At 70.4% G+C, this 114,544-nt stretch carries 103 protein-coding genes, 1 tRNA gene and 3 pseudogenes (1 of these 107 running past the window's edge); 54 read left to right on the top strand and 53 right to left on the bottom strand.

Going from position 1 to position 114,544, the window contains the following annotated elements:
* Window positions 1-2,539 carry the 3' portion of a glycine--tRNA ligase gene (locus DFQ13_RS29955; protein ID WP_233438638.1) on the top strand. The gene continues 491 nt to the left of window position 1, outside the view, so the window shows 2,539 of its 3,030 coding nt (coding positions 492-3,030); its start codon lies beyond the left edge, outside the window; its stop codon occupies window positions 2,537-2,539.
* A 79-nt stretch (window positions 2,540-2,618) separates the two neighbouring features.
* Here the strand turns inward: DFQ13_RS29955 and DFQ13_RS29960 are convergent, their stop codons facing one another.
* Window positions 2,619-3,716 carry a winged helix DNA-binding domain-containing protein gene (locus DFQ13_RS29960; RefSeq protein WP_110082204.1) on the bottom strand — a complete coding sequence of 366 codons (1,098 nt, stop codon included), beginning with the start codon at window positions 3,714-3,716 and terminating at the stop codon, window positions 2,619-2,621.
* 4 nt (window positions 3,717-3,720) lie between these two features.
* On the bottom strand, window positions 3,721-4,308 hold the full coding sequence (locus DFQ13_RS29965; protein ID WP_110082205.1) for a DinB family protein: 588 nt from the start codon (window positions 4,306-4,308) through the stop codon (window positions 3,721-3,723).
* Window positions 4,309-4,369: 61 nt separating this feature from the next.
* On the opposite strand from DFQ13_RS29965, the gene DFQ13_RS29970 reads away from it, so the two are divergent.
* Genes DFQ13_RS29970 through DFQ13_RS29985 form a run of 4 tightly spaced genes read left to right on the top strand, consistent with a single transcriptional unit; the run spans window position 4,370 to window position 8,672 of the window.
* On the top strand, window positions 4,370-5,410 hold the full coding sequence (locus DFQ13_RS29970) for a helix-turn-helix transcriptional regulator (protein WP_110082206.1): 1,041 nt from the start codon (window positions 4,370-4,372) through the stop codon (window positions 5,408-5,410).
* The gene (locus DFQ13_RS29975) at window positions 5,391-5,840 is read left to right on the top strand and encodes a helix-turn-helix transcriptional regulator (protein ID WP_035277719.1); all 450 of its coding nucleotides are present in this window, start codon (window positions 5,391-5,393) and stop codon (window positions 5,838-5,840) included. The genes DFQ13_RS29970 and DFQ13_RS29975 overlap by 20 nt, the downstream gene beginning before the upstream one ends.
* 5 nt (window positions 5,841-5,845) lie before the next feature.
* Window positions 5,846-6,256 (top strand): VOC family protein, encoded by a 411-nt coding sequence (locus DFQ13_RS29980; RefSeq protein WP_110082294.1) that lies wholly within the window; start codon window positions 5,846-5,848, stop codon window positions 6,254-6,256.
* A 31-nt stretch (window positions 6,257-6,287) separates the two neighbouring features.
* Window positions 6,288-8,672: an ATP-binding cassette domain-containing protein gene (locus DFQ13_RS29985; RefSeq protein WP_110082207.1), complete on the top strand. Its 2,385-nt coding sequence runs from the start codon at window positions 6,288-6,290 to the stop codon at window positions 8,670-8,672.
* Window positions 8,673-9,192: 520 nt separating this feature from the next.
* Here DFQ13_RS29985 and DFQ13_RS29995 read toward each other — a convergent pair.
* On the bottom strand, window positions 9,193-11,103 hold the full coding sequence (locus DFQ13_RS29995) for a 1-deoxy-D-xylulose-5-phosphate synthase (protein ID WP_110082209.1): 1,911 nt from the start codon (window positions 11,101-11,103) through the stop codon (window positions 9,193-9,195).
* 472 nt (window positions 11,104-11,575) lie between these two features.
* Here DFQ13_RS29995 and DFQ13_RS30000 point away from each other — a divergent pair, with 472 nt between their 5' ends.
* The 9 genes from DFQ13_RS30000 to DFQ13_RS30035 all read left to right on the top strand — a co-directional run bounded on the left by DFQ13_RS30000 (window position 11,576) and on the right by DFQ13_RS30035 (window position 20,379).
* Window positions 11,576-12,679: a polyprenyl synthetase family protein gene (locus DFQ13_RS30000; RefSeq protein WP_219994704.1), complete on the top strand. Its 1,104-nt coding sequence runs from the start codon at window positions 11,576-11,578 to the stop codon at window positions 12,677-12,679.
* A gap of 67 nt (window positions 12,680-12,746) precedes the next feature.
* Window positions 12,747-13,034: a hypothetical protein gene (locus tag DFQ13_RS34235; protein ID WP_035277714.1), complete on the top strand. Its 288-nt coding sequence runs from the start codon at window positions 12,747-12,749 to the stop codon at window positions 13,032-13,034.
* A 91-nt stretch (window positions 13,035-13,125) separates the two neighbouring features.
* The gene (locus tag DFQ13_RS30010; RefSeq protein WP_110082211.1) at window positions 13,126-14,082 is read left to right on the top strand and encodes a thiopeptide-type bacteriocin biosynthesis protein; all 957 of its coding nucleotides are present in this window, start codon (window positions 13,126-13,128) and stop codon (window positions 14,080-14,082) included.
* A complete protein-coding gene (locus tag DFQ13_RS30015; protein WP_110082212.1) occupies window positions 14,072-16,543 on the top strand; it encodes a hypothetical protein in 2,472 nt (823 codons plus the stop codon). Before DFQ13_RS30010 ends, DFQ13_RS30015 begins: the two co-directional genes overlap by 11 nt.
* Window positions 16,544-16,610: 67 nt before the next feature.
* Complete coding sequence (locus tag DFQ13_RS34240; protein WP_181400212.1) at window positions 16,611-16,769, top strand: hypothetical protein; 159 nt, start codon at window positions 16,611-16,613, stop codon at window positions 16,767-16,769.
* A gap of 23 nt (window positions 16,770-16,792) precedes the next feature.
* A complete protein-coding gene (locus DFQ13_RS30020; RefSeq protein WP_110082213.1) occupies window positions 16,793-17,989 on the top strand; it encodes a lanthionine synthetase LanC family protein in 1,197 nt (398 codons plus the stop codon).
* 52 nt (window positions 17,990-18,041) lie between these two features.
* A complete protein-coding gene (locus DFQ13_RS30025) occupies window positions 18,042-18,890 on the top strand; it encodes an ABC transporter ATP-binding protein (RefSeq protein ID WP_110082214.1) in 849 nt (282 codons plus the stop codon).
* Entirely contained in the window at window positions 18,887-19,807 is a 921-nt protein-coding gene (locus DFQ13_RS30030; RefSeq protein WP_181400213.1) for an ABC transporter permease, read from the top strand. Before DFQ13_RS30025 ends, DFQ13_RS30030 begins: the two co-directional genes overlap by 4 nt.
* A 290-nt stretch (window positions 19,808-20,097) precedes the next feature.
* Window positions 20,098-20,379, top strand: coding sequence for a hypothetical protein (locus DFQ13_RS30035; protein WP_146241402.1), 282 nt, complete (start codon window positions 20,098-20,100; stop codon window positions 20,377-20,379).
* Window positions 20,380-20,399: 20 nt separating this feature from the next.
* On the opposite strand, the gene DFQ13_RS30040 is transcribed toward DFQ13_RS30035, so the two are convergent.
* Window positions 20,400-20,822, bottom strand: coding sequence for a hypothetical protein (locus DFQ13_RS30040; protein ID WP_146241403.1), 423 nt, complete (start codon window positions 20,820-20,822; stop codon window positions 20,400-20,402).
* 356 nt (window positions 20,823-21,178) lie between these two features.
* Here DFQ13_RS30040 and DFQ13_RS35705 point away from each other — a divergent pair, with 356 nt between their 5' ends.
* The 4 genes from DFQ13_RS35705 to DFQ13_RS30060 all read left to right on the top strand — a co-directional run bounded on the left by DFQ13_RS35705 (window position 21,179) and on the right by DFQ13_RS30060 (window position 24,373).
* Window positions 21,179-21,301, top strand: coding sequence for a hypothetical protein (locus tag DFQ13_RS35705; protein ID WP_267897670.1), 123 nt, complete (start codon window positions 21,179-21,181; stop codon window positions 21,299-21,301).
* A 208-nt stretch (window positions 21,302-21,509) separates the two neighbouring features.
* A tRNA-Pro gene (locus DFQ13_RS30045) sits at window positions 21,510-21,583 on the top strand.
* 1,320 nt (window positions 21,584-22,903) lie between these two features.
* Window positions 22,904-23,536: a hypothetical protein gene (locus tag DFQ13_RS30055; RefSeq protein ID WP_146241404.1), complete on the top strand. Its 633-nt coding sequence runs from the start codon at window positions 22,904-22,906 to the stop codon at window positions 23,534-23,536.
* Between the two features lie 225 nt (window positions 23,537-23,761).
* A complete protein-coding gene (locus DFQ13_RS30060) occupies window positions 23,762-24,373 on the top strand; it encodes a hypothetical protein (protein ID WP_110082219.1) in 612 nt (203 codons plus the stop codon).
* 189 nt (window positions 24,374-24,562) lie between these two features.
* On the opposite strand, the gene DFQ13_RS33365 is transcribed toward DFQ13_RS30060, so the two are convergent.
* Window positions 24,563-25,072 (bottom strand): hypothetical protein, encoded by a 510-nt coding sequence (locus DFQ13_RS33365; RefSeq protein ID WP_146241405.1) that lies wholly within the window; start codon window positions 25,070-25,072, stop codon window positions 24,563-24,565.
* Window positions 25,073-25,174: 102 nt separating this feature from the next.
* Here DFQ13_RS33365 and DFQ13_RS35370 point away from each other — a divergent pair.
* Window positions 25,175-26,139 (top strand): annotated as a pseudogene (locus DFQ13_RS35370) (IS30 family transposase).
* An 83-nt stretch (window positions 26,140-26,222) separates the two neighbouring features.
* Here DFQ13_RS35370 and DFQ13_RS30080 read toward each other — a convergent pair.
* The 9 genes from DFQ13_RS30080 to DFQ13_RS34250 all read right to left on the bottom strand — a co-directional run bounded on the left by DFQ13_RS30080 (window position 26,223) and on the right by DFQ13_RS34250 (window position 36,994).
* Window positions 26,223-27,758 (bottom strand): serine/threonine-protein kinase, encoded by a 1,536-nt coding sequence (locus DFQ13_RS30080; RefSeq protein WP_219994705.1) that lies wholly within the window; start codon window positions 27,756-27,758, stop codon window positions 26,223-26,225.
* Window positions 27,759-27,846: 88 nt separating this feature from the next.
* Complete coding sequence (locus DFQ13_RS30085; protein ID WP_110082224.1) at window positions 27,847-29,865, bottom strand: N-6 DNA methylase; 2,019 nt, start codon at window positions 29,863-29,865, stop codon at window positions 27,847-27,849.
* Window positions 29,862-32,414 (bottom strand): EcoAI/FtnUII family type I restriction enzme subunit R, encoded by a 2,553-nt coding sequence (gene hsdR, locus DFQ13_RS30090; protein ID WP_110082225.1) that lies wholly within the window; start codon window positions 32,412-32,414, stop codon window positions 29,862-29,864. The genes DFQ13_RS30085 and hsdR overlap by 4 nt, the downstream gene beginning before the upstream one ends.
* A gap of 333 nt (window positions 32,415-32,747) precedes the next feature.
* Window positions 32,748-33,002 (bottom strand): hypothetical protein, encoded by a 255-nt coding sequence (locus DFQ13_RS30095; protein ID WP_181400215.1) that lies wholly within the window; start codon window positions 33,000-33,002, stop codon window positions 32,748-32,750.
* Window positions 33,003-33,111: 109 nt separating this feature from the next.
* Window positions 33,112-33,366, bottom strand: coding sequence for a hypothetical protein (locus DFQ13_RS30100; protein ID WP_110082226.1), 255 nt, complete (start codon window positions 33,364-33,366; stop codon window positions 33,112-33,114).
* Between the two features lie 109 nt (window positions 33,367-33,475).
* On the bottom strand, window positions 33,476-35,212 hold the full coding sequence (locus DFQ13_RS30105; RefSeq protein ID WP_110082227.1) for a VWA domain-containing protein: 1,737 nt from the start codon (window positions 35,210-35,212) through the stop codon (window positions 33,476-33,478).
* A 51-nt stretch (window positions 35,213-35,263) separates the two neighbouring features.
* Entirely contained in the window at window positions 35,264-36,526 is a 1,263-nt protein-coding gene (locus DFQ13_RS30110) for an AAA family ATPase (RefSeq protein ID WP_110082228.1), read from the bottom strand.
* A gap of 63 nt (window positions 36,527-36,589) precedes the next feature.
* Window positions 36,590-36,829, bottom strand: a complete 240-nt coding sequence (locus tag DFQ13_RS30115) for a hypothetical protein (RefSeq protein WP_110082229.1) — start codon at window positions 36,827-36,829, stop codon at window positions 36,590-36,592.
* A 27-nt stretch (window positions 36,830-36,856) separates the two neighbouring features.
* Complete coding sequence (locus DFQ13_RS34250) at window positions 36,857-36,994, bottom strand: hypothetical protein (protein ID WP_181400216.1); 138 nt, start codon at window positions 36,992-36,994, stop codon at window positions 36,857-36,859.
* Between the two features lie 1,171 nt (window positions 36,995-38,165).
* On the opposite strand from DFQ13_RS34250, the gene DFQ13_RS30125 reads away from it, so the two are divergent.
* A complete protein-coding gene (locus DFQ13_RS30125; protein WP_110082231.1) occupies window positions 38,166-38,678 on the top strand; it encodes a winged helix-turn-helix transcriptional regulator in 513 nt (170 codons plus the stop codon).
* 79 nt (window positions 38,679-38,757) lie between these two features.
* On the opposite strand, the gene DFQ13_RS30130 is transcribed toward DFQ13_RS30125, so the two are convergent.
* The 17 genes from DFQ13_RS30130 to DFQ13_RS30210 all read right to left on the bottom strand — a co-directional run bounded on the left by DFQ13_RS30130 (window position 38,758) and on the right by DFQ13_RS30210 (window position 54,247).
* Window positions 38,758-41,820, bottom strand: coding sequence for a BTAD domain-containing putative transcriptional regulator (locus DFQ13_RS30130; protein ID WP_233438639.1), 3,063 nt, complete (start codon window positions 41,818-41,820; stop codon window positions 38,758-38,760).
* A 140-nt stretch (window positions 41,821-41,960) separates the two neighbouring features.
* On the bottom strand, window positions 41,961-42,389 hold the full coding sequence (locus tag DFQ13_RS30135) for a hypothetical protein (protein WP_110082233.1): 429 nt from the start codon (window positions 42,387-42,389) through the stop codon (window positions 41,961-41,963).
* A 58-nt stretch (window positions 42,390-42,447) separates the two neighbouring features.
* Entirely contained in the window at window positions 42,448-42,837 is a 390-nt protein-coding gene (locus DFQ13_RS30140) for a hypothetical protein (RefSeq protein ID WP_110082234.1), read from the bottom strand.
* An 83-nt stretch (window positions 42,838-42,920) separates the two neighbouring features.
* Window positions 42,921-43,328 (bottom strand): pilus assembly protein TadE, encoded by a 408-nt coding sequence (locus DFQ13_RS30145; protein WP_325050962.1) that lies wholly within the window; start codon window positions 43,326-43,328, stop codon window positions 42,921-42,923.
* A 110-nt stretch (window positions 43,329-43,438) separates the two neighbouring features.
* On the bottom strand, window positions 43,439-43,834 hold the full coding sequence (locus tag DFQ13_RS30150) for a TadE/TadG family type IV pilus assembly protein (RefSeq protein WP_181400217.1): 396 nt from the start codon (window positions 43,832-43,834) through the stop codon (window positions 43,439-43,441).
* 71 nt (window positions 43,835-43,905) lie between these two features.
* On the bottom strand, window positions 43,906-44,094 hold the full coding sequence (locus tag DFQ13_RS30155) for a hypothetical protein (protein WP_110082235.1): 189 nt from the start codon (window positions 44,092-44,094) through the stop codon (window positions 43,906-43,908).
* A gap of 47 nt (window positions 44,095-44,141) precedes the next feature.
* A complete protein-coding gene (locus DFQ13_RS30160) occupies window positions 44,142-45,035 on the bottom strand; it encodes a type II secretion system F family protein (RefSeq protein ID WP_110082297.1) in 894 nt (297 codons plus the stop codon).
* Between the two features lie 5 nt (window positions 45,036-45,040).
* A complete protein-coding gene (locus tag DFQ13_RS30165; RefSeq protein WP_110082299.1) occupies window positions 45,041-45,928 on the bottom strand; it encodes a type II secretion system F family protein in 888 nt (295 codons plus the stop codon).
* Between the two features lie 26 nt (window positions 45,929-45,954).
* On the bottom strand, window positions 45,955-47,412 hold the full coding sequence (locus tag DFQ13_RS30170) for a CpaF family protein (protein ID WP_233438640.1): 1,458 nt from the start codon (window positions 47,410-47,412) through the stop codon (window positions 45,955-45,957).
* Window positions 47,409-48,203, bottom strand: a complete 795-nt coding sequence (locus tag DFQ13_RS30175; RefSeq protein WP_233438641.1) for a MinD/ParA family ATP-binding protein — start codon at window positions 48,201-48,203, stop codon at window positions 47,409-47,411. Before DFQ13_RS30175 ends, DFQ13_RS30170 begins: the two co-directional genes overlap by 4 nt.
* Window positions 48,204-48,298: 95 nt before the next feature.
* Entirely contained in the window at window positions 48,299-49,012 is a 714-nt protein-coding gene (locus tag DFQ13_RS30180) for a hypothetical protein (protein WP_110082236.1), read from the bottom strand.
* Window positions 49,013-49,134: 122 nt separating this feature from the next.
* Window positions 49,135-50,154, bottom strand: coding sequence for a hypothetical protein (locus DFQ13_RS30185; protein ID WP_181400219.1), 1,020 nt, complete (start codon window positions 50,152-50,154; stop codon window positions 49,135-49,137).
* Window positions 50,155-50,156: 2 nt separating this feature from the next.
* On the bottom strand, window positions 50,157-50,798 hold the full coding sequence (locus tag DFQ13_RS35375; RefSeq protein WP_233438642.1) for a hypothetical protein: 642 nt from the start codon (window positions 50,796-50,798) through the stop codon (window positions 50,157-50,159).
* Between the two features lie 94 nt (window positions 50,799-50,892).
* Entirely contained in the window at window positions 50,893-51,597 is a 705-nt protein-coding gene (locus DFQ13_RS30195) for a DUF3558 domain-containing protein (protein WP_110082239.1), read from the bottom strand.
* 20 nt (window positions 51,598-51,617) lie between these two features.
* Window positions 51,618-52,736 carry a hypothetical protein gene (locus DFQ13_RS30200; protein WP_110082240.1) on the bottom strand — a complete coding sequence of 373 codons (1,119 nt, stop codon included), beginning with the start codon at window positions 52,734-52,736 and terminating at the stop codon, window positions 51,618-51,620.
* 60 nt (window positions 52,737-52,796) lie between these two features.
* On the bottom strand, window positions 52,797-53,225 hold the full coding sequence (locus DFQ13_RS30205; RefSeq protein WP_110082241.1) for a hypothetical protein: 429 nt from the start codon (window positions 53,223-53,225) through the stop codon (window positions 52,797-52,799).
* The gene (locus tag DFQ13_RS30210) at window positions 53,219-54,247 is read right to left on the bottom strand and encodes a hypothetical protein (RefSeq protein WP_110082242.1); all 1,029 of its coding nucleotides are present in this window, start codon (window positions 54,245-54,247) and stop codon (window positions 53,219-53,221) included. The genes DFQ13_RS30205 and DFQ13_RS30210 overlap by 7 nt, the downstream gene beginning before the upstream one ends.
* Window positions 54,248-54,734: 487 nt before the next feature.
* Between DFQ13_RS30210 and DFQ13_RS36055 the strand changes: the two are divergent.
* The 5 genes and pseudogenes from DFQ13_RS36055 to DFQ13_RS30230 form a co-directional block, all read left to right on the top strand.
* Window positions 54,735-54,935, top strand: a pseudogene (locus tag DFQ13_RS36055) (helix-turn-helix domain-containing protein); the annotation flags it as partial.
* A 129-nt stretch (window positions 54,936-55,064) separates the two neighbouring features.
* Complete coding sequence (locus DFQ13_RS30215; protein ID WP_233438643.1) at window positions 55,065-57,038, top strand: ATP-binding protein; 1,974 nt, start codon at window positions 55,065-55,067, stop codon at window positions 57,036-57,038.
* The gene (locus DFQ13_RS30220; protein ID WP_110082244.1) at window positions 57,039-58,238 is read left to right on the top strand and encodes an FAD-binding protein; all 1,200 of its coding nucleotides are present in this window, start codon (window positions 57,039-57,041) and stop codon (window positions 58,236-58,238) included.
* A 116-nt stretch (window positions 58,239-58,354) separates the two neighbouring features.
* Window positions 58,355-58,981, top strand: coding sequence for a prepilin peptidase (locus DFQ13_RS30225; RefSeq protein ID WP_110082245.1), 627 nt, complete (start codon window positions 58,355-58,357; stop codon window positions 58,979-58,981).
* 145 nt (window positions 58,982-59,126) lie between these two features.
* On the top strand, window positions 59,127-59,561 hold the full coding sequence (locus tag DFQ13_RS30230) for an NUDIX domain-containing protein (protein ID WP_267897671.1): 435 nt from the start codon (window positions 59,127-59,129) through the stop codon (window positions 59,559-59,561).
* A gap of 1 nt (window position 59,562) precedes the next feature.
* On the opposite strand, the gene DFQ13_RS30235 is transcribed toward DFQ13_RS30230, so the two are convergent.
* Together DFQ13_RS30235 and DFQ13_RS30240 are read right to left on the bottom strand one after the other, a co-directional pair.
* Complete coding sequence (locus DFQ13_RS30235; protein ID WP_110082246.1) at window positions 59,563-60,765, bottom strand: acyl-CoA dehydrogenase family protein; 1,203 nt, start codon at window positions 60,763-60,765, stop codon at window positions 59,563-59,565.
* The gene (locus DFQ13_RS30240) at window positions 60,762-61,529 is read right to left on the bottom strand and encodes a hypothetical protein (RefSeq protein WP_110082247.1); all 768 of its coding nucleotides are present in this window, start codon (window positions 61,527-61,529) and stop codon (window positions 60,762-60,764) included. The genes DFQ13_RS30235 and DFQ13_RS30240 overlap by 4 nt, the downstream gene beginning before the upstream one ends.
* A gap of 192 nt (window positions 61,530-61,721) precedes the next feature.
* Here DFQ13_RS30240 and DFQ13_RS30245 point away from each other — a divergent pair, with 192 nt between their 5' ends.
* The 8 genes from DFQ13_RS30245 (at window position 61,722) to DFQ13_RS30275 (ending at window position 70,860) form a co-directional block, all read left to right on the top strand.
* Window positions 61,722-63,065: a helix-turn-helix domain-containing protein gene (locus DFQ13_RS30245; RefSeq protein WP_110082248.1), complete on the top strand. Its 1,344-nt coding sequence runs from the start codon at window positions 61,722-61,724 to the stop codon at window positions 63,063-63,065.
* 228 nt (window positions 63,066-63,293) lie between these two features.
* On the top strand, window positions 63,294-63,929 hold the full coding sequence (locus DFQ13_RS30250; RefSeq protein ID WP_110082249.1) for an HAD family hydrolase: 636 nt from the start codon (window positions 63,294-63,296) through the stop codon (window positions 63,927-63,929).
* 2,301 nt (window positions 63,930-66,230) lie between these two features.
* The gene (locus DFQ13_RS33370) at window positions 66,231-66,566 is read left to right on the top strand and encodes a hypothetical protein (protein ID WP_146241407.1); all 336 of its coding nucleotides are present in this window, start codon (window positions 66,231-66,233) and stop codon (window positions 66,564-66,566) included.
* Window positions 66,503-67,429: a helix-turn-helix domain-containing protein gene (locus DFQ13_RS30255; protein ID WP_146241408.1), complete on the top strand. Its 927-nt coding sequence runs from the start codon at window positions 66,503-66,505 to the stop codon at window positions 67,427-67,429. Before DFQ13_RS33370 ends, DFQ13_RS30255 begins: the two co-directional genes overlap by 64 nt.
* Before the next feature lie 122 nt (window positions 67,430-67,551).
* Window positions 67,552-68,190 carry a hypothetical protein gene (locus DFQ13_RS30260; RefSeq protein WP_146241409.1) on the top strand — a complete coding sequence of 213 codons (639 nt, stop codon included), beginning with the start codon at window positions 67,552-67,554 and terminating at the stop codon, window positions 68,188-68,190.
* 366 nt (window positions 68,191-68,556) lie between these two features.
* Window positions 68,557-69,372, top strand: coding sequence for a Scr1 family TA system antitoxin-like transcriptional regulator (locus DFQ13_RS30265; protein ID WP_267897672.1), 816 nt, complete (start codon window positions 68,557-68,559; stop codon window positions 69,370-69,372).
* Entirely contained in the window at window positions 69,369-70,598 is a 1,230-nt protein-coding gene (locus tag DFQ13_RS30270) for a Scr1 family TA system antitoxin-like transcriptional regulator (protein ID WP_110082253.1), read from the top strand. Before DFQ13_RS30265 ends, DFQ13_RS30270 begins: the two co-directional genes overlap by 4 nt.
* Before the next feature lie 22 nt (window positions 70,599-70,620).
* On the top strand, window positions 70,621-70,860 hold the full coding sequence (locus tag DFQ13_RS30275) for a hypothetical protein (protein WP_110082254.1): 240 nt from the start codon (window positions 70,621-70,623) through the stop codon (window positions 70,858-70,860).
* A 355-nt stretch (window positions 70,861-71,215) separates the two neighbouring features.
* Here the strand turns inward: DFQ13_RS30275 and DFQ13_RS30280 are convergent, their stop codons facing one another.
* Window positions 71,216-71,833: a MarR family transcriptional regulator gene (locus DFQ13_RS30280; RefSeq protein ID WP_146241410.1), complete on the bottom strand. Its 618-nt coding sequence runs from the start codon at window positions 71,831-71,833 to the stop codon at window positions 71,216-71,218.
* 355 nt (window positions 71,834-72,188) lie between these two features.
* Here DFQ13_RS30280 and DFQ13_RS30285 point away from each other — a divergent pair, with 355 nt between their 5' ends.
* Entirely contained in the window at window positions 72,189-73,076 is an 888-nt protein-coding gene (locus DFQ13_RS30285) for a restriction system modified-DNA reader domain-containing protein (protein ID WP_146241411.1), read from the top strand.
* A gap of 71 nt (window positions 73,077-73,147) precedes the next feature.
* On the opposite strand, the gene DFQ13_RS34255 is transcribed toward DFQ13_RS30285, so the two are convergent.
* Window positions 73,148-73,666 carry a hypothetical protein gene (locus DFQ13_RS34255; protein WP_181400222.1) on the bottom strand — a complete coding sequence of 173 codons (519 nt, stop codon included), beginning with the start codon at window positions 73,664-73,666 and terminating at the stop codon, window positions 73,148-73,150.
* 206 nt (window positions 73,667-73,872) lie between these two features.
* Between DFQ13_RS34255 and DFQ13_RS35380 the strand changes: the two genes are divergently transcribed.
* A complete protein-coding gene (locus tag DFQ13_RS35380; RefSeq protein WP_233438651.1) occupies window positions 73,873-74,118 on the top strand; it encodes a restriction system modified-DNA reader domain-containing protein in 246 nt (81 codons plus the stop codon).
* A gap of 62 nt (window positions 74,119-74,180) precedes the next feature.
* Entirely contained in the window at window positions 74,181-74,597 is a 417-nt protein-coding gene (locus DFQ13_RS30300; RefSeq protein WP_110082259.1) for a hypothetical protein, read from the top strand.
* Window positions 74,598-74,773: 176 nt separating this feature from the next.
* Here DFQ13_RS30300 and DFQ13_RS30305 read toward each other — a convergent pair whose 3' ends face one another.
* The 8 genes from DFQ13_RS30305 to DFQ13_RS35710 all read right to left on the bottom strand — a co-directional run bounded on the left by DFQ13_RS30305 (window position 74,774) and on the right by DFQ13_RS35710 (window position 86,579).
* Window positions 74,774-75,769 (bottom strand): C40 family peptidase, encoded by a 996-nt coding sequence (locus tag DFQ13_RS30305; RefSeq protein ID WP_110082260.1) that lies wholly within the window; start codon window positions 75,767-75,769, stop codon window positions 74,774-74,776.
* A gap of 4 nt (window positions 75,770-75,773) precedes the next feature.
* Window positions 75,774-76,841, bottom strand: coding sequence for a replication-relaxation family protein (locus DFQ13_RS30310; RefSeq protein ID WP_110082261.1), 1,068 nt, complete (start codon window positions 76,839-76,841; stop codon window positions 75,774-75,776).
* A gap of 51 nt (window positions 76,842-76,892) precedes the next feature.
* Complete coding sequence (locus tag DFQ13_RS30315; protein WP_233438645.1) at window positions 76,893-79,427, bottom strand: helicase HerA domain-containing protein; 2,535 nt, start codon at window positions 79,425-79,427, stop codon at window positions 76,893-76,895.
* A 153-nt stretch (window positions 79,428-79,580) separates the two neighbouring features.
* Window positions 79,581-81,515, bottom strand: a complete 1,935-nt coding sequence (locus DFQ13_RS30320; RefSeq protein WP_110082263.1) for a VirB4 family type IV secretion system protein — start codon at window positions 81,513-81,515, stop codon at window positions 79,581-79,583.
* Window positions 81,515-82,720, bottom strand: a complete 1,206-nt coding sequence (locus DFQ13_RS30325) for a PrgI family protein (protein WP_110082264.1) — start codon at window positions 82,718-82,720, stop codon at window positions 81,515-81,517. Before DFQ13_RS30325 ends, DFQ13_RS30320 begins: the two co-directional genes overlap by 1 nt.
* Window positions 82,717-84,816, bottom strand: coding sequence for a hypothetical protein (locus DFQ13_RS30330; RefSeq protein WP_181400224.1), 2,100 nt, complete (start codon window positions 84,814-84,816; stop codon window positions 82,717-82,719). Before DFQ13_RS30330 ends, DFQ13_RS30325 begins: the two co-directional genes overlap by 4 nt.
* A gap of 189 nt (window positions 84,817-85,005) precedes the next feature.
* Window positions 85,006-85,317: a pilin gene (locus tag DFQ13_RS35385; RefSeq protein ID WP_233438646.1), complete on the bottom strand. Its 312-nt coding sequence runs from the start codon at window positions 85,315-85,317 to the stop codon at window positions 85,006-85,008.
* 194 nt (window positions 85,318-85,511) lie between these two features.
* Window positions 85,512-86,579, bottom strand: a complete 1,068-nt coding sequence (locus tag DFQ13_RS35710) for a hypothetical protein (protein WP_110082265.1) — start codon at window positions 86,577-86,579, stop codon at window positions 85,512-85,514.
* Between the two features lie 559 nt (window positions 86,580-87,138).
* Between DFQ13_RS35710 and DFQ13_RS30345 the strand changes: the two genes are divergently transcribed.
* From DFQ13_RS30345 to DFQ13_RS30385, 9 genes are all read left to right on the top strand, one after another.
* Window positions 87,139-88,221, top strand: a complete 1,083-nt coding sequence (locus DFQ13_RS30345) for a hypothetical protein (RefSeq protein ID WP_110082266.1) — start codon at window positions 87,139-87,141, stop codon at window positions 88,219-88,221.
* The gene (locus DFQ13_RS30350) at window positions 88,218-89,402 is read left to right on the top strand and encodes a DNA methyltransferase (RefSeq protein ID WP_181400225.1); all 1,185 of its coding nucleotides are present in this window, start codon (window positions 88,218-88,220) and stop codon (window positions 89,400-89,402) included. Before DFQ13_RS30345 ends, DFQ13_RS30350 begins: the two co-directional genes overlap by 4 nt.
* A complete protein-coding gene (locus DFQ13_RS30355; RefSeq protein ID WP_233438647.1) occupies window positions 89,399-90,742 on the top strand; it encodes a DNA cytosine methyltransferase in 1,344 nt (447 codons plus the stop codon). The genes DFQ13_RS30350 and DFQ13_RS30355 overlap by 4 nt, the downstream gene beginning before the upstream one ends.
* Complete coding sequence (locus DFQ13_RS30360; protein ID WP_110082267.1) at window positions 90,739-91,692, top strand: hypothetical protein; 954 nt, start codon at window positions 90,739-90,741, stop codon at window positions 91,690-91,692. The genes DFQ13_RS30355 and DFQ13_RS30360 overlap by 4 nt, the downstream gene beginning before the upstream one ends.
* A 98-nt stretch (window positions 91,693-91,790) precedes the next feature.
* Complete coding sequence (locus tag DFQ13_RS30365) at window positions 91,791-92,264, top strand: VUT family protein (protein WP_110082304.1); 474 nt, start codon at window positions 91,791-91,793, stop codon at window positions 92,262-92,264.
* Window positions 92,261-93,241: a deazapurine DNA modification protein DpdA family protein gene (locus DFQ13_RS30370; protein ID WP_456049234.1), complete on the top strand. Its 981-nt coding sequence runs from the start codon at window positions 92,261-92,263 to the stop codon at window positions 93,239-93,241. The genes DFQ13_RS30365 and DFQ13_RS30370 overlap by 4 nt, the downstream gene beginning before the upstream one ends.
* Window positions 93,232-93,435, top strand: a complete 204-nt coding sequence (locus DFQ13_RS35395) for a helix-turn-helix domain-containing protein (protein ID WP_110082268.1) — start codon at window positions 93,232-93,234, stop codon at window positions 93,433-93,435. Before DFQ13_RS30370 ends, DFQ13_RS35395 begins: the two co-directional genes overlap by 10 nt.
* A gap of 14 nt (window positions 93,436-93,449) precedes the next feature.
* Entirely contained in the window at window positions 93,450-94,775 is a 1,326-nt protein-coding gene (locus tag DFQ13_RS30380) for a tyrosine-type recombinase/integrase (protein WP_233438649.1), read from the top strand.
* Window positions 94,776-95,068: 293 nt separating this feature from the next.
* Entirely contained in the window at window positions 95,069-95,788 is a 720-nt protein-coding gene (locus tag DFQ13_RS30385; protein WP_110082270.1) for a hypothetical protein, read from the top strand.
* Between the two features lie 181 nt (window positions 95,789-95,969).
* Here the strand turns inward: DFQ13_RS30385 and DFQ13_RS30390 are convergent, their stop codons facing one another.
* From DFQ13_RS30390 to DFQ13_RS30420, 7 genes and pseudogenes are all read right to left on the bottom strand, one after another.
* The gene (locus tag DFQ13_RS30390; RefSeq protein WP_110082271.1) at window positions 95,970-96,839 is read right to left on the bottom strand and encodes a universal stress protein; all 870 of its coding nucleotides are present in this window, start codon (window positions 96,837-96,839) and stop codon (window positions 95,970-95,972) included.
* Window positions 96,836-97,831: an HAD-IC family P-type ATPase gene (locus DFQ13_RS35715; RefSeq protein ID WP_267897673.1), complete on the bottom strand. Its 996-nt coding sequence runs from the start codon at window positions 97,829-97,831 to the stop codon at window positions 96,836-96,838. Before DFQ13_RS35715 ends, DFQ13_RS30390 begins: the two co-directional genes overlap by 4 nt.
* Window positions 97,825-98,592, bottom strand: coding sequence for a cation-translocating P-type ATPase (locus DFQ13_RS35405; RefSeq protein WP_267897674.1), 768 nt, complete (start codon window positions 98,590-98,592; stop codon window positions 97,825-97,827). The genes DFQ13_RS35715 and DFQ13_RS35405 overlap by 7 nt, the downstream gene beginning before the upstream one ends.
* 227 nt (window positions 98,593-98,819) lie before the next feature.
* Window positions 98,820-98,903 (bottom strand): annotated as a pseudogene (locus DFQ13_RS36060) (hypothetical protein); the annotation flags it as partial.
* A gap of 338 nt (window positions 98,904-99,241) precedes the next feature.
* Entirely contained in the window at window positions 99,242-99,988 is a 747-nt protein-coding gene (locus tag DFQ13_RS30405) for a GAF and ANTAR domain-containing protein (RefSeq protein WP_110082272.1), read from the bottom strand.
* Between the two features lie 553 nt (window positions 99,989-100,541).
* The gene (locus DFQ13_RS30415; protein WP_110082274.1) at window positions 100,542-100,934 is read right to left on the bottom strand and encodes a hypothetical protein; all 393 of its coding nucleotides are present in this window, start codon (window positions 100,932-100,934) and stop codon (window positions 100,542-100,544) included.
* Between the two features lie 91 nt (window positions 100,935-101,025).
* A complete protein-coding gene (locus DFQ13_RS30420; RefSeq protein WP_233438650.1) occupies window positions 101,026-101,433 on the bottom strand; it encodes a PhoU domain-containing protein in 408 nt (135 codons plus the stop codon).
* Window positions 101,434-101,909: 476 nt separating this feature from the next.
* Between DFQ13_RS30420 and DFQ13_RS34265 the strand changes: the two genes are divergently transcribed.
* Entirely contained in the window at window positions 101,910-103,613 is a 1,704-nt protein-coding gene (locus tag DFQ13_RS34265; protein WP_181400226.1) for a hypothetical protein, read from the top strand.
* Here DFQ13_RS34265 and DFQ13_RS30435 read toward each other — a convergent pair.
* Window positions 103,572-105,590 (bottom strand): tetratricopeptide repeat protein, encoded by a 2,019-nt coding sequence (locus tag DFQ13_RS30435; protein WP_181400227.1) that lies wholly within the window; start codon window positions 105,588-105,590, stop codon window positions 103,572-103,574. The two genes, DFQ13_RS34265 and DFQ13_RS30435, sit on opposite strands and share 42 nt — an antisense overlap.
* 115 nt (window positions 105,591-105,705) lie before the next feature.
* On the opposite strand from DFQ13_RS30435, the gene DFQ13_RS30440 reads away from it, so the two are divergent.
* Window positions 105,706-106,224 (top strand): hypothetical protein, encoded by a 519-nt coding sequence (locus DFQ13_RS30440; RefSeq protein WP_110082278.1) that lies wholly within the window; start codon window positions 105,706-105,708, stop codon window positions 106,222-106,224.
* Between the two features lie 56 nt (window positions 106,225-106,280).
* On the opposite strand, the gene DFQ13_RS35720 is transcribed toward DFQ13_RS30440, so the two are convergent.
* Both DFQ13_RS35720 and DFQ13_RS30450 read right to left on the bottom strand, forming a co-directional pair.
* Window positions 106,281-107,327 (bottom strand): glycosyltransferase, encoded by a 1,047-nt coding sequence (locus tag DFQ13_RS35720; protein WP_219994709.1) that lies wholly within the window; start codon window positions 107,325-107,327, stop codon window positions 106,281-106,283.
* Between the two features lie 159 nt (window positions 107,328-107,486).
* Window positions 107,487-107,954: a hypothetical protein gene (locus tag DFQ13_RS30450; protein ID WP_110082279.1), complete on the bottom strand. Its 468-nt coding sequence runs from the start codon at window positions 107,952-107,954 to the stop codon at window positions 107,487-107,489.
* A gap of 371 nt (window positions 107,955-108,325) precedes the next feature.
* Here DFQ13_RS30450 and DFQ13_RS30455 point away from each other — a divergent pair, with 371 nt between their 5' ends.
* From DFQ13_RS30455 to DFQ13_RS30485, 7 genes are all read left to right on the top strand, one after another.
* Window positions 108,326-108,745: a hypothetical protein gene (locus tag DFQ13_RS30455; protein ID WP_110082280.1), complete on the top strand. Its 420-nt coding sequence runs from the start codon at window positions 108,326-108,328 to the stop codon at window positions 108,743-108,745.
* On the top strand, window positions 108,742-109,974 hold the full coding sequence (locus tag DFQ13_RS30460) for an NRAMP family divalent metal transporter (RefSeq protein ID WP_110082281.1): 1,233 nt from the start codon (window positions 108,742-108,744) through the stop codon (window positions 109,972-109,974). The genes DFQ13_RS30455 and DFQ13_RS30460 overlap by 4 nt, the downstream gene beginning before the upstream one ends.
* Window positions 109,971-110,357, top strand: coding sequence for a PRC-barrel domain-containing protein (locus tag DFQ13_RS30465; protein WP_110082282.1), 387 nt, complete (start codon window positions 109,971-109,973; stop codon window positions 110,355-110,357). The genes DFQ13_RS30460 and DFQ13_RS30465 overlap by 4 nt, the downstream gene beginning before the upstream one ends.
* Window positions 110,344-110,616, top strand: a complete 273-nt coding sequence (locus DFQ13_RS30470; protein ID WP_110082283.1) for a hypothetical protein — start codon at window positions 110,344-110,346, stop codon at window positions 110,614-110,616. Before DFQ13_RS30465 ends, DFQ13_RS30470 begins: the two co-directional genes overlap by 14 nt.
* 106 nt (window positions 110,617-110,722) lie before the next feature.
* Window positions 110,723-111,934, top strand: coding sequence for a zinc-dependent alcohol dehydrogenase (locus tag DFQ13_RS30475; RefSeq protein ID WP_110082284.1), 1,212 nt, complete (start codon window positions 110,723-110,725; stop codon window positions 111,932-111,934).
* 583 nt (window positions 111,935-112,517) lie between these two features.
* On the top strand, window positions 112,518-112,745 hold the full coding sequence (locus DFQ13_RS30480) for a hypothetical protein (RefSeq protein WP_146241413.1): 228 nt from the start codon (window positions 112,518-112,520) through the stop codon (window positions 112,743-112,745).
* A gap of 799 nt (window positions 112,746-113,544) precedes the next feature.
* Window positions 113,545-113,775, top strand: coding sequence for a hypothetical protein (locus tag DFQ13_RS30485; RefSeq protein WP_110082286.1), 231 nt, complete (start codon window positions 113,545-113,547; stop codon window positions 113,773-113,775).
* The last annotated feature ends 769 nt before the right edge of the window (window positions 113,776-114,544 follow it).

The raw sequence follows: 114,544 nt of genomic DNA on the forward strand, positions 1-114,544 counted from the left end.
CCTGGTGCTGGACCCGGTGTCGGTGGAGATCACCTACGGGCTCGAGCGCATCCTGATGGCGTTGCAGGGCGTGGCCCACTTCAAGGACATCGCCTACGCCGACGGCATCTCCTACGGGGAGATCTTCGGCCAGGCCGAGTACGAGATGAGCCGCTACTACCTCGACGACGCCGACGTCGAGGCCACCAAGCGGATGTTCGACGAGTACGCCGCCGAGGCGGGCAGGCTGCTCGACGCGCGCCTGCCGGTGCCCGCGTACGTGCAGGTCCTCAAGTGCAGCCACGCGTTCAACGTGCTCGACGCGCGCGGGGCGATCAGCACCACCGAGCGGGCCAAGGCGTTCGGGCAGATGCGCACCCTGACCCGCCGCGCCGCCCAGCTCTGGGCCGAGCGCAGGCAGGAGCTGGAGCACCCGCTGGGTGTGGTCGCGCCACTGGCGCCCGCCTCGGTGCCCGCGCCGCTGCCGGAGGTCGACGCGCCCGCCACCCTGCTGTTCGAGATCGGCGTCGAGGAGATGCCGCACTCGGACGTGACCGCCACCGCGACCTGGGTGCGCGAGGTGCTGGCGGGCAAGCTGGCCGCCACCCGGCTCGGCCACGGTGAGATCAGCGGGTACGCCACCCCGCGCCGCATCATCGCCCTGGTGCGGGACGTGCAGCCCGCCGAGCCGGACGCCGAGCGCACCGTGCGCGGCCCGCGCGTCACCGCCGCCTACGACGCCGACGGCAACCCGACCAAGGCCGCGCAGGGCTTCGCCCGCGGCCAGGGCGTCGACCCCGCCGACCTGGTGCGGGTGGACGTCGACGGCGTGGAGCACGTCGCGGTCGTCCGCACCGACGTGGGCCGGGGCGCGATGACCGTGCTCAGCGACGTGCTCGCCCAGGTGGTCACCGAGCTGCGCGCGGAGAAGAACATGCGCTGGCGCGACCCGGGCCTGTCGTTCAGCCGCCCGGTCCGGTACCTGCTGGCGATGCTGGGCGAGGCGGAGCTGCCGGTGGCGGTGTCGTCGCTGCGCAGCGGCACCACCACCCGCGTGCACCGCACCGCCGCCGACCCGGAGGTCCGCGTCCCCTCGGCCGAGGGCTACCTGGAGTTCCTGGCGGGCCACGGCATCGTCGCCGACGCCGGGCAGCGCCGGGAGCGCATCGTCGCCGACGCGGCCGAGCTGGCGGCCACCGTCGGCGGCACGGTCGACACCACCGCCGAGGCCGCCCTGGTCGACGAGGTCACCAACCTGGTCGAGGAGCCCAACACCATCCTCGGCTCCTTCGACGAGCGGTACCTGGACCTGCCGGAGCAGATCCTCACCACGGTCATGCGCAAGCACCAGCGCTACCTGCCGGTGCGCGGCGCGAACGGCCTGCTCCCGCACTTCGTGGCCGTCGCCAACGGCGACTGCGACCGCGACCTGGTCCGCGCGGGCAACGAGGCGGTGCTGCGGGCGCGCTACGAGGACGCGGCCTTCTTCTGGCGCGCCGACCTCAAGATCGCCCCGGAGCAGCACCGCCTGGGCCTGGTCAAGCTGACCTTCGAGGAGCGCCTCGGCTCGATGGCCGACCGCGCCGACCGCATCGCCGCCGTGGCGGGCACCCTGGCCGAGCTGGCCGGGCTGTCCACCGAGGACCGGGCCACGGTGCGGCGGGCGGGTGCCCTGACCAAGTTCGACCTGGCCTCGCACATGGTCGTCGAGCTGTCCAGCCTGGCGGGCACCATGGCCCGCGAGTACGCCGCCCGCGCGGGCGAGACCCCCGAGGTCGCCCAGGCCCTGGCGGAGATGGAGCAGCCGCGCAGCGCGTCGGACACGCCCCCGGAGAGCACGGCGGGCGCGGTCCTGGCCCTGGCCGACCGGTTCGACCTGCTCGCGGGCCTGTTCGCCATCGGCGCCACCCCCACCGGCAGCTCCGACCCGTTCGGCCTGCGCCGCGCGGCGGGCGGTGTCGTCACCATCCTCCGCGCCACCCCCGCCGTCGCCGCCATCACCCTCACCGAGGGCTTGGCCGCCGCTGCCGCCCGCATCACCGCCCACGGCGTGGAACTGGAGGAGGACGCCCTGGCCGACGCCAGGGAGTTCACCATCCGCCGCTACGAGCAGCAACTCCTCGACGCGGGCCACGAGCACAACCTCGTGCAGGCGGTCCTCCCCCTCGCCGACGCCCCTGCCACCGCCGACACCACCCTGGCGGAACTGGAGAAGCGCGTCGGCGACGAGGACTTCGCCGCCCTCACCGCCGTCCTCCAGCGCGCCCGCCGCATCGTCCCCGTCGGGACCCCGGCGCAGTACGACGCGGGCGACCTGGTCGAACCGGCGGAACTGGCCCTGCACGAGGTGGTCGCCGCCGTCGCCGCCCGCCTGGCGGGCCGCCCCCGCGACCTGGCCGACTTCACCGCCCTGGCCGCCCCCCTGGTCACCCCGGTCAACGACTTCTTCGACGGGGTCATGGTGATGGCCGAGGACGAACGCCTCCGCGCCGCCCGGCTGGGCCTGCTGGCCACCATCACCGCCCTGGCCGAGGGCGTGGTGGACTGGAAGGCGCTGTAGCCGGTCCGAGGCGGCACCCGGAGATCGGGTGCCGCCTCGCCCCGGGGACCGGGTGTCCACTGTGCACCGCTCGTGGCGCTCAGCGGGCCGGACCGGCGATCCGGACGCGATCGCTCTCCTTGTCGGACAGGAACACCGCGAGTTCCTGCCCCTCTTCGGTGACCGCGTCCCGTTCAGCCCGCGAGAAGCGGCGCAGCGGAGCGACGACCACCGTGCCCGCCTCCACGGTCCAGGTCCCGGCGACCCGCCCGTCCACCAGGACCGCCCGCTCCCCCGCCACCGACAGACCACGGTGAGCGGTGTCCACGATGCGACCGCGGTCGTCGTAGCCGAGGAGTGCGTTGTCGAACGCGGGCAGGAACCGCACCGGGGCCGGGGTGTCCGGGTCGGGGCGCGGGGCGTCGGCGAGATCCAGCAGTTCCCGGCCGCGCTCGTCACGAAAGGTGACCAGCTCCCCACGAAGGGCCGTCACCGCGGCCGGAAGACCCGCGAGACCGCTCCAGGCCCGCACGTCGGCCGTGGCAGCAGGCCCGAAAGCGGCCAGGTAGCGCCGGACCAGGGCTTGACCGACGAGGTCAGGACCATCCCCAGCCGGGTCGACCGCGCGCCCCAGCCAGGTGGACATCGGCGCGTACCGGGCGCCCGCCCGCACCCGCCACAGGCCGCGCGGCGGCAGTTGCACCACCGGGATGAGGGCGGCGACCAGCGCCTCCCCCAGCGGCCGGGGGCCCGCGGCGGGCCAGCGGTCGACCACCGCCCTGGCGAGGTCGCCCATCGAGCGGGGTTCACCGTCGGCGAGGACCGCGCGGCCCGCCGCCGCGAGCGCGTCGAGGTCGACCCCGGCGAGTTCGCGGCGGTAGGCGCCGAGCACCCGTTGGAGCAGCATGGCGTCGTGGCGGGTGCGCCAGGCCAGGGCGTCCGCCGCGGTCACCAGGTGGACGGTGCGGCGCATGAGGTGGGTGCGCACCACCTGCCGCCCGGTCAGCAGGTCCGAGAGCGCAGCCGGGTCGAACCCGCGCAGCCGGGACCACAGCCCGGTGAACGGTTCCTGCGGTTCCTGCGCCTGCACCCCGCCGAGGTGCGCGACGGCGTCGAGGACGGGCACGTCGGCGCGGTCGAGCAGCAGTTGCCTGGCGAGCGTGGCCCGGTTGAGCGCCCGGGTGTCCAACACGGTCATCGGGTCATGCTCCCAGCGGTTTCCGCGCGTCGAGGGTTTCGCGGAGGATGTCGGCGTGCCCGGCGTGCTGGGTGGTCTCGGCGAGGACGTGCAGCAGCGCCCCGCGCGCGCTGAGCACACCCCCGGCGGGCTCGTGCCACGGCGCGTCCGGCAGCGGGTGGGTCACCGACAGGTCGGGGATGGCGGCGACGACCTCCGCGGTGCGGGCGGCAACCCGCTCGTAGCGCTCGACCACCCCGGCCAGGGTCTCGCCGGGCCGCATGCGGAAGCCCTCGCGGTGCTCGATCATCCACTCCGGGTACTCGCGAGCGGTCCCGGCCATGACGTCGGCCCAGGTGACACCGTCGGGCAGGTCGTAGGACATCCCCACCGGGCCGTCGACCACGAAGCCCAGCCACCCCTCCTCCACGGCGGTGACGTGCTTGACCAGCCCGCCCAGGCACAGCTCGCTGACGGTCGGGCGCGCGGCCGCCTGCCCGTCGTCGAGGCCGCTCGTCGTGGCGATGAGGGCCGCGCGGGCCTTGGCGAGCGCAGCGAGCAGGTCGGCCCGCTCGGCGTCGAGGGTGGTGGTCGTCTTCGCGTCGTTCGGCATGGGGCAACAGTGGCAGGGGTGGCGGACAGGATGTGTCCGCTTCTGCGGGCAGGATGGGGACATGCCGAAGACCTCCACCCGCCTGCTGGCACTGCTCTCGCTGTTGCAGGCGCGCCGGGACTGGCCGGGGGCGCTGCTGGCCGAGCGGCTGGACGTCAGCGCGCGCACCGTGCGCCGCGACGTCGACCGCCTGCGCGAACTCGGCTACCCCATCGCGGCCGTCAAGGGCCCCGACGGCGGCTACCGGCTCGACGCGGGCGCGGAGCTGCCGCCGCTGCTGTTCGACGACGACCAGGCCGTCGCCCTCGCCGTGGCCCTGCAGCTCGCCGCCGCCTCCGGTGCGGACATCGGGGAGGCCGCGGCGCGGGCGCTGAACACCGTCCGGCAGGTCATGCCCGCCCGGCTGCGCCACCGGATCGACACCCTGCGGGTCACCGCCGTCGACCGGTCCGACGCCCGGGTCGACAGCGCCGTGCTCACCGCCCTGAGCGCCGCTGTCCACGCCCGCGAGGTGCTGCGCTTCGACTACACACCCGCGACCCCGCCGGAGCGGGCCGATCCCCCGCCGCGCCGGGTCGAACCGCACCACCTCGTCACCCGCGCGGGCCGCTGGTACCTGCTCGCCTGGGACCTCGACCGCGACGACTGGCGCACCTTCCGCGCCGACCGCATCACCCCGCGCACCCCCACCGGCCCCCGCTTCACCCCCCGCGAGCTGCCCGGCGGCGACGTGCCCGCCTTCGTGGCCAACCGCTTCCGCGGCTCCGACCCCACCGGCGGCTGGCCCTGCCGCGGCGAAGTCATCCTCGACCTGCCCGCCGCCGTGGTGTCCGCCTACATCGGTGACGGCGTCGTGGAGGAACTGGGCCCGGACCGGTGCAGGCTCCTGCTGGGCTCGTGGTCCTGGACCGGTCTGGCCACCGCGCTCGGCCGGTTCGACACCGACGTCGAGGTCGTCGGCCCGCCCGAACTGCGCGACGCCTTCGCCCACCTCGCCCGCCGCTACGCCCACGCCGGGGACGCGCGGCGGCGGTTTCCTGTGGACGGTGACCCCCCGGGTCGCGGCGTGGCAGGATTCGCCCGTGACCAGCAGACCCGATGAAGCGCGGCACCTGCGCGACCTCGCGCGGCTGCGCCGCGTCCGCGACCGCATCGACCGGGAGTACGCGCAGCCGCTGGACGTCGAGGCGCTGGCCAGGGGCGCGCACATGTCGGCCGGGCACCTGAGCCGCCAGTTCCGGCTCGCCTACGGGGAGTCGCCGTACGGCTACCTGATGACGCGGCGGATCGAGCGGGCGATGGCGCTGCTGCGCCGCGGCGACCTCAGCGTGACCGAGGTGTGCTTCGCCGTGGGGTGCTCGTCGCTGGGCACGTTCAGCACCCGGTTCACCGAGCTGGTCGGGGTGCCGCCGAGCACCTACCGGCGGCAGGCGGCGCAGGCGACGGCGGGGATGCCTTCGTGCGTGGCCAAGCAGGTCACCAGACCGGTCAGGAATCGAGAAGCGCGGGTGCCCGAGCCGCACCTAGCGTGAGCGCCATGGACATCACCATCCACGCCGGCTTCCTCCCGCACACCGACCCGGAGGCCTCCCTGGCCTTCTACCGCGACACCCTGGGCTTCGAGGTCCGCAACGACGTCGGCTACGGCGGCATGCGCTGGATCACCGTCGGCCCGGTCGGCCAGCCGGGGACCTCGATCGTGCTGCACCCGCCCGCCGCCGACCCCGGTGTCACCGAGGACGAGCGCCGCACCATCACCGAGATGATGGCCAAGGGCAGCTACGCCGCGGTCCTGCTGGCCACCCCCGACCTCGACGGCACCTTCGCCCGGTTGCAGGCCACCGACGTCGAGATCGTCCAGGAGCCGACCGAGCAGCCCTACGGGGTCCGCGACTGCGCCGTCCGCGACGACGCGGGCAACCTGGTCCGCATCCAGGAACTGCGCTGAGCCCCGCCCCACGGATGGAGACGACGAAGACATGACCAAGAGGACGGACCCGCGCCCACCGGTCCACAGCGCGGACAGCCACGACCTCATCCGCGTGCACGGCGCGCGGGCGAACAACCTCGACGACGTCAGCATCGAGATCCCCAAGCGCAGGCTGACGGTCTTCACCGGCGTCTCCGGTTCGGGCAAGAGCTCCCTGGTGTTCGGCACGATCGCCGCGGAGTCGCAGCGGCTGATCAACGAGACCTACAGCGCGTTCGTGCAGGGCTTCATGCCGACGCAGGCGCGGCCCGACGTGGACGTGCTCGAGGGGCTCACGACCGCGATCATCGTCGACCAGCAGCGGATGGGCGCCGACCCCCGGTCCACCGTGGGCACCGCCACCGACGCCAACGCGATGCTGCGCATCCTGTTCAGCAGGCTCGGGCAGCCGCACGTCGGTTCACCGCAGGCGTTCTCCTTCAACGTCGCCTCCATCAGCGGCGCGGGCGCGGTCACGATCGAGCGCGGCGGGAAGACGGTCAAGGAGCGGCGCAGCTTCGCCATCACCGGGGGCATGTGCCCGCGCTGCGAGGGGCGGGGCTCGGTCTCCGACATCGACCTGACCCAGCTCTACGACGACTCCAAGTCCCTCGCCGAGGGCGCGTTCACCATCCCCGGCTGGAAGTCCGACAGCTTCTGGACGGTGCGGGTCTACGCCGAGTCGGGTTTCGTGGACCCGGACAAGCCGATCCGCAAGTACACCAAGAAGGAGATGAACGACTTCCTGTACAAGGAGGCGACCAAGGTCAAGGTCGACGGCGTCAACCTCACCTACGAGGGGCTGATCCCGAAGATCCAGAAGTCGTTCCTGGCCAAGGACCGCGAGGCGCTGCAACCGCACATCCGGGCGTTCGTGGACCGGGCGGTCACCTTCACCACCTGCCCCGAGTGCGCGGGCACCCGGCTCAGCGAGGCGGCCCGCTCCTCCCGGATCGGCGGCACCAACATCGCCGAGGCCTGCTCGATGCAGATCAGCGACCTGGCCGAGTGGGTGCGCGGCCTCGACGAGCCGTCGGTCGCGCCGCTGCTCGCCGCGCTGCTGCACACCCTCGACTCGTTCGTGGAGATCGGGTTGGGCTACCTGGCGCTGGAACGGCCCTCGGGCACGCTGTCGGGCGGGGAGGCGCAGCGGGTCAAGATGATCCGCCACCTCGGGTCGGCGCTCACCGACGTCACCTACGTCTTCGACGAGCCGACCACCGGCCTGCACCCGCACGACGTCCAGCGGATGAACACCCTGCTGCTGCAACTGCGGGACAAGGGCAACACGGTGCTCGTGGTGGAGCACAAGCCGGAGGCGATCGCCATCGCCGACCACGTCGTCGACCTCGGTCCCGGCGCGGGGGCGGCGGGCGGCACCGTCTGCTACGAGGGCCCCCTCGACGGGCTGCGGGCCAGCGGCACCACCACCGGCCGCCACCTCGACGACCGGGCGAAGCTGAAGTCCTCCGTGCGCACCCCCACCGGCGCGCTCCAGGTGCGCGGCGCCACCAGGCACAACCTGCGCGACGTCGACGTGGACATCCCGCTCGGGGTGCTGTGCGTCGTCACCGGGGTCGCGGGTTCGGGCAAGAGTTCACTGGTCCACGGTTCGATCCCGCCCGGGGCGGGCGTGGTGTCGGTGGACCAGACCGCGATCCGCGGCTCGCGGCGGAGCAACCCGGCGACCTACACCGGGCTGCTCGAACCGATCCGCAAGGCGTTCGCCAAGGCCAACGGCGTCAAGCCCGCCCTGTTCAGCGCCAACTCCGAGGGCGCCTGCCCCGCCTGCAACGGCGCCGGTGTCACCTACACCGACCTGGCGATGATGGCGGGGGTGGCCAGCCCCTGCGAGGAGTGCGAGGGCAAGCGGTTCCTGGCGTCGGTGCTGGAGTACCGGCTCGGCGGGCGCGACATCGCCGAGGTGCTGGCGATGTCGGTGACCGAGGCGGAGGGGTTCTTCGGCGCGGGCGAGGCGCGCATCCCGGCGGCGCACGCCATCCTGGGCAGGCTCGCCGACGTCGGGCTGGGCTACCTCAGCCTCGGCCAGCCGCTGACCACGCTGTCCGGCGGCGAGCGGCAACGGCTCAAGCTGGCCACGCACATGTCCGACAAGGGCGGGGTGTACGTGCTCGACGAGCCGACCGCGGGCCTGCACCTGGCCGACGTGGAGCAACTGCTCGGCCTGCTCGACCGGCTGGTCGACTCCGGCAAGTCGGTGATCGTCGTCGAGCACCACCAGGCGGTCATGGCGCACGCCGACTGGATCATCGACCTCGGTCCCGGCGCGGGCCACGACGGCGGCCGGGTCGTGTTCGAGGGCACCCCGGCCGACCTCGTCGCCGACCGCTCCACCCTGACCGGCGAACACCTCGCGGACTACGTCGGAGCCTGACCGGTTCCGCGCACTGGCTCAGTCGATCCGGTGAACGGGCGCGGCCCCACCGGGAACGCCGGTCCCCTTCGGGCGAAAGGGAAAACACCGGTCGAGTCCGCAGTGGACTCCTCCTGCTGTGGGCAGGCGGCACTCCTCCCGCCGCCTGCCCACAGCAGACAGGAGAGAGCAATGGGATCGATGACCGGGAAGGCCCGCCCGTGACCGCGCTGGGCGTCGGCTTCCGCCCCCCGCCGTTCCACTGCGGTGGCGCTGCGCGACCGGATCATGGGTCGGTTCCCGTGGTTGCGCGACCGGGTCCGCGCTCGCGCGAGCGCCGAACTGGCCCGCCACCTCGACTGCCTCGGGCACGCGATCCGGGGCAACATCGACTGGGCGGCGAACGTGCCCCGCTGCCTCGCCGCGGACACCCCGGACGGCGTGCCGTCGCAGGTGCCCATCGTGGTCACCGATCAGCCCAGCGACACCCGCGCGGACCTGCCGCCGTTCCCGGAGACCGCGTCGGCGGTCGGCGTGGTGGTCACCGACCGGACCGGGGCCGGGCATCACCGCCCCGACCGCGCGGGTGCGGCACCTCCGCCTCGGCGGCAGGGTCGGCACCCCGGGAGTGGTCCCCTTCCACCAGCGCGGTGATGGTCTTGGCCAGGCCCACCGCGTCGAGGCGGTGGCGGCGCAGGATGTCGGCGCGCGGGCCCTGCGGCAGGAACTCGGCGGGCAGGCCGAGGGCGTGCACCGGGGTGTCGTGCCCGGCGTCGCGCACCGCCTGGGCGAGGCGGGCGCCGACCCCGCCGACCCGGACGCCGTCCTCGACGCAGACGACCACCCGGTGCCGGGCGACGAGGTCGACCAGCGCCGGGCTCGGTGGGCTCACCCAGCGCGGGTCGCACACGGTGACCCCGGTGCCCCGCTCACCGAGCCGGAGCGCGGCGCGCACCCCCGGCAGCGCCATCGGGCCGACCGTCACCAGCGCGACGTCGCGGCGGCCGGACTCGTACAGCACGTCCACCCCGCCCTCCGCGCGCAGCCGGGGCACCGCGGGGCCGGTCTCGCCGCGGGGGAAGCGCAGCGCGGTGGGCCCGTCGACCCGCACGGCCTCGCCCAGCAGCGCGCGCAGTTGCTCGCCGTCGCGGGGGGCCGCGATCCGCAGGCCGGGCACCGCCTGCAACAGCGACAGGTCCCACACGCCGTGGTGGCTGGGGCCGTCGTCGCCGGTGACCCCGGCCCGGTCCAGCACGAAGGTGACCGGCAGCGCGTGCAGGGCCACGTCCATGAGCACCTGGTCCAGCGCCCGGGTGAGGAACGTCGAGCACACCGCCACCACCGGGTGCAGCCCGCCCATCGCCAGCCCGGCGGCGCTGGTGACCGCGTGCTGCTCGGCTACGCCCACGTCGTGGGTCCGCTCCGGGAACTCCTCGGCGAAGGCCTGCAACCCGGTGGGCCGCAGCATCGCCGCGCTGAGGCAGGCGATGTCCGGGCGCCGCCTGCCCAGTTCCACGACCTCCCGGGCGAACACCGACGTCCACGTGGGGCCCGCGGGCCTCTCGGCGTTCGCCGGGGGCACCGTGTGCAGGCGGTCCGCCTCGTCCCGCTCGGCCGGGGGGTGCCCCTTGCCCTTGGTGGTCACGCAGTGCACCACGACCGGGCGGCCGAGGGCGCGCGCCTTCCCCAGCGCGGCCTCCAGCGCCCCGACGTCGTGGCCGTCGACCGGACCGACGTAGGACATGCCCAGGCTCTCGAACACCGACAGGTGGTAGCCGCCCGCGTCCTCGCGCAGGTGGGCGAGGTGGCTGCCGACGGCGCCCGCGGTCGGGGCGTAGGAGCGGCCGTTGTCGTTGAGGACCACCACCACCGGGCGACCGCTGACCGCGATGTTGTTCAGCGCCTCCCAGCACATGCCGCCGGTCAGCGCACCGTCGCCGACGACGGCCACCACGTGCCGCTTGCCGCGCTTGCCCGCGAACGCGCGGGTCAGGCCGTCGGCGTAGGACAGGGCGGTGGAGGCGTGCGAGTTCTCCACCAGGTCGTGCGGCGACTCGGCCCGGCTCGGGTAGCCGGACTGCCCGCCCGCCTGGCGCAGCAGCGCGAACTCCGCGCGCCTGCCGGTGAGGAGCTTGTGCACGTAGCCCTGGTGCCCGGCGTCGAACACGATCGCGTCGCGCGGGGAGTCGAAGACCCGGTGCAGCGCGATCGTCAGCTCCACCACGCCCAGGTTGGGCCCGAGGTGCCCACCCACCCGGGTGACCACCTCGACCAGCAGCTCCCGGATCTCCGCGGCGAGGCCGCGCAGCTCCGCCGCGGTCAGCCCGCGCAGGTCGGCCGGGCCGCGCACGCGGTCGAGCAGGGCGTCCGGGAAGGCGGGGGCGGCGGTCTCGGGGACCGGCCCGCCCCGGCCGAGGGGGAGTGCCGGGCCGGTCAGGATCTGTCCACTCATGATCGCGTCCTGGGGCGTCGTCGAATGATCCTGGCGAGCCGGGTAAAAGAGGAGGCAGGCACCCGGGTCGCCAGGAGGAGTCCGGGATCAGGAATGATCTCCACCATACGACAGCCTGCGCCGCGTTCAACCGGAAATCCGGCCGGGTTCGGGATTCTCACTCGAAAGCCTGTTTCCGCCTCGCCTCGACAGGTGGTCTCCTGGTCGGGGACTTGACTTGTCCGTTCAAACATCCCGAACCAGAAAAAATCGCGGCACCATCAGGCGAACGCCCTGGACACGGACGGTGTCTTCCGACCGGTCATACACCCCGATCGGTAGGAGGGCATCCCGCTAACGGCTGGCAGGGCAAAAGGGCCGGTAGTCGTACTGACGATGCCCCAGGCGAGTGTTACGTTCGTGAAGCAATTGCCGACAGCGCCAACCGCCGCCTTTCTCCAACCGTGGCGTGAAAGCACGCCTGGGAGGGCAAATGTCACTCGCCACGCAAATGGAACCGCATTCACCGGTCTCCGGGAAGGCATTGGCCGCGGCCGTCCGGCGCCAGGTCGACGTCGTGCTCGACGGTTTCCTGGCGGGCAAGGCGGCGAACGCCGCGGACGAGTGCCTGCCGCCGGTGGTCGACACCGTGCGCCGGTTCGTCGCGGGCGGCAAGCGCCTGCGGCCGGTCTTCTGCCACTGCGGCTGGCTCGCCGCGGGCGGGGACCCCGACGAGCGCGCGGTGGCGGCGGTGGGCGCGGCGCTGGAGCTGTTCCACTCCTTCGCCCTCATCCACGACGACCTGATGGACGGCTCCGACCTGCGGCGGGGCAACCCGACCGTGCACCGCGAGCCGGCCGCCCGCTGCCCGGACCGGGCCGGGGGCACCGCCGCGGTCGCGGCCGACCGCTTCGGGGAGAACGCGGCGATCCTGCTCGGCGACCTGTGCCTGGTGTGGTCGGACGAACTGCTGCACGGCACCGGGTTCGACGCCGACCGCGTGGCCGCGGCGCGCCCGTTCCTCGACGCGATGCGCACCGAGGTCATGGCCGGGCAGTACCTGGACCTGCACCACCGGCCCGCGGGCGACGCCCTCGCCCACGCCTGGCGGGTCGTCCGGCTCAAGACCGCCCGCTACACCGTCGAGCGCCCGTTGCAGATCGGCGTCGCCCCGGCCGGTGGTGACGCCGATCTGGCGCGGCGGTGCGCCGAGTACGGCCGCCCGCTGGGCGAGGCGTTCCAGCTTCGCGATGACCTGCTCGGCGTGTTCGGCGACCCGGCGGTCACCGGGAAACCGGTGCTCGACGACCTGCGCGAGGGCAAGCCGACCGTGCTCGTCGCGGTGGCCGGGCAGCGCGCCACCGCCGCGCAGCGGGCCGTGCTGCGCGAGCTGTACGGCAACCCGCTGCTCGACGAGGCGGGGGCGGCGGCGCTGCGCGCGGTGATCGACGGCACCGGCGCGGCGGCGCTGGTCGAGCGGTTGATCGCCGACCGCACCGAGCAGGCGCTCTCGGCGCTGGCCGACAGCGCGATCCCCCACCCCGTCCGGGGGGTGCTCGCCGACCTCGCCGACACCGTGGTCCACCGCGACCGCTGACCGGCACACCACCGACAACCGCCTGCGCACCGCAGGCGGGCCGTGAAATCCCAACAGGAGGAAAAAGATGATCCGCACCGCCCTCGCCGCGTCCCTGCTCACGGCCGCGTTCGCCGTCGGCTCGGCGGGCTCGGCCACCGCGCAGCCCGCCCCCGCGGGCAACCCGCCCGCGCCCGCGGCGGCGTCCGCGCCCACGCCCGAGGGCATGTGGTTCCCGGTGTTCTTCTTCGGCACCGAGGGCTTCTGCACGCAGGTGGGGACGATGGCCCAGCAGTCCGAGGCGCTGGAAGAGGAATCGTGGAAGTGCGAAGGCGGCTGGCTGCTGATCCACGTGGAGCCGGACGACGCCTCCTGAGGCCCACCGCGGCGGCAGTGACCCCGGCCCCACCGGTCCACTCCGCACCACCGCTCCCCCGACCACCTCCCGCACCCCGAGTGGAGTCGACATGTCCTTGCCCACCACCGCGCCCCCGGCCGAGGGGGTGGCCCCCATGGCGGCGTTCCTCGCCGACTGCGCGAGCGCGCTCTCCGACGTCGCGGGCGGCGAGCTGACCGACGCGCAGCGGACGTTCCTGGCCGCGGGCACGGCGGCGCTGCGCGCGGCCCGCGGCGGCGAGTGGGTGCAGCTCGGCCTGGAGGTGGCGCCCGGCGGGTTGTCCGCGCTGTACCCGGAACTGGCCGCGACCGCGCATGAACTGCTCGACGGCGGGGCGGCCGCGGAGTTCTTCTTCATGCACAAGCCGCCGGGGCTGCGGGTCCGCTTCGCCCCGGCCCGCGGCCACGGCCAGTTCGTCCGCGCCGAGGTCCGGCGCCACGCCGAGCGGTGGCGGGCGGCCGGGCTGGTCCGGGGCGTGCGCTCGGCGGTCTACGAGCCGGAGGCGCACCTGTTCGGCGGGAACGAGTCCATGCCGCACGTGCACCGCCTGTTCACAGTGGACTCGCTGACCTGGCTGGAGCACCACGCCACCGCGCGCGAGACCCCCGCCTGGGCGCTGTCGCTGCTGATGCTGCGCGCGGTGTTCGACGGGTTGCGGGTCGTCGGCTGGGAGGATCGCGACGTCTGGGGCCGGGTGGCGGACTCCGGCCGCCGCACGCCCCCGGGGTCGGCCCCGGTCGAGGGCCCGGTCACCGCGCGGCTGCGCGGGCACTGGGCCGACCCCGACGCACTGGCCGCGGCGCTGCCCGCCGACGTCCGCGCGCTGGCCGACCGGCACGCCGAACGGGTGCGCCCGCTGTGCGAGCGGTGGTGGGCGGAGTACTTCGGCACCGAACGCGCCGTCATCGGCCCCCGTGAAGCGGCCTGCTATTACACGATCTTCCACTGGAACCGCGCCGCGCTGAGCCCGGGCACCCAGGCACTGATCGCCACCGCGCTCGCCGGGACGGACGGCCATGTCCGCTGACTTCCGCCCCGAGGGCCCCGCCGGGCTGCTGCGCGTCTCCGGTGTCCCGGCCGCCCTGGTCGCCGAAGCGGGCAACCCCGGGCTGTTCGACGCCCTGCGGCGGCTGAGCCGCGACGAGGCCGACCACCGGTCGTTCGCCGCCGGGCTTGCCGAGCGGGTCAGCGCCGAACTGGTGCCGCACCCCGACCTGTCCGCGCCGGTGCGGACCTCGGCGATCACCCTGCGCAGGCAGCTCACCCGCGGCGAACCGGTCGACGGGCCGCAGTGCAGGCGCCTGGCCGTCGTGGGCGTCGCCCTCGGGGTGCCGCAGGCGCTGACCGACGACCTGGTCCGGGCGGCGACCTGGTCGACCGCGCTCACCACCGCCCGCGCGGAGTGCGCGGACGCGGTGCTCGCCGAGCGGAGCAGGCTCGCCGCGCTGCCGTGGGAACTGGTCACCGACTCCCCCACCGCCGCCAGGGTGGTCTCCCAGACCGCCCCCGAGGTGCTCGACGAGATCCGCGGCAGGCTGGCCGCGGGCGAGCGGTGGACCGACAAGCGGCTGCGCCAGCGCGCGGACTACCTGCTGCGCCTGCTGTCGCGGGCGGCGCTGAAGACGACCCCGCGCGGCTGGCTCGGGCAGGTCGCGCTCGTGGGCGTGGCCCCGGACCGCGACACCCGGCTGCTGCCCGGGTTCGAGGTGACCGACTACGCCGTGCACTCGCTGTCGAACATCCAGGCCGACCGCCGGGTGCTGGCCACGGCCGCCGACCTGCCCGACGCCTGGCTGAGCATCACCGGCCTGCACTGGGTGCGGGGGGCCCGGCTGTGCTGCTGGGTGGCCGACCACGACAGCACCAAGGGCCTGCGGCTGGTGCGCGTCCGCCGCACCCCGGCGGTGGACGCCGTCCGGCACCTGCTCGGCCCGGGGGCGCTGCGGACCGCCGACGTGGTCCGGCTGCTCGCCCCGGAGGACCGGCACCACCCGACGGTGCGGGCGTTCCTGCGCCACCTGGTCGGGCTGGGCGTGCTCCAGCTCTCCGCCCAGCCGGTGTCGAACCTGCGGGACTGGTCGCCCAACCCGCGCGGGGTGGTGGCGGACAGGGGTTTCGTCGACGTCTACCGCCGCGGCCGGGGGCACGTCCCCGCCGCCGCGGTGACCCGGCTGGCCGGGCTCGTCGCCCAGGCGGGCAGGCTCGGCGCGGTCCTGGCCGAGGACGCCGGGGGCACCGGTGGCGGCCACCCGGTGCTCGACCTGGTCGGCCCCGAACCCCGGCCCGCCTCCGAGGTCGTCGCGGAATTCCTCGACGGCGCGGAGCACCGCCCGCCCACCCCGCCCGCCACCGAGTGGCCCGAACCGCGGCCGGGCAGCGCCTACCGGCGGCTGGCCGACTGGCTCGCCGGGCACGCCGACGCCGACGAGGTCGACATCGACGCCGCCGCGCTCGACCGGGTCGGCGCCCCACCCGCGGCGCTGCCGCCGTGGCCGGTCGACTGCCTGGTGCGGCCGCTGCCCGGCGACGGGCCGGTGGCGGTGCTGGAGGCCGTGCTGCCCGCCGGGGTGCTCGACGCCCGATTCGCCGACGCGCTGCACCAGTTGCACGGCCGGGTGCCGCAGGTCGAGGACTACCGCGGCTTCCTGGCCGAGGTCACCACCCGGTGCGGGGCGGAGGTCGTCGAGGTCTTGGTGCCCCCGCAGGACGACCGCAGCGCCAACGCGGTCCGCAGACCCCGCTACACCCGCACCTGGACCGGTGACGCCGACCTGTCGACCTACTTCGCCGGGCAGGCGGGACCGGGGCGCTACCTGCCGCTGGACCGCGTCCTGGTGCGCAGGCGGGACGGGCGGGTCGTCGCCGAGGACGCCGACGGCAAGCCGCTGTGGCCGGTCTGCCACGCCACCCGGACCCCGATGGCACCGTGGGACGTCGTGGTGGCGCTGCTCAGCGCCGCCGCGCCCATCGGCCACCTGGCCGCACCGCTGCTCCTGGGCGACCCCGCCGCCGCCTTCCCCGGCCGCGCCCGCACCCCCCGACTGGTGCTCGACGGCGGGCTGGTGATCGCCGGGGCCACCGTCCGCGTCGAACGCGCGGCCCTGCCGAGCCCCGGCGACCCGGTGGTCGAGCGGGTGCGCAGGCTGGCGGACCTGCGCGCGGCCACCGGCGCCCCGCGCTGGAACTTCGTGCGGGCGGCGGGCGGGCGGCGACCGCGACCGGTCGACCTGGACAGCGTCACCGCGCTGCGCGTGTTCGACCGCCTGCTCGCCGACCCCGCTGTCCCCGCGCTCGTGCTGGAGGAGATGCTGCCCGACCCGGAGCACCTGCCGGTGCGCGACGAACTCGGCCAGGGCCTCGCCGCCCAACTGGTCATCCGCCTCCCACCGGACCCCGGGCTGGCCCGGGTGGCCGACCGGGCGGCCAGGGCGTGGCGCGGCCTGAGCCCGCCCACCGAGGCGGCGAACCGCTTCGTGACGGCGGTGTAGCGCCGACCCGCCCCCGAGCACCACCGGGTCCACCGGTGGGGAAGTCAGTCAAGCGAAGGAGAACACCGTGCAATCCACAGTGGAACTCGCCGACCTCGACGAACTTGTCGAGCAACTCGACGCGCAGATCACCGAACTGGACTCCGCGGACCGCGGGGAGGCCGTGTCACTGCTCCTGTGCAGCGGCGGCTGCGGCGGCGGCTGGTCCTGGCACTGGTACTGCTGAGCTGAGCCGGAAAGGAGCGGGAGATGGTGGTTCCCGACGTGTTGACCACCCCGCGCAACGCCTCGACGCGGGACCTGCTGCTGGTCGCGGACCACGTGCTCACCTCCTGGACGGCTCGTCACCCGATGGGCACGGCCGGACCCGACCTGGGTCCGGCCGTGCTTTCCACCCTCGTGGCCGCGCACCCCGACGCCACCGGGGAGCAGCGCCGGACCTGCGGCGAGGCCACCGACCTGTGGCTGCGCACCGGCCTGCGCGGCCGGGCGGGGACCGGGCTGCACGACGGGCTGTCCGGTCTGGTGGCCGGGCTGGGCCTGATCGCGGGGGTCCGACCCGACGTCGGCCCCGCGGCGCAGCGGGCCGCGCGGTCACTGGCCACCGCGGCCGACCGCAGGCCGTGGCGCACCTCGGCCGTCGGCTTCACCGACTACGACCTGGTCAGCGGCCCGGCCGGAACGCTGCTGGCGCAGCCCGCCGGAACACCCCCGGGGGGCGCGGCCGCGCACCTGGCCGCCCTCGCCGCCGACCCCGACCTGGCGGGCCTGCGGATCGGCGCCCACCGCGACCACCCGCTGGTCGGCTGGACCCAGGGCGACGTCGTCACCGGCCTGGCGCACGGCGCCGCCGGGGTCCTGGCCGCGCTGTCGGCGGTGGACCCCACCGAGGAGGCGGTCCGCGCCGTGGCGCACCTGTCGACCTGGCTGGTCGCCGGGCTCTACGTCGACGGCGCCGGGATCGTGTCCTGGCGGTACGCCGCGGGCGGGAAACCGGAAGCCGTCGCCCACCGGCAGGGCTGGTGCTACGGCAACCCCGGGGTGAGCTGGGCGCTGTGGGCGGCCGGGCGGGCACTGGTCCGCGCGGGCGCCCCCGGTGGGGAGGACCTGTGCGACCTCGCGGTGCGGGCGGTGGGGACGCTGTGCGGGGGCTACGACGCCGACGTGCACCTCGACGGCGACCGCGACAGCGACCGGCTGGGGGTCTGCCACGGCGCGGCCGGGGTGCTGCTCGTGGCCGACGCCTTCGCCCGCCACACCGGGTCAGCACCCGCCGCAGCGCTGCGCGACTGGCTCACCGGGCACCTGCACGACCGGCTCGACCGGGTGGCGCGCCTCGCGGGCACCGACACCACCCTGCTGTCCGGGGCCACCGGGGTGCTGGCCGCGCTGCTGACCACCGCGGGCGCCGACCGGGGTTGGCTGCGCTGCCTCGCCCTGTCCTGACCGCCCTGCCCCGACCGCCCTGACCTGACCCCGATGTCCTGAGAGGACCGAAATGGAGCACAGAAACGTACTGCGGGTGGTCGACCTGCACAAGTCCTTCCGGGGCCACGAGGTGCTGCGCGGCGTCGAGTTCGACCTCGCCCCCGGCGAGCTGTTCGGGATCATCGGCGAGAACGGCGCGGGCAAGTCGACCCTGCTGCGGGTCCTGGCGGGCGAACTCCCCGCCGACCGCGGCGACGCGCTCTACGCGGGCAGGCTCGGCTACTGCCCGCAGAAGATCGTGCTGAACGACGAGCTGACCCCCGACCAGCACCTGGCCCTGTTCCGGCGGGCCTACGGCCTGCGCTCGCTGGAGCACGCGAACCAACTGGTGGAGCGGCTGGGCTACGAGCGGCACCGGTCGGTCAAGGCGGGCCTGCTCTCCGGCGGGACGCGGCAGAAGCTCAACCTGACGATCGCCCTCATGCACGACCCCGACGTGGTGCTGATGGACGAGCCCTACCAGGGCTTCGACTGGGACAACTACCTCAACTTCTGGTCCATCGCGGAGGAACTGCGCGACCGCGGCCGGTCGGTCCTGATCATCTCCCACCTGGCCCACGACACCGCCCGCTTCGACCGCCTGCACAAACTCCGCGAGGGCCGCCTCACCACCGAGGAGGCCGTCGACCCGCCCGCGGTCGGGGCGCCGGCACTCGAGCGGACCGCGATCGAGCAGGCCACCGCGGACGGGGAACCCGCCGTCGGCAAGCCTTCGACGCAGAAGGGCACCAGGACCGCGACCGCCAAGGCCACGGGCGCCACGCGGCGCCCTGAACCCCCCGCGGCCCGAACGGTCGGCGCGGTCCGCAAGACCGTCGGCCGAGCCGCCGCCACGGCGCGGAAGGTGACCGGGGCATGACGGCGACCTGGTCGGACTCGCTGTCCGACGCCACCAGGCACGAGATCACCCAGCACTCCCGCAACCGGGTCGCCCTCGCCCTGGTGCTGGTGTTCATCCCGGTGTGGCTGCTGCTGGTGAACGTGATCATCCCCAGCGAACCCGTCGACTTCCACTCCCGCCCAGCGGGCCGGACCATCGCGGTGGACGCCAACGAGCTGGGCATGATCTCCGGGGCGATGAACGCGGTCACCCTGATCGTCGGCTTCATGATGTTCACCGCCGTCCGCCGCTCAGCCGACTTCGACCGCCGCCTGGTCCTGGCGGGCTTCCCCCGCTCGGCGCTGCTGCTGGCCAAGCTGCTCGCCCTGCTCGCCGCCGCCGGGGTGGTCGCCCTGTACGCCTCCCTGCTGCTACTGCTGTTCTGGCGCCCCGAGCAGTTCGTGTTGCTGCTGGTGAGCCTGTCCGTCAGCGGCCTGACCTACGGCGGCATCGGGATCGTCCTGGCAATGGTGTTCCGCACGGAACTGGCCGGGATGTTCCTGATCATCATGATCAGCCTGGTCGACGTGATGGTCCAGAACCCGATCATCACCCCGTCCTCAGCGGGCGGCGGGGTCACCCTCCTCCCGACGTTCGGAGCCATGCAGAGCGCCGTGGCCGCGGCGTTCACCGAGGACCTGACGCTCCGCTACCTGCTGCTCGGCATCCTGTGGCTGGCCCTGGCCGCCGCGGCGGGCCTGTACGCGTTCAACCACCGCACCCGCGACCACAACCTGGACGGCAAGTCGACCGAGCCCCACCAGGGAGCCGAGGCGGTGACCGTGCTCCTGACCACCCGCTCCGACGGAACGCTCCAGGTCAGCTCATCCTCCGGCCCGGTACTGCTCTGCACCCGACTGACCGGCTCCACCCCGGACTGCCCCTGCCCCAAGTGACCACCCCACCAATCCCCCGCAGCCAACTCCCTCCGGCACCGAGCACCCCAGCGGAGCCCGGTCGCCAACTCCTGAATGCCCACCCCACCGAAACCCCGCAACCCGACCACCCCCGCCCCAAGCAACCACACCAGCGAAGCCCGACAGCCGACTCCCCCTCAACCACCACCCCCACCAGCCAACTCCCCCGCCCCCGCTGCGCAAACACCGACAGATCACCCCTAACACCAACCCCCACCCGCGCGACACCTGTCATGGCCCTGCGGACCCCGGACAGGAAGGCCCCCTCGATGACCACCCCCCTCCGCGCGGACGTGCAGGAACCCCCCACCCCGACGGTCGCCGACGTCACCCGCATCGCCGCCCACCCCGACCCGATCATCCGCAACCTGATGATCACCCACTGCTACCACGCCCTGTCCCGAGCCCTCACCGACTTCACCGGCGGCTCGGCCAACTGGTGCACCTTCGCGGTGTGGGCCTCAAAACAGGTCGGCCAAACCATCCGCCAGGAAGACCCCCGCCGCCTGGCCGAAAGACTCCTCACCGCCTCCCCCAGTCCTCCGCCATAGCCGCCCTGCTCGCGGAAGCATTACGCCGAGCACTCCCCCACCAAGTCGCCGAACGCCTGGTCCACCACCCCATCGCCACCCTCACCCGCCTCGAAGCAGCCAGCGAGGCCGGAGCACGAGGCAACCTCAAGGTCTTCGCCGAAATCGCCCACGAGTTCGCCCGCTTCCTGACCGAGTTCGCCCACACCCAAACCCCCGACGACCAGCGAATCGCCGCCTTCTGCGCCACCCTCCGCCCCGGCCCGCCCCCCAACGGCCAGCACTACCTCCAGCAGGCGTTCACCCACTACTACCGAGCCAGGTTCACCGAGGACCCGAAGGCCCGAACCGAACTCCTGCTCCTGGCCAGCATCGAGGTCGGCCTGCACGAACAAACCCGCCTGCAACCCGAGATCACCGCCGCCCTGACCACCCCCATCCGAACCCCCCAGTTCTTGACCCACGAGCTCCCACCCCACACCTCCAGTCCCCTGCCTCACACCCCATCCCCCCGCCCCCGCACCCCATCTCCCCTCCCCCACATCGCCCTCCCCCTCATCACCCTTCTCCGCGCCACTGTCGAAACCCTCCTGGAACCAGCCCGCACCCTCACCCGCAAAACCATCACCAAACTCCTCCTCACCCTCACCCTCCCCAACAACACCCACCTGGACCTCAGCGACGACCTCACCGCCACCTACCCCGCCCCCTGACCCACCTCACCAACCCCGACCTCATCGCCCTCCTCCACCAGGTCGACCCAACCCCCGACAGCCCCCTGGACACCGCCGCCGAAGACTGGTCCGACCTCCCAGACCGAATGCACTACATAGCCGACATGTTCCGCTGCTACGCCACCCACGAAATCCTGCTCAACCCCCCGTTCACCCCCGAACAGGTCGAAGCCCTCACCGCAGGCCACCTCCCCACCGGCCGCCTGTAGCCCCCGCCCCCAGACAGAACCTGCCGCGACCACAGCAGCGCACCACCGACTCCCCGATCAGGGCAAGCGGCAAGCCAGCCACCCAAATCCCCAGGTCAAGCGTTCGCAAACATCCTGGTCGCACCCCGAACACCGTGACCCAGCCCCGCCGAAACCCCCACACAGGCGTGCGCTACTCTTACCCGGCAGCCGCGAGAGCGACTGTGGCCGGGCTGTGGCGCAGTTTGGTAGCGCACTTGACTGGGGGTCAAGGGGTCGCAGGTTCGAATCCTGTCAGCCCGACGGTCGTCAGACGCCCGTCGACTCTGGAAGAAATCCCAGGTCGGCGGGCGTTTTGATCTTTCCGGGACCGCGCGGTGTTGATCGTCCCTTGTGGAGAGAAAGATCGTTCTACCCGCCGGTAAGGAGAAAAATTGGAGATCAACTCCTCCTGCCAGCTGTTGATCTCGTTGAGGGGTCAGGATTGATCTTCCCGATCGGGTGATTTTCGCCAACCTTCCCGAACCTGCCGCATCCGACCAGGTCAGACGCATAGCCGAACCCGCTTTGGGCCCGTTGGTCGTGATTGGGCACCGTTGGGTCGGGGTGGTGGCGTTGTCGGTGGGTTGAGCTTCGTTGAAGCCTGACCACGCATCATCGGCTCAAGGCGGCGTCTGGCGGGCCAGCGTTGCTCGACATGGTCAGGACGCCCATGACGCCCGGCCCTGTGGGGCCGGCCGCTCCACGGGTGACGATCGCGTCGTCGTATCTGCGGTCGATGTGCGGGTTGGTGTCCGCCAGGGACATGTACAGCATTCCTGTTGCGCAGGGTGGCGCCACCAGAGGTGACGAGGTCGAACCGTTGCCGCCTACCGTGTCAAGGTTGAACGACAAGCCCGCCAACTTGCATGAATAGTCGTCGTCCCAGGTCAGGGCCGTTCGTTCGAGCTCTCGGAAACGGGTCAACCGTGTGTGAGCCGTTCCCGTCGCCGCCGGATCGCCGGATGATCTTCAGGATTCGCGGGATCACGCGCCACCAGTGCGCCGAACGACATCGCCGGACGTGTCACATGACCAGCCGGACAAAGACAGCGCGCAAGACCGAGCCCGGGCGGAAGACCGCCGCACCGGCGGGCTGTCCCCCAACATCGCCACCGGGATCGTCACACTCCTGTCCCCGCTGCCCTCCGACGCCGTCGACAACCACCTGCTCGACGTCAACCCCATCCGTCCCCAACCGACGAGGCAGACGACGCCGCATCGGACGCACACCGGAAGGATCTGGGCCACCCCACCGAAGTCCTCCGCATCACCGACCAGATCAACCTCATCCACGACCCCCTCGCCGCCCACCTGTTCGTCACCGCCGGATGGACCGGCGCCCGCCGGGGCGAACTCACCGGCCCGCACCACCTCGACTCCCACCCCCACGACCAAGTCTTCCTCAGACCCAACGACACCTTCCACCGACGCAGCAACCACGCCCGACGCGCCACCCGTCCCGCCGCCGACGGCAACCTCCACCTCACCAACTCCACACCCGCCTGCAACCCGTCACATCCGGCCCCATCTTCCACGGTTTGCACCACAGCGCCCTTGACGCCCGAGTTCGACGGAGTCTGGTTGACCTTCTGGACCACGGGCAGCAAGGGCTGGGACAGCCTTCCCTTGGACCGGCCTCTGGCCATCGACAATCACAGCGGCAGGACGTTCACCGCTGTAGACCTGGTCGCACGAGAAACTCTCGCGGGGTTCGCCCGGCTGCAGGCCTACGACGAACTCGTCCTGCGATTCGACCAGCCACTGCCCCGCCCCGATCCGGAGACCGGAAGCCAGTGGGCGCACGTGGTCTACACCGCCTGGCACCTGATGGGGCAAACCGGCAACGCCCAGCTCACCGAAACCGAAACCGTGCCCCGTCCACGTCAGGGCCTCAAACGCGACAGGCGAGCCGACATCCTCGGGCCCGGCACCGTGCAACTGGTTCGAGTGCACACCCGCCACCGGCCCTCTGCGCAGGCCAGCGCCGAGGACACGGCAGCCTCCCACGGCCGCCGCGCACCGCAATGGACCCGCCGCTGGCCGGTCCGCCCCTACCGGCGCAACACCTGCCTCAACCCCCGCGCCCACGCCGACGGCGGATGCGAACACGAGGAGCGAGTCGTGCCCGCCCACATCAAAGGACCTGCCGACAAGCCCCTCGTCACGACGGACAGGGTGCACATCTGGGACACACCGCCCCCACCACCACCGTGACGGTCCACGACCTCCTGAACCCCCGAGCGTTGCTGGGCGCGCCACCGAGGATTTCAGTAGCTGAGGCCCGTGACCTGGGCACTGGAACCATCCGGGCACTCTCGGACCCGCCGTGCGTGCTGGCGAAGACTTCAGTACGGCAGCAGTCAGAGGCTCGAGCCTGTGTGCGGTCAGCACTAGCATCTCGCTCGGTAGCACCACCACGAGCACAGCCGAGGACGACGAGTGATTGTTCAGCCCACCTTCTTCATTCCGCCAAAGATTGAGGCGGGTCTACTCACCGGTGACCTGATCCGCTATGGCGGCGTGGTGCGTGACACCGCTGGACGCCTCGTGACCCACCTCAAGGAGATCTCCGCTCCCAAGCCGAACGAGGATGCCGTTGAAACGGCGGCCTGGATGCTCAAGAAGCCAGTCGTCATCGCGGGGCTCGCCACACTGGCTGTCGTCGGGACGGCCGCTACGACCGTCGCGATCGCCCGCAAGCGGAAGCGGGCGCTACCGGAATGCGTCAAGAACTACAACGACTCACTCCGCGCCTACCTTGAGGCTGTCCGCAATCAGAGCCTCAATGCCGAGATCATCGACCGCCTCATCGCCGATCTTGGTGCGGTTAAGGCGTACTCCGAGAACGGCAACATCACGGTCGACTTTTCTACGGAGCAGTCCGAGACCCTGATCCAGGTGGTCATCGACTACACGCGGCAACTGGCCAAGGTGAACTCGATCGATCTGAATGAGTCGCTGGAGTCGACCCTGACTTCGACGGACGCTCCCGTCGTACATCTGCGTCGCTACCTTGAGGTCCAGCGGAGGATTTTCAACGACGCAGCCTGATCGACTCAGCTCAAAGTCCGCGTAGACCCCGACCGAGGCGTTGACGAACTGCTCGGTTCGATCGTCCGTCACGGCGTTTCATCGTGTCGTCATCGACGAGCGGAGCCCACCCTTGATGACGCGGCCGATGGACGTGCCCACTCCGGCGGCAGCCGCGCCGATGTGAAACTCGACTGGTTCTACTTGGCTTCATCCCAGCCTGGCCAGCCGTGACGCAAGATTGGCGGGCGGTCGTCGTGGCGGGGCCACAGGACCATGCGGTACTGGTCCATGCCGACGGCGCCACCAGAGGCTTCGGCGTAACCGCGGACGGACAGGCGGACGCGGAAGCTGCCGGAAGGCAATGGATGCTCGCACGGAATGGGGCGAAGCCGCCAGAGGGCTCGAACACCAGGCGGCCCTCGTGGATATCGAAGTCGAGGTCCACCACGTGGCCCAGGCAGTGTCGTCGGCGGGGGGTTCGACCGGCCATACCTCGATGCGCAGGGGCGCGTCGAAGCTCTTGGCGAAGGGCACCACGAGGTCGATCAGTCCGTCGGCCAGGCCGACCCACCGGCCCGAGCGGCGGGCGTCATCGAGAGCGCGCAGCACTGCATCGTTGTCGGGATCGTTGGCCCAGGGGGCGACGGAGTAGATGTAGAGCTGGCCGTGATCGATCTCGACCTGCAGGTCGATGGTCACATCCGGTTGCGTGGTCATCCGCATCCACCCTGGTCTTCGGCGATGTCGACGGGCAGGTTCAGACGGTCGTAGCATGTGATCTTGGTGTTCGGTGGGGAAGGATTCTCTGTCGTGCGGGAGATGTTGACGTTGGCCGATCGGGAGGAGATCTCCCGGGGCCTGGTGGAGTCGCTGGAGTTCAAGGACATCGCGGTGCGGATCGGTCGTGATCCGTCGGTCGTCTCGCGTGAGGTGGGTCGTCATGGTGGCCGTGACGGGTATCGGGCGGTGGCGGCCGATGCCGCGGCGGTGGGGCGGTCGCGGCCGAAGGTGATGGCAGTGGAGCGGTCGGCGCGGACCGCGTCGCGGGTGTGGTCGTTGTTGCTTCTGGGCTGGTCACCGAGGTCGATCGCGGGCCGGTTGGCACGGCAGTATCGGGCCGGGGACCCTTGCCGGGTGAGTCACGAGGCGATCCACCAGTGGGTCTATGCCCAGCCGGTCGCGAGGCTGCGCCGGGAGTTGGTCGCGTTGCGTACCGGCCGCACCCGACGCACAGGGCCACGTCCGGCCCCGGCACCGCGGATCCGGGAGCCCCGGTACATCGACGATCGCCCCGACGAGGCGCGAGGCCGTGCCGTGCCCGGTCACTGGGAAGGGGATCTCGTGATCGGGAAGGGCGGCAAGTCCGCGGTGGCGCCCTGGTGGAACGCACCAGTCGGTTCCTGATCCTGGTCCTGTTGACCGGGCGGGACTCGTTGACGGTGACCCAGGCGATCATCGCCGCCGCCGGCGACCTCCCCGCCTCGATCACACGCTCGTTGACCTGGGACTGCGGGTCGGAAATGGCTCTGCACAAGGATGTCACGGCGACCGGGTTGCCGGTGTTCTTCGCCCACCCGCACTCACCCTGGGAACGCGGAAGCAACGAAAACCTCAACCGCATCGTGCGCGAGTACCTGCCCAAGGGTGTGGAGATCACCAGCGACCCCACCTACCTCGCAGCCATCGCCGCGGAGATCAACGACCGCCCCCGCAAGATCCATGACTGGAAGAAACCGAGCGAGGTATTCACCGAACTCCTCCAAGCAGATGCTTCCACCGCCTGAACCTGCCTCCTCATCAACGGCGCGTACCTGCTCCGACACTGATGCGAGGCTCCGGATCGTTTCCGTCTGCTCTCAATCACAAGTCAGGAGGCCTTAGCAAGAATCTCACCTAGCCCTGCACGAATGCTGACGGGCAGCGTGCGTAGTGTGAAGTCAGTAACCGACCAGCGGGCCTCAAGGATCGGGATGGAACGCAGCGCCTCGACGACCTCCACTGCCTCGTCCTGAGTCCTCACTTTCTGGAGAATCCCCACTAGAATGTCGCGCACGTGCCAGCGATCGTGGTGAGCGCCTAACCGCGCAAGGGCTGCCACAACCTTACCGAGGGCGGCTGGACTACCGGTTTTCAATACGATACGTTGCATGAAATTTGCAAGTGTGTCGCAGTATTCGAACGAGAAAATTTCGGTCGCGACGTAGGAGCAGAATCGCTCCACAATCCGAAAGAGAGCTTGCGAGTCACGTTCCCAAAGGTAGTTGATAGAGGACACGCTCATCCATGGAAGCACGCGTACGAGCGCAGCCATGTCGTCCTTCTCTCGCTCGCTGAGGGACTGTGCCCAGTCGAGCACCTCTACGAGGTCCTCAGCGCTTGGCCGTCCAAGTAACCGGTCGCGGAGCCGCTCAGCCTGCTCTTCACGCGTCTCCCATGCCTCGTGGTCTTGGCGCGCACCGACCGCGCGGTCGAGTGCGTCGATGAATTCCGCGACGGATTGATACCGGGAAGAAGGACTATCCGAAATCGCCCTCTCGATCACGGGCCGGAAGATGCCAGGTGGGATCTCGGCGTTGACGGGCCACTCACCTGTCACTAGTTCCTGGAGGATCTTCCCCAGTCCGTAGATGTCGGATAGGTCGTTAGCGCTACGGGCGTTGCGCCACTGCTCCGGAGCTGTGTAGATCCAGGAGCCCATGCCCTGCCGATACGTCGATGTCAGGGGGTCTGTATCCCGCTCCACCATGACGGCAAGCCCGAAGTCGGAGACCGCCCAACTATCCGCCTCATCATCACTCGTACCGAGACGCAACACGTTCGCTGGCTTGAGGTCGCGGTGGTAGATGCCCTCGGAATGGATGTAGGCGAGCCCCGTACAGACCTGGCGCATAATGTCCACGATCAGGGCTGGGTTGCCTTTCAGGAGCGCAACGTAGTCCGACAGGCTACCTTGTGCGAGCGGCATGGCGTACCAGATTTTGCCGTCACTGGTCTCGCCTTGCGCTAGGACACGCACGACGTTGGCATGCGAGAGCCTCTCCATGATCCGCAACTCTCGCTGGAAGCGCTTGATAGCCTCGTGCTCGACGCCTTCGACGTTGCGGAGGATCTTGATCGCGACCATCGCGCCATTCTTCTTGTCCACAGCACGGTAGACATCGGCAAAGCCGCCATGTCCGATGGTCTCGTCCTCGATTACGAACCGTCCACCTAGCGTACGGCGCGCCTCGGCGGCAGAAGGACGTCCACTACCCGAACGTCGGAGCCCGGACTGGTTCCACTCACGCACCACGTCGAGGTCCCAGATCGGTCCGTGCGCGATTTCACCGATGGGATCCGGGAACTCGGGGCGCTGCCGCAGGACCGTCACCCGCGACAGCGACACACCGAGCTCCTTGGCCACCTCACTCGAACCACCAAGCCGCATGTAACCTCCAGGAAAGGTTGCTCTGACTTCACCATACAGCAAAATAGTTGCGAGTACTACACCTTTATGCGGCTGAGCTGCTCCTCCCTGACTTGCGCGGGCTGAACGCAGCGGCTTCGAACGCGGCAAGCGTGCCCAAAGCAGTCTGGGGAAGCTCGCGTAGGTGGCGACGCACAGCCGCGAACGACGCGATAAGCGCCGACCAGGACTCAGGGTCGCCCGGCACAGGCACCTTGACCTTCCGGACACCCTCGAAATACAGCCGCCGCCGCACGGCTCCGCGGCTCTGACGGACAATCTCGGCCTTGCCCTGCTCACTCTTCAGGTACATGAGCAGGTACTCCGCATCGAACGGTGCGTCCTTAACAAGCCGAAAGACGACATAGTCGGGGCTAACCCAGCCAGCCTCCTCCTCGCGGCGACAGAGTGCGATTGAGCCGACGTTGACACGCATCGGGTTGTAGACGAAATCCCCCGGCCGCAGCTTACGGTAGCGACTGGTGTCCTTCGCCGGCTTGCCCTTGAACGGTGCTAGCCCGCCCTCGTTCGAGACCCCGACATAGCGATCCGGTACACGGCTCCCCGCCCGCGCACCGGCCTCGACTGCCCACTCTCCAACCGGGATACTCGCGCCGAGTGGATAGGCGTCGAGCGACGCATGAGCTTGCGAAAGCGCCTCTGTGAGCTCCGTGAGGGTCGTGAGACGGTTGCGCATCTCTTCGATCCGCTGTCCCGCAGAGTCACCGTCTGCCGACAACGCTGCGTTCGGCCACGGAATGTCGAGGTCATAGCCGCTATCGACGATGGTGTCGTAGTCGACTTCCCACGAGTACTCATCGGCGGTACCCTCGGCGACCCATCGCTCGGCACCAGTGAGCACCTCACGAGTGAGAGGATTGGTCTTGCTGTATGACCGCTTCCCGGGCGGATTAGGCACCTGGTAGTAGCGGATCATCTGGGTGCGTCCACCCTTGGAGAAGAAGATCACGTTCGTCCGTGTGTCAGCAGCTGTCGGAAAGACGCCGGTCGGCAGCCGGACGATGGCAGTCACATTGAACTCGTTGAGCAGGCGCCGTCGAACCGTCGAGAACGCAGTCTCTGTCCGGTACAGGACGCCGTCAGGCAGGACAATGGCTGCGCGTCCACCGTCCCTAAGCTTCGCCATGCAGTGCTGCAGGAACAGCAGTTCGGTCGCGGCGGACCTACTGGGAAAGTTCTGCTGAACCTGCGGGTTCTCAGTGCCCCCAAAAGGCGGGTTAGTGAGGATGACGTTGAACTGATCACTCGGATTCACGTTCCGAGAGTCTCGCTCGAGCGTGTTACGCCGCACGATCTGCGGGTCTTCGACCCCGTGAAGGATTAGGTTCATCGTGCCGACAAGCGCGGCAATCTCTCCCGACTCCTGACCGAAGAAGGTCGACGAGTTGAAGCACTCCTTCTCATCCACCGTATTCGTACTTGACGCAATGTGTTCAGCGGATGCCACCAAGAAGCCGCCCGACCCGCAACACGGGTCGTAGACGCGCTCACCAAGCTTCGGATCGACGATGCGCACCATGGACTCGACGACGGGCCGTGGCGTGTAGAACTCACCTGACCAGCCAGCGTCGGCCGTCTGCGCGAGGAGCGACTCGTATATGACGCTCATCGAGTGGTGGTTGTCCAGGGCGTGGAAGTCGATCGAGTCGACGATTGTGACAACTTCCTTGAGAGAGTAACCCGACCTCATGACGGTTCGAATCTCACCAAAGACAGCGGCAAATCGTTCCGCGCGAGCACTTCCCTTCAGTTCGCGCAGGTAAGGCAATAGCCCGTCAGTGACGAAGTCGATGAGATCATCACCTGTCAGATCCTTATCTCGCGCCCACCTCCTCCAGCGGAACCGCTCGACAATTAGAGGGCGGTACGACGATCCATCAATCCGCGCGACCATCTCCTTTGTTTCTTCCATAGAATCAAAGACTTTAAGGAAGAGTAGCCACGTTAGCTGCTCAAGGTACTTAAGCGCGTTCTTGGTATTGTCGTCCGCCCGCATCTTGTCCGAGGCGGATTTTATTATAGCCTTCAGCTTAGAGGGTGTCATTCGTCAGTTTCTGCGTCGAAGAGATTATTTTGGACACTCTGGAGAAACGAAGCAACATTCTCCGGCCCACCGAGCAGGGATGTCACCCCAAGGACGCCGCCCCATGTTCCAATAAATGGGGAAAGCCCAAAGATTTCACTACTGGAGACCTCAGCAACGCCACCGATCCGGAATTTGTCAAGGACGGCCTCGATAAACCCTTCTGACAGCGCGGGATACTCGGCGTCTAGCTCACCGTGCGCTGCAGTCGCTCGCGCTTCCCTGCTAACCATCGGGGCATCGAAGGCTGCAGCAGCAAACAGGTCGAACGCGTCGATATCCGTGCGTCCGAGTACAAGTGATAGCAACTCGGGCGTCACCTGCCGCATGCCAAAGTTCTCCTCCAACCTCACACGATCGGCGCGAACTCGCCACGCTGCGCGAAGCTCATCTATCGACGACACCTGCTCACGGATTACATCGTTCGCGCGAGCCAGATATTCCGCAGTCGGCAGTACAGAGCCATTGCCGAGGTCGACTTCAATCTCATCCGTGATGGACACTTCGAGGCCAGAGATCCGCACACGCCGCTCACCTTGCAATGGGCGCCGAAGCGCAACGACCAGATCGGTGGCGTCATCCGAGATCGTATCAACGCGCAAGTGCCGCCGCGTGTAGCCGGTGGAGGCAACAAAAACGTCGACCACAACGCCTGGGAGGTCAGGGATCTCAAAGTACCCGTTCTCCGCACTGCGGTCTTCGGCCAACAGTCGACCCTGCAGTCTCACCGAGATCGATGCGCCGTCTATCGGCTCCGCGGACTCTTCGTCCTGCACGTACCCGGCGATAACATGCACTCCTGTTGCCGGGCCAACGACTACGGGTTGTGTCGGTAGATCCCAGTCGTCGAATAAGCGAGTGGCGTTAGTATAGTCGATGACCCGGAAAAATGTCTTACCCGTCAATGCGTCGATGCGGCTTCCGCGGCCAATGATCTGCTTGAAGATCGTCACCGAGCCTATGGGTTTCATAAAGACAATATTTCGGACCGACGGCGCATTGACGCCGGTGGAAAGCAAGTCGACGGTCGTGACTACGACGGGCTCACTCGAGGACGCCAGTTGGAATTGCTCGAGGGTCGCCTGCGCATCTCGCTCCTCGCTCACGATACGGGCTGCGTAGAGGTTCATTCCCGTCTCGGAGCCGAGCAGCCGCTGCATCTCGCTGCGGACAAGCTCGGCGTGCTCCATTGTTACGCAGAAGACCATGGTCTTGTCGAGCGCGCCGTATGTGCGCAGTACGCTGGCAAGGTGCTCGCAAAGCACACGCGTACGGTCCGGTACGACGATCGCACGTTCGAACTCACGCATCGCATAGACGTCCCGAGGCGTAGCCCCCTCAGGCACGAGGAGTTCAGCGCCTCGCTCAACTTCATCATTGATGACGATGCCTGCATCGACGCTCGTGCTGACCCTAAGCACCTTATACGTGGCCAAGAAGCCATCGTCGATACCTCGTCCGAGCGAGTATTCGTAGACTGGACGCGGCTGGCCGTTCTCATCAGCGTTCTCCGAGGCAAAAAAGGCGTAGGTGTCGATCGAGTCGTCCTGCTTCGGCGTCGCTGTCATGCCCAGATGAAAGGCACTGTTGAAATGCTCAAGGATGGCACCCCAGTCGCCGTAACCACTGCGGTGACACTCATCTACGACAACGAGGTCGAAGTACTCTCGCGGGTACTGCTCGAAGACGCGGTTCCCATCAGCCGTTCGGGCGTAGAGCGACTGGTAGATCGCGAAGTGAATCTCACGCTCCAGCGGCACGTGCCCGCTCGTCACGACACCCCGGCGGTCGCCGAGCCCACCGAACTCGTTGTAGGCCTGGTCTCGCAGGCTCACCCGGTCAGCGATGAACAACACACGCTTCAAGTAGCCGCTCATGAGCAGCTTGTAGGCGATGTTGAACGCGATGAACGTCTTCCCAGTACCAGTTGCTAGTGACAGCAGCGCGCGGTGCCGGCCCATAAGCATCTGCTCGATCGCCGCGGACACCGCACGCTCCTGGTAGTAGCGCATCGACGGGGCACCCGGAAGGCTGAACGCTGGCTGTAGCACTGGGTTCGCCGCTTCCTGCCCTCGTAGGCCCTGGACAGTCCGCCCCCGCCAGGACACGTCGGACTTCCACCGCTTGAGAAGCTCCTCAGGTGTCGGAAAAACAGTGAGCCGCCGAACCGCACCAGTGCGCAGATCCTGCTCAACGATCTCGTGACCATTCGTCGAGAACGCGAAGGGTGCTGACACGTCGACCGCGTACGCCAGTGCCTGCTGAATCCCGGCACCTGGCGCATGTGACTCATCCTTCGCCTCGACAGCGGCGAGGATGACGCCTCGTGGCTCCGCACGGAGCAGGTAATCGACATACTGCCGCTCGTCACGCACCGTCTGCTCACCAAGGAGGCGCAGCTTGCCTGGCCGGTAGACGTACTCCTCTTCTATCTGCTCCTCGATCCAGCCCGCTTGAGCGAGCAACTGGTCGATCAGATGTTTCCGGGTCTCGCGCTCGTTCAAGCTCACGAAGGCAGAGTATGCCTTAGAGAGCGGGTATCAGACCGACATGGTCTAACACGGGGTGTTGCTTGCGTCCCATCAGGCATAATCGCGGTGTGTCACCTACCGCTCACGAGAAGTTATCACGGGAATCGCCATCTCCGCCTCGTGTAAGTGAACGCCAGCCGCGGCTTGCAGTTGAGCGGCCCCGTTGTGCAACGCTAGCCCGAGGTGCCAAGCCGATGGCGGTGGCTCGATCCTGCCAACGACCAGCCTGACACACCTCGTGATCGCTGCTCACTCACCGCCGACCGCGCATCTTCCCTCGTGGCAGATCGTCGCCGGGTGAGCATCGATGGCCTACATGCACACCCCGGCCATCAGGTCGGTGGTGTCGGTGTGGGCGGGGTCGGGGGTGGGGGCGTCTCCGGCGAAACGCACCGGGGCTGCGGCGGTGGGGGTCATCCGTACCGCCACCACGACCAGCCCCCACGCCCCGGCGGGTGCGCGCAGGGGCACGGTGTGCGGCGGCACCAGGGCGAGCAGCACCGCTGCGGGCGGCAGGATTCGGCGGAGGTGGTCGGTCGGTGTGGTGTCGTGGGCGTCGGTGGTCATGGTGTCCTCCCTAGGGGTCGACGACGAGGTGATGCGGTGGGGTTTCGGGGCGGCCCTCGGCACGGCCCCGCCCGCAGGGCGAGTCCGGTGCGAAGGCCGGGGTGGGGTGTCACGACCACCGGAGGGCGTCGGCGGCAGGGGCCGGCAAGTAGCCGATCTGCTCGCCCACCCCGATCCACACCACGGGCGGGTCGGTGGGTGCGGTGCCGTCGCTCTCGGCGTCGTCGGGGGTGCACACGACCCGGTCGAGGGCGTGTTCCATCGGGTGCCCGGGTTGGGTGGCGAAGCGGACGGGGGTGGCGGGGTCGTGGGCGCTCAGGGCGGCGATGAGGTCGCCCACGGTCGTGACGGTGGTGTCGGGCATCGTGGTCTCCTCGGGGTTGTGCGGTGGGTCGGTGCGTGCGGTGGGGGTGGTGGTTGCCGAGTGGTCGGGGTCCGGGGGCGGTGGTGGGTCCGCCCCCGGACCGGGTGGGTCAGCGGGTGGCGCGCAGGGCTGCGGTGGCGGCGTGCCCGATGGCGCGGGCGGTGGTGGTGGGGTCGGCCAACATGTGCACGGTCGCTCCGGTGAGCGGGGTGTCGTACGCGCTGGTGGTCAGCCACAGCACCGCGCACCCGCAGGCGCGCAACCGGTCGAGTTTGCGCTGCCCGTCGAGGTGGGGCTGGTGGCGGTAGCCGCCGTCGGACACGATGACCAGCAGCCGTGCCGCGCCGGGGCGGGACAGTCCGAGGGCGCCGTCGAGGGCGTCGAGGGCGGTGGGGATGTCCTCGTAGTTGTCGTTGGAGTCGAACTCGGTGACCTCGGCGGGTGGCTTGCCGGGGTGGGTCAGTGGGCGCACGTGGTGCCCGAAGATCACGCTCGCGGTCTGCGCGGGCACCCTGGTGTGGCGGGCGGCGTCGGCCAGGATCCACGCTGCCGAGGCCACGTGCTCGCACGCCCACCGCATCGATCCGGACACGTCGCACGCCACCCCGACCCGCAACGGCGGGGCGGTGACGGGGGTGCGGGTGGTGCGGGTGAACGGTTGCGCGGTCACCACCGCCCCGGCGGCACGTTGGGCTTCGGCGGCACGCACCCCGCGCATCCGCAACCGCCCCGGCGGGACCTGCGAGGCGGAGCGCACCGCGACCCGTTCCCGGACCCCGGCGGTGTCCAACGCCCGCGCCAACACCCGCGCGGCGGTGCGCTCCTGCGGTGTGGGTGGGCGGGTGTCCGCCGTGCGGGTGAGACCGGTCCGGGGACCACCGGCGGCGAACACGTCACGTGCCGCCGTCCGTGCCTCCTTGTCGGCGGCGTCGGCGTCCGCCTTGTCGGCGGCGGCGACGGCGGCGGGGTCCTCGGGTGCCTTCTCCTTCGCCACCGCCGCCGCCACCCCGTTGAGCACGGCGGCGATCGCGTCCGCCAACGGCGACGGGTCGGGAGCGCCGGACGGGTCGGGTGCCGCGTCAGGACCGGTGGGGGTGTCCGGGTCGGTGCCGAGGATGTCGCACCACTGCCGTCCGAGGTCGAGCATGGTGTCGCCGTCGTCGTCGGCGGTGCGCAACGCCGTGCGCCACACCGCCCGCAACGTGCCCAACATCTCGGCTCCGAGGACGCCGTCGATGACACGGGCGAGGGGGGCGACCTCGGTGTGGGTGAGTACCCCGCCGTCCGCGCGGCCCAACAACAGGGCGGCGGTGTGCGCGGCGTGCGCGGGGGTCATCTGCGGGGCGGTGGCGGGGTCGGCGAACAGGTGCAGGTCGGCGGCGACGATGCCCTTCACGCACGCCCGCAACCAGTGCCGGTCATCCGGGCGGCGGCGGACTTGCGCGGCTTCCATGCGCGGCTCTTCCAACAGCATGGCGGCGGCGACCACACCGGGCGGGGCGTCGGGTGGGGGTTCCCAGGCGGTGTGTTTGGCGTGTCCGCACTCGTGGGTCAGGGCACCCCACGCCGGGGCGTAGCGGGGGCGGTCGGACAGGTTCGCCGGGTCCACGGTGGCGGGGTCCACCCCGAGGTGGTTCCCGTCGACCTCGATCAGCGCGCGGGCGGGGTAGAAACACGCCGGGGCACCCCCGCCCGCGCCGGGGGCGACGCTGACCAACAGGTCGTCGCGGTCGGCGATGACCGGGACCTCCTCGGCGAAGGCGGCGGACAGGGTCAACCATTCCGGGCGGGCGGGGAACACGGCGGCACCGGTGGCGGACGGGTCGGCGGTGAAGTGGGTGCTCACGGTTTCGGTCCTTTCGCAACGGTCGCGGTTCGTGGTCGGGTGGTTGGGTGGTCAGGGTTTGGCGGTGATGCGGGCACCGAGGGCCAGCGGGGCGACGGTGCGCCCGAACGCGTCGCGCACCACGGCGGCGACGGTGTCACGGTCCTCTTCCGGGGCGATGCCCACCAGATTCCCCACAGCGGCGTCGATGCCCAACACGGCGGCGATCTTCTTGAACGCCAACAACTCGCGCAGTTGCGGTGCCCACCCGATCTCGCCCTTGTCCTGCCGGGTGGCGAGGTTGCGTGCCACGCGCACCGCCTTGCGGTCCACCCCCAACTGGTCGGCGAGGTCATAGTCGCTGGACACCGCGACCTGCACGGAAAACCGGGACGACAGGGCGTCGGTGAGCACCGCCCCGTGCACGCCGGGGTTGTGCCCGGCGATCACGTAGAACCCCGGGGCGGCGTCGACGACCTCACCCCCGGCGGCCTTGATCACGATCTGGCGGCGTCCGTCCATCGCCGGGTAGACCACGGCGAGCACGGTCGGCGGGATCAGGGTCGCGTCGTCGATGAACAACGCCACCCCCTCACGCATGGCGCGGATCAGCGGACCGTGCACGAACACGAACTCCCCGTCCGGGGTCTTGGTGTAGTCGCCCACGAAGTCGGCGACCACGGTGTCCCCATCACCCTGCACAGTGATGCAATCCGGAAAGGCCGCCTCCACCACCGACGTCTTCCCCGTCCCTGGAGGCCCGTACAACAGGGCGGCGACCCCCGCGTCACGCAACCGCCGCAACGCGGTCACGTCCGGCATCCCCGAGAGCAACCGGGGGTGGTAGTCCATCCCGTTCGGGCGTTTCACCGGACCCGTCACCACGACCGCCGCCCCGGTGGCGGACCCACCCACCCCGGACCGGGCGGGGGTGGCCGTGGGCGCGGCGATCGGTGCGCTGGTGGTCGGTTTCGGTGTCTTCGGGCGTGGGGTGCGCGGTGGGGCGGGGGTGATCGTGGACGCGGCGACCGCCGCCGTGGTCGCGGTCGCCCGATAGGCCAACGGCGCGACCGAGGCGACCTCCGCCTCGCCCCGGTCGGTCAACACCTTGCACGCGTTGCCCACCGCCCCCGAAGACCGGTTCAGGGTGTGCGCGATGGTGCGCGGGGTCAGGTCGGCACCGGCGTCGGCGAGGACTTTGGCGACCATCGCGCGCAGTTCACCACTGCGCAACCGCGCCACCGACCCACCCGCCGGGGCGGGCGTGACGACGGGCGCCGGGGCGGCGGGGATGGTGGCGGACGCCGGGGTGGGCGTGGCGGCGGGCGTGGTCATGACGGTGTCCTCTCGTTGCGTTCGGGCGTGGGTCGGCGTGCGCCGGGGCGGGGTGGGTGGTTGCTAGTACTTGGCGCGGTCGTCGAGGAACTCGGCGAACTGTTCGCGGTAGGCGCCGCTGTACGCGGCGGCGACGTCGGGGTGCGCGTGGTAGCGCAGCGGCACGGTCGGCGGGTCGGTCGGCACCGGGAACGCTGCGCCGTATCGCGTCATCAACTCGGCGTCGTTCCACCCGACGAAGGCACCGATCTCGGCGGCTTCGTCGATGCGTGCGGCCAACGTCGCGGCGTCCGGGGTGCTCATCGTGGGTCCTCCGTTCAGGGGGTCAGGTCAGCGGGTCGGGCGTTCGGCGAGTGCGGCGGTGATGGTGGCGGTGACCACAGCGACCGGCGCACGGGTGAGCCGCGCCTTCCATGCCCCGCCGTAGGCGTGGATGGTGATGTCCCCAGCGCGGGCGTCGGTGATCACGACACGGGCACCCGAGGCGTGGTGCTGGTGCACACGCCGGCTCGGCGTAGCCGCGAAACCGCACCCGCCGAGGTAGACCAAGACCTCGTCCACGGTCATGGGTGCCGGGGCGGGCGGGGTCATCGGTCCGCCGCCGCGTCGCATCCGGGGCAACTGTCGACCAACGTGTAGCGGTGATCACACAGGGTGGCGGACGCGCGTTCCCTGCCGGGACCGGTGATGAAGTGGGCGGGAAACGCCCGCACGTCGTCGGGGGTGATCGCCCGGTCGAGGACTTCCGGGGGCGGCACCGGTCCCGCAGCGACCAAGGCGGCGGACAACGCACCGAGACGCGTTTTTCGGGAATTGTCAGGAATGGACATTGTCGACCTCTCGGATGACATGGCTCGCGCCGGATGTGGTATTCGATTTGGTTTCCGGTTCCCCCGGTGGTAGTTCAATTATTGCTCGCCGTCGCGCGTCATGCAATAGGTTGGCAGCTCATTTTCAAGACTCTTTTCGGGCGATCATCCGGTCGCCGTTTCCATGAAATGGGCGACGCGTGAACGCATTCCGAATGGCACGCGATGGCATTGCCACAGGTCAGGGGGACAAAGAATGCGCGAACACGGGCAATCAACAAGCGACAAAGAATGAAAATAAATGATGTCGAATGAGATCGGCGAACAAAAGGCGAGATAAGAAACAAAGAGGGCAGAGGAAGGAAAGGGGTGACAGGAGGCTTTCGGCGTCGACCATGAGCCCGCCCCGATGTGTTCACCGGCTTGTGGGCAAGCGAGTCTGGGATACCAGCGGATCCCCCTGCGGGCACCCTGACCTGCGTCGTCGCCGCCCGACGGGGGTGGCGTTCTAACAGGATCCCCCAGATGAACCCCAAGATGATCCCCCATGTGAACCCCCAACGGAAGTGACCGTACGCGCAGTCGATCTTTGATGTGATCACTCGGTGTGACGCCCCGTCGAGTCCCGAATGGGTGAGAACACGGTGGGCGCCCTCGGCCGCTCGGCGTAGTCTGGAAGGCTCGACACCTCGTGCCGGAAGGAGGAGGTGTCGGGGCGGTTGTGAGGAACAGACGTGTTCGGCCTGGGGCGGCGGCAGGAGGGCCGCTGCTGTGGTGGTTGACGGGCGGGCGCGTTTCGGGGGTCCGATCAGTGCACATGAGGAGGCGTGGTGACGGAGCGGGACGACAGGGTCCTTCGGGGGCTGTATGACGTGAAGAACCTCTTCGGGGACAAGTGGGTTCCCGCCATCCTGGTGGCGCTCCGGGATGGTCCGCTGCGTCGGGTGGAGATTCTTTCCACGGTCAACTCGTTTTCCATCGACGAGAATTGGACGGACAAACACGCTGTCCTGCACGATAGCATTCTGGCGCGGACATTGAAAAAGATGCGGGAACAAGGGCTCATCTTCCGGGAGAGTCGTGGGAAGTCTTTTCCGCCGGAAGTCGTGTACTCGTTGGCCCCGGCGGTCGTGGAGGCGTTGGCGCTGGCGGAGCCTTTGATCGAGTGGACTCGTGCGCATCCGGGACTGCTCGCGCAGGCTCAGGCGCACAGCCGCCGCCATGGTGCGGACACGGCCGTTGTCGACGGTGTGGACAAGCACGGTGTGAAGGAGCTCGACGTTCCCGCGAGCCCTGATGCGGTCTTTCCCGCGGGGCGCCGTGCGGGCGGTGCCGTCGATTGACCCGGTGCCGCGTGAAGGCGGTGTGCGGCCCCGGTCCGGGCCGGGGTTGCCGGGCCGGAACGGGGGTGGGGTCATCGCTTCAACCGGCCGCGCTGTGGCCATGGTTGTTCGGGGTGGTCGTTGTGGCGGTAGTGGGGTTGTCGTTGTGGCGGTGGGCCAGGCGGGTGGCGAGGTCGTGGGCTTGGGGGGTGGGTGCGGTGTCGATTTCGGCGAGCCTGGTGGTCAGCAGGGTCAGTGTTCGGGGGATGGCGTCGAGCTGTCCGAGTCGTTGCTGCAGGCGCATGATGTCGCGGTAGAGCAGTTCGTTGTGCGGGTCGAACGACCGGGCGATCTCCAGCAGGTCCAGTGTCTGGTGTGGATCGGAGTCGATCAGGGCGCGGGCGAGTGCGGCGACGGCGTCGATGGCGTCACGGCGGATGGCCTCGCGGGCGGGTTCGATCCACTCGTGTTCCATGCCCTCGGCCAGTGGGCCGCCGTAGCTGTCGATCACCTCCCGGTAGGCGGTGATGCGGGCGGCGTCGGTGCTCGCGGCGCGGCGGGCGGCGACGGCGCGGGCGAAGCGGTGGTAGTCCACGCGCACGGTCGCCGGGTCGAGCCGGTAGCGGCCGTTGCCGACCGAGACGATGTCGGTCACCGCGGCGTCGGTGGCGGTGGCCAGCGCGTGGCGCATCCGCGACAGCGCGGTGTGCAGGGCGTTGGTCGGGCGGGCCGGGGGTTCCTCGCTCCACAGCGCTGAGACGAGTCGGTCGCGGGTCACCCCGTCGGGGTGCAGGCTCAGCAGCACCAGCAGCTCCTGGGTTCTGGGCTGCAACGCCTCGGTGATTTCCCGCGGGGTGTCGTCGGTGTCGGGGTGTCGATGCCAGTGCACGCGCAGACCGCCGAGCACGGTGATCGTCACCGTCGGGTTCGCGTCTTCCTCGCCGGTGACGGTGAGGGTCGGCGGTGCCGCGGGCGCGGGTGTGGCGGGCGCGGGTGGGACGGGCTTGGCGGTCGGCGTGGGTTCGTCGTCGACTTGGTTGCAGTGCTGGTGCGCGGGCTTGTGGTCGGGGATTTCACGCGCGGCGGTTCGCCGGGGGCCAGGCCCGGGTGGCGGATGGTGAGGGGGGCTGGTGATTTCCAGGGCGGTGTCCGGGGGTGTGGTGGACAGGGCCTCGTTCCCCGGTTGCGGTGCCCGGTGGGTCTTGCCGGCAGGATGTGCCGCCCCGCGTCGGGGACGCGGTGCCGGTGGCACGGCACTGCGGTCGTGGGCGGCCGGTGGGTCGGGTTCGGCATGGCGCAGCAGGTCCAGCAGGTCGGTGGTGTCGCCGCCGCTGAGGTGGAACATCCGGGTGCCGCGCAGGCCCTCACCGATACCGGGGCTGGTGGTTGAGATCGTGCCGTTCTCACGGACGTAGGCGCTCACCCCGGGTTGCCACTGGCCCAGCAGCAGGCCGGTGATGGCGAACGGTGCCCCGTTGTCCAGGACCGCTTGCAACCGGCGCGGGTGTGCCGGTGGCCGGGCCACCAGCAGCAGCGGTGGCCACTCCCCCGATCCGGTACTGCGGTCGTGGTCGGTTGAGGCGCGCACCAGGGTTTCGGCTTCCACCGCGTCGAGGGCGGCGTCCAGGTCGGCGGTCACCCGCACCGCCGAGGGCAGGCGCCCGCGGGCTATTTCACGTCCGAGTACCGCGGCCAGGTCGTCGGCCGCGACGACGACCTGACCCGTTGGGGGCGTGCGGTGGTCGGGGGCGGTGGTGAGGGCGGTGAGCAGCAGCGCGCGGGCCGCGGCGACCGCCCCCGGGCCCAGCAGCCCGAGGCCGCGGGCGGTGGCGAGGTCCAACGCGATCTCACGCCCGTCGCGCACACCCAGCCCCGCGGTCAGGACACCGTCACGTCCAGCACCGGTGTGGGGTTCGCCCACCACCAACGGTGGCGGTGGGACGCGCCGCGCCCGCCCGCGGCCCTCACCGCTCGGGTGGCTCCCGTGGTCCGCGGCGTCCACGTCGGGGGCGGTGAGGTCGAGGCCGGTGGTGTCCTGGTCGGTGCGCAGGTGGGCCAGGCGCAGCCGGTAGACGACCGGGGCCACGGGCAGGTCGTCGCGATCGCCGCTGCCGGGCCGGTACCGGGCGCGGTGGCGGCGGCGGACGGTGAGCAGTGCCGCGCTGATCGCGGCTATCAGCCCGAAGCCGACGTACAACTCCGCCCCCCACCGAAACCCCACGTCCCCTGCCGGTGCCGGAGTGGTGTTCGTCCTGGTTGTCGCCGGTGGTGTCTGCCGGGTGGGTGGCGCCGGGATCACCGGTGTGGACGGGTGGATGCCCACTGGTGGCGCGGAGGTGGCTGGTGGTGCCGGAGACGACCGGCCCGGGTTGGGCGCCTGCTGCGGCGGCACCACCGGTGCATGTGCTTCGCGTGGCAGTGCCAGTTCCTCGCCGGGGAAGATCAGGCTGGGCGTGGTGAGGGTTCGCCCGTTCGGTTGGGGTTTTCCCTTGTTGAGTTCGAAGATGTCCGGCCAGCGCGCCCCGTCGCCGAGGGTGCGCGCCGCGATGCGCCACAACGAGTCGTGGATTCCGTTCCGCGGTGCCAGCACGAGCACCGACTCCGGACGTACGGGCGTGCCGACGGTGCCGGCACGGGCGGCGGTACGGGCTTCGTGGACCACCACCTCGGCGGCGGGTGGATGCTGCCGGGCCGCGGCGCCCGCCACGATCTGCGCTCCGGTGCCGAGCGGGGCGGACGAGGAGGCCGCCGGTGCGGCTCGGTTGCCCGACACCGCCAGCAGCACAGTTGCCAGCAGCACGCCCGTCAGCGCGCGCACGGGGGTGGTGGCGGTGAGTTCGGGCAGTCGGGCGGTGTCGAAGCCGCCGCGGGCCAGGTCCGCCGCGCAGCGCGCGAGGTCGAGGGTGAACGCCGCCCAGGTGATCCAGCACAGGCAGGCCAGGATGTCGAGCAGGAACGTGGTTGTCATCGGGCCGAGCAGCACACTCTGCACCTGCGCCCACGACGGCAGGTGATCGGGCAGGGGCCAGCCGACGAATCGCGTCAGCGCCCACGGCATCCCCACCAGCAGGGCGAGCAGGACCACGGCGGCGAGTCCGCCGCGCACCACCCTGGCGAGGAATCCGCACAGGTGCCCGGCGCCGGACCGGACCCGACCTGCCACGCCGCTCGACCGGCGTGTCCGCCGACGGGCGGTACGCGCTGCTGTGGTCATGGCGTGCTCGTTTCCTCAGCGGAACAGGACGTGATGCTCGCCGCCTGGGGCCGCGGTCGCCGCGGGCCCGGCACGCGAGACCGGCGAGGTCAGCTCACCCGCGCGACGAACCGTTCGGGGCCCTCCTGCACCGCGGTGACAGGCGCCTGCCCACTCGGGTCGCCGGTGTTCTCGGCCGCCGGTGTCCCCGGTTCGGCAGGGCGGCGCGCGCCGACTCGCCCGCCGGAGGCGCGGGTGGCCTTCCCGCGCTTGCCGCGGACGGACTTGCGGGCGGCGAGCCATCCGGTGAGGTCCTCGACGTTGAGGTCGGTGAACTCGGCCAACTCCTCGACTCCGATGACGTCTTGGGCCTCGGCGAGCACGTCGCCGAGTTCGCGCTCGACGTCTCGGAGTTGTTCGACGATGACGGTTCGGCGCGCGGCGAGGTCGCCGACCTGCTGCGCGGCGGCGGCCCTGCGGGCGCTGCGGGGGGTGTCGGTGTTCTCGACGCGCCGCTGGATCTCCTCGGGCGTTGCCATGCTGGTTCCCCTTTCTTCGATGTGCCGCCTTCACGGCGGTGTGGTCACGACGGTGTGGTCATGGATTGATCGAGGTCACCCCGTGCTGCGGGTGCGCGCTGCCGCGGCCGTGCACCCGCAGCGCGCCGATGCCCACCAGCCCGAGCAACTGGGTGGGTTGCGAGGCGGTCACGGTGACGGTGACGGTGTCGCCGGAGACGGTCACCGTGCCGGTCGCGCCCTCCGCGGCCAGGTGCGCCTGGGCGCCCGCGACCGCTTGGGCGGGCATCAACCGCACGGTCCCGCTGGCCCGGTATGCGGCCAGGTCGATGGCCTGGGCTCCGGCGCGGGCGGCGGCTTCGGCTTGCCCGCTGGCACGCACCTTGGCGGCCAGCGCCAGGCCGCCGTCGAGGGTGAGCCCGGCCAAGGCGAGGATGCCGGTGGTGAGCACGACGACGAACGCGGTCACCCGCCCTTCGTCGGCGCGCCACCACCGCAGGCGAGCGCGCCACCATCTGCCCCACCGGCCGCGTCGGGCGTGAGGTCCCCGGGTCATGTCCGGCTCCCGGTGTTCGCCGTCGAGCGCCAGAGGTCGACGGGTTCGACCGAGGTGGCCGACAGCGTCTTGCCGCCGGGCACGCCGAGGATGAGCGCGTCGCCGAAGTCCACCTCGCACGCCACGGTGACACTGACCGTGCCACCGGGGCGCAGGCCTCCGGTCGAAGCGCTCACCGACAACGACGCGCACGCCACTCCCGCCGAGGACAGTGCACTCGCCGCCGTGGTGGAGGCCGCGGTGGCGGCGGCGGTCGGGGTGCGTTCGAGGCTCGCGGCGCGGGCGGCCTGGTGGGCGGCGTCGTCGATACGGATGCGGGCGTCGACGCCCCGGTGGACGACCACACCGACGAACACCAGCAGCATGATCAGGAACGGGGCGGCGATGGTGATCTCGGCCGCCACGGAGCCGTCGTCAGCGGCCCACCACCCCGCCCAGCCCCGCCGGCCGGAGCGTGGACGGTCGTGGCGTCGCCGCAGGCGTGCACCGGGTGTTCGAGGCGTCGTCATCGTCATCACCCACCTGCCAGGTCCGGGACGTAGCGCTCGACGGGCCCGACGGCTTCGGCGTGCACGGGCAGGGCCAGGAACGGCACCACCGAGGTGGCCGTACCGGTGATCCGCACCGACGCCGAGGCCACTGCCCGGTCGGCGGTGACGGCGGAACCGGTGAGCGGACCACCGGCGAGTTGCTCGAGCAGACTCCGCGCGCCGGCCGTGCCTGCCGCGGCGGTCCCGTTCTGGACCCGTGCGGCGGCGAGGCCCTGCGCGGCGGCGGCTTGGGCGATGTGGGTGGCGTGCGACCACAGCGCGAACTGCACGATCGCCAGCAGCATCAGCAACAGCAGCGGGGTCGCGAGGACCAGTTCCGCGCTGACCGAACCGAGATCACCGCACACCGCCTGCCGCAACCGCCCCGACCACCCGGTGCGACACCGTCTCGCACCGCTGCTCGCCTCGCGCTTGGCGGGGTTCACCGCGTTCACAGGGTGATGCCGTTGGCTTTGTCGGTGACCTTGGCGATGACGATCGCGATCACCGCCAGCGCGGCGACCACCAGCAGCGCGGTCACCAGGACGGTCTCGGTGGAGTACCCGGCCTCCGGCCTGCGGCGCAACTCCTCCCACCGTGCCTGCAACACCACCCACAGCGCTTTCACTTGTGTTCCCATTGTGTTCTTCCCTTCTTGTCGTTCGTGTTCCGCCGTTTCCGCGGGGGTCAGAGTCCGGTGAGGACCTGGGTGAGGGCGGGGTAGGCGATGAAGGCCAGGAACCCCAAGAACAGGGCCATCACCGGCAGGCTCATGCGTTCGGTGGCGGCCTGGGCGTCGCCTTCGGCTTCGGTGATCTGATGAATGCGCAACGCTTGGGCTTTGGCGGCCAGGGAAGCGCGGACCTTGGCGCCCTCGGTGCCCGCCAGGCTGACCGATGCGGCGAGTTCGGCCAGCTCGCTGACCTCGAGTTCTTCCCCGAGTTGACGCAGGGTGGCCCAAGGGGTGGTGCGGGTCAGCCGCGCGGTGTCGAGGGCGCGGCGGAGCTGGGCGAACGCCCACCCGCGGCCGACGGTGACCGAGTCACCCAAGGCGCTGTCGACTCCGGCTCCCCCGGCCAGGGTGATCCACACCAGGTCCAGGTAGGCCGAGAGGGCATGGCGGAACCCGGTGCGCAGCGTCGCGGCCTCGGAGCGGACACGCAGGTCCGGCACAAGGAACCCGACCGCACCCAGGGCGAGCCCGGCGATGACCGGGAACTCGAACCCGGGGCTGAGTCCGGCCACGGTGAGGACCACGCTCAACAGGGCGGGCAACAACAGTCCGGCGACGGTGAGGACGGCCTTCTCCGCCAGGTGGGTGGAGGTCGACCGGCCGAGGACTGCGAGGTTTCGGGCCAGGCGCGGGCCGGGGAGCCCGAGCGCGCGCAACGGGGTGACGGCGGGTCGGCCGAGCCGGGTGGCCCAGCCGGTGTCGTCGGTGGCCAGGATCGGTGCCGCCGCCGGCGGGGCGGTGGCGCGGGTGAGGACCGCGCCGAGGGCCGGGCGCGGTGGGAACAAATACACGGCCAGGGCCCACAGGCCGATCCCGGAGCCGGTTCCCAGGACGATGGCAGTGATCAGGGTGGTCATTGCTGCCTTCCCGTGGGGAGGACCGTCCACGGCGGGCCGGTTGTCGGGTCGAGGTCGGCGGTGGCGAGGAACCGGTCGGGCTGGGCGACGCGGGCGATGCGGCCCAGCCAGGCGAACCCGGCGGCGAACAACGCCCCAATGCCCAGCAACACGACTTGGCCACCCGCGTCGTCGTAGGCGCCCATGTAGTCGCCGTTGAGCACGACCACGGCGACGGCGAACACCACGGTGGTGCCGACGATGACGCGCACCGAGGTGCGGGTGCGGGCACGTCCGGCTTCCACGCGCATCCGCATCGAGGCTTGCCCGCGGGCGGCGTCGGCCAGCGACCCGAGCAACTCGGCCAAGCGGCGGGTCTGCTGCTCGGCGGCCAGCACCAGGGCGGCGATGACCAGGTCGCCGACCGGGTCGTCCAGGCGCTCGCCGAGGCGGCGCAGCGCCGGGGCCAGGCGGTCCCCGTTGCTGATCCCCGCGGCGAGTTCGGCGACCTCGCCGCGGATCGCCGGTGGCGCGAGCGGGGCGGTGGCGAGGATGGCCTGCTCCAGCCCGGCGGCGGCCGAGAGGGTGTCCCTGAGCATTTCCGTCCAGGTGGCGACGGCCTCGATCCGCGCCACCCGGCGGGTGTGTTCGGGGTCGCGGCCGAGCACCCGCGGCAACGCCCACACCGCACACCCCGCCAGGACGGCACCGACGACCCACCCCGTGAGCACACCGGCTCCCACCCCGACGGCCACGGCCAGGACGATGCGCAGAACACGGTGGCGGTCGTGTGGACCGGGGGTGGCGGTCCGGGTGCGGCGGGGACGGCGGGGGACGGTCCCGCGCCAGCCGAGGACCACCAGCAACAAGCCCAGGCCGGTGCCGACACCGAGCACCGCGGCCATGGCGGTGGCGGGGGTCAGCGTGGTGGTCACGGTGTCCACCAGCCCTCGGGGTTCTCCAGCACACCGGGGTCGAAGCCGACGTCGACCAGGTCGTCGAGGGTGTCGGTGCGCAACGCCCCGGCCACGGGGCGGGCGCGGCGGTCGGGGCCGGGGCGGTGGACCTCGTTGGAGATCACCTGCGGGCCGTCGGCGCCGACGACCTCGCGGATCGAGGACACCACCCGGGTGCGGCGGTCGACGGCGCGGGCCAGGTGCACCACGAAGTGCACCGCCGAGGCGACGAGCAGGTTGGTGGCCTCCAGCGGGAGGCGTTCGACGCCTTGGGCGGCGTAGGAGACCAGCCGGGTGAACGCAACCCGTGAGCTGCTGGCGTGCAGGGTGGCCATCGACCCGTCGTTGCCCTGCGACATGGCGTTGCACATCGGGATGACCTCGGGCCCGCGGATCTCCCCGACGATCACCCGGTCCGGCGACATGCGCAGCCCCCACCGCACGAGGTCGGCTTGGCTGACCGCACCCTCCCCTTCGACGTTGGGTTCGCGGGCCTGGAAAGCGGTCACGTCGGCGTGGACGTCCGGGTCGTGGTCCAAGCCGAGTTCGAAGGCGTCCTCGATGGTCACAATCCGCTCCAGCGGATCCATCTCCGAGGCCAACGCCCGCAGCAGGGTGGTCTTGCCCGCCCCGGTGCCACCGGTGATCAGCACGTTCTTGCGGGCCCTGACCAAAGCTTGCAGGAACGCCTCCAAGCCGAGGTCGAGGGTGCCGCGGCGACGCAGTTCCGGGAGGGTGACGGTGAGGTAGCCATGGCGGCGAATCGACAACGCGGTCACACCGTCGGCGGTCAACCCCATGACGGCGAACAGGCGCTCACCACCGGGGAGTTGGAGGTTGACCGCCGGGGAACCGTGATCGAACCGGCGCTCCTGACTGCTGGCCCTGGCTGCGAGGAGCCGGACCAGGTCGGTCAGCTCCTCGTTCGACCCCGCGATCGGGCCGACCTGGGCGCGGCGGCCGTCGATGTACTGGACGAACACCCTGTCGTGGCGGTTGGCGTTGATCGTTTCCACGGTCGGGTCGTCCAGCAGCGGCTGCAACCCGGCCATGCCGAACAACTCGTTGACGACCTCACCCACGACCCGCTGCTCGACCTCGCGGGCCAGCAGGTGCCTGCCCGCGGCCAGTTCGTTCTCGGTGTGCTCGCGCAGCGCCTCATCGAGAAGGCCCCGGGCCAGCTCGCGGCGGGTCTCACGGGTGGAGGTGGTGCCGGTGCGGTCCTGCTGATCAGCCACCCGCGCCGGGAGTTCGGCGGTCAGCCGTTCCCGCAGGTGCCGGCGCAGGCGGGTCGTGGCGGCGGAAAGATCCACCGCCACATCGAGGCCCCCGCCCAGCGGTGGCACACCCACGTCGAGGTCAGGGATGGCTGGGACGTGCGGCTGCCGGTCGAAGTGCCGTGGCGTCGGGGACTGGTCGGTCGAATGGGTCATGACGCCTGTCCTCCGTGCGCATCGAGATGACCGGCGCCAAGGCCCTGGACGAGGTGAACACCGGTGAAAGACACCGCGTCCGGTCGGGGAGCCGCGGGCGGTGTCGATGTCGGCGACGCCGGTTCGCCCTGCCAGGGCACGTCGGTGTGGGACTGTTCGCGGGTGACGAGTTCGGTGGCGAGTTCGGTCGCGACCTTGTGGGCGAACTTCCCCAGCGCCGAGCGCGCGGGCCCGCTGCGCTCCCACCGCAGCCTGTTCGGCCGTCCACACAGCACGGCCGCGCCGCCCGGGTCCTCGGGAACCCGCCCCAGCGGGCACACACCCAGTTCCCGAGCGACCTCGGCGCTGTTGTAGCCCTCCCCGACCAGCAACAGCACAGGGTTCGGACTCCACCGGCCGACCGCGGGCAGCCGGCGCGGCAAGTGTGCGAGGTCATCGGCGTGGGCCCGCGACAACAGCACCACCACGTCGGAGCAGCGCACGATCGGCAGCGCCGGGGAACCGGGGTCCACCCGCCCGCAGTCGGCGATGACCACCGTGTTCGGTTGATCAGCCGCCGTGCGCAGGCCACTGAGGTCCGGTGTCCAAGCCGTCAGCGCCGCGCGGGCTTGCTCGGCGTCAGGTGGGGCGGCGATGACAGGCAGGCCGCCGGGAAGCTGTTGGGCGTGCTGCCACAGCAGGTCGGCCTCACCGCCGCGCCGCGCGGCAGCGGCCAGGCTCCCCAGACCGGGTGTCGAGGACAAGGAGAACCGCAAGGCCAGGTCACCACCGGACGGGTCGGCCTCGACCACCAGGGTCCTTCCCGGGGCGGGCCATCGGGCGGCCAACGCCACCGCGAACGTCGTCGCACCCGGCGAACCTTTCAACGACAAGACCGAGACCAACATCAGCGACCACCCCCGGCGGAGAGCATCACGATCGACACCTGCCCGGCCGGAACCGCGGCGACCTGGCGGGCGGCGGCCTCGGTGAGCTGCACCGACACCACCGTGGTCTGCTCACTGGGTGAGCCGGTCACGCTGGTCACCACCGCGGGCCACACCGTGCCGTCCTCGTCGGGTGGGCTGCTCGCGGTTGCGGTTTGGCCGGAGACGAACACCACCGACACCCGTGCCCCCGGTCCGACTTCCGTCGGGACTTGGCCGGGCTTGAGGGCGAGGGCGGCGATGGCCTGCCCGCCGGCCGGGACAACGGCGGCACCGACGGCGTCGGGGGTGAGCAGCGCCCCTTCCGACAAGCTGGTGGCCATCGGCCGGCCGATCAGAGTTCCCGCCTGGTCGGCACCGACGACCGCGACACCGGGATCGACCGCGACGGTGACCTGCCGCAGATCCTGTGTGCTCAGCACGTGCCCCACGGGCACACCGCGGGCCAGGGCGAGCACGGGCTCCCGGTCGCCGGAGTGCAGCAAGATCAGCACGAACCCGCCCACACAGGCCAGCACGAGCAGCACGCCGAGCAGCAGGTACGGCACGCTGCGGCGGCGGCCCGGGGCGCGCAACCGCGGGAAAGGTGTCTTCTTGTTGTCGCCGACCCAGGGGCCCGCCGCCATGCTCGCGGGCCGGTCGGTGCCGGGTCGGATGGTGGTGTTGGTGCTCACGCGGTACCTCCAACAGGCATGGGGGTAGTGCGCCGCGTCGCCGGATGCCGATCAGCGCGCGGAACAGGTGGTCATCGCCGAGTGGGTGGGGAATGGGCCTCACGAAGAGGCAGGGGTGGTGCTCAGCCGCCGTTGTTCAGCGCCTGCGACTCCGCCACGCGGAAGGTCGTCTCACCGGTGGTGGTCATGTCCGGGAACGTTCCGCCCTGACCCGCGCCGGACCAAGTCACCGTCCAGTGCACGGTCGCGGTGACCGGATACGCCTGCCCCGGCCTACTCGCCGAGGAGCGGCGATAGACGTGCCCACAATCCGGCGAGGGCGCCTTAGGGTCCACACCGGCCACGTAGGGTGTTCCGGCGCCGGTGCAGGTGACGGTGAAACCATCACCCATCGACCAGGTCACCGAGGTCGGCGTCGCGACCGCGGTCACCGACACCCCGGGCACCGCGGCGGTGGCCGAAACCGGACCCCAACCACCAGCGAGCCACATCCAGGTCGGCAGGTTCACCAACTGCTCCCCCACCGGGTTCGCCGCGATCCTCGGCGAGGGAAATCGGAGCTGCTTGCGCGCCACCTGCGCCAACTCCGCGGGCGAGGGCAACAAAGCCGGACCCGGCTGCTGACCGTCGGCGATCCACACCGGCGGCCGGTAGAGCCCGTCGGTGACGCCTTCGGTGGTGCACTTCCACACATACCACGCACCCGGGCCTTGACCAGGCTGCGCCGCCTGCGCCCGGACCAGCACCGGCCGGGACACCGCGGCGTGGACGACCCCGCCGCTGCTCGCCAGTGGTCTGTGCGCGGCGGTCACCAAGCCACCGGCAGGTGGCTGGTAGTCGCTCTTCACGTACGAGCAACTCGCCAGGGTCGAGTCACCACCGACAACGGAGTCGCCGGGCTTGTCGGGCGCGTCGGTGCCGGGGTTGTTGTCGGAGTCGGGTCGGTGCGGAGTGTTGTCGCCCTGCCCCGGGGGGCCGCTAGGCCGCCCGTTGTTGCCGTTGTCGCCGACTCCCAGTTCACATGAGGGGGTGGGAATCTGGCTGCACGTGGTGTTTCCCCAACCGCCGTCTGCGATGGCGGGAGTGGCGAGGCCGAGCAGGCTCGCGGCGATGACGCCGGTGGTGGTTGCGAAGCGTCGCATGGTCAACACGTCCCCACGTCGTGCACTCCGAAGTCCGAGACCTTCCACGAACCGTCGGACTGCTTTTCGACGATGGCATTGATCGCCTGGCGGCCTCCGGGTTCGTTGTCGGAGAGTTGCCCGTTGTCGGCGCGGTACTTCAACCAGTTCGTCGAATCGCCGCAGTCGGAAACAACGATCTTCTTCGGGTCGTCGGCGGGTTCGACCGACGACACGGCCGGGTTGAGGACCGGGCGGCCCTTGGTGACCAGGCCGTTGTAGTAGTCGGCGTACAGGCCGCGGGACAGGTTCGTCAACGCGAGACCGGTGGCATGCTGCCCGAGCTTGGGCGACTGCCAATCCGAGGTCGTGCCCGCCTCCGCGAAATCGTCCCACATGCCTCGATAGGTCATCAGGGCGTTCTGCCTGGCCTGCTCGTCCGGGGACAGCGAGGTGCTCGGGGTCGACGAGGACGAGATCGGCGGCGTCGGGCTCGGCGTCTCGGAGGCCGGGCTGGGCGGGTTGCCCGAGCTGCACGCGGTGAGAACCGCGATGCTCATCGCGCCGATGAATGCGCGACCGCCCCACGAGTGAAGATTTCCCGTCGTCATGTGCGAACCCCCGATTTCCGTAGTGATCGTCTCGCCTGCCGTGCTACCGGTCATGGCCACATCACCGAGCCCATCGACCGGGGTTCGGCCTGCCCCAGCAACTTTTTCACCGACATCACCACGGCGGCCTCTTGTGGGCAAGTCGTGGTCATCGGGGTGTCTTCGCGGTGATGGCGGTGAGGGCGGCGTTGATGACCGTGCAGGGGTCCACGGCGGGGAACTGGCTGTTGCTGACCAGTGCCCCGGCGACACCGGTGCTCAGAGCCACCAGGCCGATGCACTGCTTGCCGAACGTGGGATCTTCGGGCAGGGCTTCGATGAGGCCCGGTTTGCCGTTCCACGATGTGCCGGTGGAGCCTTGGTGGTGGGCTGGGTCGGCGTCGAGTTCGGTGCCCCAGACGACCTGGACCTGGAACCTGCCGCCGTCTTGGCGGGTGGGGGTGTCTCCCGCGGAGATGATGATTTTGCCGCTGTTGTCGAATTGGCAACCGACCGCGAACAGGTCCTTGTCCCCGGGTGTCTGCATGGTCGGGGAGTGTGGTTTGCCGTCGGTGGGCCGCACCACGGCGGGCAGGTCCGCCCAGGTGGGTGTGGTGCACGGGTCGAACGGGGCGCCGACCTCACTGGCCTTCTTGGGACCGTTGAGGTCGCCGTAGACGATCGACCCTTCGGCGCGGCCAGCGCGCCTGCGCACGGCGTCGTCGCCGCCGGTCTCAGCCGTGGCGCTCGGCGCCCCGGTGATGCCGGATCCGGCACGCCCGGCCGCATCGGTGCCCGGGTCACTGGTGCAGGCCACCACGGCGCCGACGATCAGCACGGCTGTGGCGGCACCGACGAACATGCGGATGTCCATTGTGGTCTCCTCGGGGTGGTTCAGTGAAGTTGGGAGAGCAGGCCCTCGATGGCCTTGGTGGCGATCTGACAGTCGGCTGAGCGGGCCTCGATCACCGGGTACGAGGTCGGCCGGTCGGGGTTGGTGATGTCCTGGCGGATCTCGATCTTGTCGTCGGCGATGACGGTGACGTAGCAGGTGCCCGAGGCGCTCGGTCCGCCGCCGGGGTTGAGGATGTTGGACACGCCGGGGAGTCCGGCGATGGTCACCGCGGTGTAGTTGGCCGCGGCGGTGCCGGTGAGGGTGGCGCGCGGGTCGGTGTCGACGCCGACCGTCACCGACACCACCCCGCCGAGCGGGTCACCGTGGGCGGCGGTCTGCGGGTAGATCGTGCAGCGGTGGGGGTCTTCCATGCGGGAGCGCACCGGTTTGCCGTACACGGCGGTGGCGGCGTCGAGTCCGGCACAGGGGTCGATGGTCGCCACCGGCAGTGCGGGGGTGCTCACCGCGTCGGCCCACGTCGCCGGTTCACGCCAGTACTTCGCGACCGCGGTCAGGTATTCCACGGCGACCTGGCAGGCGGTCTTGGGTTGGGCCTCGGTGCCCTCCTGGCGCACGATGAGCTGCAACGCCGCCCGCTCCCCCATCGGTCGGTCATAGACACAGGCTTTGCCGTCACCACCCAGGTCGAGCAGGTGCAGGAAGTCCACCCCGTCGAGGGTTTCCGGTGTGGACTCGCGGCGGGTCTTGTCCGACAGTTCCACCCCGGCGGTCACCCGCAGCCGCCACGCGGGCAAATCCCGAGGGCCCGGGACCATCTGGAGCACGCAACCGCTGAGGCTGTCGCCGGGCATGAGGTCATCCGGCTGCATCCCGACGACCGTCGCTGCCGCGGCGGGGTCGTGCAGCGCGCACACGTCGACCTGGCGGATCACCGAGAACAACGCGGCGACCTGCTCGGTGCCCTCCCGTGGCGGCACCGACGCGCCCGCCTTGCCCGCTGCGGTCGTCGCCTCGGCGGAGAGGTCCTCCGTCGAGGCGACGACCTCGGCTTCGCCGTTCGCTTCGCCCTGCGCGACAGGCGTGCCCACGACGGTGGCAGTGCACCCGGACAGGCTGAGCACCACCGCGGCGACGAACGCGAGCAGACGCCACCACATGACAATCCAGAATTCCGGCACGAAACTCCCCTTTCACAGCACTAACGAAATCGAGCGAGGTCAGCAAGCGCGGATCGACCGCGGCTCGAGGTCGGCTTCGGCACAGCCCGCGGGTGCCGGTGTGGTGGCCGAGGTCGGCGGCCACGGGTGTGCAGCCAGCACGGTGGCGATCCCGTGCGCGGCCCGCCCCAGCGCGGTGGCGGCGGTTCCCCCGAAACGCCGATCGAACGGTGCATGGCGCCCGCCCAGCACAGCCGCATCTCGCGAATCATCAGGAACGCGCCCCAGCGGATGGATGTCCATCTCCCGGGCGATCCGCTCGGCGGAGTGCCCGTCACCGACCGGCAGTACCAGTGGGCGCGACACCGGCAGTCGGGCCTCGACCAGCAGCACCCGCTGCGTCGCGGGCCAGCCGACCGCCAAGCCGAGGGCCAGGGTGCTCACTCCGGGCGAGCCCTTGACCGAGAACAACGCGACCAAAATCAGCACGCCTCCCGGCCTCCATCACGAACGGGCCGGTTCGTACGGGGCGGTTCGTGCGGGGCGGTATCGAGGAGGTGGAGAAACCGGGTCAGCCCGAGCCCTTCCTGATCACCAGGAGGCATCCGGCTGATCAGGTGGTGGAACGGGCCGCCCGGCGTCCCCAGGTCCGCGCGCATCGAGGCCAGCACGCGGCGTACCGCGGAACGCGTCACGCCGGTGTGGGCGGCCACCGCCCGTTCAGACCGGTCACGGTCGTCGAGATCCTGGTACGGAGGCAGGCCGACGTGGCGGGCGATGATCTCAATCTCGGAAGCCGTCAGGCCCAACGACCGCACCGCCATCACCCATCCCGCCTCCCCCGCGGCGTTCTCAGCGACCTCCAGCGCAGCGACAGCACGGGGGTCCGCAGCCTCGGGCTCGGCGGTCACCACCCGTGCGCGAACCGCGCGAGTACGGCGTTCGTCATCGAGATCAGCTTGAGTCACCGCTTCCCCCGCACACTGGAGGATCTCGACGTCCTCGGGCGGGCGCCCCAACTCGACCGCCAAGCGGGCGCGGATCGCTGCGATCCGCAAGAACCGGCGGTGTACCCGCGCGGGCACGGTGACCGCGTACGCCACCGTGGCGAGGTGCCGTTTGACGTGCTCGACAATCCACGTCCGCAGGTAATCCGGCCCCGAACTGCGGCCAGGGTCGTACATCCACACTCCCTGGACCACCGCGGCACGGGCGACCGCGACCACGTCTTCGGCCCCCGCCACCGCGGTTCGGGACCACCAGGAGGCGCGCAGCGCAGCAACCGTGGCCCGGGTCAGCGGCTCGGCCAAGACCACCAAGCGCGCGGTGGCGATCTGGCCCGCCCACCGTCGAGCCCGCAACACCGGCGTTCCGTCCTCCGGGTTCAGGTGCAATGCCAGGTGGGCGCGGTGCCCATCGGCGGCGGTAGGCGCCAAGGCGGTGAGCGCGGCGCGGTCGAGGCGCTGGTGGCGTTCGCACTCGACGGTGACGTCGTGGACGGAGAGTGTCATGGTCGTTTCCTCTGCTGAGCGGACCTCGGGATGTGAGGTCCTCGCGGATGGCTGCGTAGGCCCGTTTTCCGACATGGCTGGTAGCCGCCTGTCCCTGGTGAGGAACATGAGCGGAGGGGAATGGATGGCGCGATGTGGTGGTGTCGGTCAGCGCGGCAGCGGCCGTGGGCTCACGAAGGGCAACGGCAGGCGAGTCCAGCCGATTGCCCGATTTGCCTCAATTTCGATGCATCGCGCCATGGCGGACTTTTTGAAAGTTGGACGAAATTCGATCAAGGCGCTTGTAACTCGTTGTGAATGCCGCTGATCGTCTCCGATCACCCCGTCACCCGAACGGGTGAAGTGTTTTGGGATGCGACCTGATCCCGGCCTCAAGCCAGCTGGCCGACCTACTCTGACCTGGGGCGGAGCGCAGCAACGTCGTTTCACATCTCTGAGTTTCGACGGCCGAGCGGTGAAGCAGAAGAGGTCTGCTGTCTTCACGTGAATGGAAGACAGCAGAAGACGATCGGGGGTTGAAGTGGGCGAGTCATTCAGCTCGACACTCCGCCGTGTGCGGACCGAGCAGGGTCTGTCGTTGACAGACCTGCAGAGGCTGACGAACTTCAGCCGGAGCCATCTCGGCAACGTCGAGAACGGTGTCCGCCAGCCGAACGAGGCTCTCGCGGTGGCGTGCGACGACGCGCTGCAAACCGATGGGCTGTTCACCCGCATGCTGTCGACGGCACGGAAGCGGGATCGCCGAAGCCGGCTCAGGCCGGCCCAACTGCCGGTGCGGAGCCGATTCCTCGTGGGCCGGGACACCAGCATGCGGCAGATGACCGACGAGGTGGGCAGAGCCACGGTCGGGAAGTGGATGCCGCTGATCGGCATCGACGGTCCAGCGGGTATCGGCAAGACAGCCCTCGCGGTCGCTTGGGCGCACGACATCGCGGATCGCTACCCGGACGGCACCCTGTTCGCGAACCTGCGCGGTCACGACCCGTCGAACAAGCCCGCAGACCCCGCAGACGTGCTGCAGGACTTCCTCGTCGGCCTGGGGATGCCGCCCGAAGCAGTCCCCGGGCACCTGGAAGCGAGGGCGGCGAGCCTGCGGACCATGCTGCGCAACCAGCGGGTGCTGCTCGTGCTGGACAACGCAGTGAATTCCGACCAGGTCCGCCCCCTCCTTCCGTCGTCGTCCGGGTGCCTGGTGGTGGTGACGAGCCGGACAAGGCTCGGCGGGCTCTGCGCTCGGGACGGCGCGGTCAGGCTGACCCTGGATCCCCTTTCCGACGTCGAGGGTGTGGCGCTCCTGACCCTGGTGGTGGGGCGCCGGGTGACCGAGGACCAGGAGGCGGCCCACGAGTTGGCCAGGCAGTGCGGCGGTCTGCCGCTGGCGTTGCGGATCGCCGCCGAGCGGGTGACCAGCCACGAGCACCTCGCCCTACCGCGCCTGACCGGCATCATGTCCTCGCGCTCCCGGCGCCTCGACGCGCTGTCCGCCGGTGGGGACGAAAGCACGACCATCCGTGCCGTCTTCTCCTGGTCCTACGTGGCCCAGCCCGCCGAGGCGGCATGCCTGTTCCGCATGCTCAGCCTGCACCCGGGCCCGACCTTCGGCCTCGACGCCGCGGCGGCGCTCGCGGGGGCGACAACACAGCAAACCCAGCGGTGGCTCGACCGCCTTGTCGACGCCCACCTGCTGGAGCAACCCGACCTCGGCCGGTACAGCTTCCACGACCTCATCCGCCTCTACGCGAGTGAACGGGCCGAGGTCGAGGAATCCGAGGACGATCGGCGCGGCGCGCTCGGTCGCGTCCTCGACTGGTACCTGCACACGGCAGCAGCCGCCGCGCACAGCCTGTCCCCCCAGCGTGAGCCGATCGTCCTCGACGACCCGGTCACCGGGGTCACGCCGATCACCTTCGACGACATCGACGCCGCGTCGACGTGGTGCGAGGACGAACTCAAGAACCTGGCCGTGGTCACCCGGGTCGCCGCCGAGCAGGGTTTCGTCCAGGTCGCGACGGCGATGCCCGTGGTGCTGTGCGACTACTTCTACCGACGCAAGCCCTGGTCGCTGTGGACCCGGGCCCACGTGCTGAGCCTTGATGTCGCCCGCCGCCGCGGCCACGCGGCCAGGCAGGGGTGGCTCCTCAACAACCTGGGCAACGCCCACATCGACCTCGGGCAACCCCGCACCGCCATCGGGTTCTACGACGAGGCGCTGCGGGTTCGCCGCTCCATCGACGACCGGAGCGGGCAGGCGTGGAGCAGGGTGGGGCTGGGCCGGTGCTACGCCGCCGTGGCCGAACCCCGGCACGCGGCCCACCACTTCGCCCACGCCATGAGCGGGTTCGCCGAACTCGGCGACCGGTGGGGGTGGGCCATCGCCCTGTCCTACCTCGGCGACACCTGTCGTCTCCTCGGGCAGCACCACACGGCGATCGACTACCACCACCGAGCCGTCGAGGTGCTCCGCGAACTCGGGGATCGACAGGCCGAGGGGTGCTCACTGGAGAAGTTGGGCGCGGTGTACTCCGACCTGGAGGACTGGCCCAGCGCCATCGAATCCTTGCACCACGCGGGAACCATCCTCGGCGAGATAGGCGACCGCTGGGGCTACGCCCAAACGATGACCACGCTGGGTGACCTCCAACAGCGCAAGGGAAGCCCGGACCTGGCAAGTGCGGCGTGGCAGGACGCGGCAAACGCTTTCGAGGAGTTGCAGGACCCCCGCGCGAGCACTGTCCGTGGCAAGCTGGAACGGCTACGGGAGGAGCAGGTGTCGATCACAGGGGGTGGCTGAATGGCGCTGGACCCGATCACCGACGGCCCGGTGTTCACACGGGCGGCAGACGACTTCGGGCACCGGGTCCACGATGCCCCCGAGGCGGTGTTCACCCCGACCGATGAGCACGAGGTGGCCGAAGCGGTGCGCGAGGCACACCGGCGCGGGTTGCCTCTGCTGGCACGGGGGCAGGGGCACTCGACCGCAGGGCAGGCACAGGTCGAAGGCGGTTTCATCCTCGACATGGAAAAGATGGCGCAGGTACGCGACGTCGACGGCACCAGCATGGTCGTCGAGGCCGGTGCGACCTGGTACACCGTGCTCGACACCGCGCTCAGCGTCGGCATGACACCACCCGTCCTGACCGACTACCTCGGCCTGTCGGTGGGCGGCACCCTCTCCGTCGGCGGCATCGGCGGCGCAAGCCACAAGTACGGTGCCCAAACCGACAACGTGACCGCGCTCGACGCCGTCACGCCGGACGTCGGCCTGGTGGGGTGTTCACCTCACCGGAACAGTGAGGTCTTCGACGCGATCCGCGCGGGCCGTGGCCGCCACGGCGTGATCACCACCGCCGTACTGCCCCTCACCCCCGCCCCGGACACCGTCCGGCGGCACGTCCTGCGCTACACGTCGCTGACGGTGTTCCTGTCCGACCAGCGCCGCGCGATGTCCCTCCCGGACGCCGACTACCTCGAAGGCCAGGCGAAGTGGACCGGCAATGGTTGGCGCTACGAACTGGAGTTCGTGCAGTACCCCAGGAAGGCAGCCGATGCCCCGGCGGATCTGACCTCGCTGAGCTTCGACGACCAGGAGTACGAGGAGCTCGACTACCACGCCTTCGCCATCCGGCTGCGCGACGGCGAGCGGCGGATGCGCGAAATCGGGGACTGGCTGTGCCCACACCCCTGGGTGAACTACTTCCTCCCCGAGTCCACAGCGGACACCGCGATCCACCGGATTCTCGACACCACCACCCTCGACCAGATCGGCGAACGCGGCACCGTCCTCACCTACCCCTTCACACGAAACCGCATGCGCACCCCCGCGATGCACCTGCCGACGGGCACCGTCTTCCACCTCTTCGCCCTGCTGCGCACCGCCGTGCCCACCGCACCCGTGTCCGGAACCGACATGATCGAGATCAACCACGCCCTGGACCGACTCGTCACCGACAACGACGGCACGATCTACCTCGGCCCACTCCCCCGCCCCTGACCACCGCGCCGCACCCGGCGAGGTGGTCGAGACAAGGAGCGGTTCCCGCCACCACCGAGCCATGCACAACTTCCCGGACACGACCGGTCGGCTGCGTCCGCGTTAGTGGCAAAAGCATGGACCACTGGACTCACCCACTGACCTGGGGCCTGCTGGGCGCCATGGCCGGGGCCATCGGCAACCGCAGCACCCGCATGCTGGCGACGAGCAGCGACGACACCGGGCTGTACTCGGCGGGGACCGGCGCGCTGATGACCGCAATCCTCTTCGGCGCGCTCGGCTGGCAGACGTCGTCGACCGAGAACCTCGTCCTCGTGAGCTGCTTGGTGGTGGTCGCAACCCCGCTGGCCGTCATCGACATGGTCGAGATGAGACTCCCGAACCCCCTTCTGGCTGCCGGTTACCTGGGCGTGGGAACCTGCGCCGTCACCGCCGCAGCGGCACATGGCGAATACACCTGGCTGGGACGGGCTGCCGTCGGGTGCGCGGTGATGATCGCGGTGTATCTCGGTTTGGCGTTGTGCACCGGCGGACTCGGAAGCGGGGACGTCAGGCTCGGCGGGTTGCTCGGGATGACCTCGGCGTGGGTGGGCTGGCCAGTGCTGGTGGCGAGCACCATCCTCGGATGGGTGATGCTGTTGTCGGTGTTCCGGCTGGGAGCAGTGGAACGCGGAGAAGAAGTACCAGCCGGACCGAGCCTTCTGGGCGGGACGCTGATCGCGGTGCTCGGATCAGGCGGTTAGGTGTGGGCCCCACCGGTCCGACATGGTCGCACCCGATGAGTCGGGGTGGGGACGGGTGGTTAGGGTGCTGCGGATGGATGTGTCGCCGCGACCTGCCGGAGTTCTGTCGGTTCAGGATTACGTTGCCGGGCTGGCCCGCAAGCGGATGGCCGCCGGCGTGCTGGTGCGTGACCGGGACGACCGGGTGTTGCTGGTCGAGCCGTCGTACAAACCGAACTGGGAGATTCCCGGTGGTGCGGTGGAGGCGGATGAGTCGCCGTGGGCGACGGCGTCGCGGGAGTTGATCGAGGAGTTGGGGCTGCGCCGGTCTTTGGGTGCGCTGTTGGTGGTCGACTACGTGCGACCGCAGGACAGCAGGCCCGAGGGGGTGGTGTTCGTCTTCGACGGTGGTGTCCTGGATGAGGCCGACCTGACCGGGTTGACCTTCGCTGACGGGGAGGTCCTCTCCGCCGGGTTCCACACGATCGAGCAGGCGCGGGAGAAGGTCAAACCGCTGCTGGCCGACCGGCTCGCGGTGGCGGTGGACGCGGTCCGCCAGGGCGTCACCGCCCTGTGCGAGCACGGCGTGCGCGTCGCCTGACCTACCCGACGGCCTTGATGGGCGTGGCCGGGGTCGCGGGGTTGTTCTCGCGCTGCACGGGCATGGTGATCGGCGTGGTGGTGTGGGTGCGGCCCGCGCTGCGGTAGAGGCTGTCGTGGATGCCGTCGGCGAAGAGCAGCCCGGCCAGGTCGCGGCGGGTTTTCGCGATCGGTGTGTCGTGTCGGAACCCTGCTGCGCCGAGGAGCAGCGCGAGTTCGGCGGTCGTGGTGTGGGCGGTGTCGACACCGTGTGCCTTGGTGGCCGCACCCCAGGCTTCGGCATGGGCGTGGCCTTGTTCAGCCAGGTGCGCGGCCACCGCGCAGCCCAGTAGGGCGGTGGTGAGTTGGACGTGGGTGCGACCGATGGTGATCAGCGCGTTGTCCCAGATCCGGTCGATGTCCCTGCCTGCCAGTGCGGTGGTGACGGAGTCGAACACCGCGGCTGCCCCGCCCAGGGCGGTGGCGGTCACCCACGGCCGGTAGGTGGCGAAGTGCTCGCGCAGCAGCGTCATCCCGTCTCCCCGCAGAACGTCGTCGGGGTGCACGCGCACCTGGTGAAGGTCGAGCACCCCCCAGCTCCACCCGGCCAGTCCCGAGGGCGGGACCAGGGTGCGACGCAGGCCGGGGTCGGCGGCGTCGACGGCAGCCGCGGCGAGGCGCCCGTGTGGGTCGCGGAAGAACACCACGAACACCGCGGCTTCGCTCAGGCGGCTGATCCAGCACTTGCGGCCGCTGAGCAGCAACGTCCCGTTCGTGGAGATGATGGCGTGGGCGCGGGTCTGCCCGACGCGGGTGCCGCCGTGCGGTTCGGTGATCGCGACACCGGCCAGCTCACCGGCGGTCAACCGCGGCAGCCACCGGGTACGGGTCCGGTCGGTGCCGTGGCGGGCGATGAGCCTGCCGTGGCCCAAGCCGGTGGCGTCGCGCAGGTCCAGGTCTCGGTAGCCGCACACGAACTGGGCCAGTAGCTGCCACAGCGGCGGCTGCTCACCGAATCCGCGGTCGGCGACCAGCGCACGCCGCACTCCCAGCAGCCGTTGGCTGCGCTGCTGGCCGGGGAGCAGGGCAGGGCCGAGCGGGTGGTTGACCAGGGCCTCGTCGAGCGCCGTGGCCAGCTCGACCAGCCGTGGCCAGTCGGCCGTTCCGGCGGGGTCGAGGAAGTGGCGCAGCGGGTGCAGCCAGAGGTCGATCGCCTCGCCGCTCACCGGGTCACCTGGCCGTGGACGCGGGCCGGGTGGCCGTAGGCGATGGTTGCGGCCGGGACGTCGCGGGTGATCAGTGAACCGGCGCCGACCAGCGCCTGTGCGCCGACGGTGATGCCGCCGAGCACGATGCAGCCCGTTCCGATCTTGGCTCCGGGCTCGAACCGGGGCGCCACCAGTACCGGCTCGCGGTCCGGGTCACGCCAGGTGAGGGTCTTGTCGTTGATGGTGCGCACCCCGGCGCCGAGGAACACGTGGTCACCGACTCGAGTGGAGCTGGTGATGTGCGAGCCGGGCGAGCAGCGCACCCCGCGCCCGATCCGGGTGTTGCGTTCCACGGTGAGGTGGTGCCCGAGGAGACTGCCCGCGCCGACGGTGACCGCGCTGCGCAGCAGCGTGTGGTGCCCGACCAGCACCCCCGCGCCCAGCTCGACCCCGGCGTAGACGACCGCACCCGAGCGCAGGACCACCTGGTCGCCGACGATCGTGGCCGCACCAGCACCCGGATGGGTCCGGCCGACGGCGTAGCCCAGCTCCGGGCACCCCACCGTGACGTGCGCCTCGATCCGCGCACCCTCGCCGATCGTGGCGCCACCGTGGATCACCGCGAACGCCTCGATCACCGCTCCCGTCCCGACGACAACCGGACGTTGCACACCTTCCTCATCGGCGGGCAAGAACACCGCGCGCGGGCTGATCCGCGCCCCCTGTCCGGTGTGCAGCAGACCGGTCGCCGTCAGCTCCGCCGCGGTGAATTCCTTGACCATCGTCGCCTCCCTGGATGGCGGCCAGCCGGGTCGGTGTCGCCGCCTTCGCGTCCACGGTCGTAGCCGTGACCGGCCTACGACCAGGAGGGTTGCGTCCTCCGGGAGCAGGTTGCGGACGACGCAAACCAGCTCGCACACAGCGTGTCCGCTCGGTTACGCTTGCAAACCACGCGTTGAGCAAGGGACACGGTGATGGACGACGTCACAGACCCGATCTGGCGCAGCGGCCCGGTGCGCGCCGCGCTCGCCTCCGGCGACCTGGGCGCGGTCGTGCGCGCGGTGCGCGAAGCACACCACATGACCCTCGCCGAGTTGGGTGAACGGTGCGGCTACTCGTCCTCCACCGTGTCGCGGCTGGAAACCGGACGACAGCCGCTGCGTGACGTGAAGGTGCTGCGCAGCCTCGCCGACGCGCTCGACATCCCCGCGCGACTGCTCGGACTGGTCGACACGGGGGCGAGGACCGTGCCGATCCCGTCACCCACCGCTAGGGTCAAGGCCATCCTGAGGCCGGACGAGGAGACCGACCCGATGCGTCGACGCACACTGCTGGCTGGACTCGGCGGTCTCGCCGGGACGGCGTTCCTCGGCGCCCAAGCCACCGCCGACCCGCTGGTCGCGCTGGAAAAAGTCCTGCTCAGCCCGCCTGACGCGGCCGTCCCGGCAGCGGAGTTCACCGGCGAGGTCGCCAGGGTGCGGGCGCTGTTCCAGCACGGCCGCTACGCCGAGGTCACCGCCGCCCTGCCACGGCTGCTGTCCGCCGCGACGGGCGCCCGCGTTCACGCACCGACCTCCCGGCACGCTGCGGATGTGGCGGAGCTGTACACGCTGAGCACCGAACTGCTGGTCAAGGTCGGCCACGACCACCTGGCCTGGACCACGGCCGACCGCGCCCTGCAGGCCGCCTACGACAGCGGTGACATCCTCACCGCCGCGACCGCCCGCCGCGCGTGGGGCATGGTGCTGCGGCGCGCTGGCCGCGCCCAGGTCGCGAACCGCCTCGTCCTCGACACCGCCGCCGAGCTCCAACACCACGCCGGACACGCCCCCGAGCACCTGGCGGTGTACGGGTCGCTGTTGTCCACCGCCGCCTACACCGCTGCCGTCAGCGGCGACCGCGACACCGCGCACACCCTCATCGGCGAAGCCGCAGATGCCGCCCGCCAGGTCGGTGACACCAACCACCGGGGCATCACGTTCGGCCCCACCGGCGTCGGCCTCTACCGGGTGAGCATCGCCCGCGCCCTGGGCGACCCCGGAGCCGCGATCAACATCGCCACCCGGATCAACCCTGCCGCAATCCCCACCACGGAACGGCGCGGCCAGTACTGGACCGACGTCGCCCGCGCCTACCACCAATGGGGCAAACCCGAACACTGCTACCGGGCATTGCTCGCCGCCGAACGCGCGACCCCCGACGAAGTGCGCCACCGCAGCCACATCCAGCACATCACCCACACCCTGCTCAGGCACCCTGGCTCCACCGGGCTACCCGGGTTGCGAGAGTTCGCCGATCGCGTCGGCCTCGCGGCTTGAACAGGCTCCGCACCGCGTCCCTGAACCTTTTCGTGACAGTAGGGTCACGAAAGGTCCATGAACGGCCAAAGCGATTTGTTCGGTCAGCAGGGAACACTGGTGCTGGAGCGCTCGTTATGGAACCCACCGGGCTCTCGCGGCTGAGACGGGTCGCTGCGGGCTCCGCCCCGTCGGGTACGCCGAGTGGCAGTTCGCGCGAGACAACCCTTCCGCGATAGAAGTACTCGCATGCTGACAGCGGTCGTGTTCGACATCGGCGAGACTCTGATCGACGACTCCCGTGAGTGGAGGGCGTGGGCCGACTGGGTCGGTGTCCCCGCACACACCATCTCAGCACTGGTCGGCGCCGTCACCGCCATGGGCCGCGACAACGCGGCGGTGTTCGAGTACATCCGTCCCGGCTTCGACCTCCACCACGAACGGCAGTTGCGCGAAAACGCGGGCCTCGGCGAACGGATCGAGGAGGCCGACCTCTACCCGGACGTGCGGTCCGGCCTGGCTCGACTCCGCGACAGGAGCATCTGGGTCGGCGTCGCGGGCAACCAGACAGCTCGCGTCGCCGCCTTGCTCCGCGAACTCGACCTCCCGGTCGACGCCATCGCCACCTCCGGCGAGTGGGGTGTCGCCAAACCCGCACCCGAGTTCTTCGATCGCGTCCTCGACATGGTCCCCGGGACCGCCGAACAGACCCTCTACGTCGGCGATCACCGCGACAACGACATCCTCGCCGCCACTGCCGCAGGCCTGCGAACCGCGCTCATCCGTCGAGGACCATGGGGATACCTGGGAGCCGAAGACGATCAGGTGCGCGCCAACGCCGACTGGGTCATCGACTCGCTGGACGAACTGGTCGACCTGGTGTAGGTGCTGCAGACCAGCGGCCGGTCAGCGAGCTCGCGCCCAAGCTGCGAGGTCAAGCAGCCCGGGGTCAGGAGCACGATGCACTCGCAAGAGCATGGACAACGACTGCCGCACCTGTGGATGAGTCCTGGTGTGTTCCGGGGCGGCCCGTCGGGCCGACAGGAGGCTCAGGTAAGCACTCTCCTGCTGCCCGATGCTGAGCCGAGCACGAGCGAGATCAATGTAGTAGTGCGAACGGCGTTCGGCGGGGAGGTGATCAGGCGGGTCCCAACGGCCTGCAGCTTCTATCCCGGATGAGTCTCCCAATTCGACCGCCACAGCAAGCTCATGGATACGAAGGGAGGACAACCCGAAAGCCGTTCCCGAATATATACCTTCAGGAACGGCGTCAGCCGCCCAACGAGCCTCTCGCAAATGTTCAGCAGCCCGATCCGATTTCCCAGCCCTCGCGGCAACCACCGCTGCCCGCATGTGCAATGCCCCGAAACCGGCGATCTGGGATGCCGACGACATGCCTGTCATACCGAGCTGGTCGGCCGCAGAGACCAGAACACGGGTTGCGGTGTCCAGATCATCTGTCGCGAAGAACGTCTCTGTCCGGACATACGCCACCGCTGCTTGCAGGACGGGATCCTCTGAGGCGACGGCGTTAATCCTCATCAGGTCGATGATGCGCGCCGAAAGATCGAGATACCCGAACTTAAAGGCAACACCATCCGCAGCTCGCAGGGCCAATGTCAGAAGTGATGCGGCTTGCGGTTCACACCCAGGCCCAGCCATGTGAACAGCACGAGCCAATTCAGTTATCAGATCTGGCAACTTTCGAGCCAAATTTACATACCGGGATTGAACTCGGTCGTTGACACAGTCAATAACCTCTGAACACAAACCGGCCGTGGGCCTGACAGGCCCGTCATCAGGGAAGTCCATACTGTCAAGCGATCGCCGAAGACGGGGAATGGCGGCGTGGACCAAATCCGACTCCGAAATTGCTTCGCCACCGTCAGGGTATCCACCCAAAACCGGCAGGACCGTCATGGACGCAGGCGTCACGGACAGTGGAGCTTGTGGGACGATCTGAATCGAACGACGAAGTCGATCGTCCAACCTGTCAAGCGAGGACCTGAGCAAAGCCAGATCAGCACCGAGTTGGGCCGAATCTTTCGGTTCAGCTATGACAACCGACGCCGGCGTTGAAGGCAAGACGGAGGAATGCCCCACTTCCTCCTCCGCAAGGTCTTTCGGACTTGTCAGCAACTCGAAACGCTGATTTTCCTCCGCATTCGCCCTCCGCAGGGTCGTGTCCAGAGCTGCCTGCATGTCCGGCCGCGGTGTCGTGTCGAACCCCAACGATTCCCACTTGTTCACTGTCCGGGGGGCGACCCCTAGATGGTCGGCGAACCCCCGGACACTCATCCGCAGAGCGGCGCGGAGCGCCGCCGCCTCGCTACCGGTCCAACTCCGCACCACCACGGTCAGTCGCCTCCTTTTTCTGAAACACCCAGCTTAGAGGCGAGCCTCAAGCAATGATACCCACCCAGATCATTCACCCGATCAGCGTAAGTGTTTCATACGATGAAATCAATATGACTGTACCAAAACTTTACACGCTGAACAGTGTCACAACATGAATCCCGATCGGACGTAAATCAGCACCCATAGATAGCGACCCTTTCGGGCCAGCGTAAGCGTTCAACTCCTGCCTTACGATTCTGACGCGCCTGATGGTAAGACAACAGGTGCGCCGCAAGTGCGCCATAAGTGCACCAACAGGTCGTTCCGTGATCGCTCCACATGACCCATGGTTGCCAGTGGGACACCCGCTCCAACGTGTCTCAGAGGTGGTTTTCGATTCGCAGTCGAAGCAGCAATCCATGCCCTAGTCATAAGTTTCAGGAGCCGAGATGGCAGTGCCACGTGGCGATACACGCAGCACCCGCGCCCTCGACCGCTTGCGCCCCGGTCTTGTCGAGGCGGCGTTGCGGGCCCATCTGTCCATCGTGGAGGTGATGTGGTGAGCAATAGGTCGAAGGTACCGACATTGTCCAACAGGGGCTGCGATACTCAGGTCGGGCGGCCGGTGGTGTGGTGGGGGTCGAACTCATATTTTCCGGATGAGGTGCACGTGGTGCTGCGTCCGCCTCCAGCCAATGTGGACAACTGGGTGTGGAGCACGTGTCAGATTCCTCTTGACACGGTGGGAGTTCGTCGTCCTGCAGGCCTGTTCCTGTGTTCGTGGTGCGCCTGCGCATTGGTCAAGGGACTGTTCCCGGTTGGCCCAGCTTGGCCTGGTGGTGAACGGTGATGACGCGTCAGGTGACGCCGTCTGCGCGGGTCGGGCGAGTGGCGTGCTCAAGGGTCTTCGTGGGTGGCTACACGTTCCGATTGGCTTCGGGCGACGATGCGATCGCGGTGTTCCGGGGGGTCTGCATTGAGGAGCGGCGTTGTTTCATCATCTCAGAGGCGCGATTTCCCGGCCCGGTGATCGAGGGACCGCAGCCGATGGTGGCCACGATCCCGAAGCCTTTGACTTTGCAGTGGGCCGATCAACAAGGACTGACTTTGATTGCCCAATCGTGGATGAAGTCGTCATCACGACCTCAGGTGCAGAACGCCCGTGGAACGAATCCGGCGGCGTGAAAGTGAAACAGGACAGGATGGCTACGGACCTTCGCATCTGGCATCGGGTACTGGGGATGGCTTTGGCCCAGTGTCGTCGCGATTGCGGGCTCACGACTCGGCAGGCTGCACCCCGGTTGGGGATGTCGCCTGCGACGTTGAACCGTTCGGAGAACGCCGCACGCCGGTTCGAACCGGCTGAGGTGGGAGCCGCATTGGCGGTCTATCAGCCGACGCGGACGGAGCGTGCCCGGATAGTGGCTCTTGCGCAGGGACCGCGCGAGGGCGGCTGGTGGGAGGTCCCGGGCACCGTCGAAGCCCATGATGGCGCTGTTCTGGCGGTCGATAGCGCGGCCCGGTCGGCATTGGAGTTTTCTGCCATTGGAATCCCTTTGGTCGCTCAGATCCCCCAGTACACCCGGGCGTTGCGATGGAACCGTCAAGGCGAAGTGGAAGCGGCACTCACTCGGGCCGCCCGCAGGCAGAGAGTTCTGCTGCGTATCACGCAACCAGACCGCACGATCATCCTGGACGAAGCGGTGTTGCGTCGCCCTGTCGGTGGTCCGATGGCGATGGCGCTGCAGTTGCGGCACTTGGCGGCCTTGGCGCGGGGCAGACCGGTCACGGTGCGGGTGATCCCGTTCAAGGAAGGCGGGTACCGCAGCCCCGGTAGCTGTGCGGTGTATCGGATCACCGACAGGCCGACCGTCGTGCACCTGTGGTCCGAGGCCGCCTCCGGACTGCTCGACGCCCCCTGCGACACCCAGGCCGTTGAGGAGATGCTCGCCGATCTGCTCTCCATCGCTGCTTCCCCGAACGAAAGCGTCGACCTGGTGGCCAGGTTCGCCGCCGATCACGAACGCACGGCGGGCCTGTACCCGTGACACGTCAACCGGAACACGTCACTGGCGTCGGAAGCAGGCGCCCGACTCCGCGATACACCATCGCCGTCCCTGAAGGGGCAACACCGGGCCCGAGCGATACCTCTTCGGAAGGGGTTCTTGTCATGGTGGACAACGACTTGTCACGTCCACGCACAGTGGAATGCAGGGACGCTTGCGACCGCGAACGCCAGGCACAGACCTGGGCGGACCCGGTCGCGGGCACGATTGTGTTGCGTGTGCCGCCGGGTGAGGTGGCGTTGCTGAGCCCGCAGCAGGCCCGGAGGCTGCGCGACGACCTCGACCTGCACGCCACCCTGACCGAAGTTCACCAGACCGAGTCGAAGGTGAGGCCTTCGATGTCATCTCCGGGAGCGCTGCGCGCTGAACTGGTGGCAAGCGGGTGGGAACTACAGGGCAACCACGCTGATGACTCCGGCCCCCTAGCCGCCCACCACGACGGGGATGGTTACCGTGACTTCGCGGTGATGGACGCGACCGGCACCGGTTACGTCTTCCTTGGCCGCTGGTTCGCCGCATCCAACCTCACCTGGATTCGCCAAGCCGACGGGTGGCAGGAAGCGGTGAACCTGCTGGAGGACTTCCCTGACCACCCGGCAGACCCCTGGGTACCAGCGGACGTCACCGACCTACTGGCCGCGTTGGAACAGCGACAGGCCGAATGCGCGGCCAGGACCGCAGTTGAGGCGGTTTGTCCGCCCTCGGTGGCTCCACGGTCTGATGAACCTCAGGCTGCGCCATGAACCCCACACTGGAAGTGATCTTGTTCCTGGTGCTCCCGGTTGTCCTGCTCTACACCGGGCTGGTGCTGTTCAGCACCAGCCGCGACCGTTGGAGACCCTGACCACCTACACACCTTGCAGGGCTGACGATACCGGCCTGGGTTCGATTGCCCCCGGATTCACCAAGGCTCAGCCACGTAGCCTGCCAGGGGATCGAACTTGTCCCGGAAACTCCCGCGACGCGACCACACCATGCGTGAGAACAGGTTTGGTGCGGCGCTCAGGTGACTGGGCAGCCCACCGGCTCGACCGCGGCGGAATCACCTCATGCCCCGGAGTGATTCGCCGCAACCCCGACCGATGAACGAACGCCGAGGAACCGCACTCATGTCCGTACCGATCACCACACCCCGCACCGCACACGACGACGGTGTTCGAGCGAAGACCTTGCGCGGTCTTCTGCTGGCCCGAGCCTTGGACGCCGCACGCGTGGCCCACGGATTCACCACCCGTGCCTTGGCCTCGGCGATGTCGCTGAGCCCGGCGATGCTCAACCGGATCATGACCGGCCGCCGGGTCCCCACCGCCCTGGAGATCGGTGGCCTGTGCAGCCTGCTCGACATCCACCCCGCCCGTCGCCACCGCCTCTACCAATTGACCGCCGACGCCGATCTCACCGACTGGATCATCCATCCAGGCAGCGACATGAGCCCGCTCGGCGCAATCGAGGAGATCGCGGACACCATCACCTACTACGACCCCCTGCTCATCCCCCACCCACTACGAACCACCGCCTACCACCGCGCCCTCGACAGCTCGACCGACGAACACCCCGACGACACCCCCGGCCCAGAGTCCCCGCGGATCAGCCGATTCCTCCTGCACCCCCGATCTCTGACCAACGCCCCGGTGCCCAAGGAGGTGATGGCCGAGCAGATCCGACACCTGCGCGACACCACCCCGAACAGCATCCGCCTGCTGCCCACCGCATTCCCACCACACCCCGGGTTCCAGCTCCTGAAGATCAACCACTTCCCACCCGTGGTCCACATCGACCACCACGGCACCCACATCCTCCTGGAACACCCCACCTCCACATCCCCCCACGCCACAGTGCTGCACGACGCCCAGGCTGCCGCGCTCACCTCCGAACACACCCAGCGCGCCCTCGCCAACCTCGCCTCATCCGGTAGGCACCGATGAACGACTTCATCCGAAACTTCCTGACCACCACGTTGACCGAGTACCTCAAGGACGAAGGCCACCTGGGCGGTGGACGGGTACTCGATGACGCCGTCGTGCTGTTCAGAACGATCAGCATCCACCCGGCCAGTCACCCCTACCTCGACAAACGCGTCGTCCCCTTCTGCGACAACCACCCCGACGACAGCGACTGCGGCATGTTCGACAGGGTCGTCACCAGCATGCGCTCCGCCAGCGGGCCTCTGCCGACCATGGTCCACCGCGGCCACGCCACCCTCCCTCACCACCTGGACCAGGCGACCCGAATCGAGATCCTCGAGCAGGCCCACACCGACGCCCTCGCCGAACGCAGCCGCCCCCGACCACGCCCCGCACCGCGCCGACGTCGCGCCCCGGCCACCCCACAACCCCGCACCAGGCAAGCCACCACGCTGCGGGCACTGCTGCTCGGCCACGACCTCAACACCCGACGCCGCGACACCGGGATCACCATCCGCGCCCTGGCCGAGCACCTGGGCATCACCAGGTACCGGTGCGGACAAATCCTGCACGGCAGACGAATTCCCTCACCAGAAGAACTCGACCTGCTCTGCACAGCTCTGTCAGCCCCCGACCAGCAGCGCATCGATTTGCGTGCACGGGCCGCCGACGCGCACCACACCGACTGGCTGACCCACCACGCCCCCTGGAACCCCGACCGGTGGACTCCGCTCCGTGCCCTCGAACCGCACACCGCTGCCATCACCACCTACGACACCACCCACATCCCCCACGCCCTGCGCACCGACCGCTACCACCGGGCACTACTGCACACCCTGCCCGCCATCCCCACCATCCGGCACCCCCACCTGATCACCGACCTGCCCCACCACCGGAACACCCGGGCCGTCACCACCCACTACCTCCACGCCAACACCCTCACCCATCCCACACTGCCCCGCGAGGTCCTGCACGAACAACTCACCTGCCTGCGCGACACCACCGACACCACCATCCGCCTGCTGCCCCACACCACCCCGACACCAACCGCGCACCCGTTCCGACTGCTCACGATCCCCGGTGCCCACCCCGTCGTGTTCCTCGACCACGACAGCACCACCCTGCTGCTCGAACACCCCGACACCACCACCCCCTACCTCACCCTGACCAACACCCTCGACACCACCGCCCTGTCCCCCCGCGACACCCACCACCACCTCGCCGACCTCACCGCCGACCTGCGCTGAACCCCCAGAACAGGAGACCGCAATGAGCGACAGGGCCATGCTCGAATTTGCCTTGGAGATGTTCCTGACCACGGAAGGGATACTCCCCGCAGGGCGCATCCTCACCCACGCCGTCATCGTCTACCACACCCGACAAGCCAACGCCGATGGCAAAGACACCGTCCGCCGCGGACGCTGCTATCCACTCGGGGAGATCGACCCCACCTTGGAACGCGGAATGCTCGACGACGCCCTGTTCGATGCCCGAAAGCAACGTCGATGACAACGCCACCAAGGAGGAACCACGGACAGCGATCCACTCCGCTACACAGACAACACCCCACGAGGCACGCCACGATCAACGCGGACGCGATGAACACCAGCGGCACCACCGCCGCCAGCTGGGCCGGGATGCCGAACCACGGGGCGTAGCCGAACAGCGACCACCACGAGATCCCCAACGCAGCGGCCGCCGCCGCCCGCGCGGTTCGCCGCCCACCGCAATGCCGCCGACTCGCCCTCGAACGCGCAGGGCTTGGTCTCCCGTTCCACGTGCAGACCACCGAATGCGGCTGTGCCCCCAGGGTGAGGTGAACCCGTGGGGGCACAGCCGCGCGACCGCCTGTGTGCGGGTATGACTACTTCACCGTGGCATCCTCCCGCTCGGCGGCGGCAAGGGAGTACCTCTTCGGCTTGTCGCTGGTGCGCATGGCACAGCCGTTGTCGACCAACTTCTCCAGCGCGTTGTGCACCGCACCGGAGGACCGGTTCAATGCCTTGCCGATCGCACTCGGGCTGAATTCCTCGCCGGGGTGCTCGCGTAGGTGATCCTCGACCATTCCCCGCAACGCCCCTGGCGCCAACCGTTCCTCCGTAGTCCGCCGCCCCTCCGAAACCGCTGTTTCCACGTTGATGGGCTGCTTGCCGTCCGGCTCATCGTCACCGTTCTCCACTCCACCGGACTCGACACCGGTGGGCTCGACTGCGGCCGACTGCTCACCATCCGACTCGACACCGCCGGACTCGTCATCGGCGGTGATGGACCAGCGGTCGGCAGGGCGCGAACCCCCGTCGGCGGTTCCGGCGATGCGAGAGACGAGGCCGTCCTTCTCCCAGCGGTTGAGGATCTTCGGTGCGGTCGATTTGCCGATCCCGGCGGCGGTTGACAAGAAACCGGCCGGGCTGCCGGGGTTGTCCAGCAGCGCCTGCCACAGTTTCTCCTCGGTGTCCGTGCGCGGTGTCACCGGGTCGGTCATCGGGGCAGGGACAGCGCGCAGGGTGGGGGTGTCGACGGTAGACATGATTACCTCGCATGGGTGCTGTATGGATGGATGGTTGCGGCCCGGCCGAAGCGGGAATGGCTTCCACCGGGTATCCGGTGATGTCGGGTCACACGACTATGGACGCTTCCTTCGCCGCATGAAGTCAAGTGGAAAGCGGAAAACGAACGAGTGTCTTCTGTGGTCCCCTGCGAAAAACAGAAATCATTACACCACAGGGGTTGTTCTCATCGGCTTGTTCGCACGGGGGGTTGACAATGCCCCGTCACGAAGCGTCCATACATGTCAGGCGTTCGTCCCCGACCGCCAAAACCGAAGGGACACAGCAACCATGACCACGAACATCATCCCGACGGCATCACCGGACCCCAGCCCTGACGTACCCGGAAACGACTCCCCACCCGATCCGGCCCCCACGGCTGCCGACACCACACGGGACAACGACGAGAGCCGATTGCTTCACCGCCAAGGGCTTCCCGTGGATACCGTGATCCTCGCCCCGTCCTCGACGACCACGCCGATGCGGATGCCCGAGGACAGGTGGGCGATGCTCGTTGTGGCGGTGGACGTTGTCAGCCACACCGACCCGGACCGGGAAGACGACATCGTCCTGTTCGCCGGGGTCTGGGTTGCTGAGCAGCCATCCGCCGAATTCTGCGACGGTGACCTGGTCGTCGTCCTGACCGCGCCCGAGGATGAATCGTCCGACAGTGACGTGGTCAACGTGGAGCTGTTGCTGGCCCACGAGCAACGCTGGCGACGCGTCGGGTTCTGGGCATTGCTGGATGCCCATTGGCCGTGGACCACAGCGCCGACCGTCGCGGCGATCATCGAGCTGCACACCGACGCGTCCGAGGTCGACACGTCCCCGTCGGTGACGGCATCACCGTCACCGACGGGTTTGCGTGGCTACGCGGGCAATGGCGGCATCGTCGACCTGCTCGCCGCCGGTCTGGTCCGCCCCGGTGACGAGTTCTGCTGGGACCGCCCCGCCCTGGGCGTCTGCCACACCGCCCGCATCAACCCCGACGGCAGGCTGCGACTGGCGGACGGGCAAAGCTACCGCAACCCCTCCGGAGCCACCACCGCCCTCGGCGGCAACCACCAGAACGGGTGGGTCACCTGGAAAAGGACATCCGACGGAGTCAGCCTGGGCGATCTGCGCGCCACGCTCCGAACACGACTCAGCCTCCCGAGCGATGTCAGCAGGAAAAAGTAACTCCGGTCCGACGCAGTACCACCCACACCCTGGGTGTGCGGGTGCTACGGGTGCCTGCCCGCTGGCAAGCCTCACCTTGAACGGGCTCGCACCACCACGGTCGCCGCAAGCCCGCGATGCTCGACCGTGCTTCGCGCGCCCGCGTCGATCGACGACCACCACGGCACCTCGATCATCAAGGACACCACCATGAATACCCATGCCGACGCCGTTGCGTCCCCCGGTCGACCGCTGCCGCGCCGATGCCCGGTGCGCATACCGCGCCGCCACCACCCGACGACGAGACATCGTTGCTGCGTCAGGAAGGGCTGCCCGCCGACGCGGTGGTCCTCGTGCCGTCGCTGGGGCCGACACCGATGCGCGTCCCGGACGGCGCTTGGGCGATGCTCGTGCTCGCCGTGGACATCCACGGCGACGTCGACCCCGACACCACCGGGAAGGTGGCCTTGTTCGCCGGGACATGGCTGGGTGATCAGCAGCCCGCCGACCTGCACGACGGCGACCTCGTCATCCGACCGCTCCCACCCGCCCAGGAGCCCGGGGTGCCCGTCGACGACCACGTCGCCGATGTGGAGATGCTGCTGGCCCACCGGGGTCGGTGGATGCCTCTGGGCCGCTGGCGCGGGCTCGACGAACGCTGGCCGTGGACCCTCGCCCCCACCGCCGCCACCGCGATGAGCCTCTACGTCGACGCCGCCGAGACCCTCAGCCGCACCGTGGTCCTGGCCTCCGAACGCCCGGTTCCTCACCGCTGCGATGGCAGGGCACCGTCCTGAGCGATCTGCTCGCCGCCAGCCTGGTCGAGTACGGGGAGGAGTTGGTGTGGGAGCGTCGCGCGGGCGCGGTTCGCCACACCGCGCGCCTGCGCATCGACGGCACCCTTCTGCTCGCCGACGGGGAAAGCGTGTACGCCACCCCCGCAGCCGCCGCGACCGCGCTGAGCGGCATCCACCACCACGGCTGGACCGCGTGGCGCCGCACCGCCGACGGCCGCACCCTGCACGACCTGCGCGCCGACCTGCGCACACACCGGGACCGGTGACCCCACCGGTGTTCGTTCGCACCGCCCTCTCAACCTGAAGGCACGCCCCAGGGAGATCCGCCATGGCTGAACCCGACGTTCCAGCGAACCTGCGGGTCATGTGGGGTGCCCGGGTCGACATCGAGCGCGGTCACCGACTGGAGGCCATCGCCGTGCACCTGTGCGCCGACATCGCCGAACTGCGCGAGGACGGCGGCCTCCCCGACCATGTCCGCACCCTCATCACCGTCCTGCCCCACCACCGCGTCCTGCACATCCAGGTCGAGGGCCTCTCGGTCGAGACCGACCCGGACCGCACCACCATCCGCGACGTCATGAACACGCTGTTCGAGCTGGCCAGCGATCACAACATCATCGCCCTCGACCCCACCTCGCCGCCGCTGTTCACCCAACACATCGTGCTCGTCGACCCGCACGGGGCTCCGTTCGCTGCGAAGGTCGGCGCGGGCATGGGCGAACCCGAACGACTCACACCCTGACCAACCGTGGCGGATCGTCATCGCTGACGTCGCGCATGGTCGCGGAGCTTCTGCCACATGATCAACGCATGATGCCCGTGGGGTGAGGTCGGACCGCTGTCCGCTCTCACCCCACGGGCTGACCGTGATTCTGCGGCGCACCCCACGACCCAGCCGAACCACTGTCCCGGAAGTGCTCAGGTCGGTGCGGAGGCCGCGACCGTGGTGGCGGCGGTCGGGCGGGTCGCTCCGGCGTAGTCGTCGCCGGAGTACCGGTAGGTGCCGACCTGTACCGGTTGCCCGAACGTTGGAGCGTTGATCATGAGTCCGCTGCCGAGGTAGAGGCCGACGTGGTGGATGTGGTTGGGCGTGCCGTAGAAGACCAGGTCGCCGGGCAGCAACGGCTGCCCGGCCGGGACACGAGGGCCCGCGTTGAACTGGGTTTGCGCGGTGCGGGGCAGGGTGATCCCGGCAGCGGCGTAGGCGGCTGTGGTCAGTCCGGAGCAGTCGAAGCCGGTGTGCCCATTGTCGGGGCCGTTGCCACCCCAGACGTAGGGCAGTCCTCGTTGTCCGCAGGCGTAGTTGATCGCGGCGAACGCGGCGGGGTTGGGCGCCTGGATGGCGTTGCAGTCCCCGGTGCCCACGCTGGCGGCGGCGGCGTGGGCGTAGCGGGCGGCGTGGTCGAGGACGGCGTCGACGTACCAGTCGGCGTGGTTGTAGGCGAAGATCGCCGCCCGCAGGCCCCCGTCGCGGGCTCCGCTGTCGCACAGGTAGTGGGCCGCGGCGTGGATGGCGTCGTGCGGGTTGTACCGCGAGGGCGGTGACGCCCCGCCGGGTGGCAGCCGGTGGGCGGCGGTGACGCTGTTAAAGGTGGGGGCGAGGAACTGCATCGGCCCGGCGGCCCCGGCGAAGTTCTCCCCCTCGGTGACACCAGGGGCCTGGAGTCGCCCGTGGTCGGTTTCGATCTTGCCGATGGCGGCGAGCACGGTCCAGTCCAGGCCGGGGCAGCCCGGGGCGGCGGTGCGGTAGAGAAGGCAATACTCGGGTGGGATGTCGGCGATGGGGGTAGTGCAGTCGACAGTGCCCGGCGACCCGCCGAGCACCGAGTCCACCACGGCCGCCACCCCGTTGCCGAACAGGACGGGGATGAGCAGCAGCAGTGCGGCGGCGCCGATGCCGACTTTGGCGAGCACCGGGTCACCTCCGCCCTGGTCGATCGGGCGTGCGCGGTGGGACGGCGGGCGGCATCGGCGGGGGTGGGGGCGAGACCGGGTGGGCTTCGACGCCGAGCGCGGTCGGGTCGGTGGTGGTGACCGGTGGTGGGAGGTGCGGCCAGGCGTCGAGTAGCCCGGTCAGCGTTTGCCGCCCCCCGCCCGCGGGAGTGTTGAGGGGCAGCCAGACCTCGTCGGCGGGGCTGGGGTGGGTGGCGTCGGGGTTGAGCAGGTCGGCCGCAGCGGTGGCGACCGGAACTGCGCGAGGGTCCTCCAGCTCGCGCCAGGCCCGCGCCAGCAGCCGCCGCGCGGTGGCCTCGCGCCGCGCGGTCGGCAACCACACCAGCAGCGGGGTGGTAATGCCGGTGGCCTGGGCCAAGGCGGCGTAGCCGGTGAGTTTCCCGGCGAGCTTGCCCAGGACCTCGGTGCCGAAGTCGTACTCCAGGAACCACTCGACCTGCCGATCCCCGTGCCGGTCGCGGTGCTGCCAGCGGCCGTAGCCGTCGGGTTTGACCAGGTCGCCGAAGTGCCGGGCGCAGCGGGTCTCCGACCACCACGCCACCAGCGTCGCCTGTTCACCGGGGCGGGGGTGGCGGGCGCGGTCGACCAGGGCGGTGAACCACTCGTTGACCCCGACGGTGTGGGCCAGGCGCAGGCTGTGGGCGACACCGAAGACCCGGTCGTGCCGGTAGCCCATGTCCTTGACGTCCACACCGTCCTCGGCGGCGAGCACGGCGGCCCCGGCGGGGGCGAGGACGTAGTGCATGGGGGCGGTGCCGATGGTGACGAACGGCTGGAACCGATCGAGCACACCCCAGGTGTAGAGCTCACGCAGCCGCATCCGCCCGGACCGGAAGGACGGAAACGCCAGCGCGGTGAGCTGGTGGGCGGTGAGCACCCGGTGCTCCCAGAGCATCCGGGCGATCCACTTGTCCCGTGCGGTCAGCCGCCACGCCAGCACGGCCTGGTGCTCGGCGGTGTTCGCGACACGCGGATTCGGGCGGGTGGGCTTGTGGCCGCGCAGGGCACGCTGCCGGGTGGGGTCGGTGATCATGCCGGAACCTCCGAATGTCAGTGGGCGGAATGGCTTGTGCTGCCCTCGGGGTCACCGTCGACGTGGGTCCGGATTGTGCGGATGTGCGTCGCGTCCGCTCCGGTTCGCCGGTCGCGATGGAGTTGACGGGGTACGGGATGGCCGTACACCGGGCTGCTGGGCGCCGGCACCGGTAACCGCCCCGGCGGCGCGAGTTTGCGCGTCGCGGCGGGCGATACGACGAATTTCTCGGGCCCGTCCCGGGGTGGCGGGTGGGAGGGGTTGGGTGAGCATGGTGAACGGTTGAGCTTCTTCTCCATTGAGGACGAGGCGGACCGCGGTGTGGTAGACGCCGAGGTGGGCGAGGTCGTGCTCGGACAACCTGGGCGCGGTATGCCGCGACAGCTCGCGGGCGTCTTCGGGGCTGGCGTTGAAGAAGATCTTGGAGCGGGCGTTGGTGGACATGCCCTCGCGTAGTTCACGTGGGAGTTGGCCGAGGTGTTGATGCGCCAGGGTCATGGCGACGCGGAACCCTCGGGCTTCGGCGAGCATGTCCTCGATGGGGTAGGGGAGGTTGAGGAAGTTGTGGCACTCGTCGATCACCATGGAGGCGTCGCGGCGTTGGCGTTGTGGGGTGCGGGCGCGGGCGGTGGTGGCCTGCCAGGTGCGGGCGACCACCAGCGACCCGACCAGCCGGGTGGTTTCCTCCCCGAGTGAGCCCTTGGGGATGCGGACCAGGCAGATCCCGCCGTCGAGGATCTGGGCCATGTCGACGGTGGAGTGCCCGGCGGCGATGGCGTCGCGGACGAACGGGCGCAGCAGGAACGCGCGGAGTTTGTTCATCAGCGGGCTGATGACCTGGGAGCGGGCGGAGTCGGTGAGTTCGTCGTACCAGGACCAGAACCCGCGCAGGACCGGGTCGGTGACCCCGGCGGTGACCCGGTCGCGGAACGCCCCGTCGGCCAGCAGCTTGGGCAGGTCGGCGAGGGTGGCGACGCCTTCCTGGGTGCGCAACGTGAGGCAGGCGGCGCGCATGACGTCGTCGGTGCGTGGTCCCCAGAACGCGGAGTAGACCCGGCGGAACACGCTGACGAGGTTGTCCACGGTCAGGTCGGTTTCTCCGCCGTCGAGGGGGTTGAGGCAGGGTGGGCGGGCTTTGCTGTCAGCGTCGAAGATGACCACCCTGTCCGCCGCGCTGCGGGGAAGCCGGGACAGGACGTCGGTGACGAGGTCGCCCTTGGGGTCGATGAGCACGATCCCGCGCCCGGCTTCGGCGTCGGCGAGGATCATGTTGCCCAGCAGGGTGGACTTGCCGGAGCCGGTCGCGCCGATGACGTGCAGGTGGTGCCGGGCGTCGGGGACGCGCAGGGCAACGGGGCGCTGGTGGCCGGTGTCGGTGAGCCCGAGCGGTTTGGCCTCGGGGCCGGGGGTGGCGATGCCGGGTGGGGGTGCGATGGCGCGGGCACCGGCGCGTTGGATGCCAGGGATGGCCTCGTCGGTGGGCAAGTGCGCGATCGCCGCCAGCTCCGGCACCGACAGCAGGTCCCCACCTGCGAAGCGGCGGGAGTCGAGCACGGCGCCGGGGTGGCGCAGGCGGTGGCGGGTGTAGTGGTTGTGCTCGGTGTAGGAGGCGAAGCTGGCGGCCAAGGCGTGGGCCCGGCCGCGGGCGACATCGCGGGCTTGGCGGACTTCGCCTTCCCCAGTATCGGCGGGCAGCAGGGTCGCCACGGCGTAGCGGACGATGGTCTCGAACTGGCTGCCCCGTTGCTTGCCGACGATGGCCCGGTTCTGCGCCGAGAACTCCAGGGAGGTCCGTGGGTCGCTGTGCAACGCCCCCGTCGCCGTCCGCGCCATGGCTGAGCGCCGTGACCGTGACGAACCGGGGGTGATCATGTCCAGCAGGCGCCCGACCAGGTGGGGTGAACCGTCGGTGTACATGTGGCGGGCGGCGCGGCGAGCGCGTTGGACGCGGCGGCCGGTGACCGGGCGGGCCAGCACCTGCACGCACGCGTGTTCCTCACGTCCGAGTCCGACCGGGGCGCCGAGCAATGCCCGGATCGGGTCGGCGTCGAACACCGACCGGATGGGCAGCGCCTCGGGGCGGGCCAGCCGCAGCTCCCCGCCGACCACGAGCCGCCGTTGTCCCTCCCTCGGCGTGGGCAGGGGCGGGGTGGCCGGACCGACGCGGGTGTGCGCGCCGGGCCACGCGGCCTCGACCGCTCGTTCGATGAGGCCGGGTGGGATGACGCCGGGCACCCACCACCGGATGGCGACCCCGGCCTCGGAGAACACGTACTCGCACACCACGTGCGGTTGGCCGGTGAACGCCCGCCGCCACCCGGGTCGCAACAGGCCCACGAGGTTGGACCACAACGCGGCCCCGCCCGCCGGGTCGACCTGCGGCGGGGCGAGCACGGTGACCTGGCGAGCGTCGGCGAGCAACACCTCGTGGCAACGCCGCACCCACCACCGCCGACCGGCCAAGACCCCGGCGACGAGAACGGCGAGGGCCGGGGCCGCGATCGGGCCCCAGTGCACCGCGAGGTCGCGCAGTCGGGCCAGCAGGCCCAGCAGGGCGCCGCCGGGGTCGCGCAGGTAGTCCTGCACCCATCCGGCGGCCGGGGCAGCGGAGTGGGGAAAGGACGCATCGGTGGGCGGGAGCGATTCCGGCGGCTGGTCGAGGGCAGCCGGTACCCAGGCACGTGTTCGGGGCAGCATGGCAGTTCCTTCGGATGACGCACGGGCGCGCGACGCGATGGGTCAGGCGGCCTCGAGGTGGATCTGGTCGTCGGAGTCGAACTCATCACCGTCGACGCCTCCGGTGAGGTCGTCGCCGTCGAAGCCCAGGTCGACGAACGCGGCGTCATCGCCTGTTTCGGCGGTGTCGGTGTAGGTGGCGAGTTCGGCCGGGTCGCTGGTGACCAGGTGGTGCTCGGTCGGTGAGGCGATGCTCTGAAACGCCACCCGCTGCGTTCCCGCCGACAACAGTCCCTGTCCCCGGTCGGCGGAGAGCAGGAACGCCCGCTCGCCTGCGGACAGGTCGAAGACGCGGGTGATTTCGTCGATGGCCTGCGAGGCTTGGCGCAGCAGGATCTGGGTCGCGGCGTTCGCCACGACTGCCTTGCCCAAGTCGCTGCCGAGGACATCGGCGGTGTCCTGGGTGGCCACGGTCACCCCGGCCCAGTGTTTGCGGGACGCCTTGGCCATGCGGAACAGGAACTCCGCGCCTGCCTTGTCCTTCATCAGCAGCCACGCCTCGTCCACCACGACCAGGCGCGGGCGGCGGATGGCCGGGTTGGACACCCGCCGCCACACCGCGTCCAAGGTCAGCAGCGTCCCGATGGCCTTCAGTTCGTCGGGCAGGTCCCGGAGGCTGAACACGACGAGGTGGCCTTCGGGGTTGACGCTGCTGGGCCCGTCGAAGAGTTGCTTGAAGGCGCCCTCGACGAACGGGTGCAGCCGCGCCGCCAGCTCACTTGCGGCCCGGTCACCGGAGCGACCGGCGTCGGCGAGCCGGTCGCGCAGGACGCGCAGGGTCGGCGACGGCCTTGTCCAGGTGCGGGCGTCGGCGGTGATGCCCACGGTCTGGTAGGTCGCCGCGATGGCCCGGTCCAGCGCGGCCCGCCCGGCGGCGTCGGGTTCGCCGCCGATGAGGACGGCGAGAACGGTGTGCAGGAACAGGCTGCGGCGCACGAGCGCGTCCTTCGGGGCGGTGCGGCGACCGTCGGCGCGGGTGTGGATCGGCAGATCGAACGGGTTGAGCCGCACCCCCGCGGCACCGAGGTGCACGTAGACCCCGCCCACCGCGGCGGCCAGCCGGGCGTACTCGTCCTCGGGATCGACCACGGCGATCTCGATGCCCCGGTACAGCGACCGCAACAGCTCCAGCTTCACCAGGTAGGACTTGCCCGCCCCACTGCGTCCGAGGATGACGGAGTTGTGGTTGTGCATCCCGTCGCCGAAGCGGTCCCAGTGCACCAGTCCCTGGGAGCCGACGTTGTAGCCGTAGAGCACCCCGGATGGCGCAGCGACGCTGGTGGGATCAGGTGCGGGGAGGTCGGGGCTCGTGAACGGGAACGCCGCCGCGAGTGCGCTGGTGTCGAAGGTGCGCCTCATGCCGATGAGGTCCAAGCCCATCGGCAGCGTCGACACCCAACCCTGCAAGCTGCGGTAGGTGGTGTGCTTGGCGTCGAGCAACAACGACGCGCACAACCCCCGCAGCGCGGCAACCTCGTCGGGCAAGGTCTTCTCGGTGGCGGCGTGGATGGTCAGGTACAGCCCGACCCTGAATAGCCGCCCCTCGCCGCGGGCCACCCTGGAGGACAGGTCGTAGGCGTCCTCGGTGGCGGCCTCGACGTGCGGGTCGAACAACCTGCCGTGCTCGGCGGTGTGCCGTCGCCCGGCCTCCAGCTTCGCCAACTGCTTCTTGAGCCGGGACGCGGCGGTGGCCGGGTCGATCGGCTCGATGTGCACCGACACGTCCAGGCGGCCGGGGTAGGTCAGCAGCGGCGCGAGCCACCCGGGGTGCACCTCGCGCGGGAAGCCGACCACGGCGAAGCTGGAGACCCATTCGCCGCCGACCTCCAGGTGCCGGGCGGCCACCGACAGGGCGTCGGGGGTGAACGCCGCGGCAGCCGAGGACGCCGAGGCGGCTGGGCGGTGGTTGCCGCGGGTCTTGCGTGTGCGGGTGGCCATCAGGATCGCGCCCTCTCCTCGTCGTCGTGGTCGTCCTCGTAGTCCCAGTCGTCGAAGTCCTTATCCCCTCCGGGCGGCGGAGTGGTGGAGAACGTGGTGTCGGTGGGGTAGTCGTCCTCGGACGGGTCCGGGCCGGTGGTGGTGATGACCTCGTCGGCCCCGGCCAGCCCCGCGGACGGGGGCAGCAGGCTGTCGGGGTTGCACGCCGAGGCCAGCACCCCGGTGGCCTGCCCGGCGTCGAGCGGAATGATCACGATCCCGGCCGGGGACAGCAGCTCGATCGCCTCGCCGAGGCGGCGCACCAAACGTGACTCCGCGGCCCGTCGGGTTCCGGCGTCGACCCGCTCACCGGCCTGCCTGCGGCGCTTGCCCGCCATCGAGGTGAGCACAGCCAGCGGGCCGGGCCCACCGAGGCCGTCGGTCGGTGCCCCGGCGGCGAGGGGTTCGCGCAGCACGAGCAGCACCTGGCGGCGCAGCAGGTCGGACTGGGCGCCGAGGTGGGCCAGGTAGTCGGCGTGCTCGACCGCGGCGGCCTCCAGCGCCGGGTGCGGCAGCCCACCGGCACGCTCGCGCAACTCGGTGATCTGGCCCGACAGGTCGAGGCGTTCGGTGCGCACGAGCACCTGCACCGGGGCGGTCAACGAGTGCAGGTACCGGCCGAAGGAGGCGACCAGCCCTTCCTGCTCGTTCGGGGTGCGCAGCGCGAAGTTCACCGTGGAGGCGACCGCGACGACCGCCAGGCCGTCGGCGCCCAGGTCGATGACCCCGGTCTCGGTGACGGCCTCGGCGGGCAGCCGCAGTGCCGAGGGCGAGACCTGCTCCGGTTGCCCGGCCCGGCCCCGGCCGCCCGCGCCCACTCCTGCGGTCTGTTCGCCACCTGGGGTCAGCCACACCGGCGCCGGACGCACTCCTTCCGGTGCGGCGACGCGGTGGCGTGGGGCCAGGTGCTGGCGGATCGCGGCGACGAGCAGCAAGTCCATCGGCACGCCGTCGCGACGCCCCAGAGCGAGTATCGCCGCACCCGCCCCGATGGGTGCGGCGAAGGCCAGGAACACCGGCAGCGGCAGGAACGCGCGGGTGGCGAGCCAGGTCAGGTAGAGCACCGCCCCGGCGGTGGCGAGGATGCCCAGTTGGCGTGCGGTCAACGGGCCGAGCACCCGGTCGGCCATGTCGACATCGGCCGGGATACGCACAGGCGCGGTCATGAGGACTTACCTCCAGGCTCGGGTTTCCGTGGTGACCGCCGCGGCGGTGGTGGCGCTGGGGTGGAGGCCGATGGCGGCGGCGCCTTGGGTGGTGTGGGCAGGTCCAGCGGCAGCCGCAGTTGCCGCCCCGGGCGCGGGACGGACCGTGGCGGTGTCGCGGGCGGCGGGCCGGGGGTGGGCTTGGGCGGCGGAACCCTTCGCACCCCGTCCAGCGGCAGCGGGTACTGCCCGTCGCGGGCCGCCCGGTTGCCGTGGTAGGGATCGAACGGCAACTCCGGCTGGACCACCCGGCGTCCGCGTGGGCGCGGTGCGGCGGGCGATGACGGAGCGGTCGGGGGCGGCACCCGGCGCACGCCGTCCAACGGCAGCGGGTACTGCCCGGTCCGGGTCGCCCGGTTGCCTTGGTAGGGGTCGAACGGCAACTCCTGCTGCTTGCCTCGGCCCTTGCGCGCCGGGCGCCGGGCACGGGTCTCAGCGGCGGGCGAGGCCGGTGGCGGTGTGGTGCGCTGAACGTCCAGGGGCAGTTGGTACTGCCCGTCGCGGCCGAGGACCGGTTTGTTCTCCGGCCAGTCCTCCCCCAACGGCAACGCCAACTGGCGGCCCTGCTGCGCCGAGGACTTCGGGGGCGGAGCGGACCTCGGCTTCGGTGCGGGGCGGGCGCGGCGCACCCCGGGCAGCGGCAACACGTACTGCCCGCCTGCGGCGGTGCGCGGGTTGGCATACGGGTCCGGCGACCCGCCGCCGGGGCGTCCGCCTCCACCTCGGCCACCGCCCGGCGGGCGGGGCTTGGGGCCCTTGCCGCCTCGGCCGCCGAGCAGGCCGAAAGTCTTGTAGGCAACGAAGGCGCGCACCAGCGACCCGATCACACCTCGGCCGCCCCCGCCCCAAACTGAGGACAGCATCCAGGACGGGATCTTGAACAGGGTGTAGACCAGCGCGAGGGCGACGAGCAGGTTGGTCGACCCGGATGTGGTCGGGCCGAAGAGTGCGAACCCGTCGGGGGTCAGGAACACCTTGATCGCGGTGATCAGTGTCAGTGATTGGCCGAGTTGGATGCCCAGGCAGGCGCCGTAGGCTTTCCACCACGAGTAGGCGATGCCTTCGGTCTGCGGCAGGGCGTGGAACATCAACACCGCCGGGGCACTGGCGATCAGGACGATGGTCAGCGCCACCCGCACTATGTAGGTCAGCAGCAGGGCGATGAGCATCCCGGCGAGGACGAGGGCCATGATGACGATCCAGAGGCCGCCGCGGACCGACCCGAGCACGAGTTCGCGCAGGGCCCGCCCGGCGGTGCTCGCATCGACACCACCGCCCATGATGGCCGCGACGAGGGCGTTGGCGATCGTGATGCCCGTGCCCGCCACCCACAACGACAGTGCCCCGGCCAGGAACCCGAGTACCAGGCGCGGGGCGAGTTCCTTGACCGAGTGCCGGGTTTGGACGCTCTGGTATCCCATGGTGATGATCCCGGCGATGAGCACGAGCAGCCCGTAGCAGACGAGCAGGATCTGCCAGGAGTTGTTCCACAGCTCTCCCAGCCGCGGCAGCGCCCCCGGTGCCGGGGTGGTCAGCAACGTCGCTGACAGCAGGTCCAGCAGCGGGTTGAGCGCCTCGATGACGAAGCCCCGGAAGAAGGTGTCGATGGCCTCGGTGACGCACGCCCCGATGTCGGTGATCCCGCACTCGTCCTCCGGCTCCCCGCCCTGGCCGGGCGCCTCGGTCCCGGGGCCGGTCGGCGGGGCTGTGGTGGCGCCGGGCTGGGGGAGGCAGCCCACACCGGAACACGGCGCCGGCGGAACCGTGGTGCCGGTCGGCGCACACGGGCGCAACGGCAGCGTCGGGTCGCACGGCGGCAGCGTCGGAACCCCCGTGGGCAACGGCACCCCGTTCACCGGCGGCGTGGTGGGTGAGGTGGGCAGGGTGCAGACCGGCAGCGGCGTCCCAGGGGCGCACGGGCCAGGGTCCACGGTCGGCAACGGCGGCTGCGCCGCGGCGGCGGACACCGTCGGCGAGCCCGCGCCGGAGCCGAGAGCCGCAGCGGTGAGGCCCCCGCCCGCCACGACGAGCAGACTCACCGCCAACGCAGCCAGCACCCGCCCGCGGGAAACACCTCGCACCACCCGGCGGGCTCGGCGGGGGCTCGCCGCCGGGGGCGCGAGCATCGTCCGGCGGTCCGCCGACGCCGCACCACCCTGCGTTGATGTCGGCGCGGAGGACACCGCGTCGAGGCCCGCGCCTGCCGGTGGGCGGGACGGGATGGGCCTGATCGAAGGAGTCATCGCTCAGGCCCCCACGATGCCCTTGAGCACGGTGACCACCAGCGGCGCCAGCGCGGCCAACGCGTAGCCGATCCCGGCGGCCTTGAACGCCTCCTTCGACTTCTCCTGCTCGCCGGGATCGCCGCCGCCGAAGACCCGACGCACACCGCCGATGGTGAGGAACACCGTCGCCAGGGTGGCCAGGATGCCCATGAGCCAGTTGCGGATGTTGTTGAGGACCTCCTCCACGCTGCCTGCGAGCGCGAGGACCGTGGCGTCGGCGTGTGCGGTGGAGGCGCACAGCACGGGCGCGAGGATGACCGCGCCGGTGAGCACCACGATCGCGCGCAGGGTGTCCCCGCCGCGGCTCGCCGAGGCGGGGAATGTCGCGGGGGTGGTGTTCGGTGTGGCGGTGTGGGGCCCGGTCGGTCGGGTTCGGCGTGCCGCGGCGCGCAGTGGGGTGGCGGGCTCGCGGTGAGGCCGGTGGTTGTGGGCGCGGTGGTCGGGCCGGTGGCGGGAGGGTGAATGGGTCAGGCGCATCGGGGCACCTCCGCAGTCGTGCTCGACGACCGTCGGGATGTCCCGGTGGGGTGGTCGGGCGAGGGGGTGGACGCGGGGGTCGGCGTGAGGGTCGGTGCCGTTGCCTCGCGATCCTCGACTCCGGTTTCGGGGTTCTTTTTCCAGTGGCGATGCCGAACCGTGACCAACGTTTTTCCGCCGCCCTTGCTCACCGTGGGTGACAGCCGGGCCGGTCGAGGTGGGGGGTCGGCGGCGGTGTCCGCGGCAGTGGTGATGGTCGTGGAGTGCACCGCGCGGATCTGCGCGTCGCGGTCGCGGCGGTCGGCGGGGTCGTCGTGCGGCGCTTGTTCGGTGAGCCAGGCGAGCAGGCGTGCCTCGGCGTGGCTGCGAGCCCAGTGCAGGGTGGTGACCCCGACGCCGCGCTCGGCCGCGGCGGCGGTGAGGGTGTGGTCTTCGAGTCGGGTGGAGCCGATCAGTTCGGCCTCCTCGCCGGTGATCGCCCCGGCGGCGACGGCGCGGGCGAGGACGAAGTCCGGGTGCCCCCACGGCGGTGCCGGCTTCTCACCGTGGAAGTCCTCATCGGAGGGTGTCGGGCGGGCCAGGGCGTCGCGGATGGCCAGGTGTCCCGCGCGCAGTCCCGCGCAGCGCAGCCGCCACAGCACCCACGGCTTGCCCAGGTCCATGCCCGCCAACTCGGCCAGGAATCCGGTGAGGATCGCGCCGTGGATGTCGCGGTGGTCGTCGGCGAAGCGCGAGCACAGGCCCGCGGCGACGGCGAACAGGGCGGGCAGCGCGAGCCCGACGCAGGCCACGGTCCAGGCGTCGCCCTCGTCGCGGGAGCGGGTGACCAGGTGCACCCACACCGAGTCCACCGTCGGCATCGGAAGGTCGGCGCCCAGCAGCAGCTCGCGCAGCTCGTCGAGAGGCACCCGCCGCCGGGGCAGGCCGGGGAAGTGACGGCCCTCGATCGACAACGGGCGCGGCCCGGTGACCAACCACTCGAACGCCGCCCGCACGGAATCCAGCGGCAGCGAATCAACATCGAATGACGTGTTACTGGAAAGGGAATCCGGGGCCATGTCGGCTCCTTGTCCGGTCGGAGGAAACAACGACCAGGCAAGAAAGCCCGATTACCTCCACCGCAACGCCACGGCGCCGCCTCCGCGCTGCCTCCCCAGCGCCACCGACACCCGCAGGTGATCAATCCCGGGCGCCACGGAGATCATCTGCGGTCCGGCGCAACGCCCACCACGGCGACCGCGCGAGATCATCCAGGAGCAGCGAACATACCGTTCTACCTGCCGTGATGCCGCTCCGGTGGCGACCCGGTGGCGATGTGGTGGCATCGACTCAGTGGTCGCGAGACGCGGTCCGGCGCCGGTCGCGCACCACTCGCCGACCTGTTCCCCAACATCGTCGGAACCATTCAGCGAGGGGCACCCTTGTCGGCGCGGGCCATGTTCCGCGCGGGTGCACGCGCGAGCCTTGCCCCGGTGCTTGCCCATCACGGGCCCACGAAAACCGTTGATAAAGATTGAATAACAGGACTGGAAAAGTGGGTCGTTTTTCGGAGTCGGGGGGTGTCCGAGAGCGCCCCAAGTCACCGGGCGCATCCCACCGGGTTCCTGTGAGGATTCCATGCCCCAGTCCGAGCACTCCGCCTCCCGCGGACCGAAGCGGCGCGGCGACAGCCCTCGCCCGGCGAGCACCCGTTCCGGTGCCCGCCGCGGCGGGGACCGCCGCCCCTATCCGACCGCGGCGACCACCACCCGCATCAGCCCGGCCAAGCCCGATCCGGCGGGCACCGGCCCCCGGCCGCGCGGGTCGGCCACGACGCCCACCCCGGCGACGGTCTGGACCGCCGGTCCGGTGCCGATCGAGCTGCACACCCCGTGGCCGACACCGATCATCACCACGGTCGTCGGCTCGTTCAGCGAGCCCGGCGCACGCGTCACGCTGCTGCCCTGGCCGGTGTTCCCCGCCCGCCCGCGGCTCGCCCCGGTCGGCTCGGACGGGGTGATCGACCGTTCTCCGGTGACCGGTCTGGACGACGAACTCGCCGCCGCGCTCGCCACCATCGAGGGCCTCGACCGGACCGCACGCGTGGTGCGCGTCGCGGTCGATCCGACCGCCCTCGGCGCCCGCGTGCGGTCGTCGCGGGTCGACCTCGTCGACGATGGCGAGCACCCGCCGTTCACAGGCTTCCCGCAGGCGCACCTGGATGTCGACGACGGTGTCCTCGGCCCGAGTGAGGACGCACCGGCGGACACGGACCTGGTCATCACCAGTCTGCGTTCCGAGGACGGCGACGAGCGGTCCGGGGACCTGGTGGCCGCTGCCGCGGCCCGGCTGTTGCGGGTCGGAGGGATCCTCGTCGTGCTCACCCACTGTGACTGGACCTCGGGTGAGCTGGTCGACCCGACCGGGGCGGTGGTGGCCTCGGCGCAGAACGCCGACCTGCTCTACCTGCAGCACATCGTCGCCCTGCACGCCCCCGTCCGCGGCAGCCGGTTCACCACCGAACCGCCCACCGCCGCTGACGGCGCCGCGGTCGAGGACCGGGCCCACGTCCGGCACCGGGCGGCCGTGCGCGGGCTGCCCGCCCCGCACCGGCGCATCCACTCCGACGTCCTCGTCTTCGCCCAGCCGCACGACCACAAGTACGAGCCGCCTCGACCCAACCCGGCCGAACAGGCGGGCCAGAGCGGAGTCATCCGGTGAGCGGCGCCCGGGTTCCCGACCCCACCCACCCCGGAGCCCACCGCCAGGAAGGCACCCCCGTGGCCGACGACCGCACCCCGCTCTCCCCCGTGCCCGAGCCGAGCCCGGGGCACGCCGACGCATCCGTCGACGGACCCACCCAGCGCATCCCGCGCGCCGTCATCGACGACCTCGACACCACCACCGCGGTCCCGCCCACGGACATGGTCGAGGATCTGGTGGGGGACGTGGCGGTGTCGGTGTGGACGACCGCGCAGTCCGCCCCGGTGACCCAGCGCAGGGGCCGCTACGTGCCCGGCTCGACCGCGCACCCCGCCAAGATGCTCCCCGCCGTCGCCGCGCACGCCATCGCCCACTACACCCGCCCCGGGGACCTGGTGCTCGACCCGATGTGCGGGATCGGCACCACCCTCGTCGAAGCCCTGCACGCCGGGCGGCGTGCGGTCGGGGTCGAGTACGAACCGCACTGGGTCGACGTCGCCCGCGCCAACCTCGCCCTCGCCCACGACACCGGAGCAACCCCTGAAGGCCAGGTGTTCCACGGCGACGCCCGCAGACTCTCCTCGCTGCTGCCCGCGGAGTACCTCGGGCAGGCGGCGCTGGTGGTCACCTCACCGCCGTACGGTCCCTCCACGCACGGGCAGGTGGCGGTCGCCCCCGGAGCAGGGGTGCAGAAGTACCACCACCTCTACGGCAACACCCTCGACCGCGGCAACCTCGCCAACATCGGCCACCACCGACTGCTGTCAGGGTTCACCCGCATCCTCGCCGGACTCACCGCGTACCTGCGGCCGGGCGGGCACATCGCCATCACCATCCGCCCCTGGCGCGAACACGCCGAACTGATCGACCTGCCCTCCCAAATCCTCACCTGCGGCCTGCACGCCGGACTGATCCCCGTCGAACGCAACGTCGCGCTCCTCGCCCGCGCCGCGGACACCGACCTCGTCGCCCGCGGGTCGTTCTTCCAACGCGACTTCATCCGCAAACAGCGCGAAGCCGGACTGCCCCTGCACCTCATCGCCCACGAGGACGTGCTCATCTTCCGCACCCCTCTACGCCGCACCGCCACCTCGGAGACCGCGACCGACCGCCGGCAGGCGCACCGCTCCCGCGACCGAGCGCGACACACCGCGGAGCCCAGCGACGGGCCGGGTGCGCCGGAGAGTCGGGCGGCATGAACACCCGAGCGCACACCACACCGCGCCGGTCCGGGTGCGCCCGCGTCCCCGCCGCCGTCACCTCGACGACGGCGGGGGCGGGGGTGGGGCGGGCAACCATGGCACCAGCGCCGAGGGTCATCGACGCCCGGGAGCCGGTCGTCGGGTCGCTGTGCACCGGACACGGCGGCCTGGACCTCGGCGTGCTCGCCGCGCTCGGCGGTGGCCGCATCGCCTGGTGCGCCGACCCCGACCCGCACATCACCACCATCCTCGCCGCCCGGATGCCCGCCGTCCCCAACCTTGGGGACCTGCGGCACATCGACTGGACGAGCCTGACCCCGGTCGACGTGCTCACCGCCGGGTTCCCCTGCCAGGACATCTCCGCCGCGGGCACCCGGGCGGGCATCGAGAAAGGGGCCCGCAGTGGGCTGTGGGCCGACATCGTGGCGGGCCTTCGCCTACTACGACCCGCGCTCGTCGTCGTGGAGAACGTCGCCGCCCTCCGCTGGAGAAACGGCGGGTTGCACCGCGTACTCGGCGACCTGGCCGAAGCGGGGTATGACGCGGCATGGCGTAGCGTCCGCGCCGCCGACATCGGCGCCGCCCACCGCCGCGAACGCGTGTTCCTCCTCGCCTGGCCGCGTGTGTCCGGCACCGGACGAGGACACGGGCACAGCGTCGTCGAGGACCGCACCCGCCGACTCGTCGAACGATATCTGCGCCGCCGAGCCGCGCAGCGACCTCCCGGTGCCCGACCGGCTTCGGCTGCTGCCAACGCCGACAGCCTCCGACGCGAAGAACTGCACGCACCGGACCCAGGGCGGTGGGCCGTCACTGCCGGACACGGTGCGGCTGTTGCCGACACCACGGGCCACCGACGGCACGAAAGGCTGCCCCGCGCAGCGAGGGTCCAAGGGCGACCTGATGCTGCCCTCAGCGATCATCAGCCTGCTCACCCCACCACCGGGCGCCCACGACGGCGCCACCTCACAGCGGTTCCCGGACCGGTCGTCGAGCCGGTCGGCCCGCCGCCCGCGGGGTCGGTGAACTGGGGCCCCTACGAGGCCGCGGTCCGCCGTTGGGAGGCGGTGCTCGGGCGTCCGGCGCCGTGCCCGACCCAGCCCGGCAACCATGGCCGCCCCGTGCTCGCGCCCGCCTTCGTCGAGCACCTCATGGGTCTGCCGAGCGGGTGGGTCACCGATCTGCCCCTGCCCCGCACCGCGCAACTGCGGGCGTTGGGCAACGGCGTTCTCCCCCAGCAGGCCACCCATGCGGTGTCGCTGCTGCTGAGCGACCTCGCCGCACTCATCCACACCGACCACCAGCCCCGCACCGGGCAGGAAAGGGCGGCGGCATGAGCACGCCAACCCCGACCGCACCCACCCCTGGTCCCGGGCCCGCGCTGCGGCTGCTGTCCTTGGGTGCCGGAGTGCAGAGCACCACGGTCTTGCTGCTGGCCTGCGAAGGCGAGATCCCCCCGTTCGACGTGGCCCTGTTCGCCGACACCGGTTGGGAACCCCGCGCGGTCTACGCCAACCTCCGGCGCCTGGCCATCCACGCAGGCAAGCGAGGCATCCCGGTACGGCAGGTCTCCGCCGGGGACATCCGCGCCGACGCCCTCAACCCCCGCCACCGGTTCGTGTCCATGCCGCTGCACACCCTCAACCCCGACGGGTCGCGAGGGCTCGCGAGGAGGCAATGCACCAAGGAGTACAAGCTCGTACCGCTGAAGAAGGCCGCCCGGGAGCTGCTGGGGTATCCGCACCCGCGGCGGGTGCCACGCGGGGTGTACGCCGAGCAGGCCATCGGCATCAGCACCGACGAGTTCACCCGCGCCAAGGACTCCGGTCTGCGGTTCCTGCGCAACGTGTTCCCCCTGATCGACCTCGGCTTCGACCGCACCCGCTGCATGGACTACCTCACCGAGCGCGGCTTCGGCGCGACGGTGAAGTCAGCCTGCGTGGGGTGTCCGTTCCACGGCAACGCCGGATGGCGGTGGATCCGCGACCACGACCCACTCGGATGGGCCGAAGCCATCGAGTTCGACCGGGCCATCCGCCACGGCTACCCGCGCGCCACCGAGCAGGGTCAGCAGTTGCGCGGGCAGTACTTCCTGCACCGCTCCTGCCTCCCTCTCGACCAGGTCGACCTCGACGCGCCCAAGAGAACCAAAAAGCACCTGCGGCTGATCACCGCCGAAGCGGCGCTCGGCGCGGACACCGAGGAGGACGGCGACCCGGACGGCTGCTCGCCGTGGTCGTGCCGCTCCGGTGAACCGGTGCCCGGCTCCGGGGAGCGTGCGGCGTGAGCACCGCAACCACGACGACGCCAGCCTCTATTGCAACGTCCACGCCGGTGTTGTGTCCGGCGGCATCGAAGCCGTCGGTGGTGTTTGGTGTGGCGGCGATGGTCGGATACCTGCTTTCGGTCGTCGCCGCCAACGTCGTCTCGGTGTACTGGTCGCCGTTGGCCGGTGGTGGGTTGCTCATCCCGGCGGGAACATTGTTCGCCGGGGTGAGCTTGACCGCCCGGGACCTGGTGCACGAGGTGTGCGGATCGCGCGGCGTGGCCGCGGGCATCGTGGCCGGGACCGGGGTGTCCGCGGTGCTGGCCTCCTCGCAGATTGCGGTGGCCAGCACCGCGGCCTTCGCCCTCTCCGAAGCCCTCGACGCCGTCATCTACACGCGGATTCGACACCGCACGCGCTTGGGAGCTGTCGCGGTGTCGAACGTGGTCGGCCTCGTGGTCGACAGCGCGGTGTTCGTCCCGTTGGCCTTCGGTGACGTGGCCGCCGTGCCCGGTCAGATCCTGGGCAAGACAGCCGCCACGGCGTGCACCCTGCTCGCCCTGCACGCCGCGGGTCGGACGGTGCGGCCGTGAGGTTCTACCTGGGAACCCATCAACCCGCCTGGCTCGCCCGCGACCTCGGCGTCCCCTTGCTGGTCAGCCACCGGCGCCTCGCCGGGCGCCGCGGCTTCCCGCGAGCGAGCGGCCCGTGGGCACTGGATTCGGGCGGCTTCACCGAACTGTCCCTGCACGGCCGATGGCGCACCGACGCGGCAACCTACGCCACAGCGGTGCGCCGCTACGCCACCGAGATCGGCAACCTCGACTGGGCCGCACCCCGCGACTGGATGACCGAGGGCTCGGTGCTGGCCCGCACCGGACTGAGCCTGAGCACCCACCAGCGTCGCACCGTCACCGACTACCTGCGACTGCGCGACCTCGCCCCGGACCTGCCGTTCATCCCGGTCCTGCAAGGCCAGTCCCTCACCGACTACCACCACTGCGCCGACCTCTACGAACGCCACGGCGTCGACCTGGCGACGCTTCCCTTGGTAGGGGTTGGGAGCGTATGTCGCCGCCAGCACACTGCCGAGGTCGAAGCCATCGTCCGCGCCCTCACCGCCCGCGGATACCGGCTGCACACCTTCGGCGCCAAGATCCTCGGCCTCGACCGCTACGGCGACACCATCATTTCCAGCGACTCGATGTCCTGGAGCTTCAGCGGACGGTTCGTGCCCGGCTGCTCCCCTACCCACCGCAGCGAGTCGAACTGCCGGGGCTTCGCCCTGTCCTGGTACCGGCGCGTCACCCAACGCCTGGACTTCAGCCCACACACCGACACGACCAGCACCAGCACGGTGCCGCAGGCTGAACGGAGTGGCCCATGCAGCACGGCAAAACACCCACCAGGCGGATCGCCGGCACGCGCCGGCTCGGCACCGGCGACCCCGCCGCGCCCCGGCCGCCTCTCACCGGCGAAGCGCCGCCCACCACCGAAGCGCACCCCCACAACCGGGCGACGCCACCACCGCGACCGAACGCAGCGCCCGTGGACTCTCAGATGCTGCTGACCCCGGACCAGGCTGCTGCACTGCTGCAAGTCCGCCCGTCCTGGCTCCGACGCAAAGCAGCCGCCCGCGCGATCCCCTGCCGATACCTGGGCAAGCACCTGCGCTTCACCCACGCCGACCTCACCGCGATCGCCGAGCAAAGCGCCGCGGGCACCACTGGAGACCCGCGCACCCGCGGCCACCGCGTCCCCTGATCGGGGAACCTTCGGTGACACCGCTTGCCCTTCTCGGCCCCATCACGGGTCCATACACCCGTACCCCCTGGACCGACCCAACCGAAGGGCGACGAACGACGATGGCCTACGTCGAACCCAGCGGACCCGACTCCTGGCGCGTGCGCTACCCCAAACCCGACGGCAGCCTCGGCTCCCTGTCCGGCTTCACCACCAAGACTGAAGCCGAGAACAAGGCACAAGAGATCACCGTCGACCAACGACGCGCGCAGTTCATCGACCCCGACGGCGGAAAAATCACCCTCACCGCATGGGCCACCGAATGGTTCGACGCCCTCGACGTCGGCCCGAACACCGAACGCCAGTACCGCAGCTTCTGGATCAACCACCTCACACCCCACTGGGGCCGGCACAGTCTCGACTCCATCACCAACCTGTCCATCCGCGCCTGGATGAAGACCAAACACCACGACGGCTACGCCCCCACCACCGTCGCCGCCATGGTCAAACTCCTGTCCATGATGCTCTCCGACGCCGCCGACGAGCGCCTCATCCACGCCAACCCCTACCGCCCCCACCGGCGCGGACGCCGCCGCCGCGCCACACCCCGCGAACGCGTCCACACCACCCCCGACCGCGCCCTGCGCATCGCCCTGCACGCCGCCACCCTCGCAGGCCCCTGGGCCGCCATCCTCCTCATCACCGCCGCCTGGACCGGCGCCCGCTGGGGCGAACTACTCGCCCTGCAACGCCACAACCTCCACCTCACCACCGGGCACATGGTCATCGACCCCGACGAGGGCAACCTCCTCGAAGTCGACGGCAAGTTCTCCTTCGGATACCCGAAAACCGACGAATCCGCACGCACCATCAGCCTGCCCCCGTTCCTGATCGTCCTCTTGCAACACCACCTCACCACCCACGACCACGACTTCGTCTTCCTCACCCCCAACGGTGATCACCCCCGCCGCTCCAACTTCTCCCGCCGCGTTATGCGCCCCGCCGCCGACGGCACCCGTAACCACCCTGACCACTGGCCCGTACTCCCACCCGTCCAGCCTGGGCTCACCGTCCACGGCTTGCGCCACAGCCACAAGACCTGGCTCATCGCCGACCTCATCCCCGAGATCGCCCAAGCCAAACGCCTCGGCCACCGCATCCCCGACAAAATCGAACACCTCTACAGCCACGTCGCCCCCGAAGTCGAAATCCGCCTCCTCGACTCCCTGCAACGCCGCTGGAACGACGCCCTGTTCACCGTCACCGGGCTCCGGCCCGACAACCTGCCCGTCCCGCTTCTCGGAGCGCGCTCGGCCCCGGTCGCTCGCGGCCCTGTCCGACAGTTGCGGACGACCGGTTGACGCTTGATATGTCAAGAACACCTACCCACACCCGCTCCGGCCGGGTGTCCGGGCTGCCCATGGTGGGTGGCCGATGATCCGGTCCGCGGCGTCGAGGGCGATCCGCTCGATGCCGGTGGGGCGGACCGTCGTTGACCACCTGGCACGGGCAGCCCCGGCAGGCAGGCACTCTCCTACTGCGCCCGAGTTCACCGCATCGCGCGCGGTGGATGAGTGCGGCCGTAACGAGCTGGTGGTGGGGCGCGACGAGTCCAGTGGATCATGCATGACGTTGCGGCCGAGTGGGAGGACATATGGCGGCCCAGCAGGATGACGACATCGCGGCAGAGCGCCACACCAGGCGGCTCGCCGTCGTGGGCATCCTCGCTAACGCCTTCGGCGTGGTCGCCGCGGTCCAGGGCTTCCTCAAGGGGGACGTCCTGCTCAGGGCCGCCGTCGGCCTCCTGGTGGTGGGCTGCCTGCTCGCCGGGGGCAGCGCGGCCATCGGTGTCGACCGCCTCGTCAACCCGCGCGGCACCGACACCGCGCTGCCACCGCCACCACGCGCCGATCCCGACTCCGCCGCCGAAACGATGCCACCTGTCCCCACGACGACCGCGGCGCGCTCATCGGGGGCGACCAGCACAGGCCCGCGCAAGCTCGTGGACCAGACCGTTGTCCTGCCCCGCGACGCCGCCGTCGATGTCGACGCACCCGGCCAGGAAGCCGTCACCGACCACGACGACGGCGCCACCGGTGACCACGACCTGTTCCACGATTGGGGGCAGGTCAGGTCCGACAACATCCAGGCCGTCAACGGGCCCAACATCTACCCGTACTCCGGTGGCAGCCCCAGCCAGGCTTACCACACCTGCAAAAGTGACATGGACAGGCCCGCCAACCCCAACACCGGCGGTGGTGACTTCTGCTTCCGCACCTCCGAGGGGCGAACCGCGTTCGCCAGCACCACCCGCACCCGCGAGGACAAGGCGTTCGTCCTGCACGTCATCGTCTGGGACGACCCAGCCGCATAGCGGCGCCCCAAGCCCGCGCCCGACAGATCCGGCCCGGTGCCCAGGGGCTCGAAGTGCTGGTGCGCCCGCCTTTCCGGTGAAGACAGCGCCACCTGCGGCGAGCGGCACGGTCGGCACGTGGATGATCCACGGCAGGCCTTCCCGATCGATGTGTTCCGACCGATTCGCCTGGCGGGGTTCATCACACCGCGCGGACCACCGCCACCGGGCAGGGGGCGTGGTGCAGTGCGTATCGGCCGGTGCCCCCGAGGGGGAGGGCGGTGAAGCCGCCGTGGCCGCGGGCGCCGACGACGAGCAACCGGGCGTCGGCGGCGGTCTGGGTGAGCGCGCGGCCCGGGTGTCCGCCCAGCAGGGACAGGTGGACGGGGACGTCGGGGAACCCGGTGTGCAGGGTTTCGGTGGCGGCGGCGAGTTGGGCCGCGTGCAGTGGCGCGTCGTGCTCGTCGCGGACCTGGATCTCGTGGTCTCCGGGGATCAGGGACGGGACGACCATGGTGGCGGTGAGGGCGACTCCCAGCCGGGCGGCTTCGGTGGCGGCGAAGGCGAGGGTGTCGGCCGATGACGGGGACCCGTCGATGCCGACCACCACGCCGCCCGTTCCGCCCTGTTCCTGGCCTGCCACGACCACCGGGCAACGCGCGTGCGCGGCCACCTGGTCGCTGGTGGGACCGAGCAGGAGCCTGCCGACCGCGCCGAGGCCGCGGGCGCCGACGACGACCACGGCGGCGTTCGCGCTCTCCTGCACCAGGGCGCCTGCCGCGGTCGCGGTCGGGAAGGCGCCGGTGACCTCGACCCCCGGCGCCGCCGAGCGCGCGTGGGCCACCGCGGCGTCGAGGATCTGCTGGGCGTCCGCGCGGAGTCCGCCGTGCGGGGCGGCCTTCGTCGGCCTGTCGGGCACCCCGAGCAGCGACCAGACGAAGGCGTGCACGACGCGCAGGGGGCGGTCGGTGTCCACGGCCTCGGCGATCGCCCAGTCCAGGGCCTCTCGCGCGTACTGCGATCCGTCGATGCCGACCACGACGGGGTGTCGGGCCCGGTCCTGGCTGTTCATCCGGTTGCCTCCATCGAGCGGTGGGCGGGATCGGGGACACGTGCGGCCCGGTGCCGCTTGGCGGCGAGGTCGGCGAGCAGTACAACGGGGATCGCGGCCGCGGCCAGCGCCCAGCCCAGCGGCGTCGGTGCTGTTCCGCGCAGCAGTTCGGGCAGCGGTGGCACGAACAGGAAGATACCGAGCACGGCCACCTCGACCGCGACGGCAGCCAGCAGGACGGGGTTGCCGCGCCAGCCCTGCCGGTGGGTCGCGCTGCGGCAGGCGAACGCGTTGCCAAGCTGGCCGAGCACGATCGCGGTGAACGCGGTGCCCGAGGCGGTGACCAGCAGCGTGGAATCGGCCTCGGCTCCGAAGGACCAGCCGCCCGAGCACAGCACCAGCAGGAACGCGCCCATCGCGGTGATCGCCTCCACCGGTCCCAGCAGACCGAACGCGCGGCGCAGCACGGCACCATCGAGCAGCGAGCCCCGGCGGGCCGCCCCGCGCATGGTGCAGGGGTTGGCGGGTTCGGCGCCCAAGGTCATGGCGGGCAGCAGGTCGGTGCCGATGCCGAGTACCAGGACCTTCAACACGGTGATTGCCAGCGGGATCTGACCGCCCGAGAGTGCCCACAGGGCGAACGGGACGAGTTCGGCGACGTTGTCGGTGAGGTGGTAGGTGAGGAACCTGCGGATGTTGGCGAAGGTCGCGCGGCCCAGCCGCACCGCGGTCACGATCGTGGCGAAGTGGTCGTCGAGCAGGACCAGGTCCGCCGCCTCGCGCGCCACGTCGGTGCCGGAGGCGCCCATCGCGACACCGATGTCGGCCGCGCGCAGCGCGGGGCCGTCGTTGACGCCGTCGCCGGTCATGGCGACCACGTGCCCCCGCGATTGCAGGGCGCGGGCAATGCGCAGCTTGTCCTCGGGTGCCACCCGCGCGACCACGACCCCGTCGTGGTCGAGGAGCCCGGCCAGTGCGGTGTCGTCGGCGGGCAGTTCAGCCCCGGTCAGCACGGGGGGTGTCCGGCAGTGCGAGGCCGACCTCCCGGGCGATCGCGGCCGCGGTCCCGGGGTGGTCGCCGGTGATCATCCCGATGCCGATGCCCGCCTGCCTGCCTGCACGCGGTGATCGCGTCCGCGACGTCGGGGCGCGGCGGGTCCTGCAACGCCACGAGACCGAGCAGGTCCAGGTCGCTCTCGGCCGCGGTCGCGGAGTCCAGGTCCGCCCGCCGCGGGCTTGCCCGGTGGGCGACGGCGAGCACACGCAGGCCGCGGCGGCTCAGCGCGTCCACCGCCTCGTGCGCGTCGGCGGGAACCGCGCGGCACAGCGGCAACACCGAGTCCGGGGCCCCGGTGACGTGCACACCGTCGTGGTCGACCGTCGAGGACCGTCGCCTGCGCGGGTCGAACGCGTGCCGCGCGGTCGGCTGAGGGGCCGTGGCGACCCCGGCCTTGGCGGCCAGGACGTGCAGGGCGACCTCCATCGGGTCGCCGACCGGCTGCGGGCGGCCCGCCCGCACCACGACCCGCGCGTCCGGGGAGCAGCGAGCAGCGGTGTCGGCCAAGGCGGGCAGCGCGGCGAGGGCGGCGTCGGGACCGATCGCGGTGCCCTCGACGGCGTAGCCGCTGCCCGAGACCGCGACTTCACCGACCGGTGTCCACACGCGCACGACGGTCATCTCGTTGCGGGTGAGCGTGCCGGTCTTATCGGTGCAGATGAAGGTGGTCGCGCCCAGTGTCTCCACCGCGAGCGCGACCGCGGCGACGACCAGCACGACGCGGTGCAGCTACGTCGCCAGCGGGCTGCGCGGCCTGGTCGCGCTCGCGGTGACCGCGGCCACGGACGCCAACCGGGTCCCGGCCCCGGTGGCGACCACCTCGGCGCCGTCCACGTGCGAGGGTCCGTCCCTTCGAGCTGCGGAGCACAAGCACCGGCTGCCCAATTGAGGTGGACGTAGACGAAGTTCAGCCCCGGAGTGGTGCCCCAGGAGCCGGGCTTCATGTGCTCGGTTTGCAGTGGTTCACGCAGCAGCGGGTTGGCCAGCAGGCGGGTCTGCCCGGCCGACAGGTAATTCACCCCCAGCACGCGTCGACACCGCGGAGTTCGTCGTCCAGCGGACCGCCTGCCCGCGGTTCACCGTCGCGCAGCCTGCTGTTCCACGGTGACGAAGTCGCTCCCCCGCTCATCCTGGCTTCTGCATCGCGCCTGACGAACAGCGATGAGCCCCGGGCGGTCTTCCCACCCCGGCCGTGATCAAACAGCGGGACGGCCAGGCGCCTTGGTCGACGCGCCCGACCGCGGCCGGACGAGTGCGAGCCTGGTCGACCGAACCCGGGCAATGCGATGTACCGCTCAGCGCACCTGTCGTCGGCTCGGCCTCTGGGTGAGGTGGCGGTTCGTCGTGGTGTGCGGGAGAGCCGGTTCTACGGGGTGTCGTGGTCGGGTCGGCCGGTGGCGTGGGCGACGAATCGGGCGGCCAGGTCACGCAGTTTGATGTTGTCCCGTTGGGATTGCTCGGCCAGCAGGGTGAACGCCTCATCGGCTGAGATCTGTCGTAGTGCCATGAGGATGCCCTTGGCCTGGTCGATCACCGCCCGGGTCTTCAGCGCGGTGATGAGTTGCTCGGTGGTGTTGTGGGCCCGCCGGTAGCGGCGGTGCACGCGCAGCGTCGCGGTCACGGTGCTGGTGTAGAGGTCGAGCAGTTTCACGTCCAACTCGGCGAACCCGTGTTCGGCGGCGCTGTAGCAGTTCACCGCGCCGGTGTACTCCTCGTCGATCGTCAGGGGCGCGGACAGGAAGCTGCCGAACCCGGCCGCTCGGGCGTCCTCGCCGAAGGCGGGCCACCGCTCGGCTGCTTCCGTGACCGCCACCCGCACCAGGTGCCCGGTGCTCGCCGCGCGCAGGCACGGGCCGTCACCGGCGGCGTACTGGTCGCGGTCCAACCGGGCGGCGATGTCGCTGGTCGTGGCCGCGGTGCGCGGGGAACCGTCGACGAGCAAGGTGATGCTGGCCTCGTCCACCCCCGGCACGGCTCGGGTGACCTGCTCACACACCTGTTGCAGCAGCAGCGTGAAGTCCTCCACCCTGTCCAGGGCAGCGGTGAGGGACTCCACCGCTGCGGTGACCTCGTCGAGGACAACCGGCCACGCCCGCTCGGGTTGCTGGCCCATGACAGTTCTCCTCATCGGCCGCGCCGAACAGGAGGCAGTCGTGCGTGCGGGGGGCACGAGCGGGTCAGATGGCGCCCCGAGCACGTCGGTGGCCATCCCCACCGGTGACCGGTGGGTTCCCGGCCCGCTGCTGGACCAAGAGGACACGCGCAGCTTCCCCATCACGACGAGGTTCCCACGGCGTTCGCGCGAAATCGGCATACCGCAGAGGTGACACACCGCTGATCCGGTGCGCACGAGGAACCTCGGCCTGCACACGGTACAACAGCGCACACACGAGCATCGGCGCCCACTCGGCGAACCGACCCGACGAACAAGGAGGTTCGGCAGGCTATACCCCCGCCACGGTCACCATCGGTGACAACAGAGTCGTGCGACGAACCTCTGAGGACGCCGACTGCAACCCCACGCACAGGCCTGTGACGTAGTGGGTTGCGGGTTGAACTGGAAAGCGCCTTCCTCGATCCGTTGCCGGTCGAGACGCACCCAGTGCGCGGGCGGTTCATCAAGGACACCGGCGCGTCATTGTCGAAATGTGGCGTGGTGACCATCCTCAGCCGGGTGCCGGGCCGGTCCTGCCGGGCGCTTCGTGTGCCATCGGCACGGGCAGGCGCGCGGTGTGCCCGGTGGGGTTGCCGGGGCTCGGCGCTGTCGGGGCGCACCACTGGTCGGCCAGCCGGAGGAGTTCGGCGTCGGCCTCGGTGACGACCTCGTCCGGGATGTGGGCGCGCAGCGCCACCGCCGCCCACAGCGCCGCGGTCGCGGGCGGTCCGTCGGTATCGGCGGCGAGCATTTCCAGCAGCCGGGCGGCCCGTTCCACCAGCCTGGGGTCGACGGACACACCGGGCACCGGTTCCGACCGGGGACCGGACGGTGGACCAGGGCCGGGGGTGGGGCGCACGTAGCGCATCGCCATCAGTGCCACCAGGTCGGCAGTCAGGTCCATGACCGCATCCTTCCCGCCCGGCCCGTTCGGCGGCGGGTGCGGCACGCACCCGGTCGGGTACGTTCCCGCGCCCGCTGGGAGCCTGCCGGCCTCAGCGGGGCAGCTCGCCGGTGGCGGCGAACTCCAGCCGTTTGGCCACCGACACCGCCTGGTCGCCGAAGCGCTCGAAGAAGCGGGCGACCAGCGCCAGGCTGGCCGCGGCGGCGGGGCCATGCCCCCAAGACGAGGCGGTGACGTGCGCCAAGACCTCACCGTGCAGGCGGTCGAGGACCTCATCAGCGGCCACCAGCTCGGCGTGCCCGCCCTGCGCGGGCCCGCTGACCAGTTCACCGACCCGGTCGGCCATGTCAGCGGCCGTTTGCCCCATGCGGCTGAACGCCGGGTGCAGTTCGGTCGGGACGGCCTGGGCGGGGTGGGCGATGCGGGCGTGGGCGGCGATGTGGGCAGCCAGGTCACCCATGCGCTCGACGCGCTCGGCGCCGTAGACCGCGGCCAGCACCGCACGCAGGTCCCCGGCAACCGGGCCTGCAAGGCCAGCAGGCTGTTGGCCTGCTCCTCACACCGGTCACGCCGCTCGCCCAGGTCACTGTTCGCGACCAACACCTGCTCGGCCAAGGGCAGGTCCGACTCCAGCAGCGCCTGGGTGGCCTGCCGCATCGCCGTCGCGGCCTGCCGGCACATACCGCCCAGTTCGACGCCGAGCTGGGCCAGGTCTCCGTGGAAGGTCGCTCGCACTCTTGGACCCCTAGTGGACGGTCCGCTCCCGCGAAGCGTCCGTGGTTCGGGCTGCTTGCGCAGGCGGGAGCAGCCGCCGGTCGCGCCGACCAGCCAGGCGGCTTCGGGCGAGCCCACAAGTAAGCTGGGCGGGTGAGCATCGGGCGAGGGTGATCGGGGTCGGGGAAGCACTTGGTGGGCATGGTGGCACAGCAGGTTCCGGTCGGACTCGGCGCGGAGAGGTGGACGACCGTACGGCCGGTGCGGGTTGTCCTCGCCGTGGTGCACAACATCACCACCTTGACGCGGTTGTGCGATGTCCTGGGACTGTTCGAGTCGGATTTCCGAGTGCAGGTGGTGGCCACCACCAGCGGCACGGACCCGTTCGTCCACGGACTCGCCGAAGCGGTATCGGATCTCGGGATCATCATGATTTCCTGGGAGCAGGCCACGCAGACGCGTTTCGATTTGATCGTCGCTGCCAGCCACCATGGCCATTTGACCGAATTACACGGTAAACTCGTCATTCTGTCGCATGGGGTCGGATATACTAAGAATTCGCCAGGAGCCAGGAGCCAGGAGCCAGGAGCCAGGAGCCAGGAGCCAGGAGCCAGGAGCCAGGAGCCAGGAGCCAGGAGCGTTTTCGGCTTGTCCGCGCAGTGGCTGCTCTACGACGGCGCCCCGATCGCGGATGCGCTCGTCCTCTCCCACGAGGAGCAGTTGGACCGGTTGCGGGAAGCGGTTCCTGAGGCTGCCCACACCGCGGTGGTCGCGGGAGACCCGTGCTTCGACCGGATGCGGGCGAGTGCGGGGTTGCGGTCGCGTTACCGGGCTCTGTTCGGTGTGGATGATCAACGGGTGTTGGTGGTCGTGTCGTCCACATGGTCGTCCGGGTCGTTGGTGGGCTCGTGGCCGGATCTGCTGAGGCGGTTGCTGGCGGCCTTGCCGATGGACTCCTACCGGGTCGCCGCGGTCGTCCACCCCAACGTGTGGCACGGGCACGGGCCCTGGCAGGTTCGGGCGTGGCTGGCGGACTGCCTGCGAGCGGGGCTCCTGCTCGTGCCGGAGTTGGAGGGGTGGCGGGCCGCGCTGATCGCGGCGGACTGCGTCGTGGGGGACAACGGGGCGGTGACCTGCTACGGCGCGGCGATCGGGCGTCCGGTGTTGTTGGGGGCGTTCCCCGAGCGGGATGTCGCGGCCGGGTCGCCGGTGGATGTGCTGGGTCGGCTGGCGCCACGCCTGGTGTCGGGGCGGCCGTTGCTGCCGCAGGTCGAGGCCGCGGTGGCGGGGGGCCGGGAGAATCGATTCGCGTCGGTGGAGGAGTTGGTGTCGTCGGTCCCCGACGAGTCGCCGAAGCGGCTGCGGGCGTTGTTCTACGGCATGTTGGATCTGGCGGAACCCGAGTCAGAACCGATGCTGCACCTCATTCCGTTCGAAGGAATTCCGGAGTCCGCCGTTCCGCGCGTCTCCGCCGTCGTCGCCAGCGCGGAGGTCGACGTCCCGGCACGGGAGGTCCGGTTGGTCAGGTATGCGGCGGAGGTGCAACCGACCGGGGCAGCCCCGCAGGACGCCCCCGGCACCCACCTGGTGGTGCACGCCCTGCACCCGGGCAGGCGCTTGCGCGGTCACGCCGACGCGGTCTTCCTGCACGAGCACGAGCTGGGTCGCGGCGAAGGGCGACCGCGGCTGCTGGCGGATCACCCCGGCGCCGCAGTGGCGGCGGTGATCGGCGACGGTCGGTGCACGCTTCGGTGCCGCGACGGCGAGGAGGTCGAGATCACCTCGGACCTGCCGGACGTGGACGTGACGGCATGGCCCTCGGTGGTGGTTGCGTGGCTGAACGCGGGCGTCCCCCTGGCCGGGCTTGCCCCTTCGGTGCGGGTGGTGCTCGGTGATGCGTCGATCGACCTGGTGGTGCGGGTGTCACCTCTCGGCGAGGAAAGCGTCGATCCGGGAGACCACTGACCACAGCCCGAGGCGTTGGGCCAGTGCGCGGGCGGTGTTCGCACATGAGAGGGCGGGCTGCTCCTCGCCTGCCTCGGCGTGCAGCTCGGCCAGTGTGAACAGCGCCTCCGCCTGCTTGGAGCGCAGTCCGCGTTCGCCGAACAGGGTGGCGGCGCGTTCCAGCATGGGCAAAGCCTCGGCTGCCACACCCGCGTTGACTCGGGCGGTGGCCAGCCCGGCCAGGGCCCGGGCTTCGTTGACCTTCTCGTCGCGGTCGGCGAACCAGGCGTGGGCGCGGCGCAGTTCGACCTCGGCGTCCTCGCAGCGGCCCACGAGGGCCAGTTCGGTGCCCACGTGCAGGCTGATGAGGACGAGAGCGCGTTCGCGCTGCGCAGGATCACCGGTCGTGGCCCCGGTCAGGATGCCGCGGGCTTCCTCGAAGCAGGCCAGGGCCCGATCGTGGTCGCCGCGCTGGCGGTGGACCAGGCCCGGCCACTCCACCGCACTGGCCTCACCGAGGGGATCGCCGGTGGCGCGGGCGAGGAGGCGGGAGTAGTCGAACTCGGCCAGCGCCAAGTCGAAGTCGCCGACCTTCTCGTACGCCGAGCCCAGGTCGTGGTGCAGGCGCATCGCCAGCCGGGGATCGCCCGCCCGGTCGGCGGCCGGGGCCCCGACACCCAGGATGTCGATCAGGTCACCGGTGCGGTCGGTGTCGTAGTACCAGGGCTTGAGGGCCTCGCAGATGCCCGCCGCGGCGTCGGCCAGGTCGAGTTCCTGGGCGAGGTGGACCGCGGCCCGGTGGCCTGTCTCGTCGGACTCCAGTTCGACCTCGGCGCGGTGACGGGCGTCACCGCCGGTGTACGCGGGTGGGACGTCCTGCCTGCCGACCGTCCACCGCGGGGAGAGCACCCGGCCGAGCGCGACGGCGCGTTCCCAGTGCCAGGCGACGACCCGCCGCCGCGCCGAGGCGGTGTCGTAGCTGGGGTACTCCTCGGAGCGGGTGCGCGCGTGCAGGGCGATCAGGCTGTGGAAGCCGTAGCGGCCGGTGATGTCGTGGCGTTGCAGCAGGTAGGCGTCGACGAGTCCGTCGAGCAGGTCGAGGGCGTCCTCGACCGGGCGATCCAGCAGCGCCGCAGCGCTCTCCGGGGCGAAGCGCGGCCCGGGGTGCCACCCCAGCAGGCAGTAGGCGCGTTTGTGGTCGGCGTCGAGGTCGGCGAAGCAGGCGTCGAAGACCGCCTCCACCGAGGGGTCCCCGTCGAGGCGGAGGTGGGCGAAGGGGGCGCTGGTCACCTGTTCCACGAGCGCGCCCAGCGAGCGGTGGCGCCTGCCCGCGATGCGGGCGGCGAGCACGCGCAGCGCCAGCGGCAGCCCCGAGCAGAGGGTGACGAGCCTGGCCACGGCCGCGGGCTCGGCGGCGAGGTGGGTGGGGTCGACGACCTGCGCCACCAACCTGGCGGCGGTCTCCGCGTCGAAGGCGTTGACCGCGACCTCCCGGAAACCGGCGGCCAGCAGACCGTCCATGTGCCTGCGGCTGGTCACGATCACCGCGGCACGCGGGGAGGAGGGCAGCAGGGAGCGGACCTGGGCCGCGGTGTGGGCGTCGTCGAGGACCACGAGAATCCGCTTGCCGCTGGTGAGCGAGCGGAAGTCGGCGGCCCGCTCGTTCAGGTGGGTGGGGATGTCCTCGGGTTTCTTGCCCAACCGAGCGAGGAAGTGGCGCAGCACGTCGGCGGCGTCGGCCGGGCCCGCGGGGGTGGAACCACCGAGTTCGTAGTAGAGGGCGCCGTCGGGGAACAGGTCGGCGAACATGTGCCCGAGGCGGATGGCCAGGGTGGTCTTCCCAATGCCCGCGGACCCGGTCAGCCAGATCAACGACGGCCCGGACGACCCGTCGAGGGCGGAGAAGCGGTGTTCGACCTCCGCGATCTCACCTTCGCGGTTGAGGAAACCCGGTGTATCCCCGGGCAGCAATCTGGGCGCTCCCACACTGTCGGCCACCGAAGCACTCCCCTCGTCCCCACGATGCCGGCCCACCTTACCCATGATCGACGCTCACCGTGACCGGTTCAGCACCCCACGTCCCCGGATTCGCGTTGCGTACTACCGTCGGGCCATGAACTCGTCCGGCCCGTGGTGGGTCACTCCGGTCCTGGCACTGGTCGGCAGCATCGGTGGTGTCATGCTCACCCTGCTGGTCTCGGGCAAGCGGGAGGCCCGGTCCCGGTGGGGTGAGCAGAAGCGAACCATCTACTTCGACTTCCTCGCGGCGTGCGTCGAACTGCTCGACGTGGCGGTCTGGCCCGAGGACCGCTCAGCGGCGCCGACGGACACCGCTCCGATCCTCGCCCGCATCCGGAAGGAATCCATGCACAGCGCGCTCGTGGCGCACCGCGACGTCGCCCGCCGGTTCGCCGCGGCCACGACCGCCGCTCGCGCGCTCGCGACAACGATCGAGGAAATCCGCCGCGATAGCAAGCCCGGGCACCAGGGCGCCGTGGACGAACGTCAACAGCCCCGGTACGGCCGGGCGACCGCCGACTTCTCGATCGCGCTGAACGAGTTCACGAAGGCCGCCCGATCCGACATCAACGTGCGAACGCCCTTCGAACCGCCGTTCCCCGCTGCCGAGTAGGCAACCGCGGTGGTTCCGCCACGGGTCGAAGCGCCCGTCGGTACGTACACGGGAGGTCAACCACCTGCTTGTGCCAGCAACAGATCCGCCGCTTCCGCCACCGACCGGCCGCCGCTGAGACGAGCACGCCACCGATCGGCCGCCGCGCGGACCCGCGGGTCCGAGGCCATGCGCTCCACCGAGCGTCGGATCGCCGAGCCTGATGTGGGCAGGTAAGCCGCGACTCCCCACTCGACCAGCCTGCGTGCGATGTGGTGCTGGTCCCCGGCTCTCGGGGACACCACCATCGGCACCCCGAGGGTCAATGCCTCCAACGCCGAGTTCATCCCCCCGTGCGTGACGAACACCGCGCAGTGCGCCAACACCTCGACCTGCGGGACCCGGCGGACTGCCACCACGTTCGACGGCAACGAGCCCAGCGTTGCCGGATCGACCGCCCCCGTGGCCACCACCACCCACCACGACGAGCCCGCGAACGCCCACGCCACCTCGCGGAAGTAGCCCGGCGCCCGGGCGAACACCGTCCCCGGGGACACCAGTAGCACCCGCTTGTGCGTCGGCAACCCGAAGCGGCTCAAACCACCGCCCCGCTCCTGCCGGATCAAGGGGCCGACGAAATGGACATGACCGGCCCGGGGCATCGGCGCGGGTTGCAACGCGGCAATCGAATTGACGAGAACGACGCGGTCTCCGCCAGGGATACCGCGGCGCAGGTACGTGGTGCTGAACAATGCTGAACGAATTCCCGCGCGCAGCACAAAACGGTCGACTGCCGCCATCATGGGGTCCACCACCACCAACTCACCCCGATCAACGGCGGACTCCGCCGCGACCAACCGCGCCGCGTGCCAACCCACGACCCGCTTGCGAACCCGGCCCCGGAGGTAGCGCACCGTCCCGGCCCCGCCCACCCGCGCCGGGAAGAACACATCCGCGGCCACCGGGAGCACCAACACCTCTGCCCCCGCAGCCGCCAGGACCGTCGAGTACCGGTGATCTGCGACCACCCGAACCCGCGCTCCCCGAGCGGCCAACTCCCCCACCACCGGCAACAGGGGTGAGATGTGACCGAACGCCGGATAGGGCACGAACAAGAACCTCACGCCACCATGATGCACCCCGTGCTCCGGAGAAATCGTTCGACCACCAGTCGCGCCATGCCCGAGCGCCGCCGGGCGATCATTCCGCGCACATCCGAATCGACGGTTCCACAGCACCGACAGACTCCGGTGCGGTCATCGTCGTTGCCGCACCGAGGTGGTTCACCTGTGGTCACGCACCTTGTCCACCGGCCAGCCGATGAACTCCGCGATGTCCTCGTCGGACGTGCTCGTCATGGAAAGCCAGTCGTCCAACGCCGCACCCAGACTGCCCGGGATGCCTGCGGTCACAGGCCGGGGATCGGACTCCACCTCGACGTGGTCGATGTGCACCCACGTTCCATCGGGATCAAGGCGCTCGGCCACCGCATCGTAGCCGTCGATGCCACCGTCGCCGCGGGCGAGTTCATCGCCGGTGTTCCAGTCGCGGATCTCCCAGGAGTCCGGTCCGGTCTGCCCACCGTCCACGACGCGTCGCCCCTGGGCTTGCAACGCCTGGATCGCGGCATCTCGCCGTTGCATGTCCCGGGCCTGCACCGACAACAACGCCTGGATGTGGGCACAGACCGAATCGGTGCGATTCTGCGCGGGCTGCACGGCCCGGGTGCGAGCCCTGTCGGATTCGCTCATTGCACCCTCCCCACGGGCCCCCACGCTGCCCCTTGAAGCAAATGGGCAATACCAGGTGACACGCCGCGTCGTGACAGCTCGTCCTCGGTCGCGGCGCGGCGTGGGCGCTGCGGCTCGGAGTCAGGTGGGCGTGACCACCGCCCACGACTGTATCCGGATCTTCGGTGATCGACGACCCGTGCCGGGAGACCGTGTTCGCGGAGGGCGGGTGAGCCGGTTCAGGCCGAGGTGAGGGCTTCGGTACTCCGACGAGGGTGTTTCACCCGATTCGGTCGGAATTGGTCCGCAGTGTTCGGAGATCCAGGATTGAAGGGATGTTCCGCAGGGTATGCGGGCGCATGCGTAGACGGCAGGCGGCGGGGTGGGTGGCTGTGGGTGTGTTGTCGGCGGCGGTGGTGGTGCCCGGGTTGCTCCCTGCGGATGAGGGGGACATCCGGGACGCGGTGGTCTCCGGTGCCCAGGACGCGGGGGCGGCGGCGCAGTCGGCGAGGTTGGTGGCGCAGGCGCAGTTGGACGGTCGGGTGACCGGGCCCTACCGCTCGGCCGTGCTCGACGACGCGCGCGAGCGGGCTTCGGAGGCGGTGCGGGTGGTGTTGGATTGCGAGGTGGTGGGTGCGGAGGGGGTGCGCCTGCGCGATCGGGCGGTGCCGTTGCTGACCGAGGCGGTCGGGGCGATCACCGACGCGGCGCGGGCCGCCGGGGACGGTGACCGGGGCGGGTTGGCGGACGCGGTCGGGCGGTTGGTCCGGGTGTCGCGCGGGTTGGGCGAGGTCGGGGCCGAGGCCGCGTGAAGCGGGTACTGGCGGTCACGCTGGGCATTCTCACCGCGATCGGTGGGTTCGTCGACATCGGCGACCTGGTGGCCAACGCCGAGACCGGGGCCCGGTTCGGGATGCGGCTGGCCTGGGTGGTCGTGCTGGGCGTGGTCGGGATCTGCGTCTACGCCGAGATGGCGGGCCGGGTGGCGGCGGTCAGCGGGCGGCCGGTGTTCGACCTGATCCGGGAGCGGATGGGGCCGAGGGTGGCGTTGGCGAACCTCGGCGGGTCGTACCTGGTGACGTTGTTGACGCTGGCCGCGGAGGTGGGGGGTGTGGCGTTGGCGCTGGAGTTGGCCAGCAGCGTGCACTACCTGCTGTGGGTGCCGGTGGCGGCGTTCGTGATCTGGGTGGTGCTATGGCGGATGCGGTTCGAGACGATGGAGCGGGTGTTCGGCCTGCTGGGCCTGGCGCTGGTGGTGTTCGTGGTCGCCCTGGTCGCGCTCGACCCGCCGTGGCGCGACCTGGCGCAGCAGGCGACGGGCGGTGGTCCGGCCTCGGGTGAGGGGTGGGCGAGTTACGGGTTCTTCGCGGTGTCGCTGTTCGCCGCGGCGATGACCCCGTACGAGGTGTTCTTCTTCTCCTCCGGTGGTGTGGAGGAGAAGTGGGGTCGCCGGGACCTGATCACCGAGCGGGTCAACGTGTTCGTCGGGTTCCCGCTCGGCGGTGTCCTGTCGTTGGCGATCATGGCCTGCGCGGCGACGGTGTTCACGCCGTTGGGGGTGCGGGTCGACTCGATCGGGCAGACGGTCCTGCCGGTCGCGCTGGCACTGGGCAAGATCGGGCTCGTCGTGGTCATCCTGGGCGTGTTCGCGGCGACCTTCGGCGCCGCCCTGGAGACCGGGCTGTCCTCCGGGTACGCCATCGCCCAGTACTTCGGCTGGCGATGGGGCAAGACCGTGGCACCGCGCGACGCGGCCCGGTTCCACACCGTCGTGCTGATCAGCCTGCTGCTCGGCGTCGCCGCGCTGCTCACCACGGTGGACCCGGTGAGCGTCACCGAGGTGTCGCTGGTGTTCAGCGCCGTGGCGCTGCCGCTGACGTACCTGCCCATCCTGGTCGTGGCCAACGACCGCGACTACCTCGGCGACCAGGTCAACGGGCGCCTGGCCAACACCCTCGGCGTCGGCTACCTCGGCGTCGTCCTCGTGGCGGCGGTCGCCGCCATCCCGCTGATGGTCCTCACCGGAATGGGCAGCTCATGACCCCCGACCCCCTGCGCCTGGACTTCCACCTGCTCGACCGGCAGATCCTCGACCGCCGAGGCCACCCGGTCGGCAAGGTCGACGACGTCGAACTCGACACCACCGCGGGGGCACCCACCGTGGTCGCGCTGCTGGTCGGCCAAGTCGCCCTCGGCCGCCGCTTCGGCGGTGCGCTGGGTCGGTGGCTGACCGCGGTCGGGCGCCGCCTGCACACCGAGCGCGACCCGCGGCCGATGCGCATCCCGATCGAGCACGTCCGCGAGGTCGGCAGCGCGATCACCCTCGGCATCGACCTGGCGGTCCTGGACGAGCCACCCTTGGAGCGGTGGCTGCGCGACCACCTCATCGCCCGAATCCCGGGAGCCCGCGATGCGCGCCAGTGACCTCCTCGGCCGCACGGTCCTCGACCGCGACGGCACCCCGCTGGGCCGGGCGGTCGACCTGCTCGCCGCACCCGGCGCCGACGGTGTCCCGGTGATCACCGCCGTCCTGGTCGCACCGCGCCACCGCGGCAGGCTGCTGGGCTACGAGCGCCCCGGCATCCACCGCCCGTGGGTGATCGAGCGCATCGCCCTGTTCCTGCACCGGGGCCTGCGCGAGGTCCCCTGGGACGAGGTGTGCTGGGCGCCGGACGAGGCGTGACCCGCACATCCCGGTGGCCCCGGGCAGGCCGCCACCCCTCCGTGTCCGTTTGGGGCTCCCCGACCCGGGAACCCCCGCACGATCGGGCCCCGAGCGAGGAGACGGCATGAAGGCAGTGGTGTGGCACGGAACCGGTGACATCCGCGTCGAGGAGGTCCCCGACCCAAAGGTCTTGGAGCCCGGCGACGCGATCGTGCGGATCACCCGCAGCGCGATCTGCGGGACCGACCTGCACCTGGTGCGCGGCACGATGCCCGGCATGGTCCCGGGCACGATCCTCGGGCACGAGGGGGTCGGCGTGGTGCAGGAGGTCGGGCCCGCGGTGCGCGGGTTCAGCCCCGGGGACCGAGTGGTGATCCCCTCGACCATCGGCTGCGGCACCTGTTCCTACTGCCGGGCCGGGTACTACGCCCAGTGCGACACCGCCAACCCCAACGGCCCGTCGGCGGGCACCTGCTTCTTCGGCGGACCGGAGACGACCGGGCCGGTGGACGGGTTGCAGGCGGAGTACGCGCGGGTGCCCTTTGCCATGACCACCCTGGTGCGCATCCCCGACGCGGTTACCGACGACCAGGCGATCCTGCTGTCGGACATCTTCCCGACCGCCTGGTTCGGCGCGAAGCTCGCCGAGGTGAGCACCGGCGACACCGTGCTCGTGCTGGGCGCGGGCGTGGTGGGCCAGTTCGCCGTCGCCTCGGCCAAGCGGCAGGGCGCGGGCCGGGTGTTCGTCGTCGACGGGCACCCGTCGCGGTTGGACAAGGCCCGCGAGCAGAACGCCGAGACCGTGGACTTCAACCGCGAGGACCCGGTGGCGGTGGTGAAGGAACTCACCGGCGGTGTCGGGGTCGACCGAGTCATCGAGGCGGTCGGGGTGGACGCGCAGCGGCCCTCCTCCGGACCCGCCGCCGACCAGCTCGCGGACTCCGCGGAGGAGTTCGACCGGGAACGGGCCGCCGCGGCACCGCAGGCTCGCCCGCGCGGGCAGCAGTGGGTGCCGGGCGACGCCCCGAGCCTGGCGCTGCGGTGGGCCGTGCAGTCAGTGGCCAAGGCGGGCACGATCGGCATCATCGGCGTCTACCCGCCCGGGTTCGACAGCTTCCCCATCGGCGAGGCCATGAACAGCAACCTCACCGTGAAGATGGGCAACTGCAACCACCGCCGCTACCTGCCCGAACTGCTCGACCTCGTGGTCAGCGGCGTGGTCGACCCCACCACGTTCATCACCCAGCACGAGGAGCCGACCTCCGCGGTCGAGGCCTACGAGACCTTCGACCGCCGCGAAGAAGGCTGGCTCAAGACCGTCCTGGACTACGCGTGAACAGCAAGCACCCGTCGTGCGCACCGGTGGAGAGAATTCGATAGCGGATCGGCAAGGAAGAACATGGACACGGCATCGATCAGCGGTGTCGGATGGTGTCGAACAACGTCCCGAACACCAACCCTTGATCAAACCGCGTTCGGTCGACAAGCCCGACTATGCTCAACCCTGGCCGCCATCCCCGCAGAACCCACCCCCACCTGACCCGGGTGCGTCAGGGCGGCCTGCGGAGCACACGGGGTGAACCCCGCAGGCCTTGACCGGCATTCGGCGCGCGTCACCGCCGCTGGCCCGCCCCGCACATACCCCGTCGCACCGTGGATCTCACATGTTCGGCGGACCTGGCGCCGTGACCGCCCTATCTCACCCCGGCGGCGGCGAATCACCTGGCCACCCGGATCGGCGAACTGGTCGACGGCCCGAACCAGAACCTCGAACAAACGACACACCCGTTCGGATACCGCTCCCACTGCCGACGGAACCGGGCGAGGAGGATGCCCCCGTGGACCCGACCTCCGACCTGGTGACGCTGATGGCCATGAGACACGTGCGCCCGGCGCCCGGTTCCGCACCACCCTTGACCATGACGCAGCCGCTCCCCGAGGTTCCCGCCGACCCCAGGCTGCTGGAACGGGCCGCCCGACTGCTGCAAGTCCTGGCCGCGGGAGCCGACGGACCACCGGCGACCGTGGCGCTGCAGGTCGCGGTCGCCCTGCGCGGCCACGTCCCGGACACCGTCATCGCCGAGGCCGACGCCGAACTCATCCGCCTGGCCGAGCAGTGGTGCCTGCCGACAACCCCCGACACCTGAGGATCACCGGGTATTGCCCGCCATCCCCGACGTGGGCGCCTCGATGGTGCGCACATCAGTTGAGGACGGCACCGCCTGGCCGGCCAGTCGCCTGGGCTGGTGCAGCAACCGAGGTCGTCCGCACCCGGGTGGCCGCGATCCCCGGCATCATCGCCGTCAGCGACCGCCTGCGTTGTGTTCGGGACGGCTACCCCGCCTGCTGGTGGCACCCACGTTCCCGCCCTTCGGTACACCGGGTGGACACGGGAAGAAGCCGCTGACCATCCCGCCACCGGAGCCCGCGGTTTCGTGTGACGCTCCACGATCATCCGGGTGTTCGTGGGTGCTGTCGGCCCTCGCGGTGATGACCTCAGCCTCGGATTGCGGCTCTCCCCGCCCGAGCAGGCGACGACAGGATCGGTCGAAGCGGTGATCCCCTCTTTCCGGGTGGGCGATGAGGGTCGGTCCCGGCAGGGGTGTTCTCGGCGATCGTCGGCGGAGCTGTATCTGGTCGGCCGCTGGCAGCGGGAGCCGCACCTTGTGCGCCCGTGGGGCGGGGCGTCGTTGTCGATGGCGGGGTGGGCGCCCACTCGGTGGGATGTCGCTGTCTCGGAGGACGGGGATGGGCCCGCGCATCTGTGGGTGCCGGTGTTCGACGGCACCGAACACCGGCAGGGCCCCTGCGGATCACCCTGCCCGCCGGTGTCGACCCGCGGGACGTGGTGTTCCGCTGAGGTGGTGGTGTCCGACCGGTCGGATGGCTGTGTCGGGTGCCGTCCGAGCGCGGTGGTGTTCGGTGTGGTCCGTTCGGCGGAGGCACGTGCTGCGGCTCTCCGATGAGGTGCCCGTGCGGGACCGGGTGGTGATCGAGGAGGCGTTGCGTTGGCAGCGCGTTGTGCGCAGCAGGCAGAAGGCGGTGCACACCATGGTCGAGTTCTGGCTGCTGCGATCCCTCGCCGAGGCCACGGGGCGCAGTTGGGAGCAGGTGGTGCAATGCCTGGCCTTGGACATGGAACGCGAACTCGATGACCCACCCGCCCCGCTGCGGTGAGCCGCTGAAGAGTTCCCTGCCCTGACCCGGCTCCTCGCCTGCCTGTGGTCGACGACGCCACGCGCGCAGGCGGTGGAACCGGCTCTGTCACTACAGACCGCCATGTTCGGCGCTTTGCCGGTGCACGAGGGCATCCCTGGAGAGACCGGCGGGCATCCCTGTCGACTGCCGACAGGGATGAGGCACCGCGCAGCGCCTCAACCGGGCCGGTCGTCGGCGGTGGAGCACCTCTCATTCCTCGATGAGTTGCTCCTACTCCTTTCAGGTGCAGGAACGGCGGATTCCCGCCTGTCGAGCTTGTTCTTTGCGAGACCACCCATTTGTCGGCCCACGGTCGACGCTTGCCATCCACGGTCACAGAGAGTCAAAAACCAGGAATCGGCTGACCTTAAAACTGGTAACGGTGACAGGTGTCCACCCTGTAACGCTCGTGGCGTAGGTCGTACGAACTGCGGCATCCGGCATTCTCTGTCCGAATGCGACGCGCACGCTCGTTCGCCCCGGGATCACCCGGATGCCATGTTTGCGTCGACCGAAAACGGCATCGGTGATCCACCCGAGGTGATCATGGGATGTTTGGTGGTTGTCGTCCCGGATCGATGGCTTGTCAATGGAAAAGGGATCGGCTTACATATGTCGAGCCACCCCCGAGTAGGTGGCGGAAAAACTCCCCGAAACCCAAGAATACGAGGTTCTCGTGCGCAACAAGCTGGCATCGATGGCGGCAATGGTCGGCGTGGCGGCATCCCTGCTCATCGGCGGGGCCACC

Source organism: Actinokineospora spheciospongiae (genome assembly GCF_003182415.1).
GTDB lineage: Bacteria > Actinomycetota > Actinomycetes > Mycobacteriales > Pseudonocardiaceae > Actinokineospora > Actinokineospora spheciospongiae.

What these genes read in the sequence shown, in the direction of transcription:
- DFQ13_RS29960 (WP_110082204.1), bottom strand. Translation starts at nt 3,716, where the DNA reads ATGACCGTGTTGGACACCCGGGCGCTCAACCGGGCCACGCTCGCCAGG.
- DFQ13_RS29965 (WP_110082205.1), bottom strand. Translation starts at nt 4,308, where the DNA reads ATGCCGAACGACGCGAAGACGACCACCACCCTCGACGCCGAGCGGGCC.
- DFQ13_RS29970 (WP_110082206.1), top strand. Translation starts at nt 4,370, where the DNA reads ATGCCGAAGACCTCCACCCGCCTGCTGGCACTGCTCTCGCTGTTGCAG.
- DFQ13_RS29980 (WP_110082294.1), top strand. Translation starts at nt 5,846, where the DNA reads ATGGACATCACCATCCACGCCGGCTTCCTCCCGCACACCGACCCGGAG.
- DFQ13_RS29985 (WP_110082207.1), top strand. Translation starts at nt 6,288, where the DNA reads ATGACCAAGAGGACGGACCCGCGCCCACCGGTCCACAGCGCGGACAGC.
- DFQ13_RS29995 (WP_110082209.1), bottom strand. Translation starts at nt 11,103, where the DNA reads ATGAGTGGACAGATCCTGACCGGCCCGGCACTCCCCCTCGGCCGGGGC.
- DFQ13_RS30000 (WP_219994704.1), top strand. Translation starts at nt 11,576, where the DNA reads ATGTCACTCGCCACGCAAATGGAACCGCATTCACCGGTCTCCGGGAAG.
- DFQ13_RS34235 (WP_035277714.1), top strand. Translation starts at nt 12,747, where the DNA reads ATGATCCGCACCGCCCTCGCCGCGTCCCTGCTCACGGCCGCGTTCGCC.
- DFQ13_RS30010 (WP_110082211.1), top strand. Translation starts at nt 13,126, where the DNA reads ATGTCCTTGCCCACCACCGCGCCCCCGGCCGAGGGGGTGGCCCCCATG.
- DFQ13_RS30015 (WP_110082212.1), top strand. Translation starts at nt 14,072, where the DNA reads ATGTCCGCTGACTTCCGCCCCGAGGGCCCCGCCGGGCTGCTGCGCGTC.
- DFQ13_RS30020 (WP_110082213.1), top strand. Translation starts at nt 16,793, where the DNA reads ATGGTGGTTCCCGACGTGTTGACCACCCCGCGCAACGCCTCGACGCGG.
- DFQ13_RS30025 (WP_110082214.1), top strand. Translation starts at nt 18,042, where the DNA reads ATGGAGCACAGAAACGTACTGCGGGTGGTCGACCTGCACAAGTCCTTC.
- DFQ13_RS30030 (WP_181400213.1), top strand. Translation starts at nt 18,887, where the DNA reads ATGACGGCGACCTGGTCGGACTCGCTGTCCGACGCCACCAGGCACGAG.
- DFQ13_RS30035 (WP_146241402.1), top strand. Translation starts at nt 20,098, where the DNA reads ATGACCACCCCCCTCCGCGCGGACGTGCAGGAACCCCCCACCCCGACG.
- DFQ13_RS35705 (WP_267897670.1), top strand. Translation starts at nt 21,179, where the DNA reads ATGCACTACATAGCCGACATGTTCCGCTGCTACGCCACCCACGAAATC.
- DFQ13_RS33365 (WP_146241405.1), bottom strand. Translation starts at nt 25,072, where the DNA reads ATGACCACGCAACCGGATGTGACCATCGACCTGCAGGTCGAGATCGAT.
- DFQ13_RS30085 (WP_110082224.1), bottom strand. Translation starts at nt 29,865, where the DNA reads ATGACACCCTCTAAGCTGAAGGCTATAATAAAATCCGCCTCGGACAAG.
- DFQ13_RS30095 (WP_181400215.1), bottom strand. Translation starts at nt 33,002, where the DNA reads ATGACCACCGACGCCCACGACACCACACCGACCGACCACCTCCGCCGA.
- DFQ13_RS30100 (WP_110082226.1), bottom strand. Translation starts at nt 33,366, where the DNA reads ATGCCCGACACCACCGTCACGACCGTGGGCGACCTCATCGCCGCCCTG.
- DFQ13_RS30110 (WP_110082228.1), bottom strand. Translation starts at nt 36,526, where the DNA reads ATGACCACGCCCGCCGCCACGCCCACCCCGGCGTCCGCCACCATCCCC.
- DFQ13_RS30115 (WP_110082229.1), bottom strand. Translation starts at nt 36,829, where the DNA reads ATGAGCACCCCGGACGCCGCGACGTTGGCCGCACGCATCGACGAAGCC.
- DFQ13_RS30135 (WP_110082233.1), bottom strand. Translation starts at nt 42,389, where the DNA reads ATGGCAACGCCCGAGGAGATCCAGCGGCGCGTCGAGAACACCGACACC.
- DFQ13_RS30155 (WP_110082235.1), bottom strand. Translation starts at nt 44,094, where the DNA reads ATGGGAACACAAGTGAAAGCGCTGTGGGTGGTGTTGCAGGCACGGTGG.
- DFQ13_RS30165 (WP_110082299.1), bottom strand. Translation starts at nt 45,928, where the DNA reads ATGGCCGCGGTGCTCGGTGTCGGCACCGGCCTGGGCTTGTTGCTGGTG.
- DFQ13_RS30170 (WP_233438640.1), bottom strand. Translation starts at nt 47,412, where the DNA reads ATGACCCATTCGACCGACCAGTCCCCGACGCCACGGCACTTCGACCGG.
- DFQ13_RS30185 (WP_181400219.1), bottom strand. Translation starts at nt 50,154, where the DNA reads ATGCGACGCTTCGCAACCACCACCGGCGTCATCGCCGCGAGCCTGCTC.
- DFQ13_RS35375 (WP_233438642.1), bottom strand. Translation starts at nt 50,798, where the DNA reads ATGACCGGTAGCACGGCAGGCGAGACGATCACTACGGAAATCGGGGGT.
- DFQ13_RS30195 (WP_110082239.1), bottom strand. Translation starts at nt 51,597, where the DNA reads ATGGACATCCGCATGTTCGTCGGTGCCGCCACAGCCGTGCTGATCGTC.
- DFQ13_RS30200 (WP_110082240.1), bottom strand. Translation starts at nt 52,736, where the DNA reads ATGTGGTGGCGTCTGCTCGCGTTCGTCGCCGCGGTGGTGCTCAGCCTG.
- DFQ13_RS30210 (WP_110082242.1), bottom strand. Translation starts at nt 54,247, where the DNA reads ATGACACTCTCCGTCCACGACGTCACCGTCGAGTGCGAACGCCACCAG.
- DFQ13_RS30215 (WP_233438643.1), top strand. Translation starts at nt 55,065, where the DNA reads ATGACCGACGAGGTGGGCAGAGCCACGGTCGGGAAGTGGATGCCGCTG.
- DFQ13_RS30220 (WP_110082244.1), top strand. Translation starts at nt 57,039, where the DNA reads ATGGCGCTGGACCCGATCACCGACGGCCCGGTGTTCACACGGGCGGCA.
- DFQ13_RS30225 (WP_110082245.1), top strand. Translation starts at nt 58,355, where the DNA reads ATGGACCACTGGACTCACCCACTGACCTGGGGCCTGCTGGGCGCCATG.
- DFQ13_RS30230 (WP_267897671.1), top strand. Translation starts at nt 59,127, where the DNA reads ATGGCCGCCGGCGTGCTGGTGCGTGACCGGGACGACCGGGTGTTGCTG.
- DFQ13_RS30240 (WP_110082247.1), bottom strand. Translation starts at nt 61,529, where the DNA reads ATGGTCAAGGAATTCACCGCGGCGGAGCTGACGGCGACCGGTCTGCTG.
- DFQ13_RS30245 (WP_110082248.1), top strand. Translation starts at nt 61,722, where the DNA reads ATGGACGACGTCACAGACCCGATCTGGCGCAGCGGCCCGGTGCGCGCC.
- DFQ13_RS30250 (WP_110082249.1), top strand. Translation starts at nt 63,294, where the DNA reads ATGCTGACAGCGGTCGTGTTCGACATCGGCGAGACTCTGATCGACGAC.
- DFQ13_RS33370 (WP_146241407.1), top strand. Translation starts at nt 66,231, where the DNA reads ATGACGCGTCAGGTGACGCCGTCTGCGCGGGTCGGGCGAGTGGCGTGC.
- DFQ13_RS30260 (WP_146241409.1), top strand. Translation starts at nt 67,552, where the DNA reads ATGGTGGACAACGACTTGTCACGTCCACGCACAGTGGAATGCAGGGAC.
- DFQ13_RS30265 (WP_267897672.1), top strand. Translation starts at nt 68,557, where the DNA reads ATGTCCGTACCGATCACCACACCCCGCACCGCACACGACGACGGTGTT.
- DFQ13_RS30270 (WP_110082253.1), top strand. Translation starts at nt 69,369, where the DNA reads ATGAACGACTTCATCCGAAACTTCCTGACCACCACGTTGACCGAGTAC.
- DFQ13_RS30275 (WP_110082254.1), top strand. Translation starts at nt 70,621, where the DNA reads ATGAGCGACAGGGCCATGCTCGAATTTGCCTTGGAGATGTTCCTGACC.
- DFQ13_RS30280 (WP_146241410.1), bottom strand. Translation starts at nt 71,833, where the DNA reads ATGACCGACCCGGTGACACCGCGCACGGACACCGAGGAGAAACTGTGG.
- DFQ13_RS30285 (WP_146241411.1), top strand. Translation starts at nt 72,189, where the DNA reads ATGACCACGAACATCATCCCGACGGCATCACCGGACCCCAGCCCTGAC.
- DFQ13_RS30300 (WP_110082259.1), top strand. Translation starts at nt 74,181, where the DNA reads ATGGCTGAACCCGACGTTCCAGCGAACCTGCGGGTCATGTGGGGTGCC.
- DFQ13_RS30310 (WP_110082261.1), bottom strand. Translation starts at nt 76,841, where the DNA reads ATGATCACCGACCCCACCCGGCAGCGTGCCCTGCGCGGCCACAAGCCC.
- DFQ13_RS30320 (WP_110082263.1), bottom strand. Translation starts at nt 81,515, where the DNA reads ATGGCCACCCGCACACGCAAGACCCGCGGCAACCACCGCCCAGCCGCC.
- DFQ13_RS30325 (WP_110082264.1), bottom strand. Translation starts at nt 82,720, where the DNA reads ATGACCGCGCCTGTGCGTATCCCGGCCGATGTCGACATGGCCGACCGG.
- DFQ13_RS35710 (WP_110082265.1), bottom strand. Translation starts at nt 86,579, where the DNA reads ATGGCCCCGGATTCCCTTTCCAGTAACACGTCATTCGATGTTGATTCG.
- DFQ13_RS30345 (WP_110082266.1), top strand. Translation starts at nt 87,139, where the DNA reads ATGCCCCAGTCCGAGCACTCCGCCTCCCGCGGACCGAAGCGGCGCGGC.
- DFQ13_RS30355 (WP_233438647.1), top strand. Translation starts at nt 89,399, where the DNA reads ATGAACACCCGAGCGCACACCACACCGCGCCGGTCCGGGTGCGCCCGC.
- DFQ13_RS30360 (WP_110082267.1), top strand. Translation starts at nt 90,739, where the DNA reads ATGAGCACGCCAACCCCGACCGCACCCACCCCTGGTCCCGGGCCCGCG.
- DFQ13_RS30365 (WP_110082304.1), top strand. Translation starts at nt 91,791, where the DNA reads ATGGTCGGATACCTGCTTTCGGTCGTCGCCGCCAACGTCGTCTCGGTG.
- DFQ13_RS35395 (WP_110082268.1), top strand. Translation starts at nt 93,232, where the DNA reads ATGCTGCTGACCCCGGACCAGGCTGCTGCACTGCTGCAAGTCCGCCCG.
- DFQ13_RS30385 (WP_110082270.1), top strand. Translation starts at nt 95,069, where the DNA reads ATGGCGGCCCAGCAGGATGACGACATCGCGGCAGAGCGCCACACCAGG.
- DFQ13_RS30390 (WP_110082271.1), bottom strand. Translation starts at nt 96,839, where the DNA reads ATGAACAGCCAGGACCGGGCCCGACACCCCGTCGTGGTCGGCATCGAC.
- DFQ13_RS30405 (WP_110082272.1), bottom strand. Translation starts at nt 99,988, where the DNA reads ATGGGCCAGCAACCCGAGCGGGCGTGGCCGGTTGTCCTCGACGAGGTC.
- DFQ13_RS30415 (WP_110082274.1), bottom strand. Translation starts at nt 100,934, where the DNA reads ATGGACCTGACTGCCGACCTGGTGGCACTGATGGCGATGCGCTACGTG.
- DFQ13_RS30440 (WP_110082278.1), top strand. Translation starts at nt 105,706, where the DNA reads ATGAACTCGTCCGGCCCGTGGTGGGTCACTCCGGTCCTGGCACTGGTC.
- DFQ13_RS30450 (WP_110082279.1), bottom strand. Translation starts at nt 107,954, where the DNA reads ATGAGCGAATCCGACAGGGCTCGCACCCGGGCCGTGCAGCCCGCGCAG.
- DFQ13_RS30465 (WP_110082282.1), top strand. Translation starts at nt 109,971, where the DNA reads ATGACCCCCGACCCCCTGCGCCTGGACTTCCACCTGCTCGACCGGCAG.
- DFQ13_RS30470 (WP_110082283.1), top strand. Translation starts at nt 110,344, where the DNA reads ATGCGCGCCAGTGACCTCCTCGGCCGCACGGTCCTCGACCGCGACGGC.
- DFQ13_RS30475 (WP_110082284.1), top strand. Translation starts at nt 110,723, where the DNA reads ATGAAGGCAGTGGTGTGGCACGGAACCGGTGACATCCGCGTCGAGGAG.
- DFQ13_RS30480 (WP_146241413.1), top strand. Translation starts at nt 112,518, where the DNA reads ATGACGCAGCCGCTCCCCGAGGTTCCCGCCGACCCCAGGCTGCTGGAA.